Genomic DNA, 115343 nt, shown 5'->3' on the forward strand with positions numbered 1-115343 from the left:
CGCCTTCGATCCGCATGGCCGGATCGAGTTGTTCAACCCCGGTGCCGAGCAACTGCTGGGCTACACCGCCGAGGAGGTGCTGGGCCGCTGCCCGGCGCAGTTCCACCTGCAGGCCGAGCTGGACCGCCACATGGCCACGCTGGCGTTGTCGCCTGCGTCGTACGTGAAGCTGGCCGCGGCCGCTGCCGGCGATGTGCTGGCAGAGGAACTCTGGACGCTGGTGCGCAAGGACGGCGAATTGCGCCGCGTGCGGCTGTGCTTCAACGTCATCCACGACGCACAGCAGGGGTTGGCCGGATACCTGGCCATGGCCATCGACGTCACCGCCGAGCTGCAGGCACAGGCGGCCGCGCAGCTGGCCGCCGAACGTTTCACCGGTGCCTTCGAAACCGCGCCGCAGGGCATGGCGATCGTCTCGCTGGATGGCACGTGGCGCGACGTCAATCCCTCCCTGTGCAGCATTCTTGGCTATCCGCGCGAGCAGCTGTTGCGCACCACCTTCCAGCAGATCACCCATCCGGACGACCTGCAGCTGGATCTGCAGCTGGTGCAGGAATTGATCGACGGCAAGCGCGATAGCTACAGCCTGGCCAAGCGCTACATCAGCCAGCACGGGGCGGTGATCTGGGCACAGCTGTCGGTGTCGCTGGTGCGCGACGGCAGCGGTGCGCCGGTGCATTTCGTCTCGCAGATCCAGGACGTCACCGAGCGCCATGTCGCAGCCGAGCGGCTGGCCGAAAGCGAAACCCGGCTACGCGCGATCAGCGATGCCACCCCGGCGTTGGTCAGCCAGTTCGATGCCGAGCAACGCTGCCTGTTCGCCAACCAGGCACACCGCGACTGGCTGGGCGTGGAACCGTCCAGCCTGGTCGGGTCACCCATCACCCGTCTGCTCGGCACGCCGCTCAGCGGCCCGGCACGGACGGCACTGGCACAGGTGGCCGACGGCCAACGTGCCAGTTTCGAGCATGTGCTGCAGGTGGGCGGCAGCGCCCGCGATGTGGAGATCACCCTGGTGCCGGAAACGGTGGGCATGTCGGCGGGCACGCAGGGCTTCTTCCTGATGGCCCAGGACGTCACCGCGCACAAGACGCTGCACCGGCTGATGCACGAACGCGCCACCCGCGATGCGTTGACCGGCCTGCCCAATCGCCACGCCTGGACCGAGGCGCTGCAGGCGGCGGTGCTGCAGGCGCATCAGCTGCAGCGCGCGGTGGCGGTGATGTTCCTGGATCTGGATGGCTTCAAGCGCATCAACGATACCTATGGCCACCGCGCCGGCGACGCGGTGCTGGTGGGGTTCGGCCAGTGTCTGCAGCGCGCGGTGGAAGGCCGCTACCTGGTGGCGCGTCTGGCCGGCGATGAATTCGTGGTGCTGCTGGACAATCTGCAGACACCGCAGATGGACTGCGCGACCGTGGCCGAGCGCATCCGCCAGGCCGCGGCGGCAGGGGCGATGTTTGGCGAGCAGTGGTTGCCGATCCAGCCCAGCATCGGCGTGGCCTGGCAGCACGGCGATCAGGCCGAGGCCGCAAGCCTGATGCACGCCGCGGACGAAGCGATGTATGCGGCAAAAAATGCGCGCTGCAAAGACACCGCGACGAACGGCCGCGACGCTACGCGTTGAAGACGCCACGCGTTGAAGAAGTGGGTCATTGGCGGTGCATCGCTGTTCCTTCTCCCTTCGGGAGAAGGTGCCCGAAGGGCGGATGAGGGTATGTCCAGCCGATGGTGATTGCGGCGGCCATCTTTTGACGAGCGACAAATACTTGTCGATTCCCAATTCCCGATTCCCGATTAGCGCCTACCCTCGGTACGCATGCCTGTTCGTCGATGCATCTCGTTCGTTTAGCAATGCATCCGGCGCGTGTATTGACGCCTCCCGGCTACCGGGCACCCTCACCCCAACCCCTCTCCCGGCGGGAGAGGGGCTTTGGCACGCGGTGCGTCGCTGTTCCTTCTCCCTTCGGGAGAAGGTGCCCGAAGGGCGGATGAGGGTACGTCAGCCGATGTGGTGACGGCAGTCGCCCGTTTTACGCTGCCTGAGCGGCGCCGTGGCGCTGCGTTGAGGCAGGCTGCGCCGATGCCAACCGGAACACCGCCACCGCACGGGTCAGATCCGCCGCCTGGTCTTCCATGCTGCGCGCTGCCGCGGTGGCTTCTTCAACCAGGGCGGCGTTTTGCTGGGTCATTTCGTCCAGCTGCATCACCGTGGTGCTGACCTGTTCGATGCCGGCGCTTTGTTCGGTACTGGCGGCGGTGATCTCGGCCATGATGTCGGTGACGCGCTTCACCGAGCTGACCACCTCGGTCATGGTGCTGCCGGCCTGTTGCACCAGGCTCGAGCCTTGCGCCACTTTGTCCACCGAATCGGAAATCAGCTGTTTGATCTCCTTGGCGGCACCGGCCGAGCGCTGCGCCAGGGCGCGTACTTCGGTGGCCACCACGGCAAAGCCGCGGCCTTGTTCGCCCGCGCGCGCCGCTTCCACGGCCGCATTCAACGCCAGGATATTGGTCTGGAAGGCGATGCCGTCGATGACCCCGATGATGTCGGAAATGCGCGCCGACGATTGCGTGATCGCCTGCATGGTGCTCACCACTTCCTGCACCACGCGGCCACCGCTTTCGGCCACCTCGCCGGTGCCCTTGACCAGCTGATTGGCCTGGCGTGCGTTGTCCGCGTTCTGGCGCACGGTGGAGGTGAGTTCTTCCATCGAGGCGGCGGTTTCTTCCAGGTTTGCAGCCTGGTGTTCGGTGCGCGTGGACAGGTCGGCATTGCCGCTGGCGATCTCGCCTGCCGCGGTGTTGATCATTTCGGCCGAATGCTGGATGCCCTGCACGATGCCGGTCAATTGAATGGCGGTGCGGTTGGCCGCATTGGCCAGACGCCCGAACGCGCCTTCGTAATGCGACTCCACGCGTTGCGACAGATCGCCGTCGGCGATGGCGGCCATGATGCGGCCCACGTCGTCCAGCCCCGCATCGGCCTGCTGCATCAGCCGGTTCAAGGCCTGCACCATTTCCGCAAACGCGAACTGATAGCGCGATTGATCGCCGCGTGCAGAGAAATCGCCGCGCGCGGCCGCATCGGCCAGGCGTGCGATATCGCTATTGATGGCGGACAGATTGTCTTTGACGGTATCCAGCGCTTGATGCAGTGCGGCGCGCTGGCCGGGTAGGCGACGCATGTCGCGGCGCAGGTCGCCACGGCCATAGTCGCTCATCACGTCCATCGCTTCGTTGATGGCATCCAGGTGTTCGAACACCACCGTGTTCACGCCGTGCGCCAGCGTGCCGTAATCGCCGGGGAAATCCTCCGGAATGCGGTGCGCGATGTTCTCGCCCTGCTGCAGCCGGATCATGGTCTGCATCTCGCCGTTGAAGCGCTGCAACTGGTTCTGCATCTGCTGCATGCTGTGCATCAGATGGCCGGTTTCATCGCGCGATTCAACGCGGATGTCGTTGTCGAAGCGGCCCGAGGCAATCGCTTCCGCCGTGCGCGAAGCGGCACGCAGCGGCGCGGCCATGGCCGAGGCGATCAACCAGCACAGGCCGATCACCAGCGCCACCAATGCGCCACCGATCAAGGTCAAGGTGCGCGTGAATCCCCAGGCCTGCACTTGAATGTCTTCGGCATAGACGCCCATCACCAGGACCCAGTTCCAGGCCGGGAAGGTCTTGGCGTAACTGATCTTCGGCAGCTGTTCTTGTTTGCCCGGCTTGGGCGCGTCGTAATAGCTGAAGCCGTCGCCGCTGTCGATGGCGGTCTTGATGTCGCGATACACGTATTGCCCGGCATCGCTCTTGTAGTCGCTCATGTCGGTGCCGACGGCGCGCTTGGGGTGCATCAGGATGCGCATCTGCGGGTCGACGATGAAGAAATAATCCACGCCGTCGTTGGTGCGCATGTCCGCCAAGGTGGTGCGCGCCGCTTCCTTGGCCTGGTCCAGGCTGAGTTCGCCGGCTTTGACCTTGTCGGCGTAGTGCTGCATCACGGTCAGGCCCATCTCCACCTCGGTCCTGACGCTGAGCTTGCGTGCCTCGATCAGGTCCAGGTACTGCAGGCGCGCGGCGGCCATCGCCAGCAGGATCACGCCCACCGTCAACAGCGTGCACAACAGCACGAACTTGCGCGTGAGCGGGAGATTGGCAACGTGACGACGCAACAGGGAGACAACGGGCATGACAACGACATCCAGAACGCGCCGAAGCGCTATGTCATGGATAGCGGCTGATGCACGCAGGTGTTGAACACTATCTGCGGCAGCGCCTGCTTGGGCGAGACATTCGATAGGTGATGCGCGATGCGGAATGTGCGGATGTATTCTGCGTCACTGCCATGTAGGAGCGCCCTTGGGCGCGATGCGGCGTTATCGACAACGCTGCATCGCGCCCAAGGGCGCTCCTGCCTTGTTTCTACAGAAATCTGCTGTAGTCAGCGCGGTTGCAACAACGACATGCATCGATCGAATGCGCTGCATGTCGTCATCGCGCGCAGCGCAGACTGTTGCAGTCTGCGCTGCACCGTTGGGCGCGAGCTGCACGCCCAACGCGTGTCGATCAACCTGCCGCGCAGAAACCGAATTCTGCCGTCGCACCTGCCGCCAGGGTGCGGTTGAAATCCACCCCGCTGGCCTTGAGCGTGGTGCCACTCTGCGACCAGGTGACGTTCCAGGCGTTATTGACGGTACCGGTGACCGGCAGCGAGATCGCCCAGGTACCGCTGGCGGTGCCGGTGTTGGTGACCTGCACGCGATTGCAGTAGCCACCGTTCCACTGGCTGTCCACGGTCACCTTGGTGCTGAAGCCAGCGCTTGGTGTCGGCGTAGGCGTCGGTGTCGGAGTAGGCGTGGGGGTCGGAGTCGGCGTCGGAGTTGGCGTGGTGGTGCTCACCGTTCCCCACAGCGTCCGCAACAGCGTCATCTTGTCCTGGCGCACGGTGGTCCAGTCATCGCGCAGGATGCCGCCGGTGTCGCCGCTGTTGGGGTTCCACGACCAGTAGAAGCCTTCGTTGATGCCCTTGCTGCGCAGGTACTTCACCAGCGCGTCCTGCCACACCTTGTCGCGCGCGTCGCCTTCGCCGTACTTGCCGCCGAACTCGCCCAGCAGCAGCGCGTACTTGCCGGCGAACTGGCCGAAGTGGCGGTCCCAGATGGCCGGCATGTTGTTGGGGAAGTTGCTGTCGTTGAAGTACGACTGCACATACACGTCCGGGCCGTACACGTGCGGCGCCAGCAGCAGGCGGTTGGCCGGAATGTTCAGCGGGGTGCAGGCCAGCGGCTGCAGGTTGCCGCCCCAGAAGATGCCGCCGTTGGTCGAGCACACCGGGTTGTCGGTAATGCCTTCCACCGCGATGATCCACTTCGGCGCCACGGCCAGCACCGCAGCCGAACCGCGCTCGGCGGCCTTGTTCCAGTCGGTGGCGGCGTTGCCGGTGCCCCAGGTGGCGGCGCCGTGGGGTTCGTTCTTCAGATCCAGGCCGAGCACGTACGGCACGTTCTTGTAGCGGTTGGCCACAAAACGCAGGTCGGCCAGCCACTGGGCTTCGGTGTAGGAGCCGGTGTACCAGAGCTCGGAGATGCCGGCGCAGTCGGGGGTGTGGTGGTCCAGCAGCACGTACATGCCGCGTGCGTTGAACTCGTTGATCACCTTGTCCAGGATCTGCAACGAGGTCAGGCCCTGCAGGTCGGCATTGCGGCTGTAGTCGATGCTGCTGGGCATCTGGCCGCTGCGCAGCGTGGCCGGGCAGAACGGCAGACGCACCGCATTGAAGCCCAGGCCCTGCATCTGGACGATCATGTCCTTCCAGTTGCGCGCCCACAGGCCATGCATGACATGGTTGCCGGTCTCGAAGCCGAAGACGTTGACGCCCTTGAGCTGAACCACCTTGCCGCTGTCGTCGACAATCTTGTTGTTGCTGATGGAATAGCTGAATGCCGGTGCGGCGGCCAGGGCCAGCGCGGTGGCGAGTGCAAGCGTACTTGCAGTCCTGAAGATGGACATGGTGGTCTCCTAGATGACCGGACTCGACACCCGAGCCCGGTGAGGGGGGCATCTTGGTCTGCGGCAGCGTCGCGTGGCGTGATCGCAGCCACAGAAAGGCGCATTGGCGCACGGGTCACAGGCAGGCTGCGGGCGCGGTCGCTTTCCCGCACACTATTGCCGCTGCGTGCTGTCCGCAGGCTGTCCTTTCTGTCCCCGGAGTGTCCCCGATGTCCCTTTTGCGTGCCGAACTGGCGCAATGGCGCGCCTCACCTGCGCGCGAACTCATGGCCGGTGCGGTCGCCACCTTTGCGCTGATTCCCGAAGTGATCGCGTTCGCGTTCGTGGCGGGCGTCGATCCGCAGGTGGGTCTGTTCGCCTCCTTCGTGATTGGCATCGTGATTGCGTTCTGTGGCGGACGCCCGGCGATGATTTCTGCTGCTGCCGGCTCGGTGGCGCTGGTCGCGGCGCCGCTGGTGGCCGCGCATGGGCTGCCGTATCTGCTGGCCGCCGGCTTGCTGGCCGGCGCGGTGCAGGTCCTGTTTGGCGTGCTGCGGCTGGGCGTGCTGATGCGCTTTGTCAGCAGTTCGGTGCGTACCGGTTTCGTCAACGCGCTGGCGGTACTGATCTTTGCCGCGCAGCTGCCGCATCTGCTCGGCGCCAACATGACCACGTGGGTGATGCTGGGCGTGGGCCTTGCGATCATCTACGGCCTGCCGCGGCTCCGCGTGCCTGGGCTGTCGGCGATTCCCTCGCCGCTGCTGTGCATCCTGCTGCTCACCATTGCCGGCAGCGCGCTGCAGTTGCCGCTCAAGACCGTGGCCGATCTGGGCAAGCTGCCCAACGCGCTGCCGTTCCTGCAATGGCCGGCGGTGCCGATGACGCTGGAGACCTTGCGCATCATCGCGCTGCCGGCGCTGGCCATTGCCATGGTGGGCCTGCTCGAATCGCTGATGACCGCGCGCGTGGTCGATGAACTCACCGATACGCCCAGCAACAAGAACCGCGAATGCACCGGGCTGGGCATCGCCAACGCCGCGGCCAGCCTGTTCGGCGGCATTGCCGGCTGCGGCATGATCGGGCAGACCGTGGGCAACGTGAAGTACGGCGGCCGTGGCCGGCTCTCCACCTTGTTTGCTGGCGTGTTCCTGCTGATCCTGATGGTGCTGCTCAAGCCGTGGGTGTCGCAGGTGCCGGTGGTGGCGCTGGTGGCGATCATGGTGATGGTGTCGGCGGAGACCTTCGACTGGCGCTCGCTGCGCACCGTGATCACCCATCCGCGCACCTCCAGCGTGGTGATGCTGGCCACGGTGGCGGTGACGTTGATCACCCACAACCTGGCCGCCGGGGTGGCGGTGGGCGTGGTGCTGAGCGGGGTGTTCTTCACCTTCAAGGTGGCCGGCCTGCTGCAGATCGCCCACAGCGACGGCACGGACGGCGTGCGCACCTACACCGTGCGCGGGCAGGTGTTCTTCGCTTCCGCCGATGTGTTCATCGACGCCTTCGACGCACGCGAGGTGCCCGGCCGTGCGGTGGTGATCGATGTGGGCCGCGCGCATTTCTGGGACATCACGGCGGTGGCGGCGCTGGACAAGGTGGTGCAGCGGCTGCGCCATCACGACCTGGAGGTGCAGGTGAAAGGCCTGAATGCCGGCAGCCGGCGGCTGATGCAGCGGCACGCACTGGGCGAAGACGCGCTGGAATCCGCACTGCCCTGAGCCAACAGGCCGAGTCCCCGCTTGGCGCCGTGCGATGCGCTGGCTGGTGTGCCGTGCTGGCTGGCTGGCCCGGTGCTGAGCAGGGCCGGCGAGCGGTCTCAAGTTTGCCTGGCGGGCGCCGATGAACCGGCATCCAGATTGCCGGTCGCTGTCGTGAAGCCTGTGCATTGCCATTCCCGTTGTCGGTCGGCCTGCTGCGTGCGGCACGGCCGGCCTGCGTCCGCGCATCGGCGGGGGCTGCAATGAGCGACGCGCCGTTGCTGGAGCGGATGGTGGACATGACCGCCATCCGCGATGCCGATCTGCTGGACCTGAGCCTGCTGCGCACCATGCGCGAGGTCTGCGCGGCCGAGGAGCTGTCGTTGCTGCGCATCGCGCCGGACGGCCGCACCATGGCCGAAACCCGGCTGCGCGACGACGGCCGCCTGTCGTTGACGGTGGCCGAGCTGAAGGATGCGCAGATGCGCTCCCAGCTGGCCGATGTGCATGGCCCGGGCGAGGCCGTGCAGCTGCATCAGGACGGCCGCGCGCTGCTGGTGTACCCGATGATGGAAGCACGCGGCATCCGCACCTGCCTGCGGGTGGCCGGCGCCCGCCCGCCCGGCGCCGCCGAGCAGGCCATGCTGCAGGGCTTTGCACGCTTCTTCCAGAACTACCGCAGCCTGCTCGACGATGCACAGCGCGATGCCCTGACCGGCCTGCGCAACCGCAAGACCTTCGACGACGTGATCCTGCGCCTGTTCTCCGGGGCGCAGTCCACGACGGAGCAGGGCGTGTGGCTGGGTATCGTGGACATCGATCACTTCAAGCGTGTCAACGACACCTTTGGCCATCTGTACGGCGACGAGGTGCTGCTGCTGGTCGCGCAGCTGATGCAGCGCACGTTCCGCCAGGACGACCTGCTGTTCCGCTTTGGCGGCGAGGAGTTCGTGATCGTGCTGCGCGGCGTGGACCGCGAATGCGCGGTCGGCCTGTTCGAGCGCTTTCGTCTGGCCGTGGCCGAGCATGTGTTTCCGCAGGTCGGCCAGGTCACGCTCAGCACCGGCATCGTGGAATTGACCCAGGGCCGCCTGATCAGCCAGTCGCTGGACGAAGCGGACAAGGCGCTGTACTGGGCCAAGCAGCATGGCCGCAACCGCGCGGCCGTGTACGCCGAGCTGGTGGGCAATGGCCAACTTCAGCACGCCATCCAACCCACCGGCAGCGTCGATCTGTTCTAGCGGCGCCCGCCCGGGCCACGCGGCATCGCTTCGCGCAATCCTGCTGCCCCGGCAATACGCGGCGGCACGACAGCGTGCAGTGCCCGCATGCATCCGCTTGCACCCGCGGCTGGCTACACTCCAGGGCTGTCTGATGATCTGGGGTATGCAATGAAGCGAGTTGCGGTAGGACTCTTGGCAATGGCGGTCTCGACCGCACTGATGGCGGCGGCGCCGACCTTCGATGGCGCGCGCATCTCGCGCGACGTCAAGGAGTTGGCCTCCGATGCCTATGAAGGCCGCGGCCCGGCCACGGCCGGCGAAGACAAGACCATCGCCTATCTGAGCAAGCAATTTGCCGACGCGGGCCTGCAGCCCGGCGGCGATCTCACCGGCGGCAAGCGCCTATGGACCCAGGCGGTGCCGCTGCGGCGCGCCGATATCGTCGGTGCGCCGACCATTGCGCTGGCCAATGCCGGCAAGCCGCAGACCCTGACCCAGGGCCAGCAGATCGCCATCCGCGCTGCGCTCGATGGTTCGTCCAAGGTCGACATCGCCAACGCACCGCTGGTCTTCGTCGGTTACGGCGTCAAGGCGCCGGAGCGCGACTGGGACGACTTCAAGGGCGTGGACCTGAAGGGCAAGATCGCGGTGGTGCTGATCAACGACCCGGATTTCGAAACCGGCAAGGGCGCCTTCGATGGCGCCGGCATGACCTACTACGGCCGCTGGACCTACAAGTACGAAGAAGGCGCCCGCCAGGGCGCGCTCGGCGTGCTGGTGGTGCACGAAACCGCGCCGGCCTCCTATGGCTGGGACACGGTGGCCAGTTCCAACACCAACACCATGTTTGATGTGGTGCGCGACAACCCGCGCAGCGCGCATCCCACCCTGGAAGGCTGGATCCAGCGCGATCTGGCTGCCGACCTGTTCAAGCACGCCGGGCTGGACTTCGACACCTTGAAGAAGCAGGCGCAGACGCGCGATTTCAAGCCGGTCGAGCTGAAGGGCCAGCGCCTGAGCGCCAGCTACCAGGTCAAGTCCGACGTGATCACCTCGCACAATGTGGTGGCGCGCCTGGAAGGCAGCAAGCGCCCGAACGAAACCCTGATCTACAGCGCGCACTGGGACCACATCGGCGTGGGCAAGCCGGACGCACGCGGCGACACCATCTTCAACGGTGCCTTGGACAACGCCAGCGGCACGGCCGCGCTGCTGGAGCTGGCACGCGGTTTCGCCACCGGACCGAAGCCCGAGCGCTCGGTCGTGTTCCTGGCCGTCACTGCCGAAGAAAAGGGGTTGCTGGGTTCGGAGTTCTACGCCTCCAAGCCGCTGTACCCGCTGGACACCACCGTGGCGGTGATCAACATGGACGGCATGAACCCGTTCGTGCCCTCACGCGATTTCGGCATCTACGGCACCGCCAAGCTCGAGCTGCTCGACCAGCTCAAGCGCGTGGCCGCGCAATCCAAGCTGCGTTACACCCCCGATCCCAAGCCGCAGGCCGGGTATTTCTTCCGTTCCGACCACTTCTCGTTTGCCAAGCGCGGCGTGCCGGCGCTGTCTTATGCGGCCGGGCAGGATTGGGAAGTAGGCGGCGTGGCGGCAGGCAAGGCCGCATCGGACGACTACACCGCCAAGCGCTATCACCAGCAGGGCGACGAGTGGAAGCCGGACTGGACCTTCGCCGGTGCCGCGCGCGATCTGGGCGTGCTGTACACGCTGGGCCAGCAGCTGGCCGATTCGCGTCAATGGCCGAACTGGAGCAGCGATTCTGAGTTCCGCGCCACCCGCGATGCCAGCGAGGCGGCGCGCAAGTAGCAGCCGCTCACCAATTTGCGGGCGGCAAGGGCACCGCCCGCTACCAGACGTGAAGACAGCCAGGTGTTCGCGAGACGCACAGTGCAGGCGTCTCGATCTGATGGCTTAGTACGGAAAGGTCAGGCGCAGAGTGGATCATCTGCGCCTTTGCTGCAGGGGCTCTTGACCAGACTTGAAGATCGCCAAACGCTCGCGATACGCACATTGCAGTTGTCTCAACCTGATTGCTCGCTACGGACAGATCAGGCGCAGAGCGGATCATCTGGGCCTTTGCTGCAGGGCCCTTGCCCGCCCACCATCGCAGGACACGCCGCAAGTACATCCATGTAGCTCCTTGGCGGCATCCATGCCGCCAAGGGTCCTGCGACGGTGGGCGGGCAAGGACCAGTGGAGTTGGTCGGTCCGCATGGATCTCAACAGCGACTCGCAAGCTGGCTGCGCGGTGACCTTTGCTCTTCGACAAAACCACCAACCAACTGTCTGGCGTGGTGTCCTCGCCGATTGCGGGACCGTGTGGCGGCATGGATGCCGCCACCGAGCCCCCATGGACGGGTTTACGGCGTGTCCCGCGAGCGGTGAGGGCACCGCGCGCTCGACCAGACTGGAAGCTTGAAGATCGCCAAGCGCTCGCGATACGCACGACGCAGTCGTTGCTACCTGATGCTCGATCCGGACAGATCAGGCACAGAGCGGACCATCTGCGCCTTTGCTGCAGGGCCCTTGCCCGCCCACCATCGCAGGACACGCCGCAAGTACATCCCTATAGCTCCGTGGCAGCATTCATGCCGCCACAGGGTCCGGCGACGGGGGCGGGCAAGGACCAGTCACGATGGTCGGTGCGCTGTGTCTGCAGTCGGTGCGCAGTGGTTTCAACAATCAGCCGACCAGCCACGCTTCAACGTCTGACTTGACCGCATCCAGCGGCTCGACGCCAAGGCCCCGTCGCTGCAACCGATTGCGCCTCATGGCACGCCACTTGCAATCTCTCGGGATGACAGCCCGGCCAGCGGCCCGTGACAGCGCGTGTGCCAGGCTGCAATCTGTTGGGGTTGCGTTCGGTCGTCACGTCGTAGTCTGCCGCGCGGTCCTCGTCGGGAGGGGCGAAGACTGCACAATGGCCTTCGTTTCCTTTAACGGTCGATTCTTTAGGATGAGCCGCGACGTTGCGTCGCCGCCAGGAGAGTTTGTGCATCGGAGTGGTTTCATAGCTGCCAACACCGCGACCTGGTCGCACGCCGCCGGGCACGTCCTGCGTGCGGCGCACCTGGCAACGTCGCTACGCGTTGCGGGGATGGACCTCCCGCATCAGCCCCTACTGTCGCCAGCGTGCGACGGGCAGCCTTGATGGACGGCACCGTGACCCTTCCCCCCGCACCAACCGCAGTCTCTTCCGTTTCCGCCCTCGATGCCGGCCAGCCCACGCTGCCGCCGGAAGCGCCCTTGGCCATGCCCGAACAAAGCCTGCGCGAAGGCAGCCTGCAGGTTCGCCACCAGCGCACCTCGCCGGTGGGCATCGGTGTGCGCCGCTTCTATCTGATCGGCGGCACCTTCGCCACTACGGCCATTGCGGTGTGGGTGATGCTCAGCGTGCTGTGGCCCGACGGCATCAGCGTGCTGGAAGGCTGCCTGCTCGGCCTGTTCGTGCTGCTGTTCGCCTGGATCGCCATGTCGTTTGCCAGCGCGGTAGCCGGTTTCGTCACCGTGGTGGCGCGCGCCGGGCGCAAGCTCGGCATCGACCCCGAGCAGCCGCTGCCCACGCTGCGCTCGCGCACCGCGCTGCTGATGCCGACGTATAACGAAGACCCGCGCCGCCTGTTGGCCGGCCTGCAGGCCATCTACGAATCGGTGGCCGAAACCGGCCAGCTGGAGCACTTCGATTTCTTCGTGCTCAGCGACACCACCCGCGACAACATCGGGCGTGCCGAAGAACTGGTTTACAACGAGCTGTGCGACCGCGTCGACGGGCACGGCCGCATCTTCTACCGCCGCCGCGCCGACAATGCCGCGCGCAAGGCCGGCAACGTAGCCGACTGGGTGCGCCGGTTCGGTGGCAGCTACCCGCAAATGCTGATCCTGGACGCCGACAGCGTGATGACCGGCGACACCATCGTGCGGCTGGTTGCCGGCATGGAAAACAACCCGGACGTGGGCCTGATCCAGACCCTGCCGGCCGTGGTCAATGGCCAGACCCTGTTCGCCCGCATGCAGCAGTTCGGCGGCCGCGTGTACGGGCCGATCATCGCCTTCGGCGTGGCCTGGTGGCATGGCGCCGAGAGCAACTACTGGGGCCACAACGCCATCATCCGCACCCAGGCCTTCGCCGATCATGCCGGCCTGCCGTCGCTGCGCGGGCGCAAGCCGTTCGGCGGGCATGTGCTCAGCCACGACTTCGTCGAAGCGGCGCTGATGCGCCGTGGCGGCTGGGCCATGCACATGGTGCCGTACCTGCAGGGCAGCTATGAAGAAGGCCCGCCCACGCTCACCGACCTGCTGATCCGCGACCGCCGCTGGTGCCAGGGCAACCTGCAGCATGCCAAGGTGGTCGGCGCCAAGGGCCTGCACTGGATCAGCCGCATGCACATGCTGATCGGCATCGGCCATTATTTCACCGCGCCGATGTGGGGCCTGCTGATGCTGATCGGCATCGGCATTCCGCTGGCGGGCGGCGGCATCGATCTGGCCGGCAACCTGCCGTTCTCGCCGGCGCGCTACTGGCACGGCAGCAGCCAGGGCAATGCGATCTGGATCTTCGTCTGCACCATGTTCGTGCTGCTGGCTCCCAAGCTGCTGGGCTATATCGCGCTGCTGCTCAACCCGCGCGAACTGCGCGCCTGTGGCGGCGCCATCCGCGCCATGCTGAGCATCCTGCTGGAAACCGTGCTGGCTGCCTTGATGGCGCCGGTGGTGATGTACCTGCAGTCGCGCGGCGTGTTCGAAGTGCTGGCCGGCAAGGACTCAGGTTGGGACGCGCAGGTGCGCGACGACGGCAAGCTGTCGTGGCCGGCCTTGCTGCAAAGCTATGGGGGCCTGACCGTGTTCGGCCTGTTCATGGGCGCGGTGGCCTACACGGTGTCGCCGTCGCTGGCGGCCTGGATGGCGCCGGTGATCGTGGGCATGGCGTTGTCGATCCCGGTGGTGGCGCTGACCTCGCTGCGTCGCACCGGCATGGCGCTACGCCGCGCCGGCATTTTCTGCATCCCCGAAGAACTCGACCCGCCCAAGGTGCTGGTGCGTGCGTCCGAGCTGCGCCGCGCCGCTGCGCTGGAACCCTCGCTGATCTGAGTGCTCGCGGGTGTGATCCGCCCTTAGCTGACCGGCGCGTGCCCTGGCGCGCGCGCCGATCGCTGCACACCCATGTGCTCGCTTCCGGTCCTGCGCTGCGGCGGTCCGGCCCTGGCGTGATCGGGCCGATCCGGCGCGCAAGGCATAATGCCCAGCCCGCAAGCGGAGCTGGATGATGCTGGAAGTGATCGAACGCGAGACCGGACCCGACCCGCAATGGAGCGTGCTGTGGCTGCACGGGCTGGGCGCCGATGGCAGCGACTTCGCCCCGATGGTGCCGGAGCTGGTGCGCCCGCAGTGGCCGGCGCTGCGCTTCGTGTTCCCGCATGCGCCGATCCGCCCGATCACCATCAACAACGGCGTGCGCATGCGCGGCTGGTACGACATCGTCGGCATGGATTTCGCCCAGCGCGCCGACAAGGCCGGCATTGCCGAATCGGTGGCCCAGGTCGACGCCCTGATTGCCCATGAGCAAAGCCGCGGCATCGCGCCCGAGCGCATCCTGCTGGCCGGCTTTTCGCAAGGCGGCGCGGTGACCCTGGCCGTTGGCCTGCAGCGCAGCGTGCCGCTGGCCGGGCTGATCGCCCTGTCCACCTATCTGCCGGATCCGGCTGCAGCCGCCAGCCAGTTGCAGCCGGCGGCCCTGCGCCAACCGCTGTTCATGGCCCATGGCACCGCCGACCCGGTGGTGCCGTTCGCGGCCGGCCAGGCCAGTATGCAGGCCCTGCGCATGCTGGGCTTTGCACTGGAGTGGCAGACCTATCCGATGGGGCATCAGGTCTGCCTGGAAGAGATCGAGGCCCTGCGCGACTGGATGCAGGCGCGCTTCACCGCCGCCTGAGCCCATGGCCACCGGCGCGCCGCAGATCACCTGGATGCCGGACCTGTGCCGGCTGCCCCGGCTGGGCGCGATGCTGGGCCTGGCCGAACTGGTGGTGCTGGTGGTGACCCTGGTGCCCGACACCGGCGCCGCGCGCAGCATCACCCTGTCGCGCTTCGTCTCGGCCAGCGGCCTGGCGTTGTGGCTGGCCTTGGCGGTCAGCGTGTTGCTGTGCGTATTGCGGCCCAGCCTGTCGCGGTTGCCGCCCAAGCTGGGAGGGCTGGCGGCACTGTCGATTGCCGCGGTGGTGGCGGTGCTGGGGGCCGGCATCGTGCATGGCCTGTATGCGGTGCTCGGCCAGGCGCCACTTGGCCCCTTGGTCGGCTTCTGGCGGTTCACCCTGGGCAGTGCCGCCACGGTGGTGCTGATCACCGCGCTGGCGCTGCGCTATTTCTACGTCAGCGACCGCTGGGAGGCGCAGGTGCAGGCCAACGCGCGCGCCGAGGCCGATGCCCTGCAGGCGCGCATTCGGCCGCATTTTTTGTTCAACAGCATGAATCTGATTGCCAGCCTGCTGCGGCGCGACCCGGTGGTGGCCGAACAGGCGGTACTGGATCTGTCGGATCTGTTCCGCGCCGCGCTGGGGGCCGGCGAGGGCGTCTCGACCCTGCGCGCCGAATGCGAACTGGCCGAACGTTATCTGGCGATCGAATCGCTGCGCCTGGGCGAGCGCCTGCAGGTGCGCTGGCACCGCCAGGAGCCATTGCCCTGGGAACTGCCGATGCCGCGCCTGGTGCTGCAGCCATTGGTCGAAAACGCCGTGCTGCATGGCGTGTCGCGCATGCCCGAGGGCGGTACGCTGTACCTGTCGTTGCGCCAGCGCGGCAACCAGCTGCAGATCCGCATCGTCAACCCCGCCCCGCAGCCCGGCACCCAGTTGCCGCTGCTGGCCGGTGCCGGGCACGCCCAGGCCAGCATCTCGCACCGGCTGGCGTTCCAGTTCGGGGCCGGGGCACGGATGGCGGCCAGCTGGACTGAAGGCTACTATGCCTGCGAGATCACATTGCCGCTGCCGTGAGGGGAAAGTCACTGCAGCGAGGGGGAGCCCATGACGGCCACGCAAGTGCGGGTGCTGATCGCCGATGACGAGCCACTGGCGCGCGAGCGCCTGCGCATGCTGCTGGCCGAGCATCCGCAGGTCGAGGTGATCGGCGAGGCCGAAAACGGCGCGCAGGTGCTGCAGCAATGCGAACACCTGCACCCGGATCTGGTGCTGCTGGATATCGCCATGCCCGGGGTGGACGGGCTGGAAACCGCCCGCCTGCTGCGGCAACGCCAGCCGCCCCCGGCGGTGGTGTTCTGCACCGCCTACGACCAGCATGCGTTGTCGGCATTCGATGCAGCCGCGCTGGATTACCTGATGAAACCGGTGCGCCCGGAACGCCTGGCGTCTGCGCTGGAAAAGGTGGCCACCTTCCTGGCCGGCCGCGCGCCCAGCGTCGCGCAGGCCCCGCTGCGCACGCATCTGTGCGCCCGTCTGCGCGGCAGCCTGCGGTTGATCCCCATCGGCGACATCCGTTACCTGCAGGCCGAGGAAAAGTACGTCATCGTCCATCACGCCCGGGGCGAAGACCTGATCGAAGAGTCGCTCAAGTCATTGGAGGACGAATTTGCCGACCGTCTGGTGCGCATCCATCGCAACTGCCTGGTCGCCCGCGATGAACTGGTGGAACTGCGCCGCAGCAGCGATGGCCAGGTGCACGCAGTGCTGCGCAACGTGCCGCAGCCGCTGGAAGTGAGCCGCCGTTGCGTGGCCAGCCTGCGCGAACAACTGCGCTAGAGCAGGTGGATCGCCGTGGGCCGGGTGGAGCGGCGCACAGCACGGAGCAGCGGGCAATGGCGGGTGGAGCTGTGCCGCAGCAGTAATCGTCGGCGCACGCGGTTTAGCGCAACGTGGCGCAGCCGCTGGAAGTGCGGCGACGCAGCGTAGCCAGCCTGCGCGAACGACTGCGCCAGGGCAGGCCAATCGCCGTGGGCCGGATGGAGCGGAGCGCACGCGCAGACACGGTGCACCGCTGACGGCAGACGAGCGGGTCCTTCGCCGAAAGATGACGCTGCCACCGCCAGGACCTGCTCCGCGGTCTCGGGCGTCATCGGTTGCACCGCTTGTAGCGCTGATCACTCCCCATGCGCCGCAGGCTGGCGCCAGCCTGCGGCGCCGCGCGCTGACGGCCATGCCTTCGCCTCAGCCTTCCTGTTGCGGGGTGTGTATGAGTTACGCGCCGGCTCCGCGATAATGGGTGGATGACCACGCTCCGCATCGCCACCCGCAAGAGCCCGCTCGCCTTATGGCAGAGCGAACACGTCGCCGCCGCGCTGCGCCAGCACCATCCCGGCCTGGAGGTCGTGCTGGTGCCGATGAGCACCCGCGGCGACGAGGTGCTGGACCGCTCGCTGGCGGCGATCGGCGGCAAGGGCCTGTTCCTGAAGGAACTGGAGCTGGCCATGCTGCGCGGCGAGGCCGACTGCGCGGTGCATTCGCTCAAGGACGTGCCGATGGAGCTGGACGCGCCGTTCGTGCTGCCGGCGATCCTGGGCCGCGGTGATGCCGCCGATGCGCTGGTGTCCAACCTCTACGCCAGCCTGCAGGCCTTGCCGCTGGGCGCACGCGTGGGCACCTCGTCGCTGCGTCGCCAGGCGCAGCTGCGCGCCGCGCGCCCGGATCTGGAGCTGATCGACCTGCGCGGCAACGTCAATACGCGTCTGGCCAAGCTGGATAACGGCGGCTACGACGCCATCGTGCTGGCCTGTGCCGGCCTGCAGCGGCTGGGTCTGGATGCGCGCATCAGTGCGCGATTGGACGCGCCGGAGTGGTTGCCGGCTCCGGCGCAGGGCGCAGTGGCGGTGGAGTGCCGTGGCGACGATGCGCGTGTCCACCGTCTGCTGGCGGTGCTGGACGCGCCCGCCACCCGCGTCTGCGTGGAAGCCGAGCGCGCAATGAACCGTGCGCTGCACGGCAGCTGTCACGTCCCGGTGGCTGCATTCGCGCGCTGGGAAGGCGAGGGCCTGTACCTGCAGGGCATGGTCGGCAGCGCCAGCGACGGACGCCTGATCCACGCCGAGGCCCATGGCAGCGCCGCAGACACCGAAGACCTGGGCCGCCGCGTCGCGCAGGGCCTGTTCGACAAGGGTGCCGCGCAGCTGCTGGCCGAACTCTGACCCGGCCTGGAACAGACATCTGCCTCGTAGGAGCGGCCCTGGCCGCGAGAGGCTTCACCGGGAAAGCCCTCGCGGCCATGTCCGCTCCTACAGGCGCAGTTGCGGATTCGAACGTGGGACCGATCGACCGCCGCCTCGGCTAGGCCTGTCCGGCAGGGCGCCGCTCTTCGTAGGAGCGGCCTTGGCCGCGAGAGGCTTCACCGGGAAAGCCCTTCGCGGCCAGGGCCGCTCCTACATTTGCGGGTTGTTTACTTGAAGGTGTAGACCAGGTTGACCGTGGTCAGCGTGTCGGTCTTCTTGTCGCCATCGCTGACCTCGCTGTTGTGGCGCATCTGCCAGGCCGCCTTCAGCGCGAAGTGCGAGTTCATGCTCACCTGCACGCCGAAGTCGTTCTGCGCATACGTGTTGTATTCGCCCGATTCCACCAGCAGCGTGTTGATCAGGTCGGTGTTGTCGGTGACGGTGTACTTCAGGTCGAACAGGCCACGCCCGATCAGGCCGGTCTCGTTGCGGTCCTCGTCGCTGTTGTGCGCGCGGCGGATACCCGGGCCCACCTGCGCGTCCAGATAGAACCGGTCGGCGTTGATCAGGCGTGTGCCGTAGCCGATACCGAAGGTGGCCAGGCGATCGTAGGTGGCGAAGTCGTCGTGTTCGTAGCGGCCGGTGGCGGTGAGCTGGCGGTGTTCGCCCAGCTGCAATGCGCTGCCGGCGCTGCCGGTGTAACGCTCGGCGGTGGTCTGGCGCTCGCGCGTGGTGCTGCCGTCGTCATTGGTGTTGGTGTATTCCGAGCTCGATCGCAGCGCGGTGGCATCCAGGCTGTGGATCCAGTCGCCGTCGGTATAGCGCAGGCGGATGCGGCCGTTCAGGCTGTCGGTAGTGCTGTTGCCATGCGCGGCGGCGTAGCCAAGCTCGCCACTGCTGCCGCCCCAGGGCGATGGCATCACCGCCGCGGCGGGGTCCACCGGCGTTGGTGCAACTGCCTGGGCCCAGACGGCGGGCGTGATCAACAACAACGGCAGCAGGGCAGACAACGGGGCACGGCGGGACATGGGCGGCTCGCTTGAGGGCAGGGCAGGAGGGTGGAAGCGATTTCATGATAACGGACTGTGCGGTCCGTCATAACCGGGTGAACGCCACGCTTCATTGGCGGTTGGGATGCTGCTGCCGAGCATTCCGCTTGAGCTCGGTACTCGGGTTTGGTTTGCCGCCAGTGCTGCTGGAACCCACCATGGCGCCCGCAGTCTGTGCCTGGATCCCTGGCACCGGGCCATGGATGGATTGCGCTGCCACCAAGGTCCTACGCCAGCCGCCCGCCAGCGCGTCTGCCGGCAGCGCCTCCAGCACACCACGCGCCCGTGGGGCACCCGCCGCACCACGGCACAGGTGCCACGCTCACCCCGTCGCGCGAAGACTCGGACATAATCGGCGCATGGACCGCTATGAACGCATCAACTCCCTGCATCGCTTGCTCAAATCGGCGCGCTACCCGGTCACGGTGGCGCGGCTGCAGGATGAGCTGAGCTGTTCCCGTGCCACCGTGTACCGCGACCTGGCGTTTCTGCGCGATGCGCTGATGGCGCCGGTGGAAGGCGATGGCGAATCGGGCTTCCGGTATCTGTCCGGCGAGAGCGATCGGTTTGAACTGCCTGGCCTGTGGCTGAGCTCGGAAGAGCTGCACGCGCTTCTGGCCTCGCAGCAGTTGCTCGCACGCACCGGTGGCGGGGTGTTGTCCTCGATGCTGGCGCCGTTGCAGCAGCGCATCGAAGGCCTGCTGGCCGCCCAGGCGGGCGTATCGCAGTGGCCGGTGGATCGGGTGCGGGTAATTCCGCACCGCGGCCGCAAGCTGGACGAAGCCAGCTTCCGCACGGTGGCTTCCGGCGTGCTGGAGCGCAAGCAGCTGAGCTTCGATTACCGCGCGCGCTCTACCGACGAGTCGACCAAGCGCACCGTGTCGCCGCAGCGCATCACCCATTACCGCGACAACTGGTACCTGGATGCCTGGGACCACGGCCGCGACGGCGTGCGCAGCTTCGCGGTGGACCGCATCAACCACGCGCGCCTGCTCGATGCCGCGCCGCGCGATGTGCCCGACAGCGAGCTCGATGAGCAGCTCGCGGCCAGTTACGGCATCTTTTCCGGTGCGCCCAAGGGCTGGGCGACCATCGTGTTCAGCGCCAAGGCCGCGCGCTGGGTGGCCGACGAACACTGGCATTCCAAGCAGCAGGGCCGTTTCATGCCCGATGGCCGCTACGAGCTCAGATTGCCGTACAGCAATTCGCGCGAACTGCTGATGGACGTGCTGCACTACGGCTCGGACGCAGAAATCGTCGAGCCGATCTCATTGCGCGAGCAGGCCAAGGCGCTGCTGTCGCTGGCATTGAGCAACTACGACTGAGCCAGAGGGGCCGCCTCTGCGCAGGTATTTTGTGCACCTGTTGGGCGGCCCGTTAGCGACATCCAGGGTCACGGGCCATCTCTTCAACGCAGGCACACTGCTGACGGGTTCGCCCGCGCGCGGCGCCGGTAGCCGGTGCCTCCGCCACTGTGCGTGCACGCCACGCGCGTGGACGATCACTTGCTGCACAGAGACAGGCTTGCTGCCGCAGCGTAACGGCAGTCGGCTTAGCGCTCGTTCGGCACTTCAAAACCCAGGCGGCCCACCTGTTCACGCAGCTGCGGCACCCGCTTGAGTTTGTCGGTGTAGATGGAATAGTCGTCGCGCATCTTGTTGACCAGTGTGCGGTACTGGTCGCGGCTCATGTCCGGCTTGCGCGAGAAGATCCAGGCCAGGTCGCGGCCGGGGTAGGAGATCAGCATCCACGAGCCATCCGGTGCGATTTCCAGGATGCGCTGCTTGGCCGGGATCACCTTGTAGAACCACACCCGCCAGTCGCGATTGCCGCTCTCTGCATCCACCGACGCGCGTGCGTTGACTTCCTTTTCCGGCTCGCTGAAGCCTTCGCGATACAGATAGCGCACCGCCACCTTGCCGTCTTCGACCAGGGTGTATTCGTCGCGGCTGGTCACGTGGCCGCGCTCGACCGCGTTGGGCATGCGCGCAATCACATACCAGGTACCCATGATCTTGGACAGATCGATCGCCGGCTCGGTGGTGGACGTGTCCCTGGCATGCGCCACGGGCAGGCCGAGGACGAGCAGGAAAGCGAGGGCGATCGTAACGGTCAGGCGCATCGCAACATCACAAAGGGGCGGTAGGTGCAGCACACTACCGCATGCAGGGGGCAAGTTCGCGTCAACGGTCGGGCCTGGCGCGCGCCACCGGCCCAACGGCAGCCGCTGGTACCCCGAACGGCGGGTGACGCGCGCGCAGCGGGTACCGGTCAGTCCGGCCAAGGGCATTGCTGCGCATGGCTGGAACACCGGCATGGTGCCCATGCCGCGTTGAAGGGGGCCGCACATCGGGCTGCGGTGGCGAGGTGCGACATTGGACAGGCGTCTGGCTGGCCGATCGCGCACTGAACGTGCATCGGTGCCGCCGGTTACCTTCTCGCTGACAGGCCAGCGCTGCCGCATGTCGGCAATGCGACGGGGCGGTGCGAATGGCGTTGCCCCAAGCGCGCGAGTGCCCGAACCCCGGACCCCGAATCCCCGCCAGCCCACCCGACGCGCCCACGATCGCCACATGCCGCCGCCGAACGGCGCCGCCCAGCCGTCCGCCGCCGCCCAGGCCCCGCGCAGCACCCGCCCGAGCGCCCGGCGATCCCAGTATCCAGGTCGCAGTCGGTGAGATGGAGGCAGGCAATGCTGCGCGCCTATTCCGATCCTTTCTGCCACGGAGTGCCGCCATGTCGCATCGTTCTTCCCGTCGTTCCGAACGCCCCGACCCGCGCGTGTTGCGCCCGATCCGGCAGATCGCCCTGGCCGGCCTGGCGCTGGTGTTGGTGTGGCCGGCCGCGCGCGGGCACAGCGAGTGGATCGGCTGGCTGCCGCTGTGGCTGGTGGGCATGCCGATGCTGGCCTGGTGGAGCCTGCACCGGTTCGCATTGCCGACGCTGGTGCGTCCGGGGGCACGAAGGGCCGCGCCGCGCCGACGCGGCCCGCAGGCGCAGCGCCGGCGGGTGGCTTCGCGGGCGGCGGCTCCGGCGCGCGCGGCCTGACCTTCGGCAGGGGAGGGCCGGCGAGGCGCTGTGCTAGGTTTTGCGGCATTGGTTTTTCCGGAAAAATACATGCCCAAGTTCGCCTCGATCTGCCTGGTTGCCGGCCTGATCACCGCTGGCGCCGTCTCTGCAGAGGAAACCGCTGTGTCCAACGACCCCTACGCCTGGCTGGAAGATGTCACCGGCGCCAAACCGCTGGACTGGGTCAAGGCCCAGAACGCCAAGACCGAAGCGCGCCTGGCCACGACGCCGGCATTCAAGCAGATGGAAACCAGCATCCGCGAGGTGCTGGATTCGGACGCCAAGATCCCGGGCGTGCAGAAGATCGGCGCGTACTACTACAACTTCTGGAAGGACAAGCAGCACGAGCGCGGCCTGTGGCGGCGCACCACGCTGGACGAATACCGCAAGCCGGCGCCCAAGTGGGAAACGGTGCTCGACCTGGACGCGCTCAACAAGGCCGAGGGCGAGAACTGGGTCTGGCACGGCGCCGACTGCCTGCGCCCGGAGTACCAGCGTTGCCTGATCGCGCTGTCGCGCGGCGGCGCCGATGCCGATGTCACCCGCGAGTTCGACCTGGGCAGCAAGCAGTGGGTCAAGGACGGCTTCTTCCGTCCCGAGTCCAAGGGCGGGCTGGGCTGGATCGACCGCGACACGGTCTATGTCTTCACCGATTTCGGTGCCGGCAGCATGACCAGTTCCGGCTACCCGCGCATCGCCAAGCAGTGGAAGCGCGGCACCCCGCTCAGCGCCGCGGCGGTGGTGTACGAAGGCAAGCCGACCGACATGTACATCGCGGCGATGCACGACGACACGCCCGGCTTCGAGCGCGATTTCGTCAGTCGCACGCTGGCCTTCTACAACGACGAGCTGTATCTCAAGGGCGTCGACGGCAAGCTGGTCAAGGTGGACGTGCCCAATTCGGCCAGCAAGGCGGTCAAGCGGCAATGGCTGACGCTGGAGTTGCGCGAGCCGTGGACGGTCGGTGGCAAGACCTACAAGGCCGGCTCGCTGCTGGCCACGCGTTTTGACGATTTCATGGCCGGCAAGCGCAGCTTCGATGTGCTGTTCGAACCCACCGAGACCACCTCGCTGGCGGGCGTGGCGTGGACCAAATCGCACCTGGTGTTGAACGTGCTGGAAGACGTCAAGAACCGCCTGAGCGTGGTCACCCCGTCGCAGGATGGCTGGAAGAAGAGCGCCTTCGTCGGCGCGCCCGCGTTCGGCACGGTGGATGTCAGCGCGGTGGACAGCGACGACAGCGATGCGCTGTGGCTGACCGTCACCGACTACCTGACGCCCACCACCTTGTCGTGGGTCGAGGTGGGCAGCGCGCCGCAACCGCTCAAGACCATGCCGACGTTCTTCGATGCCGGCAAGGACAGCATCGAGCAGCACTTCGCCACCAGCAAGGACGGCACCCGCGTGCCGTATTTCCTGGTGCGCCCGAAGGACCTCAAGCTCGACGGCAGCACGCCGACGTTGCTGTACGGCTATGGCGGTTTCGAGATTTCGATGACGCCCAATTACTCCGGTGGCCTGGGCCGCGCCTGGCTGGAAAAGGGGGGCGTCTACGTGGTGGCCAATATCCGCGGCGGCGGCGAATACGGCCCGCGCTGGCACCAGGCCGCGCTCAAGCAGAACCGCCACAAGGCGTATGAGGACATGGCTGCGGTAGCCAAGGATTTGGTGGCGCGCAAGATCACTTCCACCAAGCACCTAGGCGTGCAGGGCGGCAGCAACGGCGGCCTGATGACCGGCAACATGCTCACCCAGTATCCGGAGCTGTTCGGTGCGGTGGTGGTGCAGGTGCCGCTGCTGGACATGAAGCGCTACAGCCACCTGCTGGCCGGCGCGTCTTGGATGGCCGAGTACGGCAACCCGGATACCGACGACTGGAAATTCATCCAGACCTTCTCGCCGTATCACCTGTTCGATGCGAAGAAGACCTACCCGCCGGTGATCTTCCTCACCTCCACCCGCGATGACCGCGTGCACCCGGGCCACGCGCGCAAGATGGCGGCCAAGATGATCGAAGCCGGCAAGGACGTGACCTACTACGAGAACATCGAAGGCGGCCACGGTGGCGCAGCCAACAACGCGCAGGCCGCGCATATGGCGGCGCTGGCGTACAGCTTCCTGTGGGAGCGGTTGGCCGATTGAGTTGGCCTTGGAAGCGAATCCGCAACTTGCTTTTGCCTTTTTATGTGTGCGTTGAACCAAGCCCTGGGCCGAGTGGTCCAGGGCTTTTTGTTATTTCCTTCTCCCGCCGGGAGAAGGTGCCCGAAGGGCGGATGAGGGTGCGGTCGCACGCAGGAGGTGTTCCTGAGCGCAAAAAGTAAAAGCGCAGAGCCTGAAGACAGCTGCTTTTATCAACCGCAGTGAGTGACGTTGCGGCTGTACGCCGCTACAGCGATGCGCCGTGCGAAACGCGCGTCATGTGATCAAAAATGCTTCAACCCACGCGCAATCCGCTCCACCGCCTGCTGCAGGCGTGGCAGGCTCTGCGTGTAGGCGATGCGTACGTGCTGGTTGGCGCGGTGGAAACCGAAGTCGATGCCGGGGGTGAAGGCCACATGTTCGGTTTCCAGGAAGTGCGCGCAAAACGCCTGTGCATCGTCTGAAAATCCGCTGATATCGGCATAGAGATAGAACGCGCCTTGCGGTTCGACGGCGATCGTGAAGCCTAGCTCGCGCAGGGCGGGCAGCAGGTAGTCGCGACGTTGCTGGAACTGCGCGCGGCGCGCTTCGAAGATGGCGATGCTGTCCGGCGTGAAACACGCAAGCGCCGCGTGCTGCGCAATGGTGGAGGCGCTGATGTAGAGATTCTGCGCGAGTTTCTCCAGCTCCGGCACCGCGTCGGGCGGCGCGATCAGCCAGCCCAGCCGCCAGCCGGTCATGCCGAAGTACTTGGAAAAACTGTTCAGCACAAATGCGCTGTCGTCCACTTCCAGCACGCTGTGCGCGTCCAGGCCATAGGTCAGGCCATGGTAGATCTCGTCCACCACCAGATGCCCGCCATGCGCACGCACGGCATGCGACAACGCGGCCAATTGATCGCGTGACAGCACGCTGCCGGTGGGGTTTGCCGGCGAGGCGACCAGCGCACCTACGCTGTCGGTGTTCCAGCACGCGTCCACCAGGGCCGGGGTGAGCTGGTAGTCGCTGTCGGGCCCCACAGGCACCAGCTGCGCGGCACCTTCGACCAGGCGCAGGAAGTGCCGGTTGCACGGGTAGCCGGGGTCGGCGAGCAACCAGTGCTTGCTGGGGTCCACCAGCAGGCTGCTGGCCAGCAGCAGCGCACCGGAGCCGCCGGGGGTGACCAGGATGCGTTCCGGGTCGACGGTGCAGCCATAGCGTTGCGCATAAAACCCGGCAATCGCCTCGCGCAATGCGGGCAGCCCGCGTGCGGCGGTGTAGCGGGTATGCCCGGCGGCCAAGGCGGCCTGCCCGGCAGCCACGATCGGCGCGGCGGTGGTGAAGTCGGGCTCGCCGATTTCCAGGTGGATCACATCGTGACCTGCCTGTTCGAGTGCGTTGGCGCGGGCGAGCAGCGACATCACATGGAACGGGGCGATGTCCTGGCTGCGGCGGCTATACCCGGTCGCGGGCGAAAGCGTTGAGTTCATTGCGAAGATGATAGGCCAGCATGACCTAGGACACATGACGTCCGGCGACGGGCTCTTCCACACTCGGGCGCTGGGATGGCATTGCGTTCATCCGACGGACCCCAATCTGATGAAACCTGTCCTGACCTTGTTGATCGCCAGCCTGATGACCACAACCGCATCCTCTGCACTTGCCGCTCTCCCCACGCCGCCAGACGTCGCCAGGCACCCGCATGTGGTCAAGGCGCCGTTCGGTGCGACCCGCAATGACGACTACTACTGGCTGCGCGACGACAAGCGGCAGGACAAGGCGATGCTGGCCTACCTCAACGCCGAGAACGCGTACACCGACAAGGTGATGGCGCCGCTCAAGCCGCTGGAAGATACGCTCTACGGCGAGATCGTCGGGCGCATCAAGCAGGACGATGCCAGCGTGCCGTATCGCGAGCGTGGTTATTGGTACTACACCCGGTTCGAGGCCGGCAAGGATTACCCGATCCAGGCGCGCCGCAAGGGCAGCATGGAAGCGCCGGAAGAAATCCTGCTGGACGTCAATCAGATGGCGCAAGGCAAAGGCTACTTCAGCGTCGGCGAGGCGGAAGTCAGCCAGGACAACCGCATTCTTGCCTGGGCAGACGATGCGATCGGCCGCCGTCAGTACACGATCCGTTTCAAGAACCTCGACACCGGCGAGATCTATCCCGATACCGTGGAAGGCGTTGCGGCCAACCTGGTGTGGGCCGATGACAACAAGACGGTGTTCTATGTCGAAAACGACCCGGAGACGCTGCTGACCGTCCGCGTCAAGAAGCATGTGCTGGGCACTCCCGCCAAGGACGATGTGCTGGTCTACGAAGAAAAGGACGACAGCTTCTACATGGGCGTGGGCCGCACCCGCGACGACAAGTACATCACCATCGGCGTGGAAAGCACGGTGTCCTCAGAAACGCGTTACGCATTGGCGGCCAAGCCGGACACCTTCAAGGTGCTGGCCAAGCGCGAGCGTGATGTGGAATACAGCGCGGAACACTTCGATGGCCGTTGGGTGATCCGCACCAACGCCGATGGCGCCGAGAACTTCAAGCTGGTGACTGCACCGACCGACGCGACCACGCGTCAGCAGTGGACCGACTGGGTGGCGCACGACGAGAGCGTGTACATCGAAAACTTCGAGTTGTTCGACGGCTTCACCGCCATCGAAGAACGCTCCGGCGGCCTGGAGCGTGTGCGCCTGCTCAAGCGCGATGGCAGCCATGAATACGTCAAGGCCGATGAGCCGGCATATTCGATGGGCCTGTCGGTCAATCCCGAGCCGGACACCGCATGGCTGCGCTACAGCTACACCTCGTTGACCACGCCGGCGACCACCTACGAACTCAATACGCAGACCGGCGAACGCAAGCTGCTCAAGCAACAGCCGGTGATCGGCTACGACCCGGGCAAATACGTCACCGAGCGGGTCTGGGTGACCGCGCGCGACGGCGTCAAGGTGCCGGTGTCGCTGGTCTACAAGCAGGGCTTCAAGAAGGACGGCACCGCTGCGTTGTTCCAGTACGCCTACGGCAGCTATGGCATGTCCACCGACCCGGCGTTCAATCTGCCTGCAGTGAGCCTGCTCGATCGCGGCGTGGTGTATGCGCTGGCGCATATCCGTGGCGGCCAGGAGATGGGCCGCAAGTGGTACGACGATGGCAAGTTGCTGCACAAGAAGAACACCTTCAACGATTTCATCGACGTCACCCGCGGGCTGGTGGCGCAGGGGTATGCCGCCAAGGACCGGGTTGCGGCGTCCGGCGGCAGTGCCGGTGGGCTGTTGATGGGCGCGGTGGCCAACATGGCGCCACAGGACTATCGCGTGCTGGTGGCGCAGGTGCCGTTCGTCGATGTGGTGACCACCATGCTTGATGCCAGCATCCCGTTGACCACCAACGAGTACGACGAGTGGGGCAACCCGGAAGAGAAGGACTACTACGAGTACATGCTGTCGTACTCGCCGTACGACAACGTGCGCAAGCAGGCGTACCCGGCGCTGTTCGTGGGCACCGGCTTGTGGGATTCGCAGGTGCAGTACTGGGAGCCGGCCAAGTGGGTGGCGAAGTTGCGCGATGACAATACCGGGACGCAGCCGATCGTGTTCCGCACCAACATGGAGGCGGGACACGGTGGCAAGTCCGGGCGTTTCCGACGCTACCGCGAACTGGCCGAGTCGTATGCGTTCGTGCTGGATCAGCTGGGCGTGAAGTGATCTGCGGGGCAAAACGACGCAACTGAGACTGCGGCTTGCATCCTTCTCCCGCCGGGAGAAGGGGGCCGAAGGGCGGATGAGGGGAAGGTTGCGCAAAGCCATTGCAGCGATGCGATGACACGCGTCGTCTGAAGTTGTGATTCCAGCCTCGAAGGCAGGACTTGAGATAAAGCGTGGTCAAGGGCGCCGTGCGCGGGTGACCCGTGTTTTGGCAAAGGTCACCTCACCAGAGCCGCTGTCGCTGGACGTGATGACGCCCTGCGCTTTTCCACACGGTGCATCCCGCCGAGCTCGCAGCGCTCAGACAAGGGCGCTTCCGCGGCCGCACGCGGTACTGTCAGGTGGCGTGCTGAGGCAAGGCACGCGCAACAGCCATGAGCGGCAGTGGCCTGCCAGCGCTCGGCCTGGCGCGTCGGGCCGTGTGGCCGGGAGGACCGGCGCGATTCAATGCGATGCGCCGGCACCTCGGGCCGGGACAGCCAGGACGCGCGCCTTGGCTGCGCTGGAGAGACCACCGTGGCCCGCTGTGGTCGTATCATTTGGCCATGACGCGACCGAACCGATTCCGCTGGGCCTGGTGGTTGCTGGCCTACGCCAGCCTGGCCACCGGCATCGTCGGCATCTTCGTGCCCGGGTTGCCGACCACCGTGTTTATCCTGATCTCTGCCTGGGCGGCGTCGCGTGGCTCCGAGCGGCTGCATGCGTGGCTGTTGTCGCATCCCCGCTTCGGGCCGGCGATCGTGGAATGGCAGACCTATCGCGCGGTCAGCCGCAAGGCCAAGTGGATGGCGACGCTGACCATGACGGTATGCGCCGGGATCATGCTGTGGTGCGTGCCGGTGTTCTGGGTGAAATGCCTGTCGATCGGCAGCATGGTGGTGGTGGCGATCTGGTTATGGCTGCGCCCCGAGCCGCCGCCGCGGACGATGCCGGCGCCGCAGTGAGCGCACACGGCAGTCAGGGTGTTCTGGCTATACTCCGGTCCATGAGCATCATGTCCCGACCGTCTGTTCGTCTCGCACTGGTTGGTGCGACCTTTGTCCTGCTTGCCGCCTGCGGCAACAAGGGCCCGCTGGTGATGCCGCAGAAGCCGGTGCCGGTGGAAGCCCAGCCGGTGCCGCAGCCGCCGGATGCGCCGCAACCGCTGGATGAGTCGAGGCCGGCACCTGAGCCGGTGCAGACCGAGCCCAAGCCCGCCTCCACCACCGACCAGCCCGCTAGCAGCGGCAATGAGCGCTGACGGTCGCAGCGCGCGTCTGCGTTTCACCAAGATGCATGGCGCCGGCAACGATTTCGTGGTGCTGGATCTGCGCGACGGGGCGCCACCACCGGACGCCGCATTGGCCGCGCGGCTGGCCGACCGGCATTTCGGTGTGGGCTGCGACCAGATCCTGACCATCGAGGCCCCGCGCAGCGACGGCGCCGTGGCGGCCTATGGCATCTGGAATTCCGATGGCTCGCCGGCGCGCCAATGCGGCAACGGTGCGCGCTGCGTCGCGGCCTGGCTGGTGCGTGACGGCACCGCCCAGGGCGAGCGCTTCGTCATCGACAGCCCGGTCACCGCGCATGCGGTCGAGCGCGTGGACGCCGGCACCTACGCGGTGGCCATGGGCGTGCCGCAGTTCGAGCCGTCCCGCATCCCGCTGGCAGGGTTTGCACATGCGCGCGAGGAATACGCGTTGCCGGTGCACGGCGAGACGGTGCGCTTTGGCGCGGTCTCGATGGGCAATCCGCACGCCGTGCTGGAGGTGGGACGCGTGGATGCCGCACCGGTGGAGCGGCTGGGCAGCTTGTTGCAGCAGAACGCTGCCTTCCCCGATTCGGTCAACGTCGGCTTTGCGCAGGTGGTCGATCCTGCGCATGTGCGGTTGCGCGTATTCGAACGCGGCGTCGGCGAAACGCTGGCCTGCGGAAGCGGGGCATGTGCCGCGGCGGTGGTGTTGATGCAGCGCGGCCGCGTGGAGCGCGACGTACGTGTATCACTGCCCGGCGGCGAGCTGCGCATTCGCTGGCCCGGCGATCAGGACGAGGTGGTGATGTCCGGCCCGGCCGTGTTCGTCTTCGATGGAGAATGGAACTGATGAGCGACAACACGGACAAGTTCGGTGCGCACGAGGTCGCAACGTGGTTGCGTCGTCATCCCACCTTCCTCAAGCAGTTCCCGGATCTGGCCGTAAGCCTGCTGGTGCCGCGCGACGACGGCCCCACTGCCTCGCTGGCGACCTATCAGCTGGAAGTGCTGCGCGACAAGAATCGCGAGCTGTCGCGACGCCTGCACGAGCTGGGCAGCAATGCGCAGATCAACGAGCGGCTGGCGGTACGCACGCACCAGTTGACGCTGGCGTTGATGCGCCAGACCAGCGCAGCCGACACGCTCAAGGCAATGGCGGCCTCGCTGGCGGAAGATTTCAACGGCGAACTGGTGCGGCTGGTGTTGCTCAAGCCGGTTGCTGCGCTGGAGGCAGACTGGCTGCAGGTCATCGCCGCCGACGATGCGCGGCTGGCCCCGTTTCGCGATTGCCTGAGCGATGGCGAGCCGATCTGCGGCCGCCTGCAGGCCGACAAGCACGCGCTGCTGTATGCCGACCAAGCGGGCGAGGTGCAATCCACGGCGTTATTGCCGTTGCCGGGCATCGGCCTGATCGCTGTCGGCAGTAGCGATGCCAACCGGTTCTATCCCGGCATGGGCACGTTGTTCCTGCGCATGATGGGCGAGTCGCTCGGCGTGGCGCTACAGCGTTTCGACGCGTGATGCCGGTCGCGCGCCGCATCGCGTTGCGGTTGCGGTGCAACGCAGCGTCGATGGCGCGGCAACGGGGTGGCTGAAGTGTCGTCGTCGGTGGATGCTTTCCTGTCGTACCTGCAGGTCGAACGCCAGGTTTCGGCACATACGCTGGATGCCTACCGGCGCGATCTTGCGGCCTTGCTGAGCTGGGCGGCCGAGCAGCACGGCGACGGCGCGCCTGTCGAGGTTGCGCAGCTCGATAGCGCGCAGCTGCGGCAGTTCGTGGCGGCCGAGCATCGGCGCGGCCTGTCGGCCAAGAGCCTGCAGCGGCGCTTGTCCGCCTGCCGCAGTTATTACGCGTGGTTGCTCAAGCATGGCCGGATCGCGGCCAGCCCGGCGGCGGCGTTGCGCGCGCCCAAGGCGCCGCGCAAGTTGCCGCAGGTGCTCGACGCCGACGAGGCGGTGCGGCTGGTCGAAGTTCCCACCGATGCGCCACTGGGCCTGCGCGACCGTGCGCTGCTGGAGCTGTTCTATTCGTCCGGGCTGCGCCTGAGCGAACTCTGCGCGTTGCGTTGGCGCGACCTGGATCTGGCCAGCGCACTGGTGATGGTGCTGGGCAAGGGCGGCAAGCAGCGGCTGGTGCCGGTAGGTTCGCATGCGATTGCGGCATTGCGCGCGTGGCAGTGCGACAGCGGCGGCCGCGCGGACACGCACGTCTTCCCAGGGCGCGCGGGCGGTGCGATTTCGCAACGTGCGGTGCAGATCCGCATCAAGCAACTGGCGGTGCGCCAGGGCATGTTCAAGGACGTGCACCCGCATATGCTGCGGCACAGTTTTGCCAGCCACATCCTGGAATCGTCGGGTGATCTGCGCGGTGTGCAGGAGTTGCTCGGGCATTCGGACATCGCCACCACGCAGATCTACACGCATCTGGATTTCCAGCACCTGGCCAAGGTCTACGACGCCGCGCATCCGCGTGCGAAGCGTAGGAAAGCGACCGAGTGAGCGCTGGGGTGTGTGATGTCAGTGACATCGCTGCATGATTGGCTGATGGAACTGATCTGGCTAATGCAGCGGCGAGCCGTCCATTAGCGGCGGCGGGCGCGTTCTGGAGAGGGGCTAGGTGGCTAGCGCGTTGGCATGGCCTCATTGTTCGCTTTCGGAGCGAGTGCGGCGCGCGTCCTGTTGAGGCAGTCGATCGCCGTGTCGCGACGCTTCTCTGTCTCGCGTGCCCGCGTCGCTTCGTCGCAGCGCGCTTGAACCCGGCAGGGGCGTCCCCACCTCTTTGGAAACCCCCGGAGGACCCATGGATCCCAGCCAGAACCCCAACATCGTTCACGCCACCACCATCATTTCGGTTCGGCGTGGTGGGCATGTCGCCGTCGCGGGCGATGGTCAAGTCACGCTCGGCCATACGGTCATGAAGGGCAACGCGCGCAAGGTGCGCCGTCTCGGCCGCGAAGGTCAGGTGCTGGCGGGTTTTGCCGGTGCGGCCGCCGATGCCTTTACCCTGTTCGAACTGTTCGAAGCCAAGCTCGACAAGCACGGTCAGCTGACCCGCGCCGCCGTGGAACTGGCCAAGGACTGGCGCACCGAGCGCCGCCTCGGCAAGCTCGAAGCGTTGCTTGCGGTGGCCGACAAGGAGACGTCGCTGATCATCAGCGGCACCGGTGATGTGATCGAACCGGAAGACGGCATCATCGCCATCGGTTCCGGCGGTTCCTACGCCCTGTCGGCCGCACGCGCGCTGCTGGCGCATACCGAACTGGACGCCAAGACGATTGCCGTCGAAGCAATCAATATCGCGGGCGATATCTGTATCTACACCAATCGCAATGTGGTGGTTGAAGAGCTGTGAATCGGAGTGGGGAATCGGGAATCGCAACAGCGGTTTCGTCTCCACTCCAATGACATAGGCTTTTGAGTGCCTCCACGCTTCCCCATTCCCAATTCTCGATTCCCCAATGCCAAATCCCGATACTTCAACCATGACTCCGCGCGAAATCGTGCAGGAGCTCGATCGTCATATCGTTGGCCAGCACGACGCCAAGCGCGCGGTCGCCATCGCGCTGCGTAACCGCTGGCGCCGCATGCAGTTGCCGGAAGAACTGCGCAACGAGGTGATGCCCAAGAACATCCTGATGATCGGCCCGACCGGTGTCGGCAAGACCGAGATTGCACGACGTCTTGCAACACTGGCCAACGCGCCGTTCGTCAAGGTCGAAGCCACGCGCTTTACCGAGGTGGGCTATGTGGGCAAGGACGTGGAGCAGATCATCCGCGACCTGGCCGATACCTCGGTCAAGCTGTATCGCGAGCAGGCCAAGGTGCGCGTGCGCAACCAGGCCGAGGAACGCGCCGAAGACCGGATCCTGGATGCGCTGCTGCCGCGCCGTGCGGCCGGCATCGGGTTCGACCCGGAAGCGGCGCGCAACGAGCCGTCGTCGCAGGACAACGAGACCCGCATCAAGTTCCGCCGCATGCTGCGCAACGGCGAGTTGGACGAGCGCGAGATCGAGCTGGAAGTGGCCGTCAATGCCAGCATGGACATCATGACCCCGCCGGGTATGGAGGAAATGGGCCAGCAGCTGCGGCAGATGTTCGCCAACATCGGTGGCGGCAAGTCGCAAAAGCGCAAGCTCACCATCAAGGCCGCACGTCCGCTGTTGATCGAGGAAGAAGCCGGCAAGCTGGTCAACGAGGACGATGTGCGCACCGCGGCGATCGAAGCCTGCGAGCAGCATGGCATCGTGTTCATCGATGAGATCGACAAGGTGGCCAAGCGTGGCGAAGCCGGCTCCAACGGCGGCGATGTCAGCCGCGAGGGCGTGCAGCGCGATCTGCTGCCGCTGGTGGAAGGCTCCAACGTGTCCACCAAGTACGGCACGGTCAAGACCGACCACATCCTGTTCATCGCTTCTGGCGCGTTCCATCTTGCCAAGCCCAGCGACCTGATTCCGGAACTGCAGGGCCGCTTCCCGATCCGGGTGGAATTGACTGCGCTGACCAAGGCCGATTTCGTGCGCATCCTCACCGAGCCCAAGGCGGCGTTGATCAAGCAGTACGAAGCCCTGCTGCAGACCGAGGGCGTGCACCTGAGCTTTGGCGCAGATGCGGTGGAGCGCCTGGCCGAGATCGCCGCGCAGGTCAACGAGCGGCAGGAAAACATCGGCGCGCGCCGCCTGCACACGGTGCTTGAGCGTCTGCTCGATGTGCTGAGCTACGAGGCACCGGATCGCGACGGTCAAAGCGTCACCGTCGATGCGGCCTATGTCGATGCGCAGCTCGGCGAGCTGGTACAGGACCCGGACCTGAGCCGCTACATCCTCTGATCGCAGCGCAGCTGCGCGCAGGTGTCGAATGCAATGCATGGATGGTAGTCCGCATCCATGCATTGCAAGCATGGCGGGAACGCATCACAGGAGGACGCAAGTGAGCTGCATCCTGTCGGATGCAGTCGAATGCCGAGTCGGTCGAGGGCGCGATGCCCTCACCGCTTGCGGGACACGCCGTGAATCCATCCGTGGAGTCTCGGTGGCGGCATCCATGCCGCCACACGGTCCTGCAATCGGCGAGGACACCACGCCAGACAGTTGCTCTTCTAAATAAAGCTGTCTGGCGTGCGGTGTGCATCAGACCTGTAGCCGATGCTTCAACGATCGAACAAGGCGCATCAAGCACCGCTCTACCATGCATACCGACCAACTTGACTGGTCCTTGCCCGGCCACCGTCGCGGGACCCTGAGCGGCATGGATGCCGCGCCGGAGCCTACATGGACGTACTTGCGGCGTGTCTCGCGATGGTGGCCGGGCAAGGGCCCTGCAGCCAGCTTGCAGATCACTCCCTGCAACTACGGCTCAGATCATCGCCTCTGCAATGGCCCCGCACCTTGGCAGCCGCCTGCACTGCACAGCCAACCTGCTAAATCCGGCAAACCGCTCAGTCCTCGCCGATGTCCTCGTTCCACACATCCGGGTTGGCGGAAATATAGCCACCGAGCAGATCGATACATTCCTGGCTCTGCAGATCGATCACGTTGACGCCGTGCTCGCGCAACCACGCGATGCCGCCCTGGAAGGTGACCGACTCGCCGACCACCACAGTGCCGATGTTGAACTGGCGCACCAAGCCGCTGCAGTACCAGCATGGCGCCAAGGTGGTGACCATGATGGTGTCCTTGTAGCGGCGCTGGCGGCCGGCCTTGCGGAAGGCATCGGTTTCGCCATGCACGGACGGGTCGTTTTCCTGCACGCGGCGGTTATGGCCGCAGCCGAGCAGGCGCCCGTCGTTGTGATACAGCGCTGCACCGATCGGGATGCCGCCTTCCGCCAGGCCCTGGCGGGCCTCGGCAATGGCGGTGTCGAGCAGGGCGCGGTAGTCGGGGGTGGTGATCATGCGGACTCCAGGGTGGCCGCGCCGGCAGGGCGCAGCATGTCGAGATGGGGAATGCCGTCTTCCAGATACTGCGCCGATGAGGGCACAAATCCGTGGGCGGCGTAGAAGGCGTGCAGGTGGGCCTGCGCACCCAGTTGAATCGCGCTGCGGGGCCAGTGCGCGTGCACCAGCCGGATGCCTTCGCGTAGCAGCGCGTGGGCCAGGCCGGTGCCGCGCTGTGCGCCGGCGACGACCACGCGGCCGATGCTGGGCTCGGGGTAACTCAGCCCCGGTGGCAGCACACGCAGGTAGGCGGCCAGCTCTCCGGCCTGCGTGCTGCCCAGCACATGCAGCACACCGGGCTCGGTGTCCTTGCCATCCAGTTCGGGATAGGCGCACTGCTGTTCCACCACGAAGACATCCGTGCGCAGCCGCAGCAGCGCATACAACTGCACGGTGCTCAGCTGCGCAAAGTGCAGGTGCTGCCAGTGCAGGGGTGGCGTTGGCATGGAGGGCATGGGCGCATGATAGCGGCTGCTCCGCCTGCGGGCGGCAAGCGGGTGCGGCGCATGGGGGCTGCGCCGGCGACCGAAGCGCTCTGCACTACAGTGCGCGCACTTCGTCCACGCGCCGTGCCTGTGCAACCGCGGTGCCGTCAGCCGCGCTCAGTCGCCCGCGCTGGCGGTATCGACCGCGACCACCACCGACATGCCCGGGCGCAGCCGCGGTGCCAGCGCCTGGCCGGGGTCGACGCTGATCCGCAGTGGAATGCGCTGGGCGATCTTGACGAAGTTGCCGGTGGCGTTATCGGCCGGCAGCACGCTGAATTCCGAGCCGGCGGCCGGCGAGATCTCCTGCACGCGGCCATGCAGGCGCGCGTTGTCCAGCGCGTCCACGGTGAAGCTGGCGCGCTGGCCCACGCGGATCTTTGCCATCTGGGTTTCCTTGAAGTTGGCCACGACCCACAGCGTGTCCGGCACCAGCGACATCAGTTGGGTGCCATTGGTGACGTAGGCGCCCTGGCGCACGCCGAGCTGACCAAGCTGGCCATCGCGCGGGGCCACGATGCGGGTATTGTCCAGATTGATCTGCGCCAGTTGCAGGGCGGCCTGTGCATTGGCAACGGCCGCTTCCAGCGCGGCGCGATTGACGGTGACGCTGCGCGCGTTCTCTTCGGCTGCCTGCACGGCAGCAAGGGCCTGGGTGACGCCGGCATCGGCCTGCGCGCGTGCGGCAAAGGCGGTGTCGCGGTCCTGCTCGGAAACCAGCTTCTGGCTGGCCAGCTGTTGCGCACGCGCATACGCCGAGCGGGTACGGTCGCGCTGCGCCTGATTGCTGCTCAGCGCCGCACGTTGTTCGGCAATGGTGGCCTCGGCGCTATGCCGCTGCTGCTCCCAGTTGGCCAGGTTGGCCTGTGCGGTCTGCACTTGCGCCCTGGCCTGTTCGAGTTGCTGGGCGTAGATGCGGTCGTCGATGGTGGCCAGCAACTGGCCGTGTTTGACGTGGGCGAAGTCCTGCACCGGCACGTTGGTGACGTAGCCGCTGACCTGCGGCGCGATGACGGTGATCTGGCCATGCACCATGGCATTTTCGGTGCGCTCCACGGCACTGACGAACGGCGGCAACTGCCAGGCGTAGAGCACCAGCGCCACGCCGACCAAGGCGAGCCCGCCAAAACCAATCGCGCCGGTGATGCGCCGGCGGCGCCGGCGTTGCTGATCGGCGACAGAGGGAGCTTCGGCAGGTGTATTCATGGGCGCACAGGGGAGGCAGGAGAAGGGGACGGCACGGACGGGCGCAGATAACGCCGCCACACCAGCACGGACAGGATCCACAGCCCGGTGGCGATGGCAATGCAGCCGATCAGCAGGAACACATCGTTGTAGGCCAGCACATTGGCTTCGCGCGTGGCCACGCTGCCCAGTGCACGCACGCCCTGCGCCTGGCGCAGCGCCGGGTCGCCGATGGCGCGCCCGTAGACGTTGGCGTATGCCTGCACGCGCGCGGCCACTTGCGGGTCGGTCAGCACCAGATGCTCGACCAACTGGCTGGAATGGTATTTCTCGCGCACCACCTGCACCGTGCCGAGCAGGGCGCTGCCGAGCAACCCGCCCATGTTCTGTGCCATGCCGAACAGCACGATGAAGCTGATCAGGTTGCCCGGTTGCGCAATGACCCGCCCGATCCCGGCCACCATGGCCGGGCCGATGAAGAACGTGCTGCCGAAGGCGAGCAGGAACTGGCTGACGTACATCTGTTCGGGGCGGGTGATGCTGGTGGCATCGGCGTCCATGAAGCAGCCGATGCAGATGGCCGCCACCGCGATGATCAGGTGTTCGGCAACCCGCGCCGGGTTGATCAGCCACGCGCTGGCGGCCACGCCCACCACCGCGCCCAGCAGCATCAGCGCAAACAGCGTCTGCAGCTGCACGTTGGCCAGGCCCAGGGTCTGGAAGAAGCCGATCGCGCCGGTGCTCTGTTCCGACAGCACCAGGCGGATCAGCAGGATGGCCAGCCCCAGCCGCAGCATGTCCGCGCTGGCCAGCCAGCGCGTGTTGATCATCGGGTTGCGGCGGTTGTGTTCGATCCACGCCGCCAGGCACAGCAGCACGATCGAGGCCGCCAGCACCACGCCCAGCCACGGCGTACTGGTCCACCACAACAGCCGGCCCAGCGACAGCACCGCCGCCAGACCGGCCGCACCGGCGGCAAACAGGCTGAAGGTAAGGAAATCCAGCGGCTCGAATACCCGGTAACGGTCGCCCGGCGGCAGCTTGAGCGCCAGCACGCAGGCCAGCGCAAACACCGCCAGCCCGAACTCGAACAGATACAGCCCCTGCCACTGGCCGAATTCCAGCAGGTCGGTGGAAAACACCCGCGCCAGCGGCAACGCCAGCTGGGTGACGCCCAGCCCCAGCACCACGGCCTTGAGCCGGTATTTGCCCGGAAACGCCTGGATCACGTAATACAAGCCCAACGAGCTGAGCGCGGCGCCGACCAGGCCGTGGGCGGCACGCACGGTGATTGCCGAGCTGAGGCTGTGCACGAACAGATGCGCCAGTGCGATGGCCGCATACAACGCCAGGAAGATCTCGGTGAAGCGGCGCAGCCCGAACTGCTGGCGAAACTTCACCAGCAACAGGTTCGCCGACATGTTGGTCATCACATAGGCGGCCGGCAGCCAGGCCATTTCGGTGGCGTAGGCGCCCAGCGCGCCCTGCAGGTAGGGCAGGTTGGCGGTGACCAGCGCATTGCTCAGGCCCCCGGTCAGCGCCACCACCACGCCGACCAGGCCGTACTGGATGCGGCGCCGGGTGGGGTGCAGCGGGGTGGAGGCCGAGCCCGGCAGGGTGGGCTTTTCGTGGGGCTGCCAGTCGCGCTGGGCGTACTTGTCACGCACGCAATACTCGCAGGGCAGGGGCGGAAGAGTGCGCGATTGTGGTCCGGTTGCGGTCATGGTGGCGTCAGCAGTGCGATAATCCGCCCATGAGCGAATCCCCCTATACCTCCGGTACCACCCATTTCGGCTTTCGCGATGTCGCTGCCAAGGACAAGCAGAAGCTGGTCGGCGAAGTGTTCACCTCGGTCGCGCGCAACTACGACCTGATGAACGACCTGATGAGCCTGGGCGTCCATCGCGCATGGAAACGCTACTTCGTGGCGACCGCGCAGGTGAAGCCGGGCGACCGCGTGCTGGACCTGGCCGGCGGCACCGGTGACATCGCCGTGCTGCTCAAGGAGCGCGTGGGCGAAGAAGGCGCGGTGGTGCTGGGCGACATCAATGCCGGCATGCTGTCGGTGGGCCGCGATCGGCTCACCAACCGCGGGCTGGTGTCCGGGTTCGACTACGTGCAATGCAACGCCGAAGCGCTGCCGTTCCCGGACCAGAGTTTCGACCTGGTGACCATCTCCTTCGGCCTGCGCAACGTCACCGACAAGGACGCCGCACTGCGCGAGATGTACCGCGTGTTGAAGGTGGGCGGGCAGGCACGTGTGCTGGAGTTTTCCGAAGTCACCGCCGAGTGGTTCAAGCCGATCTACGACTTCCACTCGTTCAAGATCCTGCCCAGGCTGGGCCAGCTGTTCGCGCGCGACGCCGACAGCTACCAGTACCTGGCCGAAAGCATCCGCAAGCACCCGCCGCAGGAATCGCTCAAGGGCATGATGGGCGAGGCCGGATTCGCGCGTTGCCATTACAAGAATCTGACCGGCGGCATCGTGGCCATCCACTCCGGTTACAAGATCTGACCACGCGCGCCGGGCCGCCGAGGTGGCGCGTGCATCGCGCGCCGCAGCCTGGATGAGCTCGCGCCGCTTGGGTTCGCTTGGCGCGCCCTGGCTGCTTGCACAGGTGTGCGCACCAGCGGATTTCTGGGACGTTCGTCGCGTTGGCTCCACTGACTGTCGGCGACACTAGGCGCCCCTTTGCCGGAGAGTTGGATGCGCTTGTACGCCGGGCTCTCGCGCGTGTTTCCCCGTTCCTTCAGCGCCAAGTTGCTGGCGGTGACCTTCATCGGGATCCACCTGCCGCTGCTGTTGTTGATCGCCTGGCTGGCCTCGCAGAGCGAGCTGGAAGGCCGCCCGTTGTGGTCGGTGATCATCGTGGCCTTGCTGGCCACCTTGGCAGGCACCGCGCTGACGCTCTCGGCGCTGTATCGCCTGCTTGCCCCGCTGCGCATCGCCGCCGATGCGCTGGACACCTACTACGCCGACCAACGTCTGCCCAGCCTGCCCGAGCATGGCGACGACGAACTTGGCCGGCTGCTGCGCGGCATCAACCGCAGTCTGCGTGGCATCGACGCGGGCATGCGCGATCTCAGGAAGCATGCGCTGTTCGACCCGCTGACCGAAGCGTTGAACCGGCGCGGTTGCGAACAGGCCATGCGCGATTCGGTCGCCGCCTCGCAGCGCGAAGGCTGGCCGTTCGTGTTGTTCGTGCTGGACATGGACAACCTCAAGCCGATCAACGACCGCTTCGGGCATCTGGCCGGCGACCGCGTGCTGGTGCGGCTGGTGGAATCGGCCTATGGCTGGCTGGGCGCGCAGGACTGGATCGGGCGCTGGGGCGGCGATGAATTCCTGATCGGCGTGCATGCCAGCGAGGACGAAGCCACGCTCAAGCTCAATCAGTGGCTGTCGATGCTCGAACGCGAAGACGGCGATGAAGCGCCGCTGCATCTGAGCGCCGGTAGCGCAGTCTGCGAACAGGGGCTGGACGCCACCGAACTGTATCGGCGCGCGGATGCGGCGATGTACCGCGCCAAGTTCTCCGGCGGGCGGCGGCTGGTGCGCGATGGCCACGACACCCCGCGCAGCCATCCGGTGACCTGAGCGCCGGCGGCGCGGCAGCATTGGCGTGAGCAAGCGCAGGCTGTCGGCTGCGCACCCGAACCCGGCGGCACGGGCAGGCCGTGGCCTGGAGCGCTAAAATGGCCAATTCCCTCGCTGCGGTGCCGTCGATGCGCTTCACTTCCCTGTCGCTGTCCCTGGCCGTGTCCCTCGCACTGGCCGGCTGTTCCAATGAGTCCACGCCGCCGGCTGCCACCGCCGCCGCACCGGCCGCCACTGCCAAGGCCCCCGTGAAAGCAGACGCCCGCACCCACGACGAGAGTTCTTACGCCCAGCCGCAGCTGGTGGTCATCAAGGACCTGGCGCTGGACCTGAAGCTGGATTTCGATGCCAGGCAGATCGGTGGTACCGCCACCTACACGCTGGAGTGGAAGGACAAGGCCGCCAAGCAGCTGGTGCTGGACACGCGCGAGCTGAGCATTGCGCAGGTGCAGGCCGACGATGGCAAGGGCGGTCTGTCGCCGCTGCAATTCGCACTGGCGCCGGCCGACAAGACCTTCGGCAGCAAGCTCACCATCGAAGCGCCGAACCAGCCGGGCAAGGTCGTGATCACCTATCACACAGCGCCCACCGCATCGGGCTTGCAGTGGCTGGAGCCGGCCATGACCGAAGGCAAGCAGCTGCCTTTCATGTTCAGCCAGTCGCAGGCGATCCACGCGCGCAGCTGGGTACCGCTGCAGGACACCCCGAGTGTGCGCTTCACCTATAGCGCGCATGTCACCTCGCGTCCGGACGTGATGGTGCTGATGAGCGCCGACAACGACCCGAAGGCCGTGCGCGACGGCGATTACAGCTTCAAGATGCCCGAGCCGATTCCGTCCTACCTGCTGGCAATTGCCGCCGGCGATGTGGTGTTCAAGCCGATCTCCGCACGCTCGGGCGTGTGGGCCGAACCGGCGATGGCCGACAAGGCTGCCAAGGAGTTCGAAGACACCGAGAAGATGATCGGTGCCGCCGAAAAACTCTATGGCCCGTATCGCTGGGGCCGTTACGACATGCTGGTGCTGCCGCCGTCGTTTCCGTTCGGTGGCATGGAAAATCCGCGCCTGACCTTCGCCACGCCGACCGTCATCGTCGGCGACAAGTCGCTGGTGTCGTTGGTGGCGCACGAACTGGCGCACAGCTGGTCCGGCAACCTGGTGACCAACGCCAGCTGGAAGGACATCTGGCTCAACGAAGGCTTCACCACCTATGTGCAGGGCCGCATCACCGAAGTGTTGTACGGCACGGAGATGGCCGAGATGGAGCGCGAGATCGACCAGGGCGATCTGCTGGCGGAAGTCAAAGACATGCCGCCGGCCGACCAGGTGCTGGAGTTGCCGCCGCTGGCGCAGCGCGACCCGGACGAGGCCTTGAGCCAGGTGGCTTACGTCAAGGGCGCGTGGTTCCTGCAGTTCCTGGAGCAGCGTTTCGGCCGCGAGGTGTTCGACCCGTTCCTGCGTGGCTGGTTCGACGATCACGCGTTCCAGAGCGCCACCACAGACCAGTTCGTCGATTACCTGCAGAAGAACCTGCTGGCCAAGCATCCCAACACGGTGAGCGCGGCGGAAGTGGATGCATGGCTGAAACAGCCGGGCATTCCGGCCTTCGCCGCAAAGGCGCGCTCGCGCAGCTTCTCGATCGTGGACACCGCACGCATCGCCTGGAGCGGCAGCGGCACGCTGCCCAGCAAGCAGGTCACCGGCGAATGGGGCACGCAGGAATGGGTGCACTTCCTCAGCGGCATGGGCGCCACCTTGAAGCCCGAGCAGCTCAAGCAGCTGGATGAGGCGTATCACTTCACCGGCACGCCCAATGGCGAGATCGCCATGCGCTGGTACCCGCTGGCGATTCGCAGCGGCTATACCGAGGCGCGCCCGGCCGCCGGTGAGTTCATCGAGCGCGTCGGCCGTCGCAAGCTGGTGCTGCCGATCTATACAGAACTGTTGAAGACCCCGGACGGCATCGCGTTTGCCGAACAGGCCTTCGAAAAGGCCAAGCCGGGTTACCACCCGATCACCACTGCGTCGGTGACCGAGATGATCGCCAAGGCCAAGGCGGCTGCGCCGACGCAGCCGTAGTGGCAGCGGAGGGCGTCGCCGGCGCCCTCCGCCGCTTCCATCGCCGCATCGTGCCTGCAACCACCATCGTAGGAGCGCACCCGGGCGCGACAGGGCTTTCCCGGTGAAAGCCCCGTCGCGCCCGGGTGCGCTCCTACGACGCGGGCAGCTGATCGCGGGTGATGCGGCAGGCTGGTACCGTTGCGATGCCATTGCCGTCCATGCCTTCCGGAAGCGACGATGCAGTCCCGGCGTGGTGCATGCTCGGCCGCAACTTCCATCGCCGCATCGTGGCTGCGCAATCATTGCCGTAGGAACGCACCCGGGCGCGACAGGGCTTTCCCGGTAAAACCCCATCGCGCCCGGGTGCGCTCGTACAGTGTGCGGCGGTTGATCGCGGGTCATGCGGGCGGGCTGGTATCGTTGCCGCTGCTTTTCATGCATTCCGGAGTCGACGATGAAGTATCTGCTGAGCGCGGCCCTGTGCGTCGCGGCCCTGACTGCCTGCACGGACCGCGAGGCGCAACGCAAGGCGCAGGAAACTGCACAGGCGCAGGCCAAGGAGACCCAGGCCGATGCGCTTGCCAAGCAATACGACGAAGCGGTCAAGGCGCAGAACTGGGACATGGCGCGCGCCCACGGCGCCGCCTTGCTCGAAGGCTATGCCGGCACTGCAGCCGCCACACGCATCGAGCCCGGCTATGCCGACATCAAGGCCAAGGGCGAGCAGGCGCGCGAACTGCGCCGCATGCAGGCGCTGTGGCAGTACTCGCAGGTGCCGGCCAAGGGCGGCACCCAGCGCTCGGCGATGATCGAGGCCAAGGAGCGCGTGGATGTGGATGGCAGCGGGCCCAAGCCGGTCAGCCTGGTGTTCCGCGATCATCCGCAGTGGAAGCGCCACAGCTATCTCGTGCTCAAGGCCGGCGACTTCAATTGCTACGCTGGCTGCAAGGTGCAGGTTGCGACCGACGGCGGCGCGCCACGCGCGATGGCGGCGCATCGCCCGGATACCGATGAAGCGATCGCCATGTTCATCGACGACGACAAGGCGCTGTGGAAGCTGGTGCGCAACGCCAAGCGCGTCAGCATCGCCTTCCCGGTCAAGGCCGGCGGCACGCGGACCGCGGAATTCGAGGTGGGCGGGCTGGACACCACCCAGATGCCGGGCTGGAAGTAACCCATGCACGGCGCGATTGCCGCACGCCTGCCGCTGTCTGCCTGCCGGCATTGGGTGTTCGACATGGATGGCACGCTGACCGAGCCGGTGCACGATTTTGCATTGATCCGACGCGCGCTGGAGATCCCGCCCGACGCGGACATCCTGCATCACCTGGCTGCATTGCCGGCCAATGAGTCGCAGGCCAAGCATGCCTGGTTGCTGGAGCACGAGCGTGCCCTGGCAGAGGCCGCACGCCCTGCGCCCGGTGCGCAGCCGCTGGTGCGCGCGCTGCAGGCCGATGGCTGCCGGCTGGGCTTGCTGACCCGCAACGCACGCAGCCTGGCGCAGGTGACGTTGGAGACGATCGGCCTGGCCGACGCCTTTGCGCCGGACGACATCGTCGGCCGTGACGAAGCGGCACCCAAACCCGCGCCCGATGGCCTGCGCTATTTCCAGCGGCGCTGGGCAGTGAGCGCCGCGGCACTGCTGATGGTCGGCGACCATCACAACGACCTGGCCTGTGGCCGCGCCGCCGGCGCAGGCACCGTGCTGGTCAATACCCCGGGCGATCCCTGGCCTGGCCTGGCCGATTGGCGCCTGCGCGATTGCGCTGACCTGTTACAGCACTGGCAGGCCCGCGCTGGTCAGTAGTTTCGCTGTCTTCACTTGGCACGGCGGCATATCGTGTGGCGCTCGCGCATTGTGTTGACCCGACGTCGCGCCGACGCAGCTCGCCAATCCACTGCCGCGCGCCTTGCGGCAGAGGTTCGGCAGGCTGCGATCGGTCAATCTGCGGCACTGTGTTGCAGCGCTGTGCTGCACAGCGCGCACTGCATTGAGTTTCTGCAGCACACCGGCCCTCATCCGCCCTTCGGGCACCTTCTCCCGGGGGGAGAAGGGAGCATCGGGTGCGGTGATCGAGACACACTGCATTGAGTTTCTGCAGCACACCGGCCCTCATCCGCCCTTCGGGCACCTTCTCCCGGTGGGAGAAGGGGAGCATCGGGTGCGGTGGTCGAAACGTACTGCACTGAGTCCCTGCAGCATACCGGTCCTCATCCGCCCTTCGGGCACCTTCTCCCGGTGGGAGAAGGGGGCATCGGATGCGGTGATTGAAAGCGGTAGCGTTGCTACTGGTGAGCAGAACAAGAGCAAGCTCCAGCGCTCAGCAAGGCGCTAGAGCGCTCAGCAAGGCGCTAGCCCCTCTCCCCGCGGGAGAGGGGTTGGGGTGAGGGTACGGCCCAGGCGCGGTCGGCACATCCTCGCGCCGTCGGCACATCCTCAGTGCATCGCGCAACGACGCTGCGCGATGCGTGCATCGTCGTGAGCAGTGCACCGTCTCCAACCGTCCAATGCCCGCTCTCATCCTTCATCGTGCTTGGCCTCCCGGCGGGCGAAGGCAGGCAACACTTTCCAACGATCCTGCGCACGTGCCTGGGCACCGCAATAGCGCCACACCTTTACCCACCCGCACGCAGTGCTCCACCAGTGCGACAGCACGCCCGGCGCAAACTGTGCCAAATGCGTGACACCTGGCGTGCTGCGGCAACCACGCATGCGCAACGCGCTGCCACTGCAAGGTGCTGCGACGCAACAGTGCGCTGGCACGCGCTGTGCTCTGTCGTCTCCCGGTACCCACCCGTTTGCGCCGTCGCTGCGCAGCAAACGCGCGTGGCTCTTCGTTCGATTGGATTCTTCACCGAGAGGGGTAGACGCATATGCACCAATCTTCCTGTCGCCGCATCGGCAGCTCGGCGCTGCTGATGCTTGCGCTGAGCACCGTGTTGGCCGGTTGCAAGAAAGACACGCCGGCTGCCGATACCGCTCCGCCCGCACCTGCCGCCGCACCCGCCGCGACGCCGGCCGCCGCCGTGGTCGACACTGATGGCGAATTCACCGCCAACGCCAGCAACGCTGATAACTGGGGCGGCGTGGGGCGCGACTTTGCGCTGACCCGGCATAGCCCGTTGGCCGAGATCAATCGCGACAACGTCAAGAATCTGAAGATGTCCTGGGAGATGAAAACCGATGCCACGCGCGGCCACGAAGGCCAGCCGCTGGTGATCGGCAGCATCATGTACATGGTCAGTGCGTACCCGAACAATGTATTTGCCATCGACCTCGCAGCGCAGGACGATGGCGGCAAGGTGCTGTGGAAGTACACCCCGCAACAGGACGAACGCTCGGTGGCGGTGGCGTGCTGCGACACGGTCAACCGCGGAGCCTCGTATGCCGATGGCAAGCTGGTGTTCGGCAGCCTCAGCGGCGATGTGATTGCGCTCGATGCCAAGACCGGCAAGGAAGTGTGGAAGCAGAAACTCGCCCACCCGGACAAGGGCGAAACCATCACCATGGCGCCGATCATCGCCGATGGCAAAGTGGTCGCCGGCATCAGCGGCAACGAGTTCGGCGTGCTCGGGCGCGTGGCCGCCTACAACCTGTCCGACGGCAAGCAGGCCTGGTCCTGCGATGCGGCCGGCACCGACAAGGCCATCTGCCTGGGCCCGGATTTCAACAAGGCCAATCCGCAGCATGGCCAGCTCGGCGATCTCGGGGTGAAGACCTTTCCCAACGACGAGTGGAAGCGCGGTGGTGGCGCGGCCTGGGGCTGGTACAGCTACGACCCGAAGTTGAAGCTGGTGTACTACGGCACCGGCAATCCCGGCCTGTGGAGCCCGTCGTACCGCTGCGGCAAGACCACGCACGAGGAATGCAACAACGGCGAGCATGACAACAAATGGTCGATGACCCTGTTCGCCCGCAAGATCGATACCGGCGAAGCGGTGTGGGGCTATCAGAAGACCCCGTTCGACCAGTGGGATTACGACGGCATCAACGAGCCGATCCTGGTGGACCTCACCATCGACGGCAAGCAGGTTCCGTCGGTGGTGCAGTTCGATCGCAACGGGTTTGCCTATGTGCTCGATCGTCGCGACGGCACGTTGTTGCGCGCGCATAAATTCGTGCCGGCCAACTGGGCCGAACGCATCGACATGAAGACCGGCCGCCCGGTCAAGGTGGCGGCGCATTCGCCGTTGGAACGCGGCAAGAAAGTGCAGGCGTTCCCCTCCGCGATGGGTGGCAAGGACCAGCAACCGTGCTCGGTGGACCCGGCCAACGCGGCGGTGTTTTTCTGCGGCACCAACAACTGGCACATGGAGCTGGAGCCGCAGGAGCGCGGCAATACCATGATGGGCCTGCCCTACGTGTTCGCCAACGTGATGATGAAACCGAACGAGCCGGGTGCGCTGGGCATCGTCAAGGCGTTCGACGTGGTGGAGGGCAAGTCCAAGTGGGAGATCAAGGAGAAGTTCCCGGTGTGGAGCGGCACCCTGGTCACCGATGGCGGGCTGGTGTTCTACGGCACGCTGGATGGCTGGTTCCGCGCGGTGGACAAGGACACCGGCAAGAAGCTGTGGGAGATGAAGCTGCCGTCCGGCATCATCGGCAACCCGATCGCCTACAAGGCCAACGGCCACCAGTATGTGGCGGTGTTCTCCGGCATCGGTGGCTGGATCGGCCTGCCTGTCGCGGCGGGGTTGGATCCGAGTGACCCATATGGCGCACTGGGTGCGGCCGGGCTGGCGTTCGGGGCGGGCTTCGACAAGATTCCGCTTGGCGGCATGGTGCATACCTTCCGCCTGGATGGCGCCGGCAAGACCGTGTCGACCACCGCGACGGCCACCGCAGCGGCCGGGGGCGGCGGTACCGCCAACGCAGCAGCGAAGACGGCACGATGAGCTCCACGCACGGCGTTGGACGCGCATGTCGGCAGATGCCTGCCGGCGTGCGCGGCATGACCGCGCACCTGCACACGGTGCTGCTGGTTTGCAGCCTCGGACTCGTCGCCGTAGGTTGCACACGCGAGCCGTCTTCACCGACGGCTCGCGTTTCTGATTCCGGTGCGGTGCCGGCCGCGGCGCCGGCACCCACCGCGCCACCGGCATCCACCGCAGCGTCGGTGTCTGCGCCGCCGCCCACGCCCGATCCAACGGTGCTGCGGGTGTGTGCAGACCCGGGCAACATGCCGTTGTCCAACCAGGCCGGCGAAGGCTTCCAGAACAAGATTGCGCAGGTGGTGGCCGCTGCCATGGGCCGGCGCCTGGAATACGAGTGGCGCACCTATTACCAGCGCGGGCTGGCCCGCAGCACGATCAACGCGGGTCGCTGCGATCTGTTGATGGACCTCAACAGCGATTTCGAGCAGGGGCTGACCACACGCCCGGTGTATCGCTCGGCCTATGTGCTGGTGACGCGCAAAGGCCTGAACCTGGTACCGACCTCGCTGGACGACCCCGCACTGAAGAAGCTGCGGCTCGGCGTGTTCCAGAGTTCGCCGGCGCGCCAGGCGCTGTACGAACACGGCGTCAGCGGTGAGGTGCAGTACCTGTTCTACGACTCGGCCACTGCACCGGAAGAACACCCCGGCAAGCTGGTCGAGCGGGTGGCTGCCAATGCATTGGATGCGGCCGAATCCTGGGGCCCGGTGGCCGGCTATTACGCGGCGCGCAGCGGGCTGGGCGTGGTGCCGTTGAACACCATCGACGATGCGGTGCTGGAATACTCGATGGCCTGGGCGGTGTCGCGCAAGAATGCGGCCTTGCGCGACGCGTTGAACACCGCGCTGCAGGACAACGCCGCCAAGATCGCCGACATCCTGCGCAGCTATCACGTGCCACTAGTTCGCTGCGACGACTGCGTGGTCACCGGCACGCTGCCCTCGCACGGGCCATACGCCACGCCGGCCCCCGCATCGCCTGCACCGAGTCCTGCCGCGTCCTCGCAGGACCTGGCGCAACTGCAGCTGCGCATCGCAGGCGGTGCCGACCCGAACCAGGAACTGGCGCATGCGCTGGACGGCGGCGATGCCGTGCGTGCAGCGTGGTTGCTGCGGCATGGTGCCGACGCCAACACCCCCAACCTGCTCGGTGAGCCGCCGCTGCACCAGGCCATCCGCAACCAGGAACCGGATCTGGTGGGCCTGTTGCTGGACTCCGGTGCGCAGCTGGAGACGCGCGATGCCAGTGGCTGGACCGCGCTGATGAAGGCCGCCTGGGCCAACGATGCCGACAGCGTCACCCGGCTGTTGGGCAAGCGCGCGCGTGTCGACACCGTCTCCGGCGATGGCTGGAGTGCGCTGGATCTGGCGGTGTCGTATGCGGATGTCGGCGTGGTGCAGGCGTTGCTGGCAGCCGGGGCAAACGTGCAGCGCGCCAATGCCAGCGGATTCACCCCGCTGATGTTCGCCGTGGCGCGCGATGACCCGGCCATTCTCGATGCCCTGCTGGCACGCGGTGCCGATGTGCGGCATGCCAACGACGCAGGCGTTACCGCCCTGATGCTGGCCGCCGCGGCCGGACGCCATGACGTTGCCACGCGTCTGCTGGCCGCCGGCGCAGACCCGGCCGCACGCAATCGCGACGGCAAGACGGCCGTGGCACTGGCGCAGGCACGTGGCGACACCGCATTGGCCACGCTGTTGACCGAAGCCAGGCGCCCAGTGCGCAGATGACTGCATCACCCGCCGCGTGCACGGGGTGCGCGGCGTTCCCTCCGATCAGAAAGGTTCGTTCATGCGCAAGTCCACCGTGGGTTGTATCGATCGTTCCGTCCGCGCTCCGTTGTGCGCGTTGCTGCTTGGCGCGCTGCTGGCCGCATGCGGCAAGGAGTCTCCGCCGGCCCCCGCAGCCGATCCGGCACCTGCACCGGCCGCCGGCGCGTCGGCACCGGCGGCCCCCGCGGCCACGCCCGCAGCGCCCCCGCCGGCGGGCGCCTCGCCTGCCATGCCCAACCTCGCCGCCGGGCCGGCGCCCGATCCGTCCACCCCGCCGGCACCGCCGGCCACCGTGGTGCCGATTCCGAAGGGACCCGAGGTCAAGGTCACCGCGGAGCTGGTGGCCGAAGGCAAGAAGATCTATTTCTCTGCCGGCTGCAATGCCTGCCATGGCGGCACCGGTGGCGGTGGCATGTGCCCGCCGTTGACCAATGACATCTGGGTGTATGGCAGCGACGACGACACCTTGCGCACGCTGATCAGCGAAGGCACCGCGGCCATGATCACCCACGGCAAGACCCGCATCGGGCACGAAAAGGTGGTCGGCCAGATGCCGCCGTTCGCACCGGTGCTCAAGCCGGGCGACACCGAAAAACTGCTGGCCTTCATCCATTCGATCAACAAGACCGCAGGCAAGCCGCAATGAAGCATGGCCCGCTGCGAACGGCATGCGCAAGCTGGCAGCGCCGCTGCACCGTGGTTGCGGTGGGCGCACTGCTGGCGCTGGCCGGCTGCCAGCGCGATGCGGCTGTGCCGGCAGCGGCTGCCGGTGCGCCGCCTGCTCCGGTAGACGCCGCACCTGCACCTGCACCCGCACCCGCACCGGTCGTTGCCTATGTGCCCAATCAGCGCAGCGGCACGGTGTCGGTGATCGATACCGGCACCGACACGGTGGTGCGCACGCTCAGCGCGCAGGGCCAGCTCGGCAAGCGGCTGCAGCAGGTGTTGCCCGGTCCGCAGGGGCATCTGTACCTGATCGATGCCGAGCACCATCGCTTGATCGAACTGGACACCGCCAGGGATTCGGTGCTGCGTCAGGTCGACATCGGAGAAAACGCCGAAGGCATCGCGCTGTCGCCCGACGGCAAGCAGTTTGCCGTGTGCGTGGAAGGGCAGGACCAGGTGATGCTGATCGATGCCGCGCAGTTCCGCGTGCAGCAGGTGATTGCCACGCGCGGGCAGGCACCGGAGCACTGCGTGTATACGCCCGATGGGCAGTGGCTGCTCACCAGCAACGAGGGTTCCAGCGACATGGACATGATCGAGCTGGCCACGCAGCGGTCGCGTGGCGTGGTGGCTACCAGCGGGCATCCGCGCGGCATGGCGTTCGCCCCGGACGGGCGCAGCGTCTACATCGCGCAGGAGACCGCCAACGTGGTGGACGTGATCGACCTGCAGACCCGCACCCGCCGCGCCAGTCTGCCGGCCGGCGTGCGCACCGCCGGGGTCGCCTTGTCGGACGATGGCACGCGGCTGTACGCGTCCAACGGCGGCGCCGGCACGGTCAGCGTGATCGACACGCAGAACGGGCGCAGCGTGGCCGAGATCCCGGTCGGGCTGCGGCCCTGGAATCCGGCGCTTACCCCGGCCGGCGACAAGCTCTACGTGGCCAACGGGCGTTCCAACACGGTGAGCGTGATCGACACCGCCAGCCTGCGCGAACGCAAACAGATCCCCGTCGGCGAACTGCCGTGGGGCGTGGTCATCGCGCGCTGAGCGGCGGCCATGCCGACGCGCGCCGGGGAGGCGGGATGAAGACACGCGCTGCGGTGGCCTGGGGTCCGCATCAGCCGCTGACCATCGAGGAGGTGGACCTGCAGCCGCCGCGTCCCGGCGAGGTGCTGGTGCGCCTGGTCGCCACCGGTGTCTGCCATGGCGACGCGCATGCCTTGGTGCATGGCCGCGCGAGCAGCTTCCCGGCGATCCTGGGCCAGGAGGGCGCGGGTATCGTCGAAGAGGTCGGCATCGGCGTCACCAGCGTGCGCGCCGGCGATCACGTCATCCCGCTGTACATGCCCGAATGCGGCGTGTGCAAGTTCTGCCGCTCCGGCCGCACCAACCTGTGCCAGGCGATCCGCAGCAGCCAGGAACGCGGCCTGATGCCCGATGGCAGCAGCCGGTTCTCGTTGAACGGCCGGCCCATCCTGCACCACATGGGCACCAGCACGTTTTCCCAATACACCGTGCTGCCGGAGATTGCGGTGGCACGCATCCACCCCGACGCGCCGCTGGACCAGGTCTGCCTGCTGGGCTGCACGGTCACCACCGGGGTGGGCGCGGTGCTCAACAGCGCGCATGTACGCCCCGGCGATTGCGTGGCGGTGTTCGGCTTGGGCGGCATCGGCCTGTCGGTGATCCAGGGCGCGGTACTGGCGCAGGCCGGGCGCATCGTCGCGGTGGATATCGACCCGGGCAAGTTCGCACTGGCGCGCGCGTTGGGCGCAACCGATTGCCTGGACCCGCGTGACTACGGTGCACCCATCCAGCAGGTGATCGTGGACCTCACCGATGGCGGCGCCGACCACAGTTTCGCGTGCGTGGGCGACGTCGCGGCGATGCGCGCGGCGCTGGAGTGCTGCCACAAGGGCTGGGGCGAGAGCGTCATCCTCGGCGTCGCCGACGACGCACAGGAAATCAGCACCCGTCCGTTCCAGTTGGTCACCGGGCGGGTCTGGCGCGGCAGTGCATTCGGCGGGGTGAAGGGGCGCAGCGAATTGCCCGGCTATGTCGAGCGCTATCTGCAGGGCGACATCCAGTTGGCACCGCTGATCACCCGCAGGCTGGCGCTGGAGGACATCAATCAGGCGCTGGCGGATCTGCGCGCAGCGCGCGGCATCAAATCGATCGTGCTTTATTGAAGGAGACGACATGACGTCGACCCACCAGGTGCTGGTTCATTGCAGGACACCGCGACCTCGCGCTGCACAACATCGATGCAACGCGCCACGAAAGCATCGCTTGGCCTGCGCCTGCGCAGCGCTGCTGTGCAGTAGCACGATCGGCAACGTCCTTGCCGACGATACCCCGCAGGTGACCTGGCTGGACCGTATCGAAGTCACCGCCACGCCCATCCCCGGCACCACCATCGATGCGGCGCAATTGCCGTACATGGTGCAGTCGGCGACCAATGCCGAGCTGTCGCGCGGGCGCAGCAACAACTTGAGCGATCTATTGCAGCGGCGCTTCGTGGGTGTGGACGGCAACGACGTGCAAGGCAGCGCGTTCCAGAACGATCTCACCTTCCATGGTTTTCGCGCCTCCGCCTTGCCGGGCGCATCGCAGGGCGTGTCGGTGTATCTGGATGGCGTGCGCGTCAACGAACCGTTCGCCGACATCGTCAGCTGGGACATGCTGCCCGAATCGGCGATCACTGCGGTGACGCTGATGCCCGGTTCCAACCCCTTGTTCGGGCCGAATACGCTCGGCGGCGCGGTGGTGCTGTCCACCGCGTCCGGACTGACCGCGCCCGGGTTGCAGGGCGAAGTGAGCAGCGGCAGCGGCGCGCGCAAGCGGCTGGATGCCAGTTACGGCGTCGCTGGCGCCGATGGCTGGCATGGCCTTGTGGCGGTGACCGGGTTCGATGAAAACGGCTGGCGCGATGCCTCCGAGGGGCGGCTCGGCACGCTGTTCGGCAAGCTGGGCAGGCAGGGCGAGCAGACCGACTGGAGCCTGTCGCTGCTGCATGGCCGCAGCCGTTTGATCGGCAACGGGCTGCTGCCCGATACGCGCTACACCGACGAAGGGCCGGCGCCTGGCTTGTACCGCGCCGATCGGCGTTCGGTGTATACCTCGCCCGATCTCACCCGCAACCGCAATACGCTGCTGACCGCGCAGCTGGAGCACCGTTTCGATGAAGACACCGCGTTGCACGCGCTGGCCTATTCGCGCGTGGGTCGTCGCGACACTGTCAATGGCGATATCGGCGAAGACTACGAAGAGTTCGTGGAAGAATGCGCCTCTGGCTACGCCGCCGACGGCAGCGCGCTGGATGCCGAATGCGATGTTGCGCGCGCCGATGCCGATGCCTTGCCCACCGGCGCGCTCAATACCACCCAGATGCGTCAGGAAGCACAAGGCGTTGCGCTCAACCTGAGCACGCAATGGGGCGCACATGCGCTCACCACCGGCGTTACCTTCGACCGCGGCCATGTGCGGTATCGGCAGTTCGCCCGCGAGGGCTGGGTGCAACCGGACCGTTCGGTGGTGGCCGATCCGGCTGCAGAGCGGGCGTTCTTCTCCGGCGTGCGCGGCAGCTCCAAGACGCTCGGCGCGTTCGTCGCCGATACCTGGGAGCTGGACGCTGCCACCCACCTCACCGCGGCGGTGCGCTGGAACCGCGTCGTGGTGGACAACATCCTGTCCACCGCAGAAGACGGCGACCGCGCGCGGGAGCGCTTCGTCTATGCCAAGGCCAATCCCTCGCTGGGGCTCACCCACCGGCTGGAGTCCGGGCTGACGGTGTACGGCTCGGTCGCGCAGAACACGCGTGCGCCCACGGCGATCGAGCTGGGCTGCGCCGACCCCACCCAGCCATGCCGGCTGCCGACCGGCCTGCAGGCCGACCCGCGCCTGGAGCAGATCGTGTCGCGCACCTACGAACTGGGCGCGCGCTGGGCGCCGTCGGCCGACAGCAACGCCACCGTGTCGGTGTACCGCGCCGACAATCGCGACGACATCCTGTTCCTGCGCGCGCCGGAGACCCAGCTGGGCTACTTCGACAACGTGGGCCGCACCCGCTACCAGGGCGCCGATGTCGCGCTGGCGCTGCGCAGCGGCGCTTGGCAGTGGTCGGCCGGGTACAGCTATCTGGACGCCACCTATCGCAGCGACGGCGAACTGTTGTCCGGCGAGCGCGTGATCACCCTGCGGCCCGGTTTACGCATCGCCGCGCTGCCAAGGCACCAGCTCAAGCTCGGGGTGGACTGGCAACGCGACGCGCTGACACTGGGCGCCGGCGTGCGTGCGGTGTCCGGGCGCGTGGCCAGCGGCAACGAAGATGGCCAGGTCGACAACGCGCAGGAAGGCGAGGCCGCGCCAGAGCGCATCGACATCGGCACCGCCGGCTACGCGCTGGTCGATCTGCAGGCGCGCTGGGCCGTCACCGCGCGGGTAGCGGTCTTCGCACGCATCGACAACCTGTTCGATCGCCAGTACGCCACCTATGCCGCCGTGGCCGAAGACGTGTTCCCCGACGGCGAACTCGCCCGCCCGCAGGACGCACCGGTGGAAACCGGACCGGCACGCTTCCTGGCGCCCGGGGTACCGAGGCAGTACGTGATCGGAGTGCGTTGGGCGTTTTGACTTGGGAGAATCGGGAATCGGGAATCGGAAATCGGGAATCGGGAATCGGGAATCGGGAATGGGGAATCGTAGAGCCAAGCACTCTTGCGTTTACCGATTCCCGATTCCCGATTCACCCGGTATCGAGGCCGTGCTTGCGCAGCTTGCGATACAGCGTATTGCGGCTGATTCCCAGCGCGTCGGCGGTGCGGCTGACATTCCAGCGGTGGCGTTCGAGTTGTTGTTGCAGCACCAAGCGTTCGGCCTGGTCGAGTGCGACGCGGCCGGGCATGTCGTCGGCGGCCACCGCGCGCCCGTCGACCAGGCACGGTGCGCTGCCGGCGTCGACGATTTCCTGCGGAAGGTTCGGTAGCCGGATCACCCCGTCGCTGCACAGCACCGCCGCGGTGCGCAACACATTGCGCAGTTGGCGCAGATTGCCGGGCCAGGCGTAGCTGAGCAGGGTGTGCATGGCTTCTTCGCTGATGCGCACGCTGTGCTCCGGGTTCTCTTCGCGCAGCAGGGTGCGGATCAACTCGGCCTTGTCGCTGCGCTCGCGCAAGGGCGGCAGGTGCAGCACCACGCCGTTGAGGCGGTAATACAGGTCCTCGCGAAACTCGCCGGCGGCCACGCGTTGCGCCAGATCGCGATGGCTGGCGCTGATCACGTGCAGCTCCAGCGGCACCGCGCGCTCGCTGCCGAGCGGGGTAACGCATTGTTCTTCCAGCACGCGCAGCAGGCGGCTCTGCAACGGCAGCGGCATGTCGCCGATTTCGTCGAGAAACAGGGTGCCGCCGCTGGCCTGCAGCAATTTGCCATGCCGGCCTTCGCGCGCCGCATCGGTGAACGCGCCGCGCGCATAGCCGAACAATTCGCTTTCGATCAATGCCTCGGGGATCGCCGCACAGTTGATCGCCACGAACGCGCCGCCGGCCCACGGCGAGCCGCGATGGACAGCCTTGGCAAATTCTTCCTTGCCGGTGCCGGTGTCGCCGCGCAGCAGGATCGAGACGCGATGCGCGGCCAACTTCAATGCATTGGCCAGGTTGTGGCGCATGCGCGGGTCCGAGCCCACATGTTCGCCCGGCGGCTGTTCGCCCTCCGGCGCCACCTGCGCGGCGGCGCCCACCGACGGCATTGCCGGGCGCGAGCGGGGCGGGCGCACCAGCGCGTAGAACCGCCGCCCGTGGCAGGCGCAGCGGATCGACCACAGCGTGCCCGCGTCGCTGCCGGCGCGATGTTCCAGCGTGTCGAAATCCAGCTGCATCACCTGCGAGATATCGCGGCCGACCAGCTGGCTGCGGTCGAGTTTGCCCAATTGCTCCAGCACCGCTTCGTTGACGGCCAGCACGCGGCCATCGGCGCCGATCGCGATCAATGCCTCGTGCAACAGTCCGGCAAATTCGGGACGGCTGTGAAAGCGCAGGATGAAGGCATGGCCGAACTGGTTGAGGAAATGCGAACGCGAGATCTGCGCGGCCGACATGCTCACCAGGGCCACGGTGTGCCGCTGGATCTGCTTGCTGTCCTGCGCGTTGGGGGTGGACGCATCCAGCACGGCCAGCAGCCCGCCATGCGGGTCCAGAATCGGCGCCCCGCTGCACGACAGCGGCAGATGCCGGGTCAGGTAGTGCTCGCCGCGGTGCACGCTCACCGCAGTGCGCTCGGCCGCGCAGGTGCCCAGGCCGTTGGTGCCTTGGTGGCACTCGGCCCAGCTGGCGCCGCAGAACAGGCCGGCCTGGCGGAACTCGCGCAGCAGGGTGGAGTCGTGCACGCTGTGCAGCACGGTGGCCTCGGCATCGCCGAAGATCACCGCATACCCGCTGCCGGCGATCTGCTCGTAGAGGTTTTCCATCTCCACCCGGGCGATGCGCAGCACCTCGCCCAGGCGTTGCTGGCGCTCGCGTACGTGCAGCGCGTCGTGCACCAGGGGCTCGGGCGTGGCCTCGGGCAGCAGCGCGTAGTCGTCCAGGCAGCGCCGCCACGAGCGCGACAACGGCGCCGCCAGCGACGCGATATCGCGCAGCCGCCGGGTCTGCCTGAGGACATCCGGCTCGATCTGGGGCGGGGCGGTGGAAGCGGCGGCGACAACGCTTGGCTCGGACATGGCCCAGCGTTCCTCAGTGGACGCGAGGCGGCAGTAGAGACACAAATCGTCCCCATGCTCAAACTGCGTTGCAGCAAAGTGCGCTGCCGCCGCCGCTGCCGCTGCCGCTGCCGCCGATGCTGCCGCCGCGATGTCGGCATAAAGCCCCTCTCCCGTCGGGAGAGGGGTTGGGGTGAGGGTACGTCGCGCGTAGCGCCCGAGTTCTCGAACTGCGTGAGGCTTCGCCCGTACCCTCATCCGCCCCTTCGGGGCACCTTCTCCCCCATGAAGGAGGACAATGTCCCATTGGGAGAAGGGACGTCGATACGCGAGGGCGTTAAAGCCCCTCTCCCGTCGGGAGATGGGTTGGGGTGAGGGTACGTCGCGCGTAGCACCCGAGTACTCGAACTGCGCAAGGCTTCGCCCGTACCCTCATCCGCCCCTGCGGGGCACCTTCTCCCCCATGAAGGAGGACAATGTCCCAGTGGGAGAAGGGCAAAGCGTCCGTTAAAGCGCGTAGCCGAACTGTTGCTTGAACTGGTCGTTGAACTCGGCGAAGTCGAAGCGCTGGTTCTGGGTGCCGGGGTGTTCCACCTTCAGCGCGCCCATCAGGTTGCCCATGCGCCCGATCGTCAGCCAATCGTAGTTGTGCTGGATGCCGTAGATCAGGCCGGCGCGGAACGCGTCGCCGCAGCCGGTGGGGTCGACCACGCGGCGTTCGTGCGCCGGCGGAATGTCGTAGGTTTTTTCCGGCGTATGCACCAGCGCGCCCTTCGGGCCCTGCGTGGTGATGTAGGCCTGCACACGCGACACGATGTCCTTCTCGTCCCAGCCGGTGCGTTCCTGCAGCAGGTTGGACTCGTAATCGTTGACCACCACGTAGTCGGCCTGCTCGATGAACTGGCGCAGCTCCGGGCCGTTGAACAACGGCATCGCCTGGCCCGGGTCGAAGATGAAGGGGATGCCGCCGGCAGCGAACTCTTCGGCGTTCTGGATCATGCCTTCGCGCCCATCCGGGCCGACCAGGCCCAGGGTCACGCCCGGCACGTCCTTCACGTGGTTTTCGTAGCTGCGCATCATCGCGCCCGGATGGAAGGCGGTGATCTGGTTGTTGTCGTGGTCGGTGGTGATGAAGGCCTGCGGGGTGAACAGGTCGTCGATGATCTTCACCCGCGACAGGTCGATGCCGAGCATCTCGAAATGTTCGCGGTACGGGCCGAAATCCTGGCCCACGGTGCCCATCGGAATCGGTGCGCCACCCAGCAGATGCAGGTTGTAGGCGATGTTGCCGGCGCAGCCGCCGAACTCGCGGCGCATGCGCGGGACCAGGAACGACACATTCAGGATGTGCACCTTGTCCGGCAGGATGTGGTTCTTGAACTGGTCCGGGAACACCATGATGGTGTCGTAGGCGAGGGAACCACAGATCAGTGCGGACATCGAGTCAGGCCTTTGCGTAAGGAAATACCCGCCAGTTGCCGGGCATGGCGGCGGGACGGCAGCAACGCCGCGGCGCAAAGGGTAACGGCTGCGACCGATCAGGGCCACAACCGCGTGCCATGGCCGGCGTGACCGGCACATGAAAACCGGGCCGGCAGATCCGATTTTTCCTTGCTCACCCCGGGGGGGATTGCTAGGCTAGCCGACTTCGTTTTCTGCCCAAAATTTCGCCACGCTGGCGGCCGGGCGCGCGACTTACCCAGGACCAACTCCCTCGATGTTCAAGAAACTGCGCGGCATGTTCTCCAACGACCTGTCCATCGATCTGGGCACGGCCAATACGCTGATCTACGTGCGCGGGCAGGGCATCGTGCTGAACGAGCCATCGGTGGTGGCGGTGCGGCAGGACCGCGCAATCGGCGGCACGCGTTCGGTGGCGGCGGTCGGCGCCGAGGCCAAGCAGATGCTGGGCCGCACGCCTGGTCACATCACCACCATCCGCCCGATGAAGGATGGCGTCATCGCCGATTTCACCTACACCGAGGCAATGCTGAAGCACTTCATCAAGAAGGTGCACAAGTCGCGCGTCCTGCGCCCCAGCCCGCGCGTGCTGGTGTGCGTGCCGGCCGGCTCCACCCAGGTGGAGCGCCGCGCCATCAAGGAATCTGCGGAAGAGGCCGGTGCGCGCGATGTCTACCTGATCGAAGAACCCATGGCTGCCGCGATCGGCGCCGGCATGCCGGTGACCGAGGCGCGCGGCTCGATGGTCATCGACATCGGCGGCGGCACCACCGAAGTGGCGGTGATCTCGCTCAACGGCATCGTGTATTCGCAGTCGGTGCGTGTGGGCGGCGACCGCTTCGATGAGTCGATCACCAATTATGTGCGCCGCAACCACGGCATGCTGATCGGCGAAGCCACCGCCGAGCGCATCAAGTTGCAGATCGGCTGCGCCTACCCGCAGGACGAGGTGCAGGAGATGGAAATCTCCGGCCGCAACCTCGCCGAAGGCGTGCCGAAGATGATCAAGATCAACTCCAACGAAGTGCTGGAAGCGCTGCACGAGCCGCTGTCGGGCATTGTCTCCGCGGTCAAGCTGGCACTGGAGCAGACCCCGCCGGAACTGTGTGCCGACGTGGCCGAGCGCGGCATCGTGCTCACCGGCGGCGGCGCGCTGCTGCGCGACCTGGACCGCCTGATCTCCGAAGAAACCGGCCTGCACGTGCAGGTGGCCGACGACCCGCTCACCTGCGTGGCCCGCGGCGGTGGCCGTGCGTTGGAGCTGGTGGACATGCATGGCAATGAGTTCTTCGCGCCGGAGTGATGGAGCCGGGAATGGGGAATCGGGAGTGGGGAATCGTAAAAGCGTTTCCTGCCTGCGGCCCTGAGCGCTTGCGACGCATTCCCGCCAAAGCGAGTTTTCGCCTCAGCCGTCTTGTGGGCAGCCAACTGCTCCCCGATTCCCCATTCCCGATTCCCCAATCCCGGCCCTGAAAGTGCCCTCCTACGCCGGTCCTCCCGTCGCCTCCCGCCCGGGCGAAGTCACCTCCACGCTGCGGCTGCTGGTCTATCTGGTGCTGGCGATCACCCTGATTGCGCTCGATAGCCGCGGGGGCTGGCTGAGCCAGGTGCGCCTGCAGGCCAATCTGCTGATCCAGCCGATCTGGGCGGTGGCCGGGTTGCCGGGACGGATCGGCTCGCAGGTGCGCGATAACGCCGCCACCCATGCACAACTGGTGGAAGAAACCCGCGACCTGCGCAATCAGCTGTTGGTGGCCAACGCGCGCCTGACCCGCTTGCAGACCGCCGCGCTGGACAACGCGCAGCTGCGCGAACTGCTCAACGTGGCCGAGCGCCGCGGCCTGGACGTGCAGCTGGCGCCGATCCTGGATATCGACCTGGACCCGACCCGGCAGCGCCTGCTGCTGGATGCCGGCAGCCGCGACGGCGTGCTGATGGGCCAGGCGGTGATCGATGCCGGCGGCCTGATGGGGCAGGTGATCGAAGTGACTCCGCTGCATTCCACCGTGCTGCTGCTCACCGACCCCGACCACGCGGTGCCGGTCAGCGTGGCGCGCAACGGCGTGCGCCTGATCGTCTACGGCCGCGGCGACCGCCTGGAACTGCGCGACATCCCGCTCAGCGCCGGCGTGCAGGTGGGCGACGAGATCGTCACCTCCGGTCTCGGCGGCCGCTTCCCGGCCGGCTTCCCGGTCGGCAAGGTGTCCGAGCTGCACCCGGACGACACCCATGCCTTCCTGGTCGGCGAACTGGCCCCGGCCGCCAAACTCGATCGCGGCCGCGATGTGCTGCTGCTGCGCGCGGGCAAGCCGCTGCGGGTGGTGCCGGGAATGGGGAATGGAGAGTCGGGAATCGGGAATGGCAACAGCAACAGCGACAACGCGGCGCCCGCTGCCACTACCGGGCCAGTGAACGCGCCGGTGAGCGCAGCAGCGCGTCCGTCGGCGGGCGGGGTTTCCAATGCAGCGATCGATCCGGCACGTCCGACGGCAGGCGCGCCGGCGTCCAGCCGTCAGGCCAATGTGCCCGCCGCTCCTTTCGCGTCGAACCTCGCCAGAAACCAGACTCCCGATTCCCGCCCGGCTCCACAGCAGGGCGGCAACCGCGACGCCTCACCGCCGCAGGGCACCGCTCCTACCGATTCCCGATTCCCGACTCCCAATTCCCGTCCGTCTCCACAGGAGACGGACCAATGACCCGCATGCGCAACACCTGGATCCTGCCGGCCAGCATCTTCATCGCGCTGGTGCTGGGGCTGCTGCCGTTGCCGGCCGTGGTGCAGCCGTTGCGTCCGTACTGGCTGGCGCTGGTGCTGGCCTACTGGGTGATCGAGGAGCCGGACCGGGTTGGATTGGGCGTGGCCTTCGTGGCCGGCGTGCTGGCCGACCTGCTGTACGGCGGGCTGCTCGGCGAGCAGGCGCTGCGGCTGGTGATCATGACCTTCATCCTGCAGCGCTTCCGCGCGCGGATGCGCTTCTTCCCGGTGTCGCAGCAGGCGCTGGCGATCGGCGGGCTGCTGCTCAACGACCGCATCGTCTCCTCGGCGGTCCATCTCGCAGTCGGCGAGCCGACCCTGCCGTGGAGTTACTGGTGGGCGCCGCTGCTGGGCATGGCGCTGTGGCCGCCGCTGTTCGTGTTGCTGGATGCGGTGCGGCTGGGCAAGCGGAGCAAGAAGTAGCCCATGCACGGCCGTCGCCAGCCCAAGAACCCGCACGCCGAGGCCGAGCAGTTCCGTCGTCGCGCGGTGCTGGGCTTTGTGATGGTGGTGATCTGCCTGGTCGGGCTGGGCGGCTGGTATTTCAAGCTGCAGGTGCTCGACCACGAGGTCTACGCCACCCGCTCGGAGGCCAACCGCATCAAGCCCAAGCCGGTGGTGCCCGGGCGCGGCATGATCTACGACCGCACCGGCCGGCTGCTGGCCGAAAACGTGCCGGCCTTTCGTCTGGACGTGACCCCGGACAAGGTGGCCGACATGGACGCCATGCTGGCCGCGCTGGGCAAGGTGATCCCGATCGCGCCGGAGGATCTGGAACGCTTCAACCGCGAGCGCAAGGCTCGCCGCAGCTTCCTGCCGGTCACGCTCAAGCTGCGCATGAGCGATGAGGAAATGGCGCGCTTTGCGGTGGAGCGCTGGCGCTTTCCCGGTGTGGAGCTGGAACCGTATCTGACCCGGCGCTACCCGTACGGCCCGCTGTTCGCGCACATCATCGGCTACGTCGGCCGCATCGACGACAAAGACCTGGCGGTGCTGGGCGAGGGCAATGCCGCGCTCACCCACATGGGCAAGTCCGGGCTGGAGCGCTACTACGAGCAGGACCTGCGTGGGCAGGTCGGTTACGAGCAGGTCGAAACCAACGTGCAGGGGCGGGCGATCCGCACCGTCGGCCGGGTGGCGCCGCAATCCGGTGCCGACCTGCGGCTGTCGGTGGATGCCGACCTGCAGCGCGCGATGGTGGCCGCGTTCGGCGAGCACGAAGGTGCGGCCATCGCCATGGACCCGCGCACCGGCGAGATCCTGGGCATGGTCAGCCTGCCCAGCTACGACCCCAACCTGTTCGTCAACGGCATCTCGCATACCGATTTCAAGATGCTCAACGACAACCCGTCGCGGCCGCAGTTCAACCGGCTGGTGCTGGGGGGTGTGGCGCCGGGCTCCACGCTCAAGCCGCTGATCGCGCTGGCCGGCCTGGACAGCGGCCTGCGCCGGCCGGAAGACCGCGTGCTGTCCACCGGCATGTTCTATCTGCCCGGGGTCAGCCGCGGCTGGGGCGATTCGCACCGCGGCGGGCATGGCTGGACCGACCTGCGCAAGTCCATCGCCCAGTCGGTCAATACCTATTACTACCGCCTGGCGGTGGACATGGGCATCGAGCGCTTCGACCACTACATGGCCGAATACGGCTTTGGCGCGCCCACCGGAGTGGACCTGCTGGGCGAGATCGGCGGCATCCTGCCGTCGCCGGCCTACAAGTACAAGACCCGCAAGGAACGCTGGTACCCGGGCGACACCGTCAACATCGCCATCGGCCAGGGCGACTGGAAGGTGACCCCGCTGCAGCTGGTGCGCGGCGTCTCGGCCATCGCCAGCGGCCTGCTGCTGCGCCCGCACCTGGTGCTGGAGCAGCGCACTGGCTTCGATCACCCCTGGCAGCCGATGATCCAGCCGCCGGGCAAGCCGATCAGCCCGAGCGCGGCGCATCTGCAGGTGGTGCGCGAGGGCATGATGGACACCATGCGCCCGGGCGGCACCGGCTACGCCATCACCCCCGGCGCCCCGTATCAGATGGCCGGCAAGACCGGTACCGCACAGGTGGTCAGCCGCAAGGGCGTGGCGGCGGTGGACCCGCGCAGCCTGCCGTTGCATCTGCGTCACCGTGGCCTGTTCGTGGGTTTCGCACCGGCCGACAACCCGGTCATCGCGGTGGCGGTGGCAGTGGAGGGCGGCGGTTTCGGCACCAGCTCGGCGGCGCCGATCGCACGCAAGATATTCGACGCCTGGCTGCTGGGCAAGATGCCGGCCGGCATCCTGCCGCTGGACAGCGAGCTGGGCATGACCGCGGTGGGCATCAACCAGTTCGAAGCCGGCGCCACCGACGCGCGCGCAGCCGGCGACGCGGCCGCCACCACGCTGGACGAGCTGCCGGTGGTGATCGGCCAGACCGCCGTTGCGCTGGACCCCAACACGCCCGCGCAACCGGTGGTGCCGGACGTGCCGGACGCGGTGCAGGAGACCGACCATTGAGTGACATCCTGCGCTGGCTGGTGGACATGGCCGCGCGCTTCACGCGCAGCCTGGACTGGGTGCTGTGCCTGGCGCTGGGTGCGTTGATGGTGATCGGCCTGTCGGTGCTCAAGAGCGCCGGCGGCGCTGCCAATGGCGATCACCTGGTGATGGCGCAAGGCGTGCGCTTTGCCATCGGCGTGGCCGCGATGTGGGGCATCTCGCGCATGTCGGTGCTGCGCCTGCGTGCCTGGACGCCGTGGGTGTACGGCCTGTCGATGCTGCCGTTGCTGGCGGTATTCGCGCTGGGCACCGGCAAATACGGCCGGCAGTGGCTGGACCTGAAGGTGTTCTATCTGCAGCCGGCAGAGCTGCTCAAGATCAGCCTGCCGATGATGGCGGCCTGGTATCTGCACCGCATGCCGCTGCCGCCGCGCATCTCCACCGTGCTGGTCACCTGCATGATCATCGGCGTGCCCACCGCGCTGATCATGCTGCAGCCGGACTTCGGCACCGGCGTGCTGATCGCCGCCAGCGGCGTCTTCGTGCTGCTGCTGGCCGGCCTGCCGTGGTGGTGGGTGGCGGTGGGCGTGGGCGGCGTCTCGGCGGCGGCGCCGGTGGCCTGGTTCTGGCTGCTGCGCCCGTACCAGAAGGACCGCATCATGATGTTCCTCAACCCGGAAAACGACGCGCTCGGTGCCGGCTGGAACATCATCCAGTCCAAGATCGCGATTGGTTCTGGCGGGCTGGATGGCAAGGGCTGGGGGCTGGGCTCGCAATCGCATCTGAACTTCATTCCCGAACAGACCACCGACTTTGCGTTCTCGGTGCTCAGCGAAGAATTCGGCTGGATCGGCGTGGCCACCGTGCTCACCCTGTATCTCATCGTCATCGGCCGCTGCCTGTGGATCGCCTCGCAGGCGCGCGACACCTATTCGCGCCTGGTCGCCGGCGCCACCGGCCTGGCGTTCTTCGTCTACGTGCTGGTCAACGGCGGCATGATTTCCGGCCTGTTGCCGGTGGTGGGCGTGCCGATGCCGCTGATGAGTTACGGCGGCACCTCGGCGGTGTCGCTGCTGGCCGGCCTTGGGCTGGTGATGGCGGTCAGGACGCACCGGCCGGTGCACGGGTATTGATGCGGGAGTGTCGCCGCGTTGCGCCAATGCCGTGCGCGTGTCCTCGCGTACGCGGCACATGCAATCCCGCAGCGTCGATCGATGCGACAGGCGTATGTCAAACGCTGACACGTTTGCGGGCGCATCGCGTTTTTGCGCAGTGCATTGCAACGACACGACACCGGCGTAGGCCCGCTTCGTTCGTGCGGTGCCGGGTTCGCGCACCTGCTGCATGCGGGCACAGCGCTTCGTAGAGTCCGCCTGGCCGCCGCAGCGTTGGCGGCCGCGTCGCCTCGCCTGCACAGGCGCGCGCCATTCCTCATTCGGGTGACCTCTTCCATGAAACTGCTAACCGCCACCATCGGCGGTGTCTGTCTGTCGCTTTGCGCGCAGGCGGGCGCCGTCACCTTTGCCACCGGCGATACCCGCGCGGTCGCGCAACCGACGATTCCAACCGTGTGTTCGTCGCTGCCCGCCCACCTGACACCGACCGGGCACCTGTTCGATGCGGCGCTGGAAAGTGCGCCGCCCGATACCAAGACCATCCAGGCGGCACTCAGCGCGTGCAAGAACGGCGCGGTGCTGCTCACCGGCGGCAGTGGCAACGCCTTTCTGACCGGCCCGCTGACGGTTCCCACTGGCGTCACCCTGGTCATCGATCAGGGCGTGACCCTGTACGGCTCGCGCAACCCGGCCGATTACGGTAGCGGCTGCGGCAGCGCGGGCTCCAAGAGCGGCGGGTGCGTGCCCTTGATCAGCGTCAAAGGTGCGAACTCAGGCGTGATGGGCATCCGCACCGACGGGCGACAAGGCACCATCGACGGCCGTGGCGATCAGGTCATGCTTGGCAAGAGCACCACCTGGTGGGAGTTCGGCGAGAACGCCAAGGCGGCCGGTCAGGTGCAGAACAGCCCGGACCTGATCAAGGTGCAAAACTCCAGCCAGTTCACGCTCTACAACGTCAATCTGGTCAATGCCGCGTATTTCCATTTCTTCTCGCACATCGTCAATGGCCTGACCATCTGGGGCGTGCGGGTGAAGTCGCCGGCCACCAGTCCCAACACCGACGGCCTGGATCTGGACAGCGTGGTCAACGCCACCATCCACGACAGCGATGTGATGGGCGGCGACGATTGCGTGGCGATCAAGACCATCGCCTCCAAGTCGGCCAACATCACCGTGCGCAACAGTCGCTGCTACGGCACGCATGGCATTTCCATCGGCAGCGAAGTGATGTCCGGCGTCAGCAACGTGCTGGTCGACAACAACGCACTCGTCTCCACCGACGATGCGGGCAATCGCAGCACCGACAACAGCGGCCTGCGCATCAAGACCAGCATCGTCAAGGGCGGGCCGGTCAGCCAGGTCACCTACCGCAGTACCTGTCTGTACGGCGTCACCAGCCCGCTGGTGATCAACCCGTTCTATGCCGGCGGCAGCAGCGGCACCAAGCCGACCTTCAGCGACATCGTGGTCGATGGCCTGCGCAGTGCCAACGACGCCGGCGGCAAGGGTTGGATCCTGCGCGGCTACGACGCACAGACCCCGCTGGATCTGGTGTTGGCCAATGTGGCCACGGCAAGCGCCTCGGTCACGGTCACCGCCAGCAATGCCCGGATCGGGCTGAGCAACAGCACGCTGACGCCCACCGGCACCGGTGTCACCACCGTCCCGGTGCAAGTGGGCGGTGCGGTGCCCACCTGCTCGGGCGCACCGCGCTTCCCCGCGCTGTGAGCTGAGGGTCAGGCGCGGCCGCCGGGCCGGTCGCGCCTGACCCATTACCTGGATCGAATCATCGAGGCCACCATCGACCCATGCCGCCAGCGGTTCGGTATCGGCCGGCAGCCGGCAAGCACCGCGGCCAGGCAACCATCCCGATCGCTGCGCGCTGAAGCAGCGACCCGGTACAGGCATCGCCTCCTGTCCCCCCAGACCCACCACGCGGCACGCGCTGCGTCGCCAAACCGGACGCAACACCGCCCCGCACGTCGCGCCCACCCTCTGATCCGTCTCCCGTCTCCCGTCTCCCGTCTCCCGAATCCCGAATCCCGAATCCCGAATCCCGAATCCCGAACCAACAAAACCACCCCCACTGCTGCGGCCGCCCTTGACTTTGGCTAAAGTCTTTTCGTTTCATGGTCTTATTGCCAGAAGTTCATCCGATGTCTGTTACCCTCGGCCGATGATTCGACGCACTCTGACCTGCCTGCTCACCCTCGGCCTTGTCGCCTGTGCGACCCAGCCCAGTCCTCCGTCCCCGCCGCCGGCCGCCAGTGCGCCCCCGGCCAAGCCGCCTGCTGCCCCGGTTGCAGCTGCCGTGCCTGCCAGCGCTGCCGCCGAAGCACCTGCCTTGCCGCCGGTGGATCTGACCCCGGTGCCGTTCGAGATCGCGCGTGCCAATTTCGTGCGCGACACCGCCGCCAAGTACGGCCTCGATGCCACGCAGATCGAAGCGACCCTGGCCCAGGCCCAGTTCAAGGACGCCATCGTCACCGCCATGTCGCGCCCGGCCGAGCGGGTCAAGCCGTGGAACGAATACCGTCCGATGTTCATCACCCAGGCGCGCATCGACGGGGGGCGCAAGTTCCTCGCCGAGCATCGCGCCGAGCTGAGCAAGGTCGAAGCCGCCACCGGCGTGCCGGCGCAGGTCATCGTGTCCATCATCGGCGTGGAAACCAGCTATGGCAGCAATGCCGGCAAATACCGCGTGCTGGATGCGCTGTACACGCTGGCGTTCCGCTATCCGCGCAGTGGCGACCCGGCCAAGCTCGAGCGCGAAGTGCGCCGCGAGCTGTTCTTCCGCGATGAGCTCGGCCAGCTGTTCGCGCTGGGCAAGGAAGAGCAACTCGATGTCACCACCCTCATCGGCAGCTACGCCGGTGCGATGGGCATGGGCCAGTTCATGCCGTCCAGCTACCGCCAGTTCGGCGTCGATGGCGATGCCGACGGCAAGCGCAACCTGTTCACCGACTACAACGACGTGTTCGCCTCCATCGCCAACTACTTCGTCAAGAAGGGCGGCTGGGTACGCGGTGGGCAGGTCGCCGTGCCGGCCACGCTGGCCGCCGGCCACGAAGAATTCAATCCCACCGACTGGTCGCCGGTGTACACGCTGGCCGACCTGTCCTCGCGTGGGTATCACCCCAGCGCGCCGGTGGTGGCCGGCAGCACCGCCACCCCGATCAGCCTGGACGATGCCAACGGCAAGCAGTACTGGCTGGGCTTCCAGAACTTCTACGCAATCACCCGCTACAACATTTCCAAGATGTACGCGATGGCCGTGTTCCAGCTGTCCGAGGCCATCGCCGGCAAGGAGTTACCCCCGGCATGAACAGCACGACAGGCCCCAAGTGGCTGATCCCGATGGCGCTGATGCTCGGCCTGGCGGCCTGTAGCAGCGCACCGAAGAAAAGCGCGGGCAACACCGGCGGCGGCGCGGTCAAGGGCGTCAAGGTCGAAGGCAAGGGGCCGGCGTATGTGGCCACCGGCTGCCCTTCCACCTCGCCATACGCCGCCGCCAAGGAAGACCCATCCACGCGTGGCGACTACACCGCCGGCGGCCTGTACAAGCCCGGGGTCAAGGACAGTACGCCCGACCATGTGCCCAACGTGGCCTGCATCCCCGAGCCGCTGGTCACCAACGAGCCGCGCTCGGCGGTCGGCAACCGCTCGCCGTATGAAGTGCTGGGCAAGCGCTACGTGGTGATGGACAACCCCGGCGATTATGTCGAGCGCGGCACCGCCTCGTATTACGGCAACAAATTCCACGGCCGGCTGACCTCCAACAAGGAGGTCTACGACATGTACGCCTTCACCGCCGCGCACAAGACACTGCCGCTGCCGAGCTTTGCGCTGGTGACCAACACCGACACCGGCGAGTCGGTGGTGGTGCGCGTCAACGACCGCGGCCCGTTCCACGACGGCCGTGTGATCGATCTGAGCTACGCCGCCGCGGTCAAGCTGGGCATTACCGGCAAGGGCACCGGCAATGTCGAAGTACGTGGCCTGACCGAGGCAGACAACGGCAATCTGCTCGCCAAGCGCCGCAGTGGCCAGGCACCGGTGAACGCCGCGATTGCCAGCGCGCGGCCGGCTGCCAGCGCCAGCCAGATCGATGGCCTGGTGCAGCGGCTGCCCACCCGCACCGTGCCGCCACGCGCAGCTGCGGCAGGAACTGCAACAGCGGCTGCCGCGCCGGTCGCCGCATCGGCGGCGGCGCCGGTCACGGCCGCCGGCGAGCGTTGGCGCTATCGCGTGGCCGACTCGCGTCAGCCCGGCAATGCCGACAACTTCGATGCGTGGATGAAATCGCAGGGCGTGCGCGTGGCCACCGGCAAGCCGGCCGCCGCGACCCCGCGCCCGGCTGGCGCAACCACCGCTCCCGTGCCAGCAGCTGCGCCAGTCGCCGTTGCGGCAGTCAAGGCGCCGGACAGCGCGCCCGCACGTCCGCTCAAGACCCCGCAAGCCCCGGCCCAGGTCCCGGCCAAGGCGCCAAGCGTGGCCGAAGCGGCGCTGGGCGACATCCTGTTGCAGGTGGCCAGCTTCGCCAGCCGTGAAAACGCCAATCGCGCACTGTCGCAACTGGCCTCGGCCGGCATCGCCGGTGCCAGCGTCAGCGACATCGTCAGCGGTGGCCGTACCCTGTGGCGCCTGCGCGTCAATGCCCGCGATCATGCCAATGCCTCGGAAATCTCCCAGCGGATCGCAGGGCTGGGCTTCGGGCGGCCGCAGATCGTCGCCAACTGAGCGCCGCTGCGCGGGTGTGCCATCGCCTGGCACGCCCGTTGAATACGTTCGTCCCGCGTGCGGTGGGGTGGTTTCCAGCTTCGCCCACTCATCGTCTGCGGCGTGCCACCCGCCGCATGAGGCGCGCGGACACTGAACTGTGCAAGCGCGCTGGCACCTTCGCGCGTCGCCCCGATCGCCGTGGCGCCTTACAATTTCGCATTACCCAGCCTTCGGGCCCGTCAGGAGTCGTTCTTCAATGAAATTCCGCTTCGCCGCCGCCGCCGTGGCCACGTTCGCCTTCGGCCTGGTCTGCGCCCAGACGCCTGCGCCGCAGCCGACGCCCGTTGCGGCTACCGCGCCGGCCTCACAGGCTGCATTGCCGGTCCCACCCGCGCCGGCGCCGGCCGTGTCCAAGTCCTGGATCCTGATGGACTACGCCACCGGACAGGTCCTCGCCGGCGAAAACATCCATCAGCAGCTGGCACCGGCCAGCATCACCAAGGTGATGACCTCGTACGTGGTGGCCGCTGAAATCAAGAACGGCAAGGTCACCCGCGACGACCAGGTCATGATGAGCGAGCGCGCCTGGCGCGAGGGCGGCGCCGGCACCGACGGCAGCTACAGCGGCTTCCCGGTCAACCAGACCGCGCGTCTGGAAGACATGGAAAAGGGCATGGCGATCCAGTCCGGCAACGATGCCGCCATCGCCCTGGCCGAGCACGTGGCCGGCAGCGAGGAAGCCTTCGCCTCGCTGATGAACAGCTATGCCGCCAAGATCGGCATGAAGAACTCGTACTTCGTCAACGCGCACGGGCTCAGTGCCGAAGGGCACCATTCGACCGCCTACGATCTGGCCATGCTGGGCCGCGCGATGGTGCGCGATTACCCGGAGACGTACGCCTACAACAAGATCAAGGAATTCCAGGTCGGCACCATCAAGCAGAGCAACCGCAACCGGCTGCTGTGGCGCGACCCGGCGGTGGACGGCATCAAGACCGGCCACACCTCCGAGGCCGGCTACTGCCTGCTGAGCTCGGCCAAGCGCGGCGACCAGCGCCTGATCGCCGTGGTCATGGGCGACAGCTCCGAAGAGCAACGCGCCACCGACAGCCTGGCCCTGCTCAACTGGGGCTTCCGCTTCTTCGAAAGCCACAGCCTGTATGCGCCCGGCAAGGTCGTGACCCAGCAGAAGGTGTGGAAAGGACAACAGGACGAAGTGCAGCTGGGCGTGGCACAGCCGCTGCTGGTCAGCCTGCAGCGCGGCCGCTACAACGACCTCAAGCCCAGCATGGAAGTGCCCAAGAATCTGCAGGCGCCCATCAAGAAGGGCCAGCAGGTGGGTACGGTGAAGGTCAGCCTGGACGGCAAGATCATCGCCCAGGCCCCGCTGGTCGCCATCAACGCGGTCGAAGAGGGTGGATTCTTCAAGCGCCTCTGGGACGCGTTCTGGATGTGGTGGGAATCAGAGTAAAAAAATGCCGGCGAAAGCCGGCATTTTTTTTTGCAATCGAGAATGGGGAATCGGGAATCGGTAAAGGCAGGAGCACAGCGTTTGCTTTTGCGATTCCCGATTCCCCACTCCCGATTCCCAGCCCTCAAAGCATCCGGCTGATCGTGAAACTGCCATACACCGGCGTCTCGCGCTGGGTCTCGAATTCGCGGGTGCGGTGGTAGCGGGCGAGGGCGAATTTCCAGCGGCCGTACATCACCGCCAAGCCGTAGCCGACGTCGCCCACGAACGGGCGCTTGTCCACGCTGTGGCTGTTGCGGAAGGTATTGCCGTCCAGGGTGATGTCGCGGATCACCCAGCGCGCATCGGTGGTCAGGAACACATGCCCCGACCAGCCGCTGGCGCGTCCCAAGCGGCTCGGTGCAGTGTTCTCGCCGGCCGGCCGGGTGGGCGTGCTGCCGAAGTCGTCCGGAAGCTTCCAGCCAAAGCGCGCTTCGCCGCCTGCGTTCACATGCGTGGCCATGTTGCCGAGCGAACCACCCCAGTGCGAAATGAAGTCCCAGCCGAAGCCGCCGGCATTGCCGCTGGCGTCGGCCGGCCAGCGATGCATGCGCTCGTGCACCAGGTTGATCAGCGGCTCGTTGTGCAGCTGGTTGTCCCAGCCCTGGAATTTCTCGTCGCCCAACGCGTCGTGGATCGCATCCTGCGCCTCCTGCGCAAAGGCCCACGGGCCAACCACGCCGATCTGCAGCTGGGTGGTCCGCAGGTGGGCATCGTTGCGGGCGTTGTAGCCGAAGCTTGCCAGCAGGATGCCCGCATACGGGCGGTCGTCCGGGATCACGTCGCGGCGGGTGTAGTCGGTCGGGGTAAAGATGGCCTGGCCGATCGAGAACACCATGTTCTGCTGATCGAACTCGCCCGGATGCAGGCGTTCCAGATAGCTGTTGACCCAGCGCGCGGTGCGCGGCAAGCAGGGGTCGTCGGTGTAATCGACCAGGTTGGGCGAGACCAGGGTCAGCACGGCACCGTTGGAATAGCCCTGGTCCTGGTCCTCGCCGCCAAACAGGTCGTTGTCGACCCGGAAATTCACCGCCGGCGGCGTACGCCCCAGCCGGCTCGAATCGCATTGATCCGCCGCCAGGGCCGGCAGCGACAGCCCGGTAAGAGAGAGCAACAAGGCAACAGACAACGCGCGCGGTCGGAGCATGGAGGACCTGGGGAGTAAGGAGTGACCTGGTTCGGCAAAGGTGCCTGGACGCACGGCTGTGCCGCGTGAAGTGCGCTCTGGCGTGACCTATCTTCTGCCCCGGCCGCTCGCCGCGGAATCGCCACCGGTGCGTAGGTGTGTTTGGTCCCAAGCCACAATCGCCAGGGAGGGCGACCGGCGCGTTACAGCGAGCGCTGGGCAAAGCAATCGTTACCCGGCCCAAGGCTTGGGTTTACCCACTGCCGGCCCGATAATGGGGCGATGGATATCAGCACCGACAACCCTGATCACGGCTTTCAATTCCCCGGCACCTTCGAGCTGAGCGCGATGGGCGCGGCCGAACGCGGTCTTGAAACCGAGCTGCCGCGCCTGCTTGCTGCGACCGGCGTGGAACTGCTGGAGGAAAGCGTCAGCTGGAAGCATTCGTCCAGCGGCAAGTACGTCTCGGTCAAGATCGGCTTCCGTGCCGAGAGCCGGGAGCAGTTCGACGCGGCGCATCAGGCGCTGCGCGATCACCCGGAAGTGAAGTGGACGCTGTAGCGACCCAAGCGGCGCCGGCCGCCGTGTCGGTGCCGCCCGCATCGCTGCGCGACCTTGGCCGGCAGGACTACGCACCGGTATGGCGCGCCATGCAGCGCTTCACCGATGCGCGCGATGCATCCACCGCCGATGAGGTGTGGATGGTCGAGCATGCGCCGGTGTTCACGCTGGGCCAGGCCGGCAAGCCGGAGCACGTGCTGGCGCCGGGCGAAATCCCGGTGCTGCAGGTGGACCGTGGCGGGCAGGTGACCTATCACGGTCCGGGCCAACTGGTGGTCTATCCGCTGCTGGACCTGCGCCGGCTCAAGATCGGTGTGCGCGACTACGTGTGCAAGATCGAGCAGGCGCTGATCGACACCCTGGACGAGTGGAATATCGTGGCCGAGCGCCGCGACGGCGCGCCCGGCGTCTATGTGGGCGATGCCAAGATCGCCGCGCTGGGCATCCGGGTGCGGCGCGGCTGCACCTTCCACGGGTTGTCGTTCAACGTGGCGATGGACCTGGAGCCGTTCCACCGCATCAATCCGTGTGGCTACCAGGGCCTGCAGGTGACCTCGGTGATAGACTTGGGCGGCCCCTCCGGGATGGCCGCCGTCAAGGCGGTGCTGCTCGATCAGCTGGCGCGCCAGTTCGGTCTCGTGTTGCAGCCTGTCTCCACATTGCCCGACCTTTCGCTTCCGGCCTGAGCGCCCGTACCGTCATGACCCAGCCTATCGCCCGTTCCATTCCCTTGCAGGTCGTCTCCGGCGACACCGCCGCGCCTGCGCCGCTGCAGACCGGCGTCAAGCAGATCGGTGGCGACAAGATCAATCGCTCGCCGGTGCAGTTCGTCGATGCGCCGGTGCTGCGCAAGCCGTCGTGGATCCGGGTGCGGATTCCCTCCGGCAATGCAGTGCAGAACCTCAAGGCCAAGCTGCGCGAAAACCGCCTTGTCACGGTGTGCGAAGAAGCCAGCTGCCCGAACATCCACGAGTGCTTCAGCCACGGCACCGCGACCTTCATGATCCTGGGCGAGGTGTGCACGCGGCGCTGCTCGTTCTGCGACGTGGCGCACGGCCGGCCCAAGCCGCCGGACGCCGGCGAGCCGGCCAGCCTGGCGGCCACCGTGGCCGACATGGGCCTGAAGTACGTGGTGGTGACCAGCGTGGACCGCGACGATCTGCGCGATGGCGGGGCCCAGCATTTCGTCGACTGCATTTCGGCCATCCGGGTCAGTTCGCCCAAGACCCGCATCGAGATCCTGACCCCGGATTTCCGCGGCAAGGGCCGCATGGACCGCGCGCTGGAGATCCTTGCCCTGAGTCCGCCGGATGTGTTCAACCACAACATCGAAACCGTGCCGGACCTGTACCCGAACGTGCGTCCCGGTGCCGATTACCAGTGGTCGCTGACCCTGCTGCAGCGTTTCAAGGCGCAGCACCCGTCCATCGCCACCAAGTCCGGCATCATGCTGGGACTGGGCGAGACGATGGAGCAGGTGCAGGCCACCTTGCGCGACCTGCGCGCGCACGATGTGGACATGATCACGATCGGTCAGTACCTGCAGCCGACCCCGCACCACCACCCGGTGATGCGCTACTGGACGCCGGAGGAATACAAGGCGCTGGAGGAGTACGGCAACGCGCTGGGCTTCAGCCACGTCGCCTCCGGGCCGATGGTGCGTTCGTCGTATCACGCCGATCGCCAGGCGGCCGGCGCCGGCGTCGCTGCCTGAGCCAAGCAGCGTGTACGCCTGGGCAGGGTCGGGGCCTTGGCGCCGATCATCAGCCCATCTGGACGGGGGCGATGCCTATCGCCGCTGTTGACCTGCTGGCTGACCAGCCAATAGACCGTTCGCGCTTCCATACGGCCCCGTGCATCGCACGGGGCCGTGTCGTTTTTGGCGTGGGAGCGCGCGGGCGCAAGGTACGGTCACGTTCACAATCTGCTACGTGCCCGGCGCTAGGCTGATTCAGCCAGCGGATGACAGCGTCAGCAACTTTGGGCACTGTCATGCTGTCTGATCCGTTCACCGCCTCTCTTTCGTCGGCCCCGTGCCGAGAGCCATTCGATGACCTACAACGTTTCTGCGTCCATGAAGGCCGGCCTGCTGGCGCTGGTGTTGACCACTCCGATGGCATTGCTGGCCCGCGCCGATACCGCGTTGCCGGCGGCCGCCACGCCCGAACAGGCAACGGCCACCAAACTCGTCTACGGCCTGCTGTCCGACAGCCGCTATGCGTATCGTCCGCGCACCCTGGACGAGGCGATGTCCAAGGACGTGTTCAAGCGCTACCTGGAAACGTTGGACGGCGGTAAACAGTTCTTCACCCAGACCGACATCGACGGCTTTGCGCCGTTGCAGGCCGGTGTGGGCGACGCACTGCGCGGCGGCAACCTGGAGCCGGCGTTCCAGGTGTTTGCGGTCTACAAGAAGCGCGTGGACCAGCGCGTCAAGTACGCGCGCGACCTGCTCAAGCAGGACTTCGACTTCACCGGCAGCGACAAGTTCGAGTACGACCGCAAGGACGTGCCGTGGGCCAGCGACGACAAGCAGCTGGATGTGTTGTGGCGCCAGTCGGTCATGAACGACTGGCTGCGGCTGAAGCTGGCCGGCAAGAAGCCCGATGACATCCGCAAGACGCTGGACAAGCGCTATGCCGCGCTCGCCGATTCGGTGAAGCAGCTCAAGGGCGAGGACGTGTTCCAGTTCTTCGTCAACGCCTACACCAACGCCGTCGACCCGCACACCGATTACTTCACCCCGCGCACGGCCGAGACGTTCAATCAGCAGATGTCGCTGTCGCTGGAAGGCATCGGCGCACAGCTGCAGAAACAGGACGACATGGTGGTGATCCGCGAGGTGATCCCGGGTGGTCCGGCAGCGGTGGATGGCACGCTCAAGCCGGGCGACCGCATCGTCGGCGTGGGCCAGGCCAAGAATGGCGCGATCGAGGACGTGATCGGCTGGCGCATCGATGACGTGGTGGCCAAGATCCGCGGCAGCAAGGACACCCAGGTGCGCCTGGAGTACATCCCGGCCGAATCCGGTATCGACGGCAAGCACCGCACGGTGACGCTGACCCGGCAGAAGGTGCGGCTGGCCGAGCAGGCCGCCAAGGGCGAAACCATCACCTTGCCGGCCAAGGGCAGCGAACCGGAACGTCGCATCGGCATCATCAAGCTGCCGGGCTTCTACCAGGACTTCGAAGGTCGTCGTCGCAACGCGACCGACTATGCCTCGGCGACCCGCGACGTGGCCAAGCTGCTGGCCGGTTTCAAGACCGACAAGGTCGACGGCGTGGTGCTGGATCTGCGCAACAACGGTGGTGGTTCGCTGGACGAGGCGATCGAGCTGACCGGGCTGTTTATCGAACAGGGCCCGGTGGTGCAGGTGCGCGAATCCGGTGGTCGGGTCACCGTCAATGGCGACAGCAATCCGAAGGTGGCCTGGGACGGCCCGCTGGGCGTGCTGATCAACCGCGGCTCGGCCTCTGCCTCGGAGATTTTTGCCGGTGCCATCCAGGACTACGGTCGCGGCCTGGTGATCGGCGAAACCAGCTTCGGCAAGGGCACGGTGCAGAACATCGTCGACCTGGACCGTTGGCCGGCCGCAGAAGGGCAGCGCTATGGCCAGGTCAAGCTGACGATCGCGCAGTTCTTCCGCGTGAGCGGCTCCAGCACACAGCACAAGGGCGTGGTGCCGGATATCGCCTTCCCGGCCAGTGTGGATGCCACCGAATTCGGCGAAAGCACCTACGACAACGCGCTGCCGTGGACGCGCATTGCCGCTGCGCCGCACACCCAGTACGGCAATTTCGCGCCGTTGCTGCCCAAGTTGCAGTCCCTGCACACCGCGCGCATCGCTGCCGACAAGGAATTCCAGTGGTGGGAGGAAGACGTCAAGCAGTTCCGCGATGAGAAGGCCAAGAAGTACATCTCCTTGAACGAGGCTGAACGTGTCGCCGAACGGCAGAAGCAGGACCAGCAGCGCAAGGATCGTCAGCAGGTCCGCAAGCAGCTGGGCTTGCCGCTGGATCCGCTGGCCGATGACAGCGACGACGGGCTGACCGGCAACGAGCGCGACATCGTCAAGGACACCGCACGCGAAAAGGCCGCAGAAAAGCGCCCGGATCCGTTGCTGCATGAGTCGGCGGCCATCCTGGCCGACGCGCTGGGCCTGCTTGCGCAGGATCGGCCGCTGTCGGCGCAGGTGCTGCCGCAGTCCACAGCGCCGGGGCGCTGGGCGGACTGACAGCCCGCACTACCGAGGACTGACCAACGCCACCGCCTGTCGGTGGCGTTTGTTTTGGGCCAATGCACCGCGCCGGCCGCACAGTGGCAACGGCCTGCCGCGTCTCAGCTCAGCTCAGCGCCTGCCAGCAGGCCTGCAGGCCCAGAAGCAGCAGGGTGCAGAAGAACACGCGCCGGAACGTCTCGGCGGAAATGCGCCGCCGGACCCGGGTGCCGGCCCAGACCCCCAGCGCCGTCGGCAGCAAGGCCAGCAGCGACGGCACCCCTGCCGACAACGGCACGCCACCGTGCCAGACCAACGCGATGGCCAGCGCGAGCGTTGCGGTGCCGAAGCAGGTTGCCAATGCGCGGATCAGCATCTCGCGAGGCAGCCCCAGCGCGGCCAGATACGGCGCCACCGGCAGCACCACGACACCGGTGGCGCCGTTGAGCAGGCCGCTGGCCAGGCCGGTCAACGGGCTGGCCCAGCGTTCATGGCGGGATGGCAGCGTCCACTGCCAGCGCGCCAGCCCGAGCAACGCGTAGGCCACCAGCAGGGCGCCGAGCCCGGCGCGCAGGTTGCGTGGGTCGCCCCCGATCATGATGCCCACGCTCAGCCAGCTGCCCAGGCTCATCAGCGTCAGCAAGGGCCAGATGCGCCGCAACAGCGCCCCCGGTGCCGGTCCCCAGGCCTGCTGCAGATTCGTCACCAGCGAAGGCAGCACCAACAGCGCAGCTGCCTGGCTCGGCGGTAGCCACAACCCCAGCAGGCCCATCGCCACGGTGGGCAGCCCCATCCCCGCGACACCCTTCACCCCGCCAGCCAGCAGGAACACGCCCGCAATCAGGACCCAGTGCAATCGATCATCAGTCATGCCGGGCAGGATCCGGCGGCGGTGGCGACACGGCAAGCTGTCTTTGTTTGAGGCAGACTTCGTCCACGCCGAAGGCTGTGGGTGCGCAATGCAAGTGGAGTTCGTCGATTTGCGGATTTTCGTGGCGGTGGCCGAGACCGGCAGCATCACGGCCGGTGCCGACCGCGTGGCGCTGTCGCTGGCCGCCGCCAGCGCCCGTATCCGCGCACTGGAGCTGCAGGTCGGCGCGGCGCTGTTCGAGCGTGGCCGGCGTGGCGTCACCCTTACCGCTGCCGGCCAGGTCTTGCTGCGCCACGCGCGCACGCTGGCCCGGCAAGCGCAGGCGATGCGTACCGAACTGGGCGATTACGGCGCGGGCGGGCAGGTCAGCCTGCGGCTGGCCGCCAATACGGCCGCGCTGTCGGAATGGCTGCCCGAATGCGTGGCCGACTTCCTGCTGGCGCATCCACGGGTGGACCTGACCCTGGCCGAATGGGGTAGCGAGGAGGCCGCCGATGCGGTGCGCGAGGAGCGCGCGGATCTGGCGGTCGTCGCCGGGCATGCGGATTTCACCGGCCTGCAGCGGCGACCATTGCGCCATGATCGCCTGATCGTGGCGGTTGCGGCCGGCCATCCGCTTGCCGGCGCGACCGCGCTGCGGCTGGCCGATCTCACCGACATGCAGTTGCTGGCGTTATCGGTGGACAACGCCCTGCAGCGCCATTTGCGCACCCATCTGGCACGGGCGGGCGTGCACCTTCGTATCCGCGCGCGTGTTCCGGGGATCGAAACGCTGTGCCGCATGTTGGCGCGTGGCATCGGCGTGGCCATCGTGCCGCGCGCCGCGCTGGCGTGCTCCAGCGTCAGCCAGCAGCTGGTGGCCGTGCCGCTGGACGAACCCTGGGCGCGGCGCGAGCTGTCCATCGTGTGGCGCGACACGCCCTCGGTGATCCTGCAGGCCTTGCTGGAATGGTTGCAGGCAAGCGCGGCGCAGGCAGGGATTCAGCCGCCGTAAGCGAGCGTGCTGACCAACCAACCAACCAACCAACCAATGAACCAATCAACCAATCAACCAATCAACCGGCCAATCCCGCGTGCGTGCGCTCAGCGCGGCCAGGCGAACTCGGCGAGCACCGGATAGTGGTCTGACGGCAACACGTCGCCGGGGCGGTCATCCAGTGTGACGAATTGCGTTGGCGTCAGCCCGCGGAACAGGATCCAGTCGATACGCCGGGTCGGGTGAGTGGTGAAATCCTGGAAGGTCTTTTCCGGTCCGCTGCGTTTTGACGCCTTTGCGCGTGCATCGCCCAGCACGGCAGTCAGCGTGGGGTAGGTGATCTTGTCGGGGTCGCTGTTGAAGTCGCCGGTCAGCACCACCGGGATCTCGCTCGGAAGCTGCGCGATGCGCGACAGGATCAGCTGCGCGCTGCGTTCGCGCGCGGGTTCGTCTTCGTCTCGATAGGGGAAGTGCGTGTTGAACAGGTAGAAACGACGCTTGTCGCTGCGCCGTTCGAACAATGCCCAGGTCACCATGCGCGGCAGCACGTTGCCCCAGGTGATGCTGGCGGGGACCTCTGGCGTGTCGGAGAGCCAGAAATTGCCGGATTCCACGACATCGAGCTTGCGCGCGTCGTAGAACACGCCCATGTGTTCGTCGCTGTCATCGCCGCGTCGCCCCTGGCCGAACCAGCGATAGTTGGGCAGCTGTGCAGCCAGGTAGCTGGCCTGCTCGCTCACCAGTTCCTGCGTCCCGAACACATCCGGATGCGTCTGCCTGATCAAGGCGACCATTGCACTGCGACGCACCTGCCAGCGCTTGTCGCCCTCGGTGTCGGCAGGAACCCGCACGTTGAACGACATCACGCGCAACGGTGCGATGGCCGGTGCGGCCAGTGCCGGCAAGTCTATGCACAACAGGGCGATGGCGAGGAGGCAGCGCGTCAGTGCGCGTGTGATCGGACGTGGCATGCAGGCAGATTCCCGAAGAACAAGACGGCCAAGTCTAGCCAGCAACGATGACGGCCGTGACACCGCAGCGGTGGGGTCCGTCGCTGCCGCTGCACGCTTGACGTCCCTGCGCAACGGCGTAGCATTTGTTGCAGGCCCGCGGATAGACCGCTGGCCTCACCACTCAACCGTGAGGGATTCTCATGGCAGTACCGTACGACTATCTCGTGTTTATCGGGCGTTTCGAGCCCTTTCATAACGGCCATGCCGCCGTCGCCCGCCACGCGCTGGGCAAGGCACGCAAGCTCATCGTGTTGATCGGCTCGGCCGACACCCCTCGCACCATCCGCAATCCATGGACCGTCGCCGAACGTGCGGTGATGATCGAGTCTGCATTGCCGGGTGAGAGCGAACGGTTGATCCTGCGGCCACTGCGCGACCATCTGTACAACGAAAGCCTGTGGATTGCCGAGGTACAGCGTCAGGTTGCCGAGGCCGTGCAAGCCGATGGCGGCACGCCGGATGCGCGTATCGGGTTGATCGGCATGGACAAGGATGCCAGCAGCTATTACCTGCGTGAGTTTCCGCAGTGGCCGCTGGAAGATGTGCAGCACACCGCCACCCTCTCGGCCACCGAATTACGCCGTTATCTGTTCGAGGCCGGCGACATCGGGTTTCATGGCGGGCTGTTGATGCTGCGTGGCAACGTGCCCGCGCCGGTGTACGACATGCTGGAAGCATTCCGGCGCAACTCGCCCAGTTATGCGCAGCTGGTGGCCGAATACCGCTTCATCGAGCAGTACCGTGCCGCGTGGAAGGATGCGCCGTATGCGCCGACCTTCGTGACCACCGATGCGGTGGTCGTGCATTCGGGGCATGTGCTGCTGGTGCGGCGTCGTGCCGAACCGGGCAAGGGCCTGTGGGCGCTGCCGGGCGGTTTCATCGCTCAGGACGAAGGCCTGCTGGAAAGCTGCCTGCGCGAGCTGCGCGAAGAGACCCGGCTCAAGGTGCCGGTGCCGGTGCTGAAGGGCTCCCTGCGCGGGCGCCAGGTATTCGACCATCCAGAGCGCAGTCTGCGCGGGCGCACCATCACCCACGCGTTCCACTTCGAATTTCCCGCAGGGGAGCTGCCTGCGGTGCGTGGCGGCGACGATGCCGACAAGGCGCGCTGGATTCCGATCGCCGAAGTGATGGCGATGGGGCCGCGGCTGTACGAAGACCACCTGCATATTCTTGAATTCTTCCTGGGCCGTGGCTGAGGGCACTGCCATCGCCTGCATGCTGCCGCCGACCGACGTCGACACGGTGCGCTGGGCTTGCCTGATCCACGACCTCCCACCGGCGGACAGACCGCTGGTTTACCCGACGCGAAGGAGCTTCCGTCATGCATTACCTCGATAACCTGCTGCTCAACACCGACAGCTACAAGGCCAGCCACTGGCTGCAATATCCGCCCGGCACCGATGCCTCGTTTTTCTATGTCGAATCGCGCGGTGGCGTGTACGACCAGACGGTGTTCTTCGGGTTGCAGTCGATCCTGAAGGAAGCGATCAACCGGCCGGTGACGCATGCCGATATCGACGATGCGAAAGCATTGCTGGCCGCGCATGGCGAACCGTTCAACGAAACCGGCTGGCGCGACATCGTCGACCGGCTGGGCGGACAACTGCCGATCCGCATCCGCGCGGTGCCCGAGGGCGCGGTGGTGCCCACCCACAACGTGTTGATGACCATCGAGTCCACCGACGCCAAGGCGTTCTGGGTGCCCTCGTATCTGGAAACCCTGTTGTTGCGCGTGTGGTACCCGGTGACGGTGGCCACGGTGAGCTGGCAGGTCAAGCAGACCGTGCGCGATTACCTGGAGCGTACCAGCGACGATCCGGAAGGGCAGCTGCCATTCAAGCTGCATGATTTCGGTGCGCGTGGCGTGTCCAGCCTGGGCTCGGCTGCATTGGGCGGTGCCGCGCATCTGGTGAATTTTCTCGGCACCGACACCTTGTCGGCGTTGCTGCTGGCACGTGCGCATTACCACACGCCGGTGGCCGGCTATTCGATCCCGGCAGCCGAGCACAGCACCATCACCAGCTGGGGCCGCGAGCGCGAGGTGGACGCGTATCGCAACATGCTGACGCAGTTCGCACGTCCAGGATCGATCGTGGCGGTGGTGTCGGACAGCTACGACATCTACCGCGCCATTCGCGAACATTGGGGCACGACCCTGCGCGAGGAGATCATTGCATCGGGCGCAACGGTGGTGATCCGTCCGGACTCCGGCGACCCGGTGGACGTGGTCGAGCAGTGCCTGGTGCTGCTGGACGAGGCGTTCGGGCATCAGGTCAATGGCAAGGGCTACAAGCTGCTCAACCATGTGCGGGTGATCCAGGGCGATGGCATCAACCCGAGCTCGCTGCGCGCGATTCTGGAGCGCATCACTGCCGCCGGCTATGCCGCCGACAATGTTGCCTTCGGCATGGGCGGGGCGCTGCTGCAGAAGGTGGACCGCGACACGCAGAAATTTGCATTGAAGTGTTCGGCGGTGCGTGTGGACGGACAGTGGATCGATGTCTACAAGGACCCGATCACCGACCAGGGCAAGCAGAGCAAGCGTGGGCGGCTGACCTTGCTGCGCGACCGTCGCGACGGCAGCTATCGCAGTGCGTTGCTCGATGAAGTGGCTGCCCATGCCGAGAGCGAGGACGCCTTGGTGACGGTGTGGGAAAACGGCGCGATGCAGCAGGAGTGGACGCTGGAGCAGGTACGCGCGCGTGCCGACGCTGCACGCCGTTGATGGCCTGCCGGCGGGCATGAGCATGCCCGCCGGCAGCGATGCGGGTTCTGCATTGCCCGCCTCGGCGCTGCTGGCGCAGCTGCGCGCCGCAGCACCGAGCCTGCAGCAGCGCGTGCCGCTGGAAGACGACGCCGGCCGCTGGCACCGGCTGCAGATCGGCGCACGGCGCTTGCGCGCGGCATTGCCGATCACGTTCACCCCGTATGCGTCGGTGCGGCCCTGTTCGGCACGCTGCGGGTTCTGTTCGGAAAACCTGCGCCAGCACGGCAGTGGTCCGGCGGCCTCGATGCTGCGCCCGGGGCCAGCCTATTTCAGGCAGCTGCGTGAGGTATTGCAGCTGCTGCATGCAGTGCCGTTGTCGTATTCGTTGTCCGGTCTGGAAATGACCGACGACCCGGACTGGCTGCAGACCCTGCTGCAGACCTTGTCGACCACCGCCGAGGGTCCGCAGGTCGAGCAGCGCGTGCTGTACAGCAACGGCGCCGGTCTGGCGCGCGCGCATGGCGGCCGTCTGCTCGAGGCACTGCTGCAGTTCGGCCTGTCGTGGATCGAGCTGTCGCGCCACCATCCAGTGCAGGCGCGCAACGATGCGATCATGCGTTTCCGCCCCGGCGAGCCGGTTGCCGATGCGGGCGTCTTCCTGCAGACGGCCCGCCGCTTGGCTGCGCGTCTGCCGGTACGCCTGGTCTGCATCGTCCAACGCGGCGGTGTGTGCAGTGCCGATGATGTTGCGCAGTACATCGACTGGGCACGCAGCTGTGGTGCGCAGCAGGTCATCTTCCGTGAGCTGTCGCGGCTGGACGATGCGTATCGCAGCAATGGCACCTGGCGTTACATCGCACAGCATCGCGTCGGGGTGGAGCCATTGCTGGCCGAGTGCATGCAACAGCCGTGGTGGCCGCGCTGGCAGCTGGACAGCATGACCGAAGGGTATTACTTCTGGAATGTGCGCCTGCGCAGCGCGGACGGCATGCAGGTGGTATTCGAAAGCGCCGACTATGCCGCGATGCATGCACGGCACGCCACCGGGGATTTGTACAAGCTGGTGTTCTTTGCCAATGGGCGCCTGTGCGCAGGTTGGGACCCGGACGCAGATGTGTTGTGGGACGCCGCCGGGGCGGAAGCGCGCGATGGATGAGTTCGATCAGCGCAGCTGGTGGACGCCGGCGGCGGACGATGCGGCCTGGGCCTTGCCCGATGATCTACGGGCAGCCGATCCACTCAACGGGCGCGATTGCGGATGGGTCAACCAGATGCGGCCGTTCGTGCGCCATTTCAGCCAGCCGGGCGAGCAGGTGTTCGACCCGTTCTGCGGGTTTGGCAGCACCTTGCTGGCGGCGGCTTTCGAAGGTCGCGCTACCCACGGCATGGAGATCGATGCCGGGCGCGCCCAGCTAGCCCGCACGCGTCTGCAACGGCACGGGGTGACAGCGCCGGTCGTGGTCGGCAGCCTGGCGCACACCGCCCCGGCGGCAGCGATCGATCTATGCCTGACCAACGTGCCGTACTTCGGTTGTCAGTGGCGCGGGCAAACAGTGCCGGGCCAGCTGTACGCCAGTGCCGACTACGCCAGCTATCTCGCGGGAATGCGCGCCGTATTCCACGCGCTACGGCAGCGAATGCGGCCAGGTGCATTCGGCGTGGCCATGGTCCAGAACGTGCGCATTGGCGGGCGGTTGCTGCCGCAGGCGTGGGACCTGGGGCGGCTGGTGGGCAGCCTGTTCACGCTGCACGAGGAGCGCGTGCTGTGCTATCAGCGCCCGGCCGATGCGCTGCCCCACGCGCGCACCGACAGCAACCGCAGCCACGAGTACGCGCTGATCTTCCAGCGCTGCCATGCCCGGATGGACCTGCAGCAGGCGGCGCAACTGCTACAGGCGGTGCAGGCGCTGGGCCTGCCGGTGGTGGTGCACGGCAGTTACGCGCGCTGGTTGCAGTCGCCGACGCTGGTGCCGGACGGCCCGGCGGACCTGGATCTGATGCTGGCTGCCGAGCAGCCGCTCTGGGACCGCCTGACCAGCTGGCTGCAGGCGCAGGGCTTCAGCCTGAGCCTGTGGGGCGAGCCGTGCCGCGCACCTGTGCCGTTGGCGGCGGTGCGCGCCCATCACTACCTGCGTGCCGAGCGGATCGGTGCCGACGGCAGCCGCCTGCAGGTGGACCTGCAGCTGCCTGCGGATGAACCGCCGGTGCCCTGAGCCGGCAACGCGACGCCGCGCGCACATGGCTTGCGGCTATGCTCTGACCGGTTTTGGATGATGGAATCTCCCAATGTCTTGCACTTCCCTGATCGCGCGTGGCGCGCTGCTCGGCGCGCTGGCAACCCTGGCCGGCTGCGGTGGCAGCAAGGGCGACACGATGCTGATGCGCGAGTCGTTCAATTCCGATGACACCTATTCGCGCAGTGTGGCGGCCAGTTCGCCACAGGCCTGCGAAGCCGCACGCCGCGTGTTGCTGAGCCAGGGCTACGCGGTCACGCGCGCCGACGCCGCGGCAGTGGAGGGCAGCAAGAATTTCCAGCTGAAGGAAGCCGAGCAGAGCGAGCAGCTCAATCTGCGCATTTCCTGCGCAACCCAGGACGGCGGCAAGGCGCAGGTGTTCGTCAGTGCGCTGCAGGACCGCTACGCGCTGAAGAAGAGCTCCACGTCGGCCAGCGTGGGCGTCGGCGTGCTCGGCTCGTTGTCGTTGCCGGTGGGCAGTAGTGGCGACTCGCTGGTGCGCGTCTCCAGCACCACGGTGCAGGACGCTGCCTTTTACAAGCGGTTTTTCGAGCGTCTGAACTCCTATCTGCCCAAGGTGACCGACGTGGTGCCCGCCGCAGCGAGCGCTGCGCCGGCACCGACACCTGTGGCCCCGCACCCGCCCGCGCCGGTGCCTGCAGCGGCATCCACCGCTGCGCCGGCGGTCGGCACGCCAGCAGCCGCAGCCACGCCGCCGGCCGCATCCGGCACCGTGGCGCAGCCGCCGGTTGCACCGTTGCCGGTGGAAGCGCAGGACCCGCCGCCGGCGCCGGTCGATGGGCCACAGAGCGAGCCCGCCAAGCAGCCGTGATGGCGCGGTTCACGCACCGCTCCAAAGCCTGAATAGAGGCGCGTGCGCTTCACGTCGTGTTCTCGACGCAGCGAACAGAGTGCAGCCATGACTCGCCGAATGGGCGAGAACGATGGAGACCGACGATGAAGATGCGTAATTCCTTGCTGGGTATGTCCCTGATCGGCCTGATGGCGACGAGCACGTTTGCACAGGCGCAGAACTACTCGCATCAGCAGCGGTATTCCGAGGCAGACGAAGGCCGCAAATTCTCCGATGGCACGCGCGTGCGCTGCCGCAACGTGGAAGTGCAGAAGAATTCGACCGACCCCAATCGCATCGGCGGTACGGTTGCCGGCGCTGCGATCGGCGGCCTGCTCGGCAACCAGGTCGGCGGCGGCAACGGCAAGAAGCTGGCCACGGTGGCCGGTGCAGTGGCCGGTGGCGCGGCAGGCCGCACCATCCAGGGCAATCGCCAACAGGCCAATGGCAACCGCCAGGTCGAGCGCGTCTGCGAACGTCGCTAAGCCTGATGCGGTGACTGTCACAAGCCCCGGCCCTGCCGGGGCTTTCTTTATTGCCAAGGCGGCCGCGTGCTGCCGAGTCGACCGCTGACCGATGCGCGCCTTCCGGATCTGCCCACCGCAACACCTGCCGATGCGACATGCAGCGCGACACCGCGTTGCTGCGGTGGTGTGCGCCTTTGCCGTGTTGGTTGCGCAGACGCAGCAGGTTGCTGGTGCAGCGCCCAGTGCGGCCGCAACCGCGGCCAGTACCGACTGCGTCGAAGGGCTGCTGCGCCGGCTGGGCTGGAGGATCGAGCGCGCCGCCGTATCTGCACCGGTCATCGAGCGCGGTGCGCCGTGCACGCGCGGCTCGCTTGCGCAGGCGCATGCTGCCGGCGACCTGACGTTGACCGTGCCGGCCGCCTGGGATGCGCAACAGCGCAGCGCGTCGATGACGGCCTTGCTGGATGACAGCGCCACCCAGTGTGCGTACGCGTTCGAGGTCGGTGCGGCAACGCGTCGCGCCGTAAGCCAGTTGCAGGACAATCCGGGGTATCGGTTTTCTGCGTTGCAGCTGGGCTGGATCGGCTTCGGTTGGCGCGGTGCGGCCGCGCAAGGGTGGAGCGGCTTTCGCAGTCTTGGCCGCGGCTATCAGCCGCGAGGCAGCAACGCACAGGCACTGGATGCGTTCTATCGCGGGCGGGTGCGCTCTGAATGCGGCGTGGGGCGGCAGGTTGCCCAGCTCGCCACCCAGCGCGAGTTGTACGGCGATGCGGGTTTCGACCAGGTGTTTACGCCTGGCGAGTTGTCGATCGGCACCTTCCTGACCTTGCACGACACCGACAGCATTCTGCTCGGTGCACATGCCGGCGATTTTTTTGCCGACGGCAAGGCGGTGAAGACCTCGCAACTCGGGCGGCAGGCCTTCGTCGGTGCGCCGGGTTTCATCGCGCATGTGTTCGACAAAGCGTTTCTCGACGATATCCACAATCAGGCCGAAAACTTCGTGGTGGTGGACGTCAGCGATGCCGCCGCGCAAGCCTTGGCGCAGCACGGGGGCTTTGCGCATTACGACGCGCTCAACCGCCAGATCTGGGAGCTGGCTCAGCCGTTGCGTGGACCAGGCAAGCGGCGTTTCGAGCGCCTGCTGTACGAGCGCGATGCGCAGCTGCGCGCCACCCTGGATGCGCAGCAGCAGGCACGGCTGTACCAGCTGCAGACGCTGCTGGACGACCCGTTCTATCAGGGGTTTCTGGTTTATGTGCATCCCAAGGGCGTCAAGCCGATCGGTTACCACGTGGCGCGCCTTCTCGACCGCAACCCGCGCACGCCGTATGCGATCGACCTGACCCTGCACAATCTGCGCACCACCTTGTATTGGCGATGGATCGACTGGCAGCTGCAACAGTGCGCTGCGCGCATCGCCACGGAACAATCCATTGAGGATTCCGCGACGCCGGCGTACGCCGGCCGTGGCACCCTGCACTGATCAGATCACGAGGAGTCGTTATGGAACTGGGTATGGTGGGTTTGGGCCGCATGGGTGCCAACATGGCCGAGCGTCTGGTGCACGGCGGACACGTTGTGCATGGGTACGATCCGGGCGCGGCCGCACGCAGCAGTGCGCAGGCCAAGGGAATCGTGACCGCCGATGCGCTGGCATCGCTGGTGGCGGCGCTGCCCAGCCCGCGCGTGGTGTGGTTGATGGTGCCGGCCGGCAAGATCGTCGACGACACCCTGGCACAGCTGCTGCCGTTGCTGCAGGCCGGTGACATCGTCATCGATGGTGGCAATTCGTATTACAAGGATTCGCAGCGGCGCTCGGCACAGTTGCAGGCCAGTGGCATCGCGTTTGTCGATTGCGGCACCAGCGGCGGCATCTGGGGCCTGCAGGAAGGCTACAGCCTGATGGTGGGTGGCGAGGAAGCCGCAGTGACCACGCTGCATCCGATCCTGGCCACGTTGGCGCCAGCGCCCGACAAGGGCTGGGGCCGGGTCGGCCCGAGCGGCGCCGGCCACTTCACCAAGATGGTCCACAACGGTGTCGAGTACGGAATGATGCAGGCCTATGCCGAAGGCTTTGCGTTGATGCAGCACAAGAGCGATTTTGCGCTGGACCTGCACCAGGTGTCGGAGATCTGGCGCGATGGAAGCGTGGTGCGCTCGTGGCTGCTGGATCTGACCGCCGACGCGCTACGCCACAACCCCACCATGGCCGGTATCGCGCCGTTCGTGGCCGATTCGGGCGAAGGTCGCTGGACGGTGGCCGAGGCGATCGATCTGGAAGTGTCTGCACCGATCATCACCCTGTCGTTGATGGAGCGGCTGCGTTCGCGCGACAAGGATTCGTTCACCGACAAGTTGCTGGCGGCGATGCGCAACCAGTTTGGTGGGCATGCGGTGATGACCACCACCACCGCCGCAGCGCCGACGATCGGCAGCAAGGACGCATAAGCGCGATCCGTCAGATGGCTACGCGTGCCTTGCGGCAGGCGTAGCCGTTGGGTAGAGGCACTGTGCTGTCAGGGTAGGCGTGTTGCGCGAAGCCTTACGCCAAGCCGCTTGCGTCAGGTACGCGGTTCGCAGGTTCGAACAACGCGGCGCTCAGGCGTATCGGCTGTACCGACGGATCGCGCAATCCGACGCCACGCGCTTTTCGGGCAGCCGTGCGCCCGCTGACAACGCAGGCCCTGTTCGATCACGATCGATGGCGCTGCATCGTCGGTCGCCTGCGCGGCCCGCGCGACGCAGGCTGCAGGCACATCCCCATCATTGCCGGATGCTTTTGCGCACCGATAGCGGGCACCGCATGTTCGATCGCGCGCCGTTCGTGGGCCGCGCGCACGGGGTAGTTGATCGAGTCGCCTTACAGGCCGCGCACGCCATCCAGCCACTGCACCTGGCCGCTGGCGGCACTGCGCTGTGCCAGCTCCAGCAAGTGGATGAGCAGCACCGCGTCGGCGCCGTCCACCGGTGCCGGGCCGGTGCCGGCCAGGGCATCGCGGAAGGCGGCATAGCACTGGCGGTAATCGCCCGGCAGGTTTTCGGGTTGATGGCTGTGCACACGCCCTTCGTCGTCGACGCGGGTGAGCGTGCCCGGCAGCGGGTCCACCCCCCAGCCCACCGTGCCCGGACGGCGGCCGGCACGTAGCTGGTCTTCCTGCGTGTCCAAACCATGCTTGAGATAGCTGCCACGCGTGCCATGCACGGCAAAGCGCAGGCCGTTGTCGGCCACCAGCGAGCCGGCATGCAGGATCACGCGCAGCCGCGGGTAGTGCAGGGTGACGTGGAAATAATCGTCGCTGCGCGCCTGGCTGCGCTGGCGCTGCAGGTCCGCAGCGATGGCCTGCGGCGTGCCGAACAATTGCAGGGCCTGGTCCAGCAGATGCGGGCCCAGGTCGTACCACAGGCCTGCACCGGGAGCATCGCTTTCGCGCCAGCGGTCGCGTACCTGCGGGCGGTAGCGATCGAAGTGCGAATGGAATTCCACCACCTCGCCCAGCTGGCCTTCTTCGATCAGGCGGCGCACGGTGAGAAAGTCCGCGTCCCAGCGGCGGTTCTGGAACACGCTGATGATGCGCCCGGCCTTGGCGGCCGCATCGACCATGGCGCGTGCCTGGGCGGCGTCGAGTGCGAATGGCTTGTCCACCAGCACATGCTTGCCTGCGGCCAGGGCCTGCAGCGCGAACGGCGCGTGGGTCTGGTTGGGCGTGGCAAGGACGACCGCGTCGAGCGCAGGGTCGGCCAATGCGCTGTCGAGGTCGGCAACCACGGTAACGTCGGGGTAGTCGGCTTGCGCCTGTTGCGGCTTGGACGACACCACGCTGTGCAACCGCAGGCCAGGCGTGCTGGCGATCAGCGGGGCGTGGAAGGTGTGGCCCACATAGCCGTAGCCGACGACGGCCAGATTGAACGGTTTAGGCATTGAAAACGGTTCATCGCAACGACGGAAGAAGCCAGCATGGTATTGCACACGCCTGTGTGCGCCGGGTTCACAACCTCTGCATGTTGCGGTCACGCTTGCTCGACGAGCGCCACCGCAAGCTCCACGCACATTCAACAGGAGCGTCTCGGATGAAGAACATGATGCATGCACGCAAGCTGCTGGCAGTGGCGTTGTCGCTCGGCCTGGCCCTGGGCGCCTCGCAGGCGTTCGCCGCACCGCAGGACATGGGTGCGCACAAGGACCACGCCACCAAGGACCACGCTGCCGACAACATCAACGAGTCCAAGAAGCCGGTGACCGACACCTGGATCACCACCAAGGTGAAGGCCGACCTGCTCGCTACCGACAATGTGTCGGGCACCGACGTCAAGGTCGAGACCAAGAACGGCATCGTGACCCTGACCGGCACGGTGGCCACCCAGGCCGAGCACGACAAGGCTGTGGCTGTCGCCAAGGGCATCGAAGGCGTCAAGAGCGTCAAGTCGACCGGCCTGAAGGTCACCGCTGCGAAGAAGTAAGCGCAGCCGCTGCGAATGCCGGGCCGGCCGAGGCGAGGCGGCGGGGCCGAGCACGAGGCGCACTCTCCAGGAGTGCGCCTTTTTTGTTGCCGTACTGCCGGCGTCGGGGAGGCCGCAGCGCGACCGGATGCTCTCGTGGTTTTCACATTTGCTGCACGTATGATATGCCCATTCAGCTATGTCACGACGGTATCTGATTTGCTGAATCGTTAATCTCGTTCGGGGCGCAATCGGAGACAATGCCGGCTGGTCCCGGGCACACGCAGCGAGCGAAGACAGACCTGGTAATGCAGACAACGGTCCAAGCAGACAGATGGGATCGCTGGCGCCTGCCTTCATTGGCGGCGGCCGTGTGCCTGATCGTCGTGGTGCCGTCGTTGCTGCTGCAGCAGATGGCGCACAACGCCAATCAGGCGGCGGTGTGGGTGTCGCACAGCCAGGACGTGCAGGAAAACGCGCAGCGCCTGGAAGCGGCGATGCGCAACGCCGAGTCGGCTGCGCTGATGCGCTCGCACGGCGTCGAGCGCCCGGCGCTGCTGGAGCGCATGCGCCGTGGGCGCAGCGAAGCCTTCGCTGCGGTGCAGCGTCTGATCGAACTGACCAAGGACAATCCCGCGCAGCAGGTGCGCATGGGGCGGATCCAGAGCACGATCGAGCGGCGGATGGTGCTGGCCGAGCGCATCGCGGTGGCCACCTCGCCGGAGCAGATCCGCGCGCTGATCAACGAGATGACGCTGAGCAACCCGATCCGCGTGCTGATCGACGAGGTGCAGGTCGCCGAGGGGCGCTTGCTGACCTTGCGCAATGCGCGCGCCGAGACCGAGCGCCTGCATTACGCAGTGTTGAGCTGGGCCGCGCTGGCGGTGCAGCTGCTGTTGCTGGCCACGGTGATCTGGTTGCTGCAGCGGCAGATCCGTCGTCGCCTGGCGGCCGAGCAGGAGTACCTGCGCGCCAACGGCCGTGCCAGTTCGGTGCTGCAGACCGTGCGCGAGCCGATCGTGTTGCTGGATGCCAGCCAGCGCATCGTGCTGCACAACCCGGCTTTCGCCGAGCTGTATGGCCTGGAGGATCGCGGCAACGAATTGATGGCGCTGGACGAGGTGGGCGAGGGCGCGTGGCGCGATCCGCAGATCCACCAGCGGCTGGCCGATGTGTTGCTGCGCGGCCGCGAGCTGTGGGATTTCGAGCATGAGCAGCGCGGCGCCGATGGCGTGTTGCGCACCATGCTGATCAATGCGCGGCGCATGCCGTTGCCCGACACCGCCGACGAGGACGTGGTGCTGATGACGGTGAGCGATATCAGCCTGCAGAAGGCGTCGCAGCTGCGCATCCAGGAGCTCAACCGGCAGATGGAAGGCAAGGTGGAGCAGGTTTCGGAGGTCAACCGCGAGCTGGAAGCCTTCAGCTATTCGGTCTCCCACGACCTGCGCGCGCCGTTGCGCCACGTGGCCGGTTTCTCGGACAAGCTGGCGCGCCACCTGGGCGATGCAGCCGACGAAAAATCGCGCCATTACATGGAAGTGATCAGCTCCTCGGCGCGGCGCATGGCCTCGCTGATCGACGACCTGTTGGTGTATTCGCGCCTGGGCCGCAGTGCGTTGCGGCTGCAGGCGGTGGACATGCAATCGCTGGTCGCCGAAACGCGCGCGATCCTGGATTCCAACCTGCAGAGCGAGAATACCGGTCACCGTGTGGACTGGCAGATCGCGCCGTTGCCGGTGCTGGTGGCCGACGAAAACATGATGCGCCAGCTGTGGATGAACCTGCTGGGCAACGCCGTCAAATACAGCGCCAAGCGCGAGGTGGCCAAGATCGAGGTCACCTATACGCCGATGGCCGATGGCGGGCATCAGTTCAGCGTGCGCGACAACGGTGCCGGCTTCGACATGGAGTACAGCGCCAAGTTGTTCGGCGTGTTCCAGCGGTTGCACAAGGCCAGCGAGTACGCCGGCACCGGCATCGGTCTGGCCAGCGTGCGGCGCGTGCTGACGCGCCATGGCGGCCGCATCTGGGCCGAAGGCATCGTCGATGAAGGTGCCACGTTTTATTTCGTGCTTCCCCCTGCGCTCGAAGCGCCCAACCAAGAGTTCACCGTATGACCGCCATTCGTACCATTCTTCTGGCAGAAGACAGCCCGGCCGATGCGGAAATGGCGGTCGACGCCCTGCGTGAAGCCCGTCTGGCCAACCCCATCGTGCACGTCGAGGACGGTGTGGAAGCGATGGACTACCTGCTGCGCCGTGGCGCCTTCGCCGATCGCGAGGAAGGCCTGCCGGCGGTGTTGCTGCTGGACATCAAGATGCCGCGCCTGGACGGGCTGGAAGTGCTCAAGCAGGTGCGCAGCGACGAGACGCTCAAGCGCCTGCCGGTGGTGATCCTGTCGTCTTCGCGCGAAGAGAGCGACCTGGCGCGCAGCTGGGACCTGGGCGTCAATGCCTATGTGGTCAAGCCGGTGGATGTCGACCAGTTCTTCAACGCGGTCAAGACGCTCGGGACCTTCTGGGCGGTGATCAACCAGGCACCGGAGCTGGACTGAACCATGCCGCATGAGGGTGGCAAGCTGGAGCAGCTGAAGATCCTTCTGGTGGAAGATTCACCGGAAGATGCCGAGCTGTTGTCCGATCAGTTGCTCGATGCCGGGATCGATGCGGCATTCGAGCGCGTGGACAGCGAGCCCTCGCTGCGGAGCGCGCTGGATACGTTCCAGCCGGACATCGTGCTGTCGGACCTGAGCATGCCGGGGTTTTCCGGTCACCAGGCGCTGCGGTTGGTGCGCCAGAACGGCGCCACCCCCTTCATCTTCGTCTCCGGCACCATGGGCGAGGAGACCGCGGTCAAGGCGCTGCAGGATGGCGCCAACGACTACATCATCAAGCACAACCCCACGCGCTTGCCGAGTGCGGTGGTGCGCGCGATCCGCGAGGCGCGCGCCGATCTGGAACGCCAGCGCGTGGAGAGCGAGTTGATGCGCGCGCAGCGTCTGGAAAGCCTGGCGATGCTGGCGGCCGGCCTGAGCCACGATCTGCGCAACATCCTGCAGCCGTTGCTGATCGTGCCCGACCTGCTGGCCGGGCGCACCGACGACCCGCAGTTGCGGCAGCTGGCCAATGTGGTGGCCGAGTGCGGACGGCGTGGCCACGAGATGGCCGAGTCGATGCTCTCGTTCGTGCGCGGCTCCAACAAGCCGCGCGAGCAGGTGTCCATCGCCAACCTGTTCCAGGCCGTGCAGATGCTGCTCAAGAGCAGCCTGCCCGACGGGGTGCGTTTGCAGATGGACGCCATCGCCTCGGACCTGACCATCGAAGCCAACTACACCGAGTTGCAGCAATGCCTGCTCAACCTGGGCTTGAACGCGATCCAGGCGATGCCCGGCGGCGGTACCTTGATTCTGTCGGCCGACCAGCACGATGCCACGCGCGTGCGCATGAGCGTGGCCGATACCGGCGTGGGCATGAGCGACGAAACCCGCGCACGCCTGTTCAGCCCGTTCTTCACCACCAAAGCCGATGGCACCGGGCTTGGCCTGATCTCGTGCAAGCGCATCGTGGAAAGCTACGGTGGCAGCATCCAGGTCGACAGCCGCCTGGGCGAGGGCACGCGCTTCGACATGATCGTGCCGATGCGTGCGGCGGCAGTCGTGGCGGCCGAAACCGACCCGCCGCTTGCGCTTGGCCAGGGCCAGCGCATCCTGCTGGTGGATGGCGAGGCCACGCGCCTGTCGCTGCTGGGCAATGCCCTGTCCAGTCAGGGCTATCAGCCGCAGCTGGCCACCGATGGCGCTGCCGCGCTGCAACTGGTGCAGCAGCACGCCATGCCGGATCTGGTGATCATCGACAGCGACATCATCCTGCTGTCTGCGGTGAGCGTGCTGCTGAGCATGCAGGAGCTGGGGTATCAGGGCCCGGCAATCGTGCTGGAAGACATGGGCGCGCCGTTGCAGCGCGTGCACTTTCCGCCGGATATCCCGGTGCATGTGTTGCGCAAGCCGCTGGAGATGCGCCGCGTGTTCCGTGCCGTGGCGCACGCGCTCGAAGTGGCCTGAGGCCGCATCGGTCCGCTGCGTGGGTGCCGGATCACCGCCGGCATGCCGCAACAGTTGACGCTGACGCCGGCCGCATGCGCGAATACCGCATGACCACCGTGCTTCTCAGCCTCGGCAGCAATGTCCAGCCGACTCATTACCTGCGCTTGGCCGTGGCGGCCTTGCGCGCGCGCTTTGGCCCGCTCGCGGTATCCCCGGCGTATCGCACGCCGGCCGTGGGCTTCGACGGGCCGGATTTCGTCAACAACGCCGTGGCGCTGCAGACCGATCTGGAGCTGCATGCGCTCGATCACTGGTTGCATGCGCTGGAAGACGCGCATGGCCGCGATCGCAGCGGGCCACGCTTCAGCGACCGTACCCTGGATGTGGACGTGGTGTTCTTCGGCGATTGCGTCATCGAAGGCCCGGGCCAGTTGCGCATCCCGCGCCCCGAGCTCAAGCACGCGTTCGTGCTGAAGCCGCTGGCCGACATCGCGCCGGACTTCGTCGATCCGTTGAGCGGGCAGACGCTGGCCGCGCTCTGGCAGGCGCATGCGCAATACGGCGCTGCCTTCACCACGGTGGACCTGGAGCGCGCATCGGCAACGGCCGATATCGCGCAGTAGCACCGCCGCCCGACCGGCGTCACTGCGCGACGGCGGTTGCGTGCAGCGCAGGGCGATCGCGCGGATGCGCTGTGACTGGCGAAGGTTGCCGGCGTCGCAGCCGCGCGTGCAGGCAACCAAGCCCCCCAAGAGCGGCCGACAAACCGTAGCGAGCAGTGTCAGGTGTGGGCGCGGCCGGCGCGCATGAACCGGCGCGTACGAGCGGCACATGCCGGTTCCGGCCAGCGGCCGCGCGCGCCTGGCAGCCGTGCAGTCGTGGTGCTGGCCGCTCTAGCTGAGCTGGCGGCCGCCATCCACATGCAAGGTGTGGCCGGTGATGAAACCGGCGTCGTCCAGCAGCCAGCGCACGGCCTCGGCAATTTCTTCCGGCGTGCCGATGCGCGCCAGCGGGGTGCGTGCCAGCAGCGCCTGCTTGGCGTCGGAGGGCTTGCCTTCTTCCGGCCACAGGATCGCGCCGGGCGCCACCGCATTGACGCGCACCTGGGGCGCCAGCTCCAGCGCCAGCGAGCGGGTGAGCATCTCCAGTGCGCTCTTGGAGGCGCCATACAGGGGGTGGTTGCGCATCGGCTGCTGCGCGTGCAGGTCGGTGAGGTTGACGATGGCGCCATGGTGCTGGCGCAGCTGCGCGGCAGCGGCCTGGGCAATGAAGAACGGCGCACGCGCATTGACCGCGAACAACGCGTCCCATTGCTCCGGCGTGGCCTCGCCCAGGGCGGTGGGAAAAAACGCCGAGGCGTTGTTGACCACCGCATCCAGGCGGCCGAACGCATCGATGCACTCGGCCACCAACTGCGCAGGGGCCTGTGGCAGGCGCAGATCCGCAGACAGTGCGTGCGCACTGCCGGCGCGTTGTGCGCACAGTTCGGTCACGCGTGCGTCCAGCGCCTGGCCGGAGTGGTGCGCATGCAAGGCCACGCGGTAGCCCGCTGTGTGCAGCGTGGTGGCGATCTGCGCGCCGATGCGGCGGGCTGCACCGGTGATCAACACCACCTTGGAACTGTCTGTCATGGCGTACTCGCTCGGCGTTGCAAAGGGCTCGGCTATCCTGTGCATTGTCCCCGCAACCGGTGCCCGCATGCACGCCGACCTTCCCACTCCCGATTCGGACGCGCTGGCGCACAGCGACCAGTTGGCCGCGCACCTGCGCGCCGAAATCCAGGCCGCTGGCGGTGCGATTCCGTTCTCGCGCTTCATGGAGCTGGCGCTGTATGCGCCGGGCCTGGGCTATTACAGCGCCGGCGCAAGCAAGTTCGGCGAGGCCGGTGATTTTGTCACCGCACCCGAGCTTGGGCCGCTGTTTGCGGCCACCGTCTCCGGTGCGCTGGCCCCGGTGCTGCAGCAGCTCGGGCCGCAGGCGCGGGTGCTGGAAGTCGGTGGCGGCAGCGGTGCGTTTGCCGAAGTCACCCTCAAGCGGTTGCTGGAGCTGGATGCGCTGCCCGAGCGCTACGCGATCCTGGAGCCCAGCGCCGACCTGCGCGAGCGGCAGCGCGAACGCCTGGGCCGCAGCCTGATTCCGCCGGTGTTCGATCTGGTCGAGTGGCTGGATGCGCCGTTCCCCGACGATTGGGCTGGCGTGCTGTTCGCCAACGAGGTGATCGATGCATTGCCGACGCCGCGGTTCGCGTTGCGCGATGGCGAGGTCTACGAGGAAACCGTGGTGCTGGACGCGCAGCAGCAGTTTGCACGTGGCGAGCAGCCGGCCGATGCGTTGTTGAGCGCGGCGGTGCGCCACCTCGAGCGCTACCTGCAACAGCCGTTTGCCGACGGGTACCGCTCCGAGTTGTTGCCGCAGCTGCCGTACTGGATCCAGGCGGTGGCCGGTGGTTTGAAACGCGGTGCAATGCTGTTTGTCGATTACGGTTATCCGCGCGGCGAGTTCTATCGTGCGCAGCGCGAAGACGGCACCTTGCGGGCGTTCTATCGCCATCGCATGCATGAAGACCTGTATCGCTGGCCAGGTCTGCAGGACCTGACGGCGTCGGTGGACTTCACCGCGTTGGCCGAGGCCGGCACCGGTGCCGGTTTCGAGTTGGCCGGCTACTGCACGCAGGCGAGTTTCCTGCTGGGCAATGGGTTGGATGCCTTGCTGGCCCAGGCCGAGACGCGAACCGATGACGTGGGGCGCATGCGCCTGCGCGAGCAGATCAAGCGGCTGACCTTGCCCAGCGAGATGGGCGAGCGCTTCCAGGTGATGGGGTTCTCGCGCGATGTGGACTTCGCTCCTGCATTCCTGGCCGGCGATCTTACGTGGCGGTTGTGACCCCGGCGCTACGGCCGTTCCATCGGCCGCGCGTGTGGGTAGGATTGTGGGTCGCGGCCATCGGCGTTCTCATCGCGGTGTGCCTTGGGCCGCCGCCGGAATTTCCGGAGCTGCCGTCCAACAGCGACAAAGCGGAACATTTCCTGAGTTTTGCGCTGTTGTGCTGGGGGGCGGTGCAGTTGTTCGCAATGCGACGCGCGCTGTTGCTGGCGGCGTTCGGGTTGGTGCTGTTGGGGATCGGGATCGAGATTGCGCAGGGGGCACTGACCACCAATCGCAGTGCCGATCCCTATGACGCGCTGGCCGACACCTTGGGCATCCTGGCCGGGTTGTGCCTGACATGGACGCCGCTGCGCTTGGTGATGCTGCGAATTGATCAGCGCTTGTTTGGTGCACGCTGATTCTGCAAGACGGTATGGGCAGGGCCGCAGATTCATGGGGTGTCCTGCTGGCAGTGAGGGTGCGGCGCGTTCGACCATGCTTCAAGAGCCGGGGGATCACGATGCGCACAGCGCATGGGTCTCAACCTGATTGTTCACTACGGACAGATCAGGCGGAGAGCTGATCATCTGCGCCGTCGCTGCAGGGCCTTGCCCGCCCACCATCGCGGGACACGCTGCAAGTACATCCGTGTAAGCTCCGTGGCGGCATCCATGCCGCCAAGGGTCCCGCGACGGTGGGCGGGCAAGGGCCAGTCGAGATGGTCGGTGTGCAGAGCTATCAGCAGAGCAACCAGCAGAGCAACCAGCAAACCATGCGATGCGGTGTCTTCGCTCTTCAACAAAACCACCAGTCAACTGTCTGGCGTGGTGTCCTCGCCGATTGCGGGACCGTGTGGCGGCATGGATGCCGCCACCGAGCCTCCACGGACGGATTCACGGCGTGTCCCGCGAGCGGTGAGGGCGCCGCGCGCTCGACCAGACTTGAAGATCGCAAAGTGATCGCGATAGGCACAGTGCAGGCGTCTCGACCTGATTGCTCAAGACGGACAAATCAGGCGTAGAGCGAATGATCTGCGCCGTTGCTGCAGGGCCCTTGCCCGCCCACCATCGCAGGACACGCTGCAAGTACATCCATGTAGCTCCGTGGCGGCATCCATGCCGCCAAGGGTCCCGCGACGGTGGGCGGGCAAGGACCAGTCGAGATGGTCGGTACGCATGGATATAAACCAGCGACGATCAGGCTGGCGATGCGGTGACCTTTGCTTTCAATGAAACCACCAGTCAACTGTCTGGCGTGGTGTCCTCGCCGATTGCGGGACCGTGTGGCGGCATGGATGCCGCCACCGAGCCTCCACGGACGGATTCACGGCGTGTCCCGCGAGCGGTGAGGGCGCCACGCGCTCGACCAGACTTGAAGATCGCCAAGTGATCGCGATAGGCACAGTGCAGGCGTCTCGACCTGCTTGCTCAAGACGGACAAATCAGGCGTAGAGCGAATGATCTGCGCCTTTACGGCAGGGCCCTTGCCCGCCCACCATCGCAGGACACGCTGCAAGTACGTCCATGTAAGCTCCGTGGCGGCATCCATGCCGCCAAGGGTCCCGCGACGGTGGGCGGGCAAGGACCAGTCGAGATGATCGGTCCGCAGCGTTTTCGACAAGCAATCGACAAGCAACCGACAAGCAACCGACAAGCGGCGTGACGCGGTGTCTTTGCCGTGGAGCTGATCTAGTCCTCTGGACAAGTCGTCGGCAGCGCGGCTGTTCCATGGCGACCGCATACGGAGTGCTTGTCGTTGTCAGACGGGCATGCGTACCGGGCGCTCGCGCAACCACTTGGTTGCCACCCACTTTTCGCCGGCCAATACGGGCGCGCCGGCATGCAGGCTACGCGTCATCGGGTGTGGGCGGTCGTAGCTGAAAAACACTGCGTTACCTTTCACTGCGGCAACGTCCAGATGCACATCGGGGAAGCGGGTGGCACCACCGCGTTCGGGCGTGTTGAGGTACATCACCAACGACGCGACGCGTTGACCGCCGGCCTGCAGCAACACCGGCGTGCCCGCGGCGTCGGGGTCGAAGTAATCGTAGTGCGGCTGATATTCCGCACCGGTGACGTAGCGCAACACCTGAAGGCCTTCGCCGTGGTCCACCGGCCAATCGAGCAGGCGCGAGATGCGCGCTTCGATGCTTCGGCAAAGTGCATCCTGGCCCAGCTGCAGGCACATGCTGTGGCTGGTGCGTGCGGCATGCACGATCTGCGCGCCGTTGCGGTTGTCTACCGTACGTGAGCGCACCAGGTGCGGTTGTGCGAGTGCGATCAGTGCATCGCATTCGGCATCGGACAGGAACTTCTCCAGCACTACCACGCGCGGCAGCAGCAGGCTGATCAGTACGCGCACCTGACGGTCGCCCAGATCCAGTAGCGATGCATCGTCGTATTGCAGTAGTGCGGGTACGCGCACCGGCAAGGGCAGGCCATTTGCCTGCGCGTGTTGTTGGATATGGGCGCGCACCAGTGATTCGACTGCATCGATGGCGTCCTGCTCGTTCCAGCCCTGATCGAGCAACGGCTGTAGCGCTTGCTCGGGTGGTTGGCCGGCCACGGCCTGCGCAACGATCCAGTCGGCCAGTGCTGGAGCAATCGGGAGGGATGTCATCCCGCCACAGTGCATGCCGAGGTGTGTCAGTGGTGTGTCAAATGTGTCGTGGTAAGACAAATGCAACAGACGCCCCCTATAACGGTGACGGGGATCTTGAACGTGCTCGCCACTGCAGTGAGCGGAACGCAACCAATTCTTGACGACTCCTCTTCATACCGGACCTTTTGACCTGGAGATCAGCCGCATGTCCGTTCGCAATAGCAGCAAGACACTTCTCATGACGTTCGGGACCGCGCTGGCGTTGTCTGCCTGCGGTGGCGGTGCCGACCGTGTCGCGTCGCCGGGCGAAGGCGCGTTTCCGCCCGCACCGGCGCCCGCACCGACGCCGGCGCCCACGCCTGCACCGACGCCTGCACCCACACCGACCGGCCCGGCCGCGGATTGCCCGACCGGCTTTTCCAACGTGGGCACCATCGCCAACAACACGCTGCGCTCGTGTCAGTTGCCGGAGACCATCACCGGCAATCTGGTGGTGCCGGCCCGTGCAGGCACGGCGTATTCGATCAGCGGGCGTGTCAACGTCGGCACCGATCGCGGCGGCAATGCCACCGCGCCAGCGGCCGGCAGCACGCAGGGCATCCTGACCATCGAACCAGGCGTGACCTTGTACGGTTCTGCCGGTAGCGACTACATCGTGGTCAACCGCGGCTCGCAGATCTTTGCCGAAGGCAGCGCCACCGCACCGATCGTGTTCACTGCGCGCCAGGCGCTGGATGGCACGGTGAGCGCCAACACCATCGGCCTGTGGGGCGGCATCGTGGTGCTGGGGCGCGCGGCGATCAACAACTGCCCGGGCACCACCGTGTCGGGCACACCGGAGTGCCAGGCGCAGGTCGAAGGTACCAACGCGTTCTACGGCGGTAACAGCGCAACCGACAACAGCGGCTCGCTACGCTACCTGCGCGTGATGTATTCGGGCTTTGAAATCTCGCCCAACAACGAGCTGCAGGGCATCACCCTGGCCGGCGTGGGCAGCGGCACGCGCCTGGATTACGTGCAGATCCACAACAGCTCCGACGACGGCATCGAATGGTTCGGTGGCACCGTCAACGGCAGCCACATCGTGATCACCGGCGCCGACGACGATTCGCTGGATACCGATGCCGGCTGGAGCGGCGCCCTGCAGTACGGCATCGTGGTGCAGCGCGCCGGTGGCGGCGACCGCATGAACGAGTGGAGCAGCCTGCGTCGCCAGCCGTATTCGCGCCCGAAGGTGGCCAACTTCACCTACGTGGGCAATGCGCGCGCCGGTGCGGCGATCATGCTCAACCAGGGCACCCAGGCAGCGTTCTACAACTCAGTGTTCACCCGTCCGGCCGGCGGCACCGGCGATGGCCTGGTGTGCCTGAACATGGCCGACGCCGACACCGCGGGCACCTTCCACTCGGTGTTCTTCGCCTGCCCGACCGCATTCGGCAGCGATGCGCGTGCAGCCAGCCAGTTTGCAGCCGGCACCAACAACGTTGCCAACGGCGTGTCCACGCTGCAGAACACCTTCGTCAATGGCACCAACGAAACCGCGGTGCCGGCGTTCCAGGGCTTGAACGGGGTGAGCAGCTTCTTCCAGCAGGTGAACTACATCGGCGGCGTGCGCGATGCCAACGACACCTGGTGGCAAGGCTGGACCTGCGGCCTGACCGCCGATCGTCCCTGCTGAGGCACGGCATCGCGCGGCGGCCCGACGCCGCCGCGCGATGCGTCCCGCTTCATCTTTCTGTTGCCAGGGCTCCCACGATGCGAACCTCCACTGTTGCCCGTCTCTCGCGGACGGGCCTGTCTCTTTCCATTTCCACCTTGTTGATGTCCGGCGCCGCATTCGCGCAGTCGGCCGCCAGCGATGCTGCCGGCGGCAGCAGTTCCAGTGCTGCTGCCAGTACGCCCAAGCAACTCGACCAGGTCGTGGTGCGCGGCGAATACATTCCCGAACCGATGCTGCAGACCTCCGAAGTGGCCTCGTTCGTCACCCGCGAGGACATGGAGCGCACCGGCGACAGCAGCGCGGCGGTGGCGTTGACGCGCGTCACCGGGCTGAGCCTGTCGCGCGGCAAGTATGTGTATGTGCGCGGCCTGGGCGAGCGCTATTCGTCGGCGCTGTTCAACGGCTCGCCGTTGCCCAGCCCGGAGCCGATGCAGCGCGTGGTGCCGCTGGACCTGTTCCCCAGCGACGTGCTGCAAAGCGTGACCGTGCAGAAGACCTATTCGGCCGATTATCCGGGTGAATTCGGCGGTGGCGTGATCGATCTGCAGTCGATGACGGTGCCGGACAAGCCGTTCCTGTCGCTCACCGTGGGCGGCGGCGCCAATAGCGTCAGTACCGGCGAGAAGGGCCTGACGTATTACGGCTCCGGCGACGACGAGTGGGGCTTTGATGATGGCACGCGCAAGCAGCCGGGCGCGTTGCGCGATGCGATCGGCAGTGGGCGCCGCGTGGACCTGGGGAATTTCTCGCGCGAGGACATCCGCCGCATCGGGCGCAGCATGAACGATGCCAACCTGTATGTGCTGCAGGAAAAGGACAGCATTGCCCCGGACGTCAACGTGGGCGCCAGCGCCGGCTACAGCATGGACGTGGGCGAGGCCAAGCTGGGCATCGTCGCCGTTGCCAGCTACGACAACGAATGGCGCACGCGGACCGGCAAGCAGCAGGACGGCATCTTTGTCGGCGACAGCGTGGAGTTCAATTCCAACTACGATTTCGCCACCACCCGCAACAACGTGCGCAGCAACGGCATGCTGGGGCTGGGCTGGGAATATGGGCGCCACAAGATCGGCTGGGCCACCTTGTATGTGCACGACGCACTGAAGGTGGCGCGCAGCCGGGCCGGCCGCGATGAGCTGGCAGGTTTCGATGTGCGCGACGACAACACCGAGTGGTACGAGCGCCAGCTGATCAACAACCAGCTGCTCGGCTCGCATGCATTCGGCGAATACGATGACCTCAAGATCGAGTGGCGCGCCGCAGTGGCCAATGCAAGCCGTGATGTGCCCTACGAGACCGGCATCCGCTACGAGCTGCTGGATGGCTACTGGGCGCACGATGCGTCGCGCGTGCAGAACTACACCCGCTTCAGCAAGGTCGACGACACCGTGGCCAGCGGTGGTGTGGATGTCACCTGGCGCCTGCCGATCGAGCACGACCTCACCATCAAGGGCGGCCTGGCGTATCTGGACAACGACCGCAGCGCGTGGAGCCGCGAATTCCGCTTCCTGGCGCTGGACGGCCCGCTGCCCTTCCTGAACCAGTATCAGCGCGTGGACTATCTGCTCTCCGACTACAACCTCAGCAACGATCTGCTGCGACTGCGCGAGACCACCGGCAGTTTCGGTGCGGCCGCCTACGACGCCACCTTGAAGGTGAAGGCGGCGTACCTGCAGGCCGAAGGCGAGATCGTGCCGACCCTGCGGGCCACCGTGGGCGTGCGTTACGAGGACGCCACCCAGGCGGTGCATCCGTACGACATCTTCACCGGCACGCGGCAGGACAGCGTGGCGCCGCTGCAGAACAGCTACGCGCTGCCCTCGGCGACGGTGACCTGGAATTTTGCCGAGAACCAGCAGCTGCGCTTCGGTGCCTCCAAGACCATCGCGCGGCCGCAGTTCCGCGAAATGGCGCCGCAGCAATATCTGGACCCGGATATCGACCGCCAGTTCTTCGGCAACCCGTTCCTGGTGGACAGCGAGCTGGTCAATCTGGATGCGCGCTACGAGTGGTTCTTCGAGCCGGGCCAGTACGTCACCATCGGCGCCTTCTACAAGAACATCGACAAGCCGATCGAAGCCATCGTCAACGACGCGCCCGGCGGCGGCATCGTGCAGAGCTTCATCAATGCGCCCAAGGCCACGCTGTACGGTGTGGAGCTGGAGGCCAAGAAGTATCTGGACCTGCCGATTGCCGCGGACTGGTGGGGCGACAAGCGCGTGTTCGTGTCCGGCAATTACACGCGTACCACCTCGGAGGTAAGTGCCAGCGCCGGCGACACGGTGCAGCCGTTCGGCTTCAGTGCACCGGTGCAGGCCAACCTGTTCATTCGTGATGGCTCTGCACTGCAGGGGCAGTCGGATGACATCGCCAATCTGCAGATCGGCGTGGAAAGCGAGAGCACGCACAGCCAGGCCACGTTGATCGCCAACTATGTGGGCGAGCGGGTGTCCGCGCGTGGTCGTCCGGGCCAGCCGGATTACATCGACAAGCCCGGCACTTCGCTGGATCTGGTGATCAAGAAGGGCCTGGTGTGGTCGGGCGATACGTTGTCGGTGAACGTTGCCGCACGCAATCTGCTCAAGACCAAATACCAGGAGTATCAAAAGCTGGGCAGCAACCGGGTGGACCTGTACACCTACCAGCCCGGCATCAGTTATGACATCAGTGTGACCGCACGTTTCTGAGCCGTCGCGCGCGTCCGTCACCGCAAACGCCCGTCGTGCCACGCACGGCGGGCGTTTGCGTTCTGCCGCACGTCGGCCTGTGCCGGCTTGTGTCATCGTTTTCTTCGAACTGACACATTGCTGCCGCATTCTGTCATCCATTCGCAATCCTGAGACGGATGTCTGCTTTGCAGCGCGTATTACCCCCCTTGAATGCCGTCATGTCGCTGCGTGGTGTACGCACCGCCGTGGTCTGCGCGCTGGCCGTCCTGCTGGCGGTACAGGCGCTGCGCCTGGTGTGGCTGGTGGTCACGCCGATCGGCCCGCTGGGCACGCGACCACCTGCCATCGAGGCAACATTGGATCTGTCTGCGCTCGGCCGCGACGTGTTCTATCGCAACGTCGGCGGCGCCAGCAGCGATGGGATCGTGCTGCATGGTGTGCGCGCCGGTGACACGCACGCGGCCGCCTATCTCAGTCGCGGCGACGGCAGACAGGGCGCCTACCGGGTCGGCGATGCGGTGGTGCCCGGCGTGGTGGTGCAGGCGATCGCTGCCGACCATGTGCTGCTACGCACCGTCAGCGGCGTGCGCCGGCTGGGGTTGATCGACGCTGCGCCGCAGGTGCCCGCCTCGACGACACCGGTAGCCGGCACGACGACAGCAGGCACGGCCGCTGCGGTGATGTCGAACGTGGGCAACGCCACCAACGCCACCAACGCATCCGCCGCCGCTGCCGTGGACCCGCAGCAGTTGCTGAGCACCGCCGGCTTACGCGCAAGCGAGGACGGCAGCGGCTACACGCTCATGCCGCGCGGCGATGGGGCATTGCTGCGACAGGCCGGCCTGGCCGCCGGCGACGTCCTGACCCAGATCAACGGCCGCACTCTCGATGCCGAACACCTGCGCGAGCTGCAGGACGAACTACGCGATGGTCAGGCGGCCACGCTGACCTACCGCCGCAACGGCCAGACCCACACCATGACCCTGAAGCGCCCGCAATGAGTGCCGTTCGTCCCCTCTGGCTGATGACGGCCACCTTGTTGCTCGCGCTGCCCGCCATGCCGGTCGTATCGCTGCGCGCGGCCGATGCGCCGGCCGTGCGCCTGCAGGACGTGGACCTGCGTGCCTTCATCCAGGATGTGTCGCGTGCCACCGGCATCACCTTCATCGTGGACACGCGCGTGCAGGGCACGGTGAACGTGGCGCGTGCGCAGGCGATGTCCGAGGCCGATCTGCTGGGCATGCTGCTGGCGGTGCTGCGTGCCAATGGCTTGATTGCAGTGTCCAGCGGGCCGGCGACCTACCGCATCATTCCCGACGACACCGCCGCGCAACAGCCCGGCAGTGCGGCCGATGGCAATCTGGGGTTCGCGACGCAGGTGTTCACCCTGCAGCGTGTGGATGCGCGCAGTGCGGCAGAAATCCTCAAGCCGCTGATCGGGCGCGGCGGGGTGATCATGGCGATGCCGCAAGGCAACAGCCTGTTGATTGCCGACTACGCCGATAACCTGCGCCGCATCCGTACCCTGGTGGCGCAGATCGATACCGACCGCGCGGCCATCGATACGGTGACGTTGCGCAACAGTTCGGCGCAGGAATTGGCGCGCACCCTGACCACGCTGTTCGGGCAAGGCGGCGAGCGCAGCAATGTGCTGTCGGTGTTGCCGGTGGACAGCAGCAACTCGTTGATCGTGCGTGGCGACCCCGCACTGGTGCAGCGGGTGGTGCGCACCGCAATGGACCTGGACGGGCGCGCCGAACGCCGCGGCGATGTCAGTGTGGTACGGCTGCAGCACGCCAGTGCCGAGCAATTGCTGCCGGTGTTGCAGCAGCTGGTCGGGCAGACCCCGGGCAATGAGGCGCAGCCCGGGCAGGACACGCGCTCCAACGCGGTGGATGTGGCCAATGCAGCGGGCGCCGCGCAGACGCAGGTGATCACCCCGGCCGCTGGCAAGCGCCCGGTGATCGTGCGTTACCCCGGCTCCAACGCCTTGATCATCAATGCCGACCCGGAAACCCAGCGTGCGCTGATGGAGGTGATCCGTCAGCTGGACGTGCATCGCGAGCAGGTGCTGGTGGAAGCGATCGTGGTGGAGATCTCCGACACCGCCGCCAAGCGCCTGGGCGTGCAGCTGCTGCTGGCCGGCCGCAACGGCACCGTGCCGTTGATCGCCACGCAGTACAGCGGCGCATCGCCGGGCATCGTGCCGCTGGCCGCGGCGGCGGCGGGCACGCGCAGCGGCAATACCGACGACGATTCGGTGCTGGAACAGGCGCGTAATGTGGCCGCGCAATCGCTGCTGGGCCTGAGCGGCGGTTTGATCGGGCTGGCCGGGCAAAGCAATGATGCGGTGTTCGGCATGATCATCGATGCGGTCAAGAGCGACACCGGCTCCAACCTGTTGTCCACCCCGTCGATCATGACCCTGGACAACGAACAGGCGCGCATCCTGGTTGGCCAGGAAGTGCCGATCACCACCGGCGAAGTGCTGGGTGCGGCCAACGACAACCCGTTCCGCACCATCCAGCGCCAGGACGTGGGCGTGGAACTGGAAGTGCGCCCGCAGATCAACACCGCTGGTGGCATCACCCTGGCGATCAAGCAGGAGGTCTCGGCCATTGCCGGGCCGGTCAGCGCGCAATCCTCGGAGCTGGTGTTCAACAAGCGCCAGATCGAGACGCGCGTGGTGGTCGAGAACGGCGCCATCGTCGCGCTCGGTGGGCTGCTCGACCAGAACGACCGCCAGACTGTCGAAAAGGTGCCGCTGCTTGGCGATGTGCCCGGGCTGGGTGCGTTGTTCCGGCACAGGTCGCGCAACCGCGACAAGACCAACCTGATGGTGTTCATTCGCCCCACCATCATTCGCGATGCCGCCGATGCGCAGCGCATGACCGCGCCGCGCTACAACTACCTGCGCGACCGCCAGCTGGCCGATGGCGACCCGGAAGCGGCGCTCGATGCGTTGGTGCGCGACTACTTGCGTACACAGCCGCCACAGTTGCCGGCCGGCCCATCGTCGGTCGTGCCGAAGCGGACACCGGCACCCACGCCTGTGCCCGCCGCACGTCCCGCGCAGCGCTGATGTCATGAGCACTGCACGCGCCAGCATTTCCTATGCATTCGCAAAGCGCCACGGCGTGGTGTTGCTCGGCAGCGACACTGCCGCGCAGATCGGCCTGCGCGAAGGCGGCGATGTGCAGGCTTTGATCGAACTGCGGCGTGCGCTGGGCATGCCGCTGCAGGTGCGCACGCTGGCGCCATCGGTGTTCGACCGGCACGTGTCGGAGATCTACGCCGATGCCGGGCTGGAGCAGGGGGTGCAGGTCGAAGCGCTGGACCTGCATGGCAGTCTGGATTCGTTGATCGACGACATCCCCACCGCCGACCTGCTCGACAGCCAGGACGATGCGCCGATCATCCGCCTGATCAACGGCATCATCGCCGAAGCCGCGCGCCTGGGCGCGTCCGATGTGCATCTGGAATCCTACGAATCGCGCTTGCGGGTGCGCCTGCGCGTGGATGGGGTAATGCGCGAAGCAGCGACGTTGCCCGGACGCATTGCGCCGTTGCTGGTGTCGCGCGTCAAGGTGATGGCGCGTCTGGATATCGCCGAAAAACGTATCCCGCAGGATGGCCGCGTGTCGCTGGTGATGGGCGCCAAGGCCTTGGACGTGCGCGTCTCCACGCTGCCCACGCGCGGCAGCGAGCGGGTGGTGCTGCGTATCCTGGACAAGGAGCAGGGCACGCTGTCGCTGGCGCAGCTGGGCATGCCTCCGGCGGTGATGCACACCGTGCAGCGCGCCTTGCAGGTGCCCAACGGCATCGTGCTGGTCACCGGCCCTACCGGTTCGGGCAAGACCACCACGCTGTATGCGGCGCTGAGCCTGCTCAACGATGGCTCGCGCAACATCCTCACTGTCGAAGACCCGGTGGAATACGCCATCGATGGCGTCGGCCAGACCCAGGTCAACGCACGCGTGGGCATGACCTTCGCCGCCGGCCTGCGCGCCATCCTGCGCCAGGACCCGGACGTGGTGATGATCGGCGAGATCCGCGACACCGAGACCGCGCAGATCGCGGTGCAGGCCAGCCTCACCGGCCACCTGGTGCTCTCCACCGTGCACACCAACGATGCGGTGGGGGCGGTCACGCGCCTGCGCGACATGGGGATCGAGCCGTTCCTGCTGGCATCGAGCCTGCGGTTGATCCTGGCGCAGCGGCTGGTGCGGCGCTTGTGCCCGCACTGCCGCTGCGAGCGTACGATCGATGCGGGTACGCGCCAACTACTGGATGCGCCTGCCGACGCATTGATCTACACAGCCGTGGGCTGCAGCGTCTGCCATCACAGCGGCTACGCCGGGCGCGTAGGCATCTACGAAGCCATTGCGGTGGACGATGCGATGCGCCGCCTGATCGGCGACAACGCCGACGAAGACGCGCTGGCGGCGGTGGCCTTTGCGCGCGCGCCGCGGCTGGGCGATGCCGCACGCGCCGCCGTGCTGCAAGGCCTGACCACGCTGGAAGAAGCGCTGCGTGTGACCCGTCAGCAGGACGACGCGCATGCCGCAGTTTGATTACACCGTGCTCGATCTGCAGGGGCGCAACCGGCACGGCGTGATCAGCGCCGACAGCGTGCACAGTGCGCGTGCGCAGCTGGAGCAGCGGCAATGGGTGCCCGTGCGCGTGGAAGCGGCCGCAGCGACAGCCGGCACGGCCGTGCGCGCAGCGCGCTTCAGCGGCAAGGACCTGGTGTTGTTCACCCGCCAGCTCTCCACCCTGGTGGAAACCGCGCCACTGGAAGAAGCCCTGCGCACCATCGGCACCCAGTCCGAACGCCGCGGCGTGCGCCGGGTCACCAGCCAGACGCACGCGTTGGTGCTCGAAGGGTTTCGCCTGTCCGATGCGATGGCACGGCAAGGTAACGCATTCCCGCCGCTGTACCGCGCCATGGTGGCCGCCGGCGAAAGCGCGGGCGCCTTGCCGCAGGTACTGGAACGCCTGGCCGATCTGCTGGAACGCCAAGCGCAGGTCCGCAGCAAGTTGCAGTCTGCACTGGTCTATCCCGCCGCACTCGCCCTGACCGCCGGTGCGGTGGTGATCGTGCTGATGACCTTCGTGGTGCCCAAGGTGGTGGACCAGTTCGATTCGATGGGCCGCGCCTTGCCCTGGCTGACGCGTGCGGTGATCGGCGTGTCGCAGTTTCTGCTGCATGCAGGCATCCCGTTACTCCTTGCGCTGGTGGTTGCGGCGGCGGCCACGTTGCACCTGCTCAAACGGCCAGCGCTGCGCCTGGCAGCGGACCGCGCGCTCCTGCGTGCGCCCCTGCTGGGCCGGCTGATCCGCGATCTGCACGCCGCGCGCATGGCGCGCACGCTGGCAATCATGGTCAACAGCGGCCTGCCACTGATGGAGGGCCTGATGATTGCCGCGCGCACCGTGGACAACCGCGCGTTGCGGCTGGCCACCGACAGCATGGTCACCGCGATCCGCGAAGGCGGCAGCCTGGCCGCGGCGATGAAGCGCGCAGGAGTGTTTCCGCCGACGTTGTTGTACATGGCCTCCAGTGGCGAAAACAGCGGGCGCCTGGCGCCGATGCTGGAGCGCGCCGCCGATTACCTGGAACGCGAATTCGAGTCGTTCACTACCGCCGCGATGAGCCTGCTGGAGCCGGCCATCATCGTGCTGCTGGGCGGGGTGGTGGCGGTCATCGTGCTGTCGATCCTGTTGCCCATCCTGCAATTCAACACCCTCGCGCTTGGTTGAGCGCGGCCGTTTCTCCCGGAGACCTTCATGCAGCCCCTTCAATGCCGTGCACGCATCGACGCACTCATCTCGCGCAAACGCGCGCGTGGCTTCACCCTGGTCGAGCTGATGGTGGTCATCGTCATCATCGGCCTGCTCGCCACCGTGGTGATGATCAACGTGATGCCCAGCCAGGACCGCGCCATGGTCGAAAAAGCGCGCGCCGATGTGGCAGTGCTGGAACAGGCGCTGGAAACCTACCGCCTGGACAACCTCAGCTACCCGAGCACCGAACAAGGGCTGCAGGCCTTGCTCAACCCGCCGAGCGGATTGACGCGACCAGAGCGTTATCGGCAGGGCGGCTATATCCGGCGGCTGCCGGAAGACCCGTGGGGCCACGCCTATCAATACCGCCGCCCGGGCCGCAACGGCGGCTTCGACGTCTACTCGTTTGGCGCCGATGGTGCAGAGGGCGGCGATGCCGACAACGCCGATATCGGCAACTGGCGCTGAGTGCCGACAGTACCTGCCACTGCACAGCCACCATCCATGTGCATGCGAGTGCACGCGGCGCCAACGCACGCGCGCGGCTTCACCCTGCTCGAGGTGCTCGCGGTGCTGGTGATCACCGCGCTTGCCAGCACGCTGGTGGTGATGACCTTGCCCGATACGCAGCGCGATCTGCACGATCACGCCGATACCCTGGCCAGCGCGCTGATGCAGGCACGCGATGAGGCGATCATGAGTTTGCGCATGGTAGAGGTCAGTATCGATGCCGGCGGCTACGCGTTCCGTCGCCAGGCGCAGCAGCGCTGGATCGTGTTGGATGAAACGCCGTTCGCAGCCATGCGCTGGCCGGACGGCATCCAGGCGCAGTTGCCCGCCGGCAGCGAGCGACTGAGCGTGCGTTTCGATCCCACCGGTGCGGCCACGCCGCAACGCATCGCTTTGGGGGATGGTCGGCAGCAGATGCAGGTGGTGGTGGATGCCGCCGGTGTGGTGCAGGTCGATGCGCCCTCGCGCTGAGCCACGCGCATCGGGCGGTTTTTCGCTGCTCGAACTGATGGTCGCGCTGGCGATCTTCGGCATGGCGGTGGTCGGTCTGTTGAATCTGTTCGGCGAGAGCACCCGCACGGCGGTGGTGCTGGAAGAGCGTGCACTGGCTGCGGTGGTGGCAGAGAACCAGGCCATCGAAGCGATGCTGTCGCCCGCTGCTGCCGTACGCGCACCGGCGAACGGGCAGGCAGTGCTCGGCGATCGCCGCTGGGAGTGGCAACGCCAGGCCATGCCGGCCGGCGCTGCAGGCCTGGTGCGGATCGAGGTGCGCGTGCGCGCCGCAGGCCAGGCGCAGGAAGTGGCCAGTCTGAGTGTGTTGCGGAGTGTCGAATGATCCGCAGGCAGCGCACGCGCGGCTTCACCTTGATCGAACTGCTGGTGGCTCTGGCGGTATTCGCGCTGGTGGCCGCAGCGGCGGTGGTGGTGATGCGGCAGAGTATCGATCAGCGCGATGTCGTGCGTGCGCGGCTGCAGCAGATTCGCGATTTCCAACTCATGCATGGCCTGCTACGCAGCGATCTGCAACAGGCCGCAGTGCGCCGCACCCGCAACAGCGAGGGAGGTGCCGCCCGCAGTGCATTTGTCGCAAGCGCGCCGGGGACGCAGGGGCCGTTGTTCGGCTTTGTGCGGCGTGGCTGGAGCAATCCGGACCAGTTGCCGCGTGCGTCGCTGCAATACGTGGAATACCTCGTGGTGGATGGGCGGCTGGAGCGCAGCGCACGCCCTGCGCTCGACGGCGCAACCGCCGGCACGCCGCAAGTGCTGTTGCGCGGTGTGCGCTCGGCAGTGGTGGCGTTCCATTACCGCGCGCAGTGGAGCGATGGCTGGAGCGGCGGGCTGGAAGCAGTGCCGGATGCGGTCGCGCTGGAGCTGGAGCTGGAACACTGGGGACGGGTGCGCCAGCTGTTCCTGCTGCCGGAGGGGCGCACATGAGCACACTGCACGTCCCTGCCAGGCAACGGGGCGTGGCCTTGCTCACGGTGTTGCTGCTGGTTGCAGTGATGACCTTGCTGATGGCCGCCGTGCTGGACGACCTGCGCTTTGGGCTGCGCCGTAGCGGCAATGGCGCGGCGATGACGCAGGCGCAGTGGTACGCACTGGGGAGCGAGACCGTCGCGCGCCAACGGCTGCAGGCCATGGCAAAGCGCGATCCGCTGCGCACCACCCTGGACGGCGGCTGGAACGACCAGCCGATCCGCTTTCCGTTGGACGACGGTGCCGTGAGCGTGCGCCTGCGCGACCGCGGCGGCTGCTTCAATCTCAACAGCGTGGTCGTCGGTGCGCCCGAGCAATGGCAGCGCAGCGACGAAGGTGCACGTCAATACCGCGCCTTGCTCGAAGTGCTGGGCATCGCCCCGCAAAAGGCGCAGGCGCTGACCGATGCGCTGGTGGACTGGATCGACAGCGACGCGCAGCCCGGCGCGCAAGGTGCCGAAGACGACCGCTACCTGCAGGCTGCCGTGCCGCTGCGCACCGGTGCGACGTTGCTGGCAGGCATCAGCGAACTGCGTGCCATCGACGGCTACACGCCGCAGCTGGTCGCGCAACTGCAGCCGTACGTGTGTGCGCTGCCGGAAGGACGCCTGTCGCCGATCAACGTCAACACGCTGCGCCTGCAGGATGCGCCGGTGCTGGTGGCGCTGACCGGCGGTGCACTGGCGTTGCCGGCCGCGCGAAGCGTCATCGCCGCACGGCCGGCCGGAGGATGGCGCGACGTCAGGACGTTCCTTAGCCAGCCGGCGTTGCTGCAGGCCGAGCCTGCCAATGCAGTGTTGGAACAGATCGAACTCCGCACCCACTATTTCTCTCTTTACAGCCAGGTCGACCATGCCGGCGCGCAGGTCCTGCTGGAAGCGTTGCTGCAACAGGAAGCAGCCGGCCGTGTGCGGCTGGTGGCGCGCCAATGGAGTTCCGACGAATGAGTAGTACCTTGCTGTTGCTGCCAGCCGATGCCGCGGCAGACCCCATTGCCGTGCGCGTGGATGCGCAGGGGCATGCCCTGGTGCAGCACACGCCCAGCGCACTGCACGAACGTTCCGCGCACACGCTGCTGGTGGTGCCGGGCAGTGCGGTGCATCTGCGCTGGATGACGCTGCCAGGCCGCAGCGTTGCGCAATCGGTGGCGGCCGCGCGGCTGCAACTGGCCGAGCATCTGGCCACCGATGCGCAGGCCGTGCATGTGGCAATCGCCGAACAGGCCGAGCCCGACGGCACACGCCTGGTTGCGGCCGTGGACGCTGCGGTGATGCACCAGTGGTTGCAGCGCGCCGCGAGTGTGGGCGTGGTGCCCGATACGGTGGTGCCGGATTGTCTGTTGCTGGACAACGCCGATGCCGATCAGGCACCCACCGTGGTGGAATGGGATGGGCGCTGGCTGCTACGCGGGCCGCGCCTGGCCTGCAGCCTGGAGCCGCCGCTTGCGCAGCTGCTGCTCGCCGCGCAACCGCGTGCAGCAACGCTGCCGCCGGAGGCAGATCCGCACCGCGCCATCGCGCAGTTCGCGCGCCATGCCGTGACAGCCCCGCTCGATCTGCGGCAGCACGCCTTTGCAATCCGGCCACAAGCGCGCTCCGGTTTCAGTTTGCGCATGCTGGCCGCATTGCTGGCGCTGCTGGTGGTCTCACCGCTGCTGTTGCTGCTTGCGCAAACGTTGCGCTACGAGATCGGTGCGCGTGTGCTGCAAGCACGCGTCGCCGCGCAGTTGGGTGTGCGCGATGCAGCGGCGGTGCCTGCCGCACTGCAGGCACGCCGCCAGGCGGGCACGGCGGCCGATCGGCTGGCCGTGCAACTGGGTGCCCTGTTCGCAGCGGTCGATACGCTTCCGGCTGCGGAACTGGACCAGCTCGATTACCGCGCCACACAGCCGCTGCGCGCGACCTTGCTGCACACCGATGGAGCAGACCTGCAACAGCTATCTGCCCGGCTTGCCGAGGCGGGTTGGCACATTGATCCCGGCGGCAGTCAGGTCGAAGACGATCGCATGCGGACGCCATTCGCACTGGAGCCGTTGCGATGAAGGCGTCTTTGCAACGCGGCGCGCAGTGGTGGCAGGCGCGGGCGCCGCGCGAGCGGCGCATGCTGGGTCTGATGTGCGCTGCGCTGGCGGCGTTCATTGGTTGGTATGCGCTCTACACCCCATTGCGGCACTGGCATGACCGGGCCTGGGCGCGCTACGCCGATGCAGCGCAGCTGGTCCTCGACACTTCTGCGCAGGCAGCGTCGACCAAGCGCAGCGCCGCCCCGGGCCCCGCGGCATTGGCCGGGATCATCGCAACCAGCGCACGCGATGCCGGCGTCACCATCAGCTTGCAGCAGCGCAGCGCGGCGGGTGGGGTGGAGGTGCAGATCGATGCGGTCAGCGCCGCTGCGCTGTTCGGCTGGCTCGAGCGGTTGCGGCAAGCACACGGCCTGGCCCCGACCCAGCTGAGCGTCGTGCGCGATCAGGGCCAACTCCGCGTACGCTGCGGGTTTGCGGAACCTGTCCCGTGACACGAATACGTTGGACCTTGCTCTTGCTGTTGATGCTGGGTGCCGCGCTGCTGGCATCGCTGCCGTTGCGCCTGGTGCTGCCACGCGAGGGGCTGCCCTTCTCGGTGCTGGAGGTGGAGGGGCCGGTATGGGCGGGTACCTTGAGGCAGGTGCAATGGCACGGCATCGCATTCGGCGATGTCGCGGTGCGGCCGCGCGTCGGTGCACTGTTGCGAGGCGAGCGTCAGGTGCACTTGCAGTCCACGCAGCTGCAACTTCAGCTGGTGGATGGCGCACAACACGGAATCCGCGATGCGCAGGGGCAGGTGTTGGTGCGCCAACCAGCGGGCCTGGCGTTGATCGATCTGGCAGTGGAGCTGCAGCGGGTGGATCTGCTGTTCGATGCCACCCGCTGCGTGCAGGCGCGTGGGCAGGTCAGTGTGCAGTTGCTGTCGAGTGGCATCGGTGACGTGCCCGGTCTGCCTCCGTTGCGCTTGTCCGGACAGCCGCGCTGCGTGGACGACACCGCCGTGCTGACCCTGCTGCCCGACACTGCGCTGCCTGCCGGCGTGCAGGCCACCACACAACTGCAACTCTGGCGCGATGGGCGTTGGCAGCTGCAGTCACGTGTCGATCCGGGTGAGGACGCGGTGCTGGGGGTGGCTCTGCAACTCTTGGGCTTCGCCGCTACCCCAGAGCGCAACTTGCTGCGCATCGACCAGGGGCAGCTGCGCTGAGCGCAGCGTTGCCTGCTACGCGCCAAGCACGCGTTCTCCTGCACCATTAGCGTGCATGTCTGACGGCGGTGGCTTGGTCCAGACCGATGTAGCGCGGTACCCGATCAGTCTGCTGACAACGTTGTCGGCCCCATGGCCGCAGGCAGTCATCGCTACAACTGGCTGGCTGTAGTGACGAGGCTTGCGCGCCGCGCTCGAGCTCGTAGAAGCGCGGAATGATGGACTGTGATGCGCCTTGCAACGATTGCGCGGCGATGTGCTCAGCCCAAGCCGAACGGGAATTGGTCTGGTGGCCGGAGATTGGTCATTGACTGGTTATGTGACAACGATTCCCGATCTGCACCCAGATGGTCCTGTATGCA

General features: G+C 66.7%; 91 protein-coding genes, 1 other RNA gene and 1 pseudogene (1 of these 93 running past the window's edge). 75 read left to right on the plus strand and 18 right to left on the minus strand.

Annotated elements, in window-relative coordinates:
* Nucleotides 1–1627: the 3' portion of a PAS domain S-box protein gene (locus ACCQ12_RS03185; protein WP_233548964.1), read on the plus strand. The gene continues 1097 nt to the left of window position 1, outside the view; 1627 of the gene's 2724 nt are visible here — the last part of the coding sequence; its start codon lies off the left edge, out of view; the stop codon is at nucleotides 1625–1627.
* A gap of 406 nt (nucleotides 1628–2033) precedes the next feature.
* Here ACCQ12_RS03185 and ACCQ12_RS03190 read toward each other — a convergent pair whose 3' ends face one another.
* Nucleotides 2034–4166, minus strand: a complete 2133-nt coding sequence (locus ACCQ12_RS03190; protein WP_372383539.1) for a methyl-accepting chemotaxis protein — start codon at nucleotides 4164–4166, stop codon at nucleotides 2034–2036.
* Nucleotides 4167–4560: 394 nt separating this feature from the next.
* Nucleotides 4561–6003: a cellulase family glycosylhydrolase gene (locus ACCQ12_RS03195; protein ID WP_372382929.1), complete on the minus strand. Its 1443-nt coding sequence runs from the start codon at nucleotides 6001–6003 to the stop codon at nucleotides 4561–4563.
* Nucleotides 6004–6212: 209 nt separating this feature from the next.
* Here ACCQ12_RS03195 and ACCQ12_RS03200 point away from each other — a divergent pair, with 209 nt between their 5' ends.
* The 8 genes from ACCQ12_RS03200 to hemC all read left to right on the plus strand — a co-directional run bounded on the left by ACCQ12_RS03200 (nucleotide 6213) and on the right by hemC (nucleotide 18041).
* Entirely contained in the window at nucleotides 6213–7700 is a 1488-nt protein-coding gene (locus ACCQ12_RS03200; protein ID WP_179453611.1) for a SulP family inorganic anion transporter, read from the plus strand.
* A gap of 242 nt (nucleotides 7701–7942) precedes the next feature.
* Nucleotides 7943–8920: a GGDEF domain-containing protein gene (locus ACCQ12_RS03205; RefSeq protein ID WP_199680154.1), complete on the plus strand. Its 978-nt coding sequence runs from the start codon at nucleotides 7943–7945 to the stop codon at nucleotides 8918–8920.
* 150 nt (nucleotides 8921–9070) lie between these two features.
* Nucleotides 9071–10720 (plus strand): M28 family metallopeptidase, encoded by a 1650-nt coding sequence (locus ACCQ12_RS03210; protein WP_179453613.1) that lies wholly within the window; start codon nucleotides 9071–9073, stop codon nucleotides 10718–10720.
* Nucleotides 10721–12064: 1344 nt separating this feature from the next.
* Nucleotides 12065–14002, plus strand: a complete 1938-nt coding sequence (gene mdoH / locus ACCQ12_RS03215) for a glucans biosynthesis glucosyltransferase MdoH (RefSeq protein WP_047697238.1) — start codon at nucleotides 12065–12067, stop codon at nucleotides 14000–14002.
* Between the two features lie 172 nt (nucleotides 14003–14174).
* Complete coding sequence (locus ACCQ12_RS03220; protein WP_372382930.1) at nucleotides 14175–14843, plus strand: alpha/beta hydrolase; 669 nt, start codon at nucleotides 14175–14177, stop codon at nucleotides 14841–14843.
* A gap of 4 nt (nucleotides 14844–14847) precedes the next feature.
* The gene (locus ACCQ12_RS03225) at nucleotides 14848–15900 is read left to right on the plus strand and encodes a sensor histidine kinase (protein ID WP_372382931.1); all 1053 of its coding nucleotides are present in this window, start codon (nucleotides 14848–14850) and stop codon (nucleotides 15898–15900) included.
* A 30-nt stretch (nucleotides 15901–15930) separates the two neighbouring features.
* Entirely contained in the window at nucleotides 15931–16662 is a 732-nt protein-coding gene (locus ACCQ12_RS03230; RefSeq protein WP_047697235.1) for a LytR/AlgR family response regulator transcription factor, read from the plus strand.
* A gap of 464 nt (nucleotides 16663–17126) precedes the next feature.
* Complete coding sequence (hemC, locus tag ACCQ12_RS03235; RefSeq protein WP_184369346.1) at nucleotides 17127–18041, plus strand: hydroxymethylbilane synthase; 915 nt, start codon at nucleotides 17127–17129, stop codon at nucleotides 18039–18041.
* 248 nt (nucleotides 18042–18289) lie between these two features.
* Here hemC and ACCQ12_RS03240 read toward each other — a convergent pair whose 3' ends face one another.
* Nucleotides 18290–19090, minus strand: coding sequence for a DUF481 domain-containing protein (locus ACCQ12_RS03240; protein WP_039415146.1), 801 nt, complete (start codon nucleotides 19088–19090; stop codon nucleotides 18290–18292).
* Between the two features lie 380 nt (nucleotides 19091–19470).
* Here ACCQ12_RS03240 and ACCQ12_RS03245 point away from each other — a divergent pair, with 380 nt between their 5' ends.
* Nucleotides 19471–20436 carry a helix-turn-helix transcriptional regulator gene (locus tag ACCQ12_RS03245; RefSeq protein WP_047697230.1) on the plus strand — a complete coding sequence of 322 codons (966 nt, stop codon included), beginning with the start codon at nucleotides 19471–19473 and terminating at the stop codon, nucleotides 20434–20436.
* Nucleotides 20437–20663: 227 nt separating this feature from the next.
* Here ACCQ12_RS03245 and ACCQ12_RS03250 read toward each other — a convergent pair whose 3' ends face one another.
* Entirely contained in the window at nucleotides 20664–21233 is a 570-nt protein-coding gene (locus ACCQ12_RS03250) for a lipocalin family protein (RefSeq protein ID WP_047697228.1), read from the minus strand.
* A 614-nt stretch (nucleotides 21234–21847) separates the two neighbouring features.
* On the opposite strand from ACCQ12_RS03250, the gene ACCQ12_RS03255 reads away from it, so the two are divergent.
* Both ACCQ12_RS03255 and ACCQ12_RS03260 read left to right on the plus strand, forming a co-directional pair.
* Nucleotides 21848–22159, plus strand: a complete 312-nt coding sequence (locus ACCQ12_RS03255) for a hypothetical protein (protein ID WP_166743784.1) — start codon at nucleotides 21848–21850, stop codon at nucleotides 22157–22159.
* Nucleotides 22160–22228: 69 nt separating this feature from the next.
* The gene (locus ACCQ12_RS03260; RefSeq protein ID WP_179453616.1) at nucleotides 22229–24322 is read left to right on the plus strand and encodes a prolyl oligopeptidase family serine peptidase; all 2094 of its coding nucleotides are present in this window, start codon (nucleotides 22229–22231) and stop codon (nucleotides 24320–24322) included.
* A 281-nt stretch (nucleotides 24323–24603) separates the two neighbouring features.
* Here ACCQ12_RS03260 and ACCQ12_RS03265 read toward each other — a convergent pair whose 3' ends face one another.
* A complete protein-coding gene (locus ACCQ12_RS03265) occupies nucleotides 24604–25788 on the minus strand; it encodes a pyridoxal phosphate-dependent aminotransferase (RefSeq protein WP_372382932.1) in 1185 nt (394 codons plus the stop codon).
* A gap of 109 nt (nucleotides 25789–25897) precedes the next feature.
* On the opposite strand from ACCQ12_RS03265, the gene ACCQ12_RS03270 reads away from it, so the two are divergent.
* The 8 genes from ACCQ12_RS03270 to hslU all read left to right on the plus strand — a co-directional run bounded on the left by ACCQ12_RS03270 (nucleotide 25898) and on the right by hslU (nucleotide 34069).
* On the plus strand, nucleotides 25898–28012 hold the full coding sequence (locus ACCQ12_RS03270; protein ID WP_372382933.1) for a S9 family peptidase: 2115 nt from the start codon (nucleotides 25898–25900) through the stop codon (nucleotides 28010–28012).
* 545 nt (nucleotides 28013–28557) lie between these two features.
* The gene (locus ACCQ12_RS03275; RefSeq protein ID WP_039565531.1) at nucleotides 28558–28956 is read left to right on the plus strand and encodes a YbaN family protein; all 399 of its coding nucleotides are present in this window, start codon (nucleotides 28558–28560) and stop codon (nucleotides 28954–28956) included.
* Between the two features lie 41 nt (nucleotides 28957–28997).
* Nucleotides 28998–29252 carry an LPS translocon maturation chaperone LptM gene (lptM, locus tag ACCQ12_RS03280; RefSeq protein WP_372382934.1) on the plus strand — a complete coding sequence of 85 codons (255 nt, stop codon included), beginning with the start codon at nucleotides 28998–29000 and terminating at the stop codon, nucleotides 29250–29252.
* Nucleotides 29242–30093 (plus strand): diaminopimelate epimerase, encoded by an 852-nt coding sequence (gene dapF / locus ACCQ12_RS03285; RefSeq protein WP_166749597.1) that lies wholly within the window; start codon nucleotides 29242–29244, stop codon nucleotides 30091–30093. The genes lptM and dapF overlap by 11 nt, the downstream gene beginning before the upstream one ends.
* Entirely contained in the window at nucleotides 30093–30764 is a 672-nt protein-coding gene (locus ACCQ12_RS03290) for a DUF484 family protein (protein WP_047697298.1), read from the plus strand. Before dapF ends, ACCQ12_RS03290 begins: the two co-directional genes overlap by 1 nt.
* Before the next feature lie 75 nt (nucleotides 30765–30839).
* Entirely contained in the window at nucleotides 30840–31742 is a 903-nt protein-coding gene (gene xerC, locus ACCQ12_RS03295; protein WP_372383540.1) for a tyrosine recombinase XerC, read from the plus strand.
* A 301-nt stretch (nucleotides 31743–32043) separates the two neighbouring features.
* On the plus strand, nucleotides 32044–32595 hold the full coding sequence (hslV, locus tag ACCQ12_RS03300; RefSeq protein ID WP_047697213.1) for an ATP-dependent protease subunit HslV: 552 nt from the start codon (nucleotides 32044–32046) through the stop codon (nucleotides 32593–32595).
* Between the two features lie 106 nt (nucleotides 32596–32701).
* A complete protein-coding gene (gene hslU / locus ACCQ12_RS03305; RefSeq protein WP_047697211.1) occupies nucleotides 32702–34069 on the plus strand; it encodes an ATP-dependent protease ATPase subunit HslU in 1368 nt (455 codons plus the stop codon).
* Nucleotides 34070–34677: 608 nt separating this feature from the next.
* Here hslU and ACCQ12_RS03310 read toward each other — a convergent pair.
* From ACCQ12_RS03310 to ACCQ12_RS03325, 4 genes are all read right to left on the minus strand, one after another.
* Nucleotides 34678–35133, minus strand: a complete 456-nt coding sequence (locus ACCQ12_RS03310) for a nucleoside deaminase (RefSeq protein ID WP_003482760.1) — start codon at nucleotides 35131–35133, stop codon at nucleotides 34678–34680.
* Nucleotides 35130–35630, minus strand: a complete 501-nt coding sequence (locus ACCQ12_RS03315) for a GNAT family N-acetyltransferase (RefSeq protein WP_166749594.1) — start codon at nucleotides 35628–35630, stop codon at nucleotides 35130–35132. Before ACCQ12_RS03315 ends, ACCQ12_RS03310 begins: the two co-directional genes overlap by 4 nt.
* Before the next feature lie 147 nt (nucleotides 35631–35777).
* Nucleotides 35778–36866 carry an HlyD family secretion protein gene (locus tag ACCQ12_RS03320; protein ID WP_372382935.1) on the minus strand — a complete coding sequence of 363 codons (1089 nt, stop codon included), beginning with the start codon at nucleotides 36864–36866 and terminating at the stop codon, nucleotides 35778–35780.
* Nucleotides 36863–38512, minus strand: coding sequence for an MFS transporter (locus ACCQ12_RS03325; protein WP_372382936.1), 1650 nt, complete (start codon nucleotides 38510–38512; stop codon nucleotides 36863–36865). Before ACCQ12_RS03325 ends, ACCQ12_RS03320 begins: the two co-directional genes overlap by 4 nt.
* Before the next feature lie 86 nt (nucleotides 38513–38598).
* Between ACCQ12_RS03325 and ubiE the strand changes: the two genes are divergently transcribed.
* From ubiE to ACCQ12_RS03380, 11 genes are all read left to right on the plus strand, one after another.
* Nucleotides 38599–39360, plus strand: a complete 762-nt coding sequence (gene ubiE, locus ACCQ12_RS03330) for a bifunctional demethylmenaquinone methyltransferase/2-methoxy-6-polyprenyl-1,4-benzoquinol methylase UbiE (protein WP_372382937.1) — start codon at nucleotides 38599–38601, stop codon at nucleotides 39358–39360.
* Nucleotides 39361–39552: 192 nt separating this feature from the next.
* Nucleotides 39553–40443, plus strand: coding sequence for a GGDEF domain-containing protein (locus ACCQ12_RS03335; protein ID WP_047697202.1), 891 nt, complete (start codon nucleotides 39553–39555; stop codon nucleotides 40441–40443).
* Between the two features lie 128 nt (nucleotides 40444–40571).
* Complete coding sequence (locus tag ACCQ12_RS03340) at nucleotides 40572–42521, plus strand: M1 family metallopeptidase (protein WP_372383541.1); 1950 nt, start codon at nucleotides 40572–40574, stop codon at nucleotides 42519–42521.
* Nucleotides 42522–42957: 436 nt separating this feature from the next.
* A complete protein-coding gene (locus ACCQ12_RS03345) occupies nucleotides 42958–43677 on the plus strand; it encodes a hypothetical protein (RefSeq protein ID WP_372382938.1) in 720 nt (239 codons plus the stop codon).
* A 3-nt stretch (nucleotides 43678–43680) separates the two neighbouring features.
* The gene (locus tag ACCQ12_RS03350; protein ID WP_372382939.1) at nucleotides 43681–44310 is read left to right on the plus strand and encodes an HAD family hydrolase; all 630 of its coding nucleotides are present in this window, start codon (nucleotides 43681–43683) and stop codon (nucleotides 44308–44310) included.
* Nucleotides 44311–45377: 1067 nt separating this feature from the next.
* Nucleotides 45378–47399, plus strand: coding sequence for a methanol/ethanol family PQQ-dependent dehydrogenase (locus ACCQ12_RS03355; protein ID WP_338121404.1), 2022 nt, complete (start codon nucleotides 45378–45380; stop codon nucleotides 47397–47399).
* Complete coding sequence (locus ACCQ12_RS03360; protein ID WP_372382940.1) at nucleotides 47396–49171, plus strand: quinoprotein dehydrogenase-associated putative ABC transporter substrate-binding protein; 1776 nt, start codon at nucleotides 47396–47398, stop codon at nucleotides 49169–49171. The genes ACCQ12_RS03355 and ACCQ12_RS03360 overlap by 4 nt, the downstream gene beginning before the upstream one ends.
* A 25-nt stretch (nucleotides 49172–49196) precedes the next feature.
* Nucleotides 49197–49859: a c-type cytochrome gene (locus ACCQ12_RS03365; RefSeq protein ID WP_179453622.1), complete on the plus strand. Its 663-nt coding sequence runs from the start codon at nucleotides 49197–49199 to the stop codon at nucleotides 49857–49859.
* An 11-nt stretch (nucleotides 49860–49870) separates the two neighbouring features.
* Nucleotides 49871–50929, plus strand: coding sequence for a beta-propeller fold lactonase family protein (locus ACCQ12_RS03370; RefSeq protein WP_372383542.1), 1059 nt, complete (start codon nucleotides 49871–49873; stop codon nucleotides 50927–50929).
* A gap of 35 nt (nucleotides 50930–50964) precedes the next feature.
* The gene (locus ACCQ12_RS03375; RefSeq protein WP_104579155.1) at nucleotides 50965–52071 is read left to right on the plus strand and encodes an S-(hydroxymethyl)glutathione dehydrogenase/class III alcohol dehydrogenase; all 1107 of its coding nucleotides are present in this window, start codon (nucleotides 50965–50967) and stop codon (nucleotides 52069–52071) included.
* A 10-nt stretch (nucleotides 52072–52081) separates the two neighbouring features.
* The gene (locus ACCQ12_RS03380) at nucleotides 52082–54514 is read left to right on the plus strand and encodes a TonB-dependent receptor (protein ID WP_372382941.1); all 2433 of its coding nucleotides are present in this window, start codon (nucleotides 52082–52084) and stop codon (nucleotides 54512–54514) included.
* A 112-nt stretch (nucleotides 54515–54626) separates the two neighbouring features.
* Here the strand turns inward: ACCQ12_RS03380 and ACCQ12_RS03385 are convergent, their stop codons facing one another.
* Together ACCQ12_RS03385 and ACCQ12_RS03390 are read right to left on the minus strand one after the other, a co-directional pair.
* Nucleotides 54627–56600 carry a sigma-54-dependent Fis family transcriptional regulator gene (locus ACCQ12_RS03385; protein ID WP_039404313.1) on the minus strand — a complete coding sequence of 658 codons (1974 nt, stop codon included), beginning with the start codon at nucleotides 56598–56600 and terminating at the stop codon, nucleotides 54627–54629.
* A gap of 486 nt (nucleotides 56601–57086) precedes the next feature.
* Entirely contained in the window at nucleotides 57087–58019 is a 933-nt protein-coding gene (locus ACCQ12_RS03390; RefSeq protein WP_039564127.1) for a carbohydrate kinase family protein, read from the minus strand.
* Between the two features lie 277 nt (nucleotides 58020–58296).
* Between ACCQ12_RS03390 and ACCQ12_RS03395 the strand changes: the two genes are divergently transcribed.
* From ACCQ12_RS03395 to ACCQ12_RS03435, 9 genes are all read left to right on the plus strand, one after another.
* A complete protein-coding gene (locus ACCQ12_RS03395) occupies nucleotides 58297–59343 on the plus strand; it encodes a rod shape-determining protein (RefSeq protein WP_010368259.1) in 1047 nt (348 codons plus the stop codon).
* A 172-nt stretch (nucleotides 59344–59515) separates the two neighbouring features.
* Complete coding sequence (gene mreC / locus ACCQ12_RS03400) at nucleotides 59516–60736, plus strand: rod shape-determining protein MreC (protein WP_372382942.1); 1221 nt, start codon at nucleotides 59516–59518, stop codon at nucleotides 60734–60736.
* Nucleotides 60733–61218, plus strand: coding sequence for a rod shape-determining protein MreD (gene mreD, locus ACCQ12_RS03405; protein WP_039404324.1), 486 nt, complete (start codon nucleotides 60733–60735; stop codon nucleotides 61216–61218). Before mreC ends, mreD begins: the two co-directional genes overlap by 4 nt.
* Nucleotides 61219–61221: 3 nt before the next feature.
* The gene (gene mrdA, locus ACCQ12_RS03410; RefSeq protein ID WP_372382943.1) at nucleotides 61222–63282 is read left to right on the plus strand and encodes a penicillin-binding protein 2; all 2061 of its coding nucleotides are present in this window, start codon (nucleotides 61222–61224) and stop codon (nucleotides 63280–63282) included.
* The gene (gene rodA, locus ACCQ12_RS03415; protein ID WP_039404329.1) at nucleotides 63279–64397 is read left to right on the plus strand and encodes a rod shape-determining protein RodA; all 1119 of its coding nucleotides are present in this window, start codon (nucleotides 63279–63281) and stop codon (nucleotides 64395–64397) included. Before mrdA ends, rodA begins: the two co-directional genes overlap by 4 nt.
* A gap of 318 nt (nucleotides 64398–64715) precedes the next feature.
* Nucleotides 64716–66110: a glycoside hydrolase family 28 protein gene (locus ACCQ12_RS03420; RefSeq protein ID WP_372382944.1), complete on the plus strand. Its 1395-nt coding sequence runs from the start codon at nucleotides 64716–64718 to the stop codon at nucleotides 66108–66110.
* A 448-nt stretch (nucleotides 66111–66558) separates the two neighbouring features.
* The gene (mltB, locus tag ACCQ12_RS03425; protein WP_047697180.1) at nucleotides 66559–67707 is read left to right on the plus strand and encodes a lytic murein transglycosylase B; all 1149 of its coding nucleotides are present in this window, start codon (nucleotides 66559–66561) and stop codon (nucleotides 67705–67707) included.
* Entirely contained in the window at nucleotides 67704–69122 is a 1419-nt protein-coding gene (locus ACCQ12_RS03430) for a septal ring lytic transglycosylase RlpA family protein (protein WP_372382945.1), read from the plus strand. Before mltB ends, ACCQ12_RS03430 begins: the two co-directional genes overlap by 4 nt.
* 238 nt (nucleotides 69123–69360) lie before the next feature.
* Complete coding sequence (locus ACCQ12_RS03435) at nucleotides 69361–70575, plus strand: D-alanyl-D-alanine carboxypeptidase family protein (RefSeq protein ID WP_372382946.1); 1215 nt, start codon at nucleotides 69361–69363, stop codon at nucleotides 70573–70575.
* 124 nt (nucleotides 70576–70699) lie between these two features.
* Here ACCQ12_RS03435 and ACCQ12_RS03440 read toward each other — a convergent pair whose 3' ends face one another.
* Nucleotides 70700–71761, minus strand: a complete 1062-nt coding sequence (locus ACCQ12_RS03440) for a lipid A deacylase LpxR family protein (RefSeq protein ID WP_372382947.1) — start codon at nucleotides 71759–71761, stop codon at nucleotides 70700–70702.
* 261 nt (nucleotides 71762–72022) lie between these two features.
* Between ACCQ12_RS03440 and ACCQ12_RS03445 the strand changes: the two genes are divergently transcribed.
* The 4 genes from ACCQ12_RS03445 to ACCQ12_RS03460 all read left to right on the plus strand — a co-directional run bounded on the left by ACCQ12_RS03445 (nucleotide 72023) and on the right by ACCQ12_RS03460 (nucleotide 76535).
* Nucleotides 72023–72301 (plus strand): YbeD family protein, encoded by a 279-nt coding sequence (locus tag ACCQ12_RS03445; RefSeq protein WP_039404344.1) that lies wholly within the window; start codon nucleotides 72023–72025, stop codon nucleotides 72299–72301.
* Between the two features lie 89 nt (nucleotides 72302–72390).
* Nucleotides 72391–72987, plus strand: a complete 597-nt coding sequence (gene lipB, locus ACCQ12_RS03450; protein ID WP_372383543.1) for a lipoyl(octanoyl) transferase LipB — start codon at nucleotides 72391–72393, stop codon at nucleotides 72985–72987.
* Between the two features lie 14 nt (nucleotides 72988–73001).
* The gene (gene lipA / locus ACCQ12_RS03455) at nucleotides 73002–74015 is read left to right on the plus strand and encodes a lipoyl synthase (RefSeq protein ID WP_039564120.1); all 1014 of its coding nucleotides are present in this window, start codon (nucleotides 73002–73004) and stop codon (nucleotides 74013–74015) included.
* Between the two features lie 360 nt (nucleotides 74016–74375).
* Nucleotides 74376–76535 (plus strand): carboxy terminal-processing peptidase, encoded by a 2160-nt coding sequence (locus ACCQ12_RS03460; protein ID WP_179453870.1) that lies wholly within the window; start codon nucleotides 74376–74378, stop codon nucleotides 76533–76535.
* 109 nt (nucleotides 76536–76644) lie between these two features.
* On the opposite strand, the gene ACCQ12_RS03465 is transcribed toward ACCQ12_RS03460, so the two are convergent.
* Nucleotides 76645–77388: a sulfite exporter TauE/SafE family protein gene (locus ACCQ12_RS03465; RefSeq protein WP_372382948.1), complete on the minus strand. Its 744-nt coding sequence runs from the start codon at nucleotides 77386–77388 to the stop codon at nucleotides 76645–76647.
* An 88-nt stretch (nucleotides 77389–77476) separates the two neighbouring features.
* Here ACCQ12_RS03465 and ACCQ12_RS03470 point away from each other — a divergent pair, with 88 nt between their 5' ends.
* The gene (locus ACCQ12_RS03470) at nucleotides 77477–78382 is read left to right on the plus strand and encodes a LysR family transcriptional regulator (RefSeq protein WP_166743837.1); all 906 of its coding nucleotides are present in this window, start codon (nucleotides 77477–77479) and stop codon (nucleotides 78380–78382) included.
* A gap of 89 nt (nucleotides 78383–78471) precedes the next feature.
* Here ACCQ12_RS03470 and ACCQ12_RS03475 read toward each other — a convergent pair whose 3' ends face one another.
* Complete coding sequence (locus ACCQ12_RS03475; protein ID WP_372382949.1) at nucleotides 78472–79335, minus strand: endonuclease/exonuclease/phosphatase family protein; 864 nt, start codon at nucleotides 79333–79335, stop codon at nucleotides 78472–78474.
* Nucleotides 79336–79517: 182 nt separating this feature from the next.
* On the opposite strand from ACCQ12_RS03475, the gene ACCQ12_RS03480 reads away from it, so the two are divergent.
* From ACCQ12_RS03480 to gnd, 8 genes are all read left to right on the plus strand, one after another.
* Nucleotides 79518–80573, plus strand: a complete 1056-nt coding sequence (locus tag ACCQ12_RS03480; RefSeq protein WP_372382950.1) for a bifunctional nicotinamide-nucleotide adenylyltransferase/Nudix hydroxylase — start codon at nucleotides 79518–79520, stop codon at nucleotides 80571–80573.
* 125 nt (nucleotides 80574–80698) lie between these two features.
* Nucleotides 80699–82102 carry a nicotinate phosphoribosyltransferase gene (locus ACCQ12_RS03485; protein WP_166743839.1) on the plus strand — a complete coding sequence of 468 codons (1404 nt, stop codon included), beginning with the start codon at nucleotides 80699–80701 and terminating at the stop codon, nucleotides 82100–82102.
* Nucleotides 82103–82124: 22 nt separating this feature from the next.
* The gene (locus tag ACCQ12_RS03490; protein WP_372383544.1) at nucleotides 82125–83240 is read left to right on the plus strand and encodes a hypothetical protein; all 1116 of its coding nucleotides are present in this window, start codon (nucleotides 82125–82127) and stop codon (nucleotides 83238–83240) included.
* A complete protein-coding gene (locus ACCQ12_RS03495) occupies nucleotides 83233–84297 on the plus strand; it encodes a DNA methyltransferase (protein ID WP_372382951.1) in 1065 nt (354 codons plus the stop codon). The genes ACCQ12_RS03490 and ACCQ12_RS03495 overlap by 8 nt, the downstream gene beginning before the upstream one ends.
* A gap of 73 nt (nucleotides 84298–84370) precedes the next feature.
* Complete coding sequence (locus ACCQ12_RS03500; RefSeq protein WP_372382952.1) at nucleotides 84371–85150, plus strand: DUF2242 domain-containing protein; 780 nt, start codon at nucleotides 84371–84373, stop codon at nucleotides 85148–85150.
* A 125-nt stretch (nucleotides 85151–85275) separates the two neighbouring features.
* Nucleotides 85276–85656: a glycine zipper 2TM domain-containing protein gene (locus ACCQ12_RS03505; RefSeq protein ID WP_047697156.1), complete on the plus strand. Its 381-nt coding sequence runs from the start codon at nucleotides 85276–85278 to the stop codon at nucleotides 85654–85656.
* A gap of 124 nt (nucleotides 85657–85780) precedes the next feature.
* Nucleotides 85781–87124, plus strand: a complete 1344-nt coding sequence (locus ACCQ12_RS03510) for a hypothetical protein (protein ID WP_372383545.1) — start codon at nucleotides 85781–85783, stop codon at nucleotides 87122–87124.
* A 20-nt stretch (nucleotides 87125–87144) separates the two neighbouring features.
* Nucleotides 87145–88089: a phosphogluconate dehydrogenase (NAD(+)-dependent, decarboxylating) gene (gnd, locus tag ACCQ12_RS03515; RefSeq protein ID WP_372382953.1), complete on the plus strand. Its 945-nt coding sequence runs from the start codon at nucleotides 87145–87147 to the stop codon at nucleotides 88087–88089.
* Nucleotides 88090–88501: 412 nt separating this feature from the next.
* Here the strand turns inward: gnd and ACCQ12_RS03520 are convergent, their stop codons facing one another.
* Nucleotides 88502–89560: an oxidoreductase gene (locus tag ACCQ12_RS03520; RefSeq protein ID WP_372382954.1), complete on the minus strand. Its 1059-nt coding sequence runs from the start codon at nucleotides 89558–89560 to the stop codon at nucleotides 88502–88504.
* A 149-nt stretch (nucleotides 89561–89709) separates the two neighbouring features.
* Here ACCQ12_RS03520 and ACCQ12_RS03525 point away from each other — a divergent pair, with 149 nt between their 5' ends.
* From ACCQ12_RS03525 to folK, 5 genes are all read left to right on the plus strand, one after another.
* Nucleotides 89710–90099, plus strand: a complete 390-nt coding sequence (locus ACCQ12_RS03525) for a BON domain-containing protein (RefSeq protein ID WP_184383959.1) — start codon at nucleotides 89710–89712, stop codon at nucleotides 90097–90099.
* A 287-nt stretch (nucleotides 90100–90386) separates the two neighbouring features.
* Nucleotides 90387–92198, plus strand: coding sequence for a sensor histidine kinase (locus ACCQ12_RS03530; RefSeq protein ID WP_372382955.1), 1812 nt, complete (start codon nucleotides 90387–90389; stop codon nucleotides 92196–92198).
* Complete coding sequence (locus ACCQ12_RS03535) at nucleotides 92195–92635, plus strand: response regulator (protein ID WP_039404375.1); 441 nt, start codon at nucleotides 92195–92197, stop codon at nucleotides 92633–92635. The genes ACCQ12_RS03530 and ACCQ12_RS03535 overlap by 4 nt, the downstream gene beginning before the upstream one ends.
* A gap of 3 nt (nucleotides 92636–92638) precedes the next feature.
* The gene (locus ACCQ12_RS03540; protein ID WP_104579137.1) at nucleotides 92639–94141 is read left to right on the plus strand and encodes an ATP-binding response regulator; all 1503 of its coding nucleotides are present in this window, start codon (nucleotides 92639–92641) and stop codon (nucleotides 94139–94141) included.
* Between the two features lie 89 nt (nucleotides 94142–94230).
* The gene (gene folK, locus ACCQ12_RS03545) at nucleotides 94231–94746 is read left to right on the plus strand and encodes a 2-amino-4-hydroxy-6-hydroxymethyldihydropteridine diphosphokinase (RefSeq protein WP_372382956.1); all 516 of its coding nucleotides are present in this window, start codon (nucleotides 94231–94233) and stop codon (nucleotides 94744–94746) included.
* Nucleotides 94747–94879: 133 nt separating this feature from the next.
* Here the strand turns inward: folK and ACCQ12_RS03550 are convergent.
* Nucleotides 94880–94956, minus strand: a non-coding RNA gene (locus ACCQ12_RS03550) — sX9 sRNA.
* 60 nt (nucleotides 94957–95016) lie between these two features.
* Nucleotides 95017–95754 (minus strand): pteridine reductase, encoded by a 738-nt coding sequence (locus ACCQ12_RS03555; RefSeq protein ID WP_372382957.1) that lies wholly within the window; start codon nucleotides 95752–95754, stop codon nucleotides 95017–95019.
* On the opposite strand from ACCQ12_RS03555, the gene ACCQ12_RS03560 reads away from it, so the two are divergent.
* The 3 genes and pseudogenes from ACCQ12_RS03560 to ACCQ12_RS03570 form a co-directional block, all read left to right on the plus strand.
* Nucleotides 95753–97006, plus strand: a complete 1254-nt coding sequence (locus ACCQ12_RS03560; RefSeq protein WP_372382958.1) for a class I SAM-dependent methyltransferase — start codon at nucleotides 95753–95755, stop codon at nucleotides 97004–97006. The two genes, ACCQ12_RS03555 and ACCQ12_RS03560, sit on opposite strands and share 2 nt — an antisense overlap.
* A complete protein-coding gene (locus ACCQ12_RS03565; protein ID WP_372382959.1) occupies nucleotides 96994–97407 on the plus strand; it encodes a VanZ family protein in 414 nt (137 codons plus the stop codon). The genes ACCQ12_RS03560 and ACCQ12_RS03565 overlap by 13 nt, the downstream gene beginning before the upstream one ends.
* A gap of 357 nt (nucleotides 97408–97764) precedes the next feature.
* Nucleotides 97765–98009, plus strand: a pseudogene (locus tag ACCQ12_RS03570) (hypothetical protein); the annotation flags it as partial.
* A gap of 737 nt (nucleotides 98010–98746) precedes the next feature.
* Here ACCQ12_RS03570 and ACCQ12_RS03575 read toward each other — a convergent pair.
* Nucleotides 98747–99607: a 2OG-Fe(II) oxygenase gene (locus tag ACCQ12_RS03575; RefSeq protein WP_166743847.1), complete on the minus strand. Its 861-nt coding sequence runs from the start codon at nucleotides 99605–99607 to the stop codon at nucleotides 98747–98749.
* Nucleotides 99608–99794: 187 nt separating this feature from the next.
* On the opposite strand from ACCQ12_RS03575, the gene ACCQ12_RS03580 reads away from it, so the two are divergent.
* From ACCQ12_RS03580 to gspN, 14 genes are all read left to right on the plus strand, one after another.
* Nucleotides 99795–101267, plus strand: a complete 1473-nt coding sequence (locus tag ACCQ12_RS03580; protein ID WP_372382960.1) for a beta-helix domain-containing protein — start codon at nucleotides 99795–99797, stop codon at nucleotides 101265–101267.
* A 77-nt stretch (nucleotides 101268–101344) separates the two neighbouring features.
* Entirely contained in the window at nucleotides 101345–103996 is a 2652-nt protein-coding gene (locus ACCQ12_RS03585; RefSeq protein ID WP_372382961.1) for a TonB-dependent receptor domain-containing protein, read from the plus strand.
* A gap of 158 nt (nucleotides 103997–104154) precedes the next feature.
* Nucleotides 104155–104979 (plus strand): type II secretion system protein N, encoded by an 825-nt coding sequence (locus tag ACCQ12_RS03590; RefSeq protein WP_372382962.1) that lies wholly within the window; start codon nucleotides 104155–104157, stop codon nucleotides 104977–104979.
* Nucleotides 104976–107060 (plus strand): type II secretion system secretin GspD, encoded by a 2085-nt coding sequence (gene gspD, locus ACCQ12_RS03595; protein WP_372382963.1) that lies wholly within the window; start codon nucleotides 104976–104978, stop codon nucleotides 107058–107060. The genes ACCQ12_RS03590 and gspD overlap by 4 nt, the downstream gene beginning before the upstream one ends.
* Before the next feature lie 4 nt (nucleotides 107061–107064).
* A complete protein-coding gene (gene gspE / locus ACCQ12_RS03600) occupies nucleotides 107065–108552 on the plus strand; it encodes a type II secretion system ATPase GspE (RefSeq protein WP_372382964.1) in 1488 nt (495 codons plus the stop codon).
* The gene (gene gspF, locus ACCQ12_RS03605; RefSeq protein ID WP_372382965.1) at nucleotides 108539–109741 is read left to right on the plus strand and encodes a type II secretion system inner membrane protein GspF; all 1203 of its coding nucleotides are present in this window, start codon (nucleotides 108539–108541) and stop codon (nucleotides 109739–109741) included. Before gspE ends, gspF begins: the two co-directional genes overlap by 14 nt.
* Before the next feature lie 27 nt (nucleotides 109742–109768).
* Complete coding sequence (gene gspG, locus ACCQ12_RS03610; protein WP_372382966.1) at nucleotides 109769–110233, plus strand: type II secretion system major pseudopilin GspG; 465 nt, start codon at nucleotides 109769–109771, stop codon at nucleotides 110231–110233.
* Between the two features lie 42 nt (nucleotides 110234–110275).
* The gene (locus tag ACCQ12_RS03615) at nucleotides 110276–110746 is read left to right on the plus strand and encodes a GspH/FimT family pseudopilin (protein WP_372382967.1); all 471 of its coding nucleotides are present in this window, start codon (nucleotides 110276–110278) and stop codon (nucleotides 110744–110746) included.
* Nucleotides 110730–111110 carry a type II secretion system minor pseudopilin GspI gene (gene gspI / locus ACCQ12_RS03620; protein ID WP_372382968.1) on the plus strand — a complete coding sequence of 127 codons (381 nt, stop codon included), beginning with the start codon at nucleotides 110730–110732 and terminating at the stop codon, nucleotides 111108–111110. Before ACCQ12_RS03615 ends, gspI begins: the two co-directional genes overlap by 17 nt.
* Nucleotides 111107–111709: a type II secretion system minor pseudopilin GspJ gene (gspJ, locus tag ACCQ12_RS03625; RefSeq protein WP_372382969.1), complete on the plus strand. Its 603-nt coding sequence runs from the start codon at nucleotides 111107–111109 to the stop codon at nucleotides 111707–111709. The genes gspI and gspJ overlap by 4 nt, the downstream gene beginning before the upstream one ends.
* Nucleotides 111706–112698, plus strand: a complete 993-nt coding sequence (gene gspK, locus ACCQ12_RS03630) for a type II secretion system minor pseudopilin GspK (protein WP_372382970.1) — start codon at nucleotides 111706–111708, stop codon at nucleotides 112696–112698. Before gspJ ends, gspK begins: the two co-directional genes overlap by 4 nt.
* Entirely contained in the window at nucleotides 112695–113792 is a 1098-nt protein-coding gene (gene gspL / locus ACCQ12_RS03635; protein WP_372382971.1) for a type II secretion system protein GspL, read from the plus strand. Before gspK ends, gspL begins: the two co-directional genes overlap by 4 nt.
* Nucleotides 113789–114265: a type II secretion system protein M gene (locus tag ACCQ12_RS03640; protein WP_166750331.1), complete on the plus strand. Its 477-nt coding sequence runs from the start codon at nucleotides 113789–113791 to the stop codon at nucleotides 114263–114265. Before gspL ends, ACCQ12_RS03640 begins: the two co-directional genes overlap by 4 nt.
* A 5-nt stretch (nucleotides 114266–114270) precedes the next feature.
* On the plus strand, nucleotides 114271–114981 hold the full coding sequence (gene gspN, locus ACCQ12_RS03645; protein ID WP_047697280.1) for a type II secretion system protein N: 711 nt from the start codon (nucleotides 114271–114273) through the stop codon (nucleotides 114979–114981).
* The last annotated feature ends 362 nt before the right edge of the window (nucleotides 114982–115343 follow it).

Source organism: Xanthomonas sp. NCPPB 1068 (genome assembly GCF_041479385.2).
Lineage (GTDB): Bacteria > Pseudomonadota > Gammaproteobacteria > Xanthomonadales > Xanthomonadaceae > Xanthomonas > Xanthomonas cannabis.

Coding starts and splice junctions, on each gene's coding strand:
- ACCQ12_RS03540 (WP_104579137.1), top strand. CDS start 92,639: ATGCCGCATGAGGGTGGCAAGCTGGAGCAGCTGAAGATCCTTCTGGTG.
- ACCQ12_RS03490 (WP_372383544.1), top strand. CDS start 82,125: ATGCCCGCCGGCAGCGATGCGGGTTCTGCATTGCCCGCCTCGGCGCTG.
- ACCQ12_RS03470 (WP_166743837.1), top strand. CDS start 77,477: ATGCAAGTGGAGTTCGTCGATTTGCGGATTTTCGTGGCGGTGGCCGAG.
- folK (WP_372382956.1), top strand. CDS start 94,231: ATGACCACCGTGCTTCTCAGCCTCGGCAGCAATGTCCAGCCGACTCAT.
- ACCQ12_RS03395 (WP_010368259.1), top strand. CDS start 58,297: ATGTTCAAGAAACTGCGCGGCATGTTCTCCAACGACCTGTCCATCGAT.
- ACCQ12_RS03345 (WP_372382938.1), top strand. CDS start 42,958: ATGAAGTATCTGCTGAGCGCGGCCCTGTGCGTCGCGGCCCTGACTGCC.
- ACCQ12_RS03200 (WP_179453611.1), top strand. CDS start 6,213: ATGTCCCTTTTGCGTGCCGAACTGGCGCAATGGCGCGCCTCACCTGCG.
- ACCQ12_RS03560 (WP_372382958.1), top strand. CDS start 95,753: ATGGCGTACTCGCTCGGCGTTGCAAAGGGCTCGGCTATCCTGTGCATT.
- ACCQ12_RS03360 (WP_372382940.1), top strand. CDS start 47,396: ATGAGCTCCACGCACGGCGTTGGACGCGCATGTCGGCAGATGCCTGCC.
- ACCQ12_RS03205 (WP_199680154.1), top strand. CDS start 7,943: ATGAGCGACGCGCCGTTGCTGGAGCGGATGGTGGACATGACCGCCATC.
- ACCQ12_RS03340 (WP_372383541.1), top strand. CDS start 40,572: ATGCGCTTCACTTCCCTGTCGCTGTCCCTGGCCGTGTCCCTCGCACTG.
- ACCQ12_RS03480 (WP_372382950.1), top strand. CDS start 79,518: ATGGCAGTACCGTACGACTATCTCGTGTTTATCGGGCGTTTCGAGCCC.
- ACCQ12_RS03535 (WP_039404375.1), top strand. CDS start 92,195: ATGACCGCCATTCGTACCATTCTTCTGGCAGAAGACAGCCCGGCCGAT.
- ACCQ12_RS03590 (WP_372382962.1), top strand. CDS start 104,155: ATGTCTGCTTTGCAGCGCGTATTACCCCCCTTGAATGCCGTCATGTCG.
- gspD (WP_372382963.1), top strand. CDS start 104,976: ATGAGTGCCGTTCGTCCCCTCTGGCTGATGACGGCCACCTTGTTGCTC.
- ACCQ12_RS03500 (WP_372382952.1), top strand. CDS start 84,371: ATGTCTTGCACTTCCCTGATCGCGCGTGGCGCGCTGCTCGGCGCGCTG.
- ACCQ12_RS03230 (WP_047697235.1), top strand. CDS start 15,931: ATGACGGCCACGCAAGTGCGGGTGCTGATCGCCGATGACGAGCCACTG.
- ACCQ12_RS03460 (WP_179453870.1), top strand. CDS start 74,376: ATGAAGGCCGGCCTGCTGGCGCTGGTGTTGACCACTCCGATGGCATTG.
- hslV (WP_047697213.1), top strand. CDS start 32,044: ATGGATCCCAGCCAGAACCCCAACATCGTTCACGCCACCACCATCATT.
- ACCQ12_RS03420 (WP_372382944.1), top strand. CDS start 64,716: ATGAAACTGCTAACCGCCACCATCGGCGGTGTCTGTCTGTCGCTTTGC.
- gspG (WP_372382966.1), top strand. CDS start 109,769: ATGCAGCCCCTTCAATGCCGTGCACGCATCGACGCACTCATCTCGCGC.
- ACCQ12_RS03210 (WP_179453613.1), top strand. CDS start 9,071: ATGAAGCGAGTTGCGGTAGGACTCTTGGCAATGGCGGTCTCGACCGCA.
- ACCQ12_RS03240 (WP_039415146.1), bottom strand. CDS start 19,090: ATGTCCCGCCGTGCCCCGTTGTCTGCCCTGCTGCCGTTGTTGTTGATC.
- ACCQ12_RS03265 (WP_372382932.1), bottom strand. CDS start 25,788: ATGAACTCAACGCTTTCGCCCGCGACCGGGTATAGCCGCCGCAGCCAG.
- ACCQ12_RS03220 (WP_372382930.1), top strand. CDS start 14,175: ATGATGCTGGAAGTGATCGAACGCGAGACCGGACCCGACCCGCAATGG.
- ACCQ12_RS03580 (WP_372382960.1), top strand. CDS start 99,795: ATGTCCGTTCGCAATAGCAGCAAGACACTTCTCATGACGTTCGGGACC.
- ACCQ12_RS03350 (WP_372382939.1), top strand. CDS start 43,681: ATGCACGGCGCGATTGCCGCACGCCTGCCGCTGTCTGCCTGCCGGCAT.
- lipB (WP_372383543.1), top strand. CDS start 72,391: ATGCAGCGCTTCACCGATGCGCGCGATGCATCCACCGCCGATGAGGTG.
- mreD (WP_039404324.1), top strand. CDS start 60,733: ATGACCCGCATGCGCAACACCTGGATCCTGCCGGCCAGCATCTTCATC.
- gspE (WP_372382964.1), top strand. CDS start 107,065: ATGAGCACTGCACGCGCCAGCATTTCCTATGCATTCGCAAAGCGCCAC.
- gspJ (WP_372382969.1), top strand. CDS start 111,107: ATGATCCGCAGGCAGCGCACGCGCGGCTTCACCTTGATCGAACTGCTG.
- ACCQ12_RS03385 (WP_039404313.1), bottom strand. CDS start 56,600: ATGTCCGAGCCAAGCGTTGTCGCCGCCGCTTCCACCGCCCCGCCCCAG.
- ubiE (WP_372382937.1), top strand. CDS start 38,599: ATGAGCGAATCCCCCTATACCTCCGGTACCACCCATTTCGGCTTTCGC.
- ACCQ12_RS03530 (WP_372382955.1), top strand. CDS start 90,387: ATGCAGACAACGGTCCAAGCAGACAGATGGGATCGCTGGCGCCTGCCT.
- ACCQ12_RS03375 (WP_104579155.1), top strand. CDS start 50,965: ATGAAGACACGCGCTGCGGTGGCCTGGGGTCCGCATCAGCCGCTGACC.
- ACCQ12_RS03250 (WP_047697228.1), bottom strand. CDS start 21,233: ATGCGCCTGACCGTTACGATCGCCCTCGCTTTCCTGCTCGTCCTCGGC.
- ACCQ12_RS03255 (WP_166743784.1), top strand. CDS start 21,848: ATGTCGCATCGTTCTTCCCGTCGTTCCGAACGCCCCGACCCGCGCGTG.
- ACCQ12_RS03640 (WP_166750331.1), top strand. CDS start 113,789: ATGAAGGCGTCTTTGCAACGCGGCGCGCAGTGGTGGCAGGCGCGGGCG.
- ACCQ12_RS03525 (WP_184383959.1), top strand. CDS start 89,710: ATGAAGAACATGATGCATGCACGCAAGCTGCTGGCAGTGGCGTTGTCG.
- mdoH (WP_047697238.1), top strand. CDS start 12,065: ATGGACGGCACCGTGACCCTTCCCCCCGCACCAACCGCAGTCTCTTCC.
- ACCQ12_RS03315 (WP_166749594.1), bottom strand. CDS start 35,630: ATGCCCTCCATGCCAACGCCACCCCTGCACTGGCAGCACCTGCACTTT.
- lptM (WP_372382934.1), top strand. CDS start 28,998: ATGAGCATCATGTCCCGACCGTCTGTTCGTCTCGCACTGGTTGGTGCG.
- ACCQ12_RS03485 (WP_166743839.1), top strand. CDS start 80,699: ATGCATTACCTCGATAACCTGCTGCTCAACACCGACAGCTACAAGGCC.
- ACCQ12_RS03245 (WP_047697230.1), top strand. CDS start 19,471: ATGGACCGCTATGAACGCATCAACTCCCTGCATCGCTTGCTCAAATCG.
- ACCQ12_RS03495 (WP_372382951.1), top strand. CDS start 83,233: ATGGATGAGTTCGATCAGCGCAGCTGGTGGACGCCGGCGGCGGACGAT.
- ACCQ12_RS03555 (WP_372382957.1), bottom strand. CDS start 95,754: ATGACAGACAGTTCCAAGGTGGTGTTGATCACCGGTGCAGCCCGCCGC.
- ACCQ12_RS03390 (WP_039564127.1), bottom strand. CDS start 58,019: ATGTCCGCACTGATCTGTGGTTCCCTCGCCTACGACACCATCATGGTG.
- mrdA (WP_372382943.1), top strand. CDS start 61,222: ATGCACGGCCGTCGCCAGCCCAAGAACCCGCACGCCGAGGCCGAGCAG.
- ACCQ12_RS03270 (WP_372382933.1), top strand. CDS start 25,898: ATGAAACCTGTCCTGACCTTGTTGATCGCCAGCCTGATGACCACAACC.
- dapF (WP_166749597.1), top strand. CDS start 29,242: ATGAGCGCTGACGGTCGCAGCGCGCGTCTGCGTTTCACCAAGATGCAT.
- ACCQ12_RS03475 (WP_372382949.1), bottom strand. CDS start 79,335: ATGCCACGTCCGATCACACGCGCACTGACGCGCTGCCTCCTCGCCATC.
- gspF (WP_372382965.1), top strand. CDS start 108,539: ATGCCGCAGTTTGATTACACCGTGCTCGATCTGCAGGGGCGCAACCGG.
- ACCQ12_RS03335 (WP_047697202.1), top strand. CDS start 39,553: ATGCGCTTGTACGCCGGGCTCTCGCGCGTGTTTCCCCGTTCCTTCAGC.
- gspK (WP_372382970.1), top strand. CDS start 111,706: ATGAGCACACTGCACGTCCCTGCCAGGCAACGGGGCGTGGCCTTGCTC.
- ACCQ12_RS03275 (WP_039565531.1), top strand. CDS start 28,558: ATGACGCGACCGAACCGATTCCGCTGGGCCTGGTGGTTGCTGGCCTAC.
- ACCQ12_RS03585 (WP_372382961.1), top strand. CDS start 101,345: ATGCGAACCTCCACTGTTGCCCGTCTCTCGCGGACGGGCCTGTCTCTT.
- ACCQ12_RS03290 (WP_047697298.1), top strand. CDS start 30,093: ATGAGCGACAACACGGACAAGTTCGGTGCGCACGAGGTCGCAACGTGG.
- ACCQ12_RS03615 (WP_372382967.1), top strand. CDS start 110,276: ATGCGAGTGCACGCGGCGCCAACGCACGCGCGCGGCTTCACCCTGCTC.
- lipA (WP_039564120.1), top strand. CDS start 73,002: ATGACCCAGCCTATCGCCCGTTCCATTCCCTTGCAGGTCGTCTCCGGC.
- gspL (WP_372382971.1), top strand. CDS start 112,695: ATGAGTAGTACCTTGCTGTTGCTGCCAGCCGATGCCGCGGCAGACCCC.
- ACCQ12_RS03440 (WP_372382947.1), bottom strand. CDS start 71,761: ATGCTCCGACCGCGCGCGTTGTCTGTTGCCTTGTTGCTCTCTCTTACC.
- ACCQ12_RS03520 (WP_372382954.1), bottom strand. CDS start 89,560: ATGCCTAAACCGTTCAATCTGGCCGTCGTCGGCTACGGCTATGTGGGC.
- ACCQ12_RS03260 (WP_179453616.1), top strand. CDS start 22,229: ATGCCCAAGTTCGCCTCGATCTGCCTGGTTGCCGGCCTGATCACCGCT.
- gspI (WP_372382968.1), top strand. CDS start 110,730: ATGCGCCCTCGCGCTGAGCCACGCGCATCGGGCGGTTTTTCGCTGCTC.
- ACCQ12_RS03225 (WP_372382931.1), top strand. CDS start 14,848: ATGGCCACCGGCGCGCCGCAGATCACCTGGATGCCGGACCTGTGCCGG.
- ACCQ12_RS03445 (WP_039404344.1), top strand. CDS start 72,023: ATGGATATCAGCACCGACAACCCTGATCACGGCTTTCAATTCCCCGGC.
- ACCQ12_RS03575 (WP_166743847.1), bottom strand. CDS start 99,607: ATGACATCCCTCCCGATTGCTCCAGCACTGGCCGACTGGATCGTTGCG.
- ACCQ12_RS03380 (WP_372382941.1), top strand. CDS start 52,082: ATGACGTCGACCCACCAGGTGCTGGTTCATTGCAGGACACCGCGACCT.
- hslU (WP_047697211.1), top strand. CDS start 32,702: ATGCCAAATCCCGATACTTCAACCATGACTCCGCGCGAAATCGTGCAG.
- ACCQ12_RS03505 (WP_047697156.1), top strand. CDS start 85,276: ATGAAGATGCGTAATTCCTTGCTGGGTATGTCCCTGATCGGCCTGATG.
- ACCQ12_RS03310 (WP_003482760.1), bottom strand. CDS start 35,133: ATGATCACCACCCCCGACTACCGCGCCCTGCTCGACACCGCCATTGCC.
- ACCQ12_RS03430 (WP_372382945.1), top strand. CDS start 67,704: ATGAACAGCACGACAGGCCCCAAGTGGCTGATCCCGATGGCGCTGATG.
- gnd (WP_372382953.1), top strand. CDS start 87,145: ATGGAACTGGGTATGGTGGGTTTGGGCCGCATGGGTGCCAACATGGCC.
- ACCQ12_RS03355 (WP_338121404.1), top strand. CDS start 45,378: ATGCACCAATCTTCCTGTCGCCGCATCGGCAGCTCGGCGCTGCTGATG.
- ACCQ12_RS03435 (WP_372382946.1), top strand. CDS start 69,361: ATGAAATTCCGCTTCGCCGCCGCCGCCGTGGCCACGTTCGCCTTCGGC.
- mltB (WP_047697180.1), top strand. CDS start 66,559: ATGATTCGACGCACTCTGACCTGCCTGCTCACCCTCGGCCTTGTCGCC.
- ACCQ12_RS03320 (WP_372382935.1), bottom strand. CDS start 36,866: ATGAATACACCTGCCGAAGCTCCCTCTGTCGCCGATCAGCAACGCCGG.
- hemC (WP_184369346.1), top strand. CDS start 17,127: ATGACCACGCTCCGCATCGCCACCCGCAAGAGCCCGCTCGCCTTATGG.
- ACCQ12_RS03195 (WP_372382929.1), bottom strand. CDS start 6,003: ATGTCCATCTTCAGGACTGCAAGTACGCTTGCACTCGCCACCGCGCTG.
- ACCQ12_RS03465 (WP_372382948.1), bottom strand. CDS start 77,388: ATGACTGATGATCGATTGCACTGGGTCCTGATTGCGGGCGTGTTCCTG.